Source organism: Nostoc parmelioides FACHB-3921 (genome assembly GCF_014696625.1).
Taxonomy (GTDB): domain Bacteria; phylum Cyanobacteriota; class Cyanobacteriia; order Cyanobacteriales; family Nostocaceae; genus Trichormus; species Trichormus parmelioides.
On the sequence record NZ_JACJQL010000006.1, the window covers coordinates 1 to 115,343 of the forward strand.

The following is a 115,343-nucleotide window of genomic DNA, read 5'->3' on the forward strand; positions in this document are numbered from 1 at the left end:
TGCAAAGGAACTTATTCACTTTAGTTTTGCGTGATTACATTGTAGAAAATCTTACCCATACTTGTGTTGCTTAGTACACATGAATGAAATTTTTTGTCAATGCGTAAGTCCTAGTTTTAATACTCATCACAACTTGAGGCGGGTTGAAAGTTAGCATTGTTCTGTTTGAAAGTCTAATACATTAAAACACTGTTACAGTTATAAAATTAAGGTGGGTTGAAAGGAGCGCTGCGATCGTACACAGAATTAGCTATGTATAGTAACTTGATAAAAAGTTAAAAGACAATTAATTTGGCATCGCAGACAGCAGTTTGACAATATGGACATTAATTTGTCAACGCGGACAAGTAATTTGGCAATCGACAATTGTACAAATGGAGAATAGGGAACTCGAATCCCTGGCCTCTGCGGTGCGATCGCAGCGCTCTACCAACTGAGCTAATTCCCCTTAGATAGCTGAATGGTAAGTTGATAAAGCTATGCTTACTTAATCAACGTCATGCTAATAGACAACATTTTAACACTCACTTACAATAGCCTGAAATTCTCCGCCAGAAAATATTTTTTGGACTCGCTCTAGTTCCAAGTCACTCAGGTAATCGACAGTCCAGTTGCAGCAGCGTTGCAACATATGGAAGGGGTATGTATTGGCTACGCCTACTACCTGCATTTGCGCTCGTTTAGCGGCTGCAATTCCGGCTGGGGTATCTTCAATTGCCAAACATTCTTGGGGTAAGAGGTTTAATTCGGGATATTCTTGATTTAGGCGTTCCACTGCTAGTAAATAACCATCTGGTTTGGGTTTGCTGGTGGTGATGTCGTCCCCTGCAACGATAACTGTGAAATACTCGGCTAGTTTAGCGCGGTTGAGTACTAGTTCTATTTCTTGACGAACCGCACCGCTCACAATGCCTAAATGAAGATTACGGGAACGCGCTTGATATATCAAGTCTTCTACACCTGGATATATGGGGAGTTTTTCTAATTTTTCCACTTCCAGCACGTAAGCTTGAGCTTTACTGTTGAGTAACTGAGTTAAAGAATCGTCGCTGACGACTCTACCACGATTTGCTAGCAATTCTTGAAAACAAGCGCGATCGCTCCTTCCTAAGGAAGCTTGACGCTCTTGCACTTTTTGGGGTTGGAGATTTTCTTGAATGAGAATTTCATCGATCAATTGTAGGTGGATGCGCTCATCATTGATGATTACGCCATTGAAATCAAACAGAATTGCCTTTAAACTCATGCCACTATGCCAAAAGCTGGAGATTCTAGACCCTCCAAATTATTATTATCTATTGCTGGCATATATTGTCTGTCTTTTGCTTGGTTAGTATCCGTTCCTAAAATGGGTTTGATACCGCTAGTTACCTGATGTATCAGCCATAAATCTTCTGTCCGCACTCCTGCAAACCCAGCCGCACCCATCCGCGCATCTAGATTGTCAGCTGCATACTCACGGATGTAAGGCTCCTCAAAAATATCATTCAGCCAATTTAACTGACGTAAGCTTTTTTGATTTCCGTCGAGAATTATAACTTGTCCACCCGTTACCAACAGCCGGAAACATTCTTGTAATATTGCCTGGGATACTTCAACGGGTGTCTCATGGAATAACAAAGCAGCCGTCACTAAATCAAAGGAAGTATCGGGAAAGCTAGTTTTCTCGGCGTTCCCATGTCGCCAATTAATATCTAAACCGGAAGTTCTAGTTTTATCCTCCGCCCTCACCAGCATATAAGGTGATAAATCCAAGCCGATCACATCTGCTTGGGGGAAAGCCTGCTTTAACATTAATGTGGTGGAACCCGTACCACAACCTAAATCAAGTATGCGTCGTGGTTGGACTTTTACCCCATCAATTAAGGCTTGACGTACCAGCGTTTCATTTGGTGGTAGGACGTATTCCGTAATTGGATCGTAGGTGACGGCTGCACTAGAATTGAGATATCCCCCCTCAATGCCGTGAAAATTATGGTTGGTGTAGTATGAGGGAATTATCACATCTGTTCTACGGAAGCGATCGCTTTCTTTTTCCCAATCGATACTTTGAGCATAACGCCGCCACTTATCTTCATCGATCAAAAACCGGACTACAGGCGATAAGAAGCTTTCCCAAATTGTCTTTGGACGTGTTGCCATAAAGTTGAGTTAGGCTCGGTCATTATTCTTTCAAATTCTACTGTAAGCGATGTGAAACTTATTTTTGAAACCCCTCTCCATAGCTTGCTACTCTACGAGTTCTCCGTAGGAGTACCCGCAAGGTACTTCTCCCCTGAAACTGTAGAGACGTTGCATACAAGAGCAAATCTTAAGTAGGGTGTGTTACGGCTATGAAAGAATTTGGGACAAAGAGACAATGAAATCTAGCCGTAACGCACCGTCGCCTGGATGGTGTGTTAGGCGCTGAGATAGTCATTCTGTGGCAAATTATATTGAAAATAAGCTCCTAACACAACGCCAGTTGCTACAACGGAGGGAACCTCCGCAACGCACTGGCTCCCTTACAAAAATTTTATTTTTACTTTTAGGCTATTTAAGCCCCTCTCCGCGTCGGAGAGGGGTTTGGGGAGAGGTCACCAAACTCACGTCCATTTAGGGAAGCAAACTTTGAATAACAGAAAAATTGTGCTTTTTTACCAAACATCCCTTGACACTCAAATCCAATTATATTACAAATGTAATATATGTATTTTACAAATAAAAAAATGTAATATATCCTAATTTTTAATTTTCCTTCCTATAACAAATTATCAATTAAAAATATGCCCTACGAAAAGTTAGAAATTAAAACACAAGCACCTGTATTATCTTGGGCGAATCATGAACTAGGTTCAGAAGAAACCAAGATGGCAAAAAACGTGGCATCCCTACCATTTGTATTTAAACACGTAGCATTAATGCCCGATGTTCATTTAGGAAAAGGTGCTTTAGTTGGTTCTGTAATTGCGACTAAAGAAGCAATCATTCCTGCGGCGGTGGGTGTAGATATTGGTTGCGGTATGAGTGCAATTAAAACACCATTTACAGGTGAACAGTTAGAAGGGAAACTCAAGAAAATTCGCCTAGATATCGAAGCCGCTATTCCCACAGGTTTTAATGAAAATAAAGAAGTAGAAAAATCTGTGGCTAACTGGCAACGTTGGCGCGATTTTTCAGACTTACATTCTGGTGTCCAAGACCTACAAACTAAAGCCATGAGACAAATGGGTTCTTTAGGTGGTGGGAATCACTTCTTAGAAGTTTGTTTGGACACAGAAAACCAAGTTTGGTTAATGCTGCACTCTGGTTCACGGAATATCGGCAATCAACTGGCTCAATGTCATATTAGTACAGCAAAAGAATTAGCAAAACTAGCAGGTAATCATTTACCTGATCCTGATTTGGCTTATTTTATCGCTGGTACACCAGAATTTAAAGCATACTGGAACGATTTACAATGGGCGCAAGATTATGCCCGTGTTAACCGTGATGTGATGATGGCGCGTTTTAAACGCATCGTTGAAAAACATCTTGCTGGTGGCAAATTAACTAAACCTTTGTTACAGGTAAATTGTCATCATAACTATGCTGAAAAAGAAGTACATTTTGATGAAGATGTATATGTAACTCGTAAAGGTGCAGTCCGCGCCCAAACAGAAGATTATGGCATTATTCCTGGTTCAATGGGAGCAAAATCTTTCATTGTTAAAGGTAAAGGTAACGCCCATAGTTTTTGTTCTTGCTCTCACGGTGCTGGTCGTTTATTGTCGAGAAGTAAAGCCAAAAATGTTTATACGCTTGATGATTTGATTGAGCAAACCAAGGGCGTAGAATGCCGTAAAGATACTGGTGTTTTAGATGAAATTCCTGGTGCTTATAAACCCATTGATCAAGTGATGGAAAATCAAGCAGACTTAGTTGAAGTTGTCGCTACACTCAAGCAAGTTGTTTGTGTGAAAGGCTGAGGGGGAATAAATTAATTCAAAATAAAAATTTATCAGCAAAAAATTGTAGGTTGGGTGGAGGCTTTGCGAAGCTGATGAAAATACGATTATTTCATCTACAAGATACGGAACAGATAGCACTTTTGTTCCACCAAACAGTACGTGAAGTTAATATCAGGGACTACTCGAATAATCAAGTGAGAGCATGGGCCCCAGATAATATTCATTTTAGGGACTGGGCAAAAATTTGTTCAGAACGATTTACTTACGTTGCTGATGACCAAGGAGTGATTGCAGGTTTTGGCGAGTTAGAGTTAAACGGACATATAGACTGCTTCTACTGCCATAAAAATTATCTAGGAATGGGTGTGGGTAGGAAAATTTATTCGGCAATTGAGACTAAAGCTGATGAATTAGGAATTAGTCGCTTGTACACCGAAGCCAGCATTACTGCTAAGTCGTTTTTCCTGCATATGGGGTTCTCAATTATCAGAGAACAGCAGGTGGAACGTAGAGGAGAATATTTTGTAAATTTCGCAATGGAGAAGTTTTTAATCCATAGCTGATTAACTGGTTATTGAATGCTCATTTTTTGGGCATTGCTTTATCAAAAACATGGTTTATCTATTTTTCAGACATTTCCTGTTCCAAATACTGCTTGTAACCTAGTTGTTCTAACTTTGCTTGCTTGGTCATTACTGATTCAGATAGGTTTTGACGGTATAATTGGACTTTAGTTAATAATTCTGGCTGTTGAGTAGCGAGGATTTGCACAGCCAATAGTCCAGCATTTTTGGCGTTACCGATCGCCACCGTAGCCACAGGAATACCCCCAGGCATCTGTACAATTGAATATAAAGAATCCACACCTTGTAAGTTTCGTGTAGCAACTGGCACACCAATTACTGGTAGAGGAGTTAAAGATGCTACCATGCCAGGAAGATGGGCTGCACCACCAGCACCAGCAATAATCACCTTAATACCCCGATAGTGGGCGGTTTGGGCATATTCCACCATCCGTTCTGGGGTGCGATGGGCAGAAACGATCGCCACTTCATTTTCTACCCCAAATTCCTCACAAATAGCGATCGCCTCTTTCATCGTGGGCAAATCTGAATCGCTACCCATAATAATGCCAACTAAGGGAGCCATAATAATTCAAAATTCAAAATTCAAAATTTTTACCCACAATAAAGCTGTGGGTGCAATTATCATCTCACATAGAGTTACTATTCAACGAATGAGGGGATAGGGGAAACGAAAGGGGGGTAACTTATGAGCAATTACAAATTAACAATTACCGATTACCAATTACCGACTACCATACACAAACCTACAAATATTATTAATGCTAGAGTTCCTGGCTACCAAGATTTGCAGATGCTTGTGGTGAATCAAGCGGGCATAATTGAACAAATATTGCCGATGAGGGCTGGATTTAACAGAGTTGGGTCACCAGATTTACAAATTATAGATGTGGCTGGAGATTGGATTACTTTGGGTGGCGTTGATTTGCAAATTAACGGTGCTTTGGGCTTGGCGTTTCCTGATTTGGCGGCTGAGAATGCCTATTTATTAGAGAAAATTTGCCAATTTTTATGGAATGTGGGAGTAGATGGATTTTTACCCACACTAGTAACAACTTCAGTGGAAAATATTCAGCGATCGCTTGCTGTTATTGCTGATTTTATCTCTACCACACAACCTGGTTCCCAGATTTTAGGCGTACATCTAGAAGGCCCCTTCTTAAACTATCAAAAGCGGGGCGCTCACCCAGCCGAGTATTTATTACCTCTGACAATAGAAGAAGTCCAACGGGTTTTGGGAGATTACGCCCATATTGTTAAAGTCATCACCTTAGCGCCAGAGTTAGATCCTACGGGAGAAGTCATCCCATATTTACGTTCTTTAGGAATCACGGTTAGTTTAGGACATTCTCAGGCAACGGCTAACCAAGCCCAAAATGCTTTTGCATTGGGTGCAACAATGGTAACTCATGCCTTCAATGCCATGCCTCCCTTACATCACCGCGAACCCGGACTCTTAGGGGCAGCTATGACCAATCCTCATGTCATGTGTGGTTTTATTGCCGATGGTCAGCACGTTTCGCCCATCATATTGCAAATCCTTCTCCGTACCACTCCAGGGTTATTTCTCGTTAGTGATGCCCTCGCGCCTTTGGGGCTACCAGATGGAGTGTATCCTTGGGACAGTCGGCAAATAGAAGTTCAAGGAGGTACTGCACGGCTACCAGATGGCACATTATCAGGCACAACCTTACCTTTATTGGTAGGGGTGGAAAACTTAGTGAATTGGGAAATTTGCGATGTGGAAACTGCCCTGGTACTTGCTACTGATGCCCCAAGAAAGGCGATTGGTTTGTCAGGAATGATACCGGGTCAACCTGGGAATTTATTACGCTGGCATTGGGATAGTCATGGAAAAAAACTTACATGGCAGCGATTGTTCAGCTAAAGGAAAGCCAATATTGATGGCGAATTGCTTTTATAAAGAGGCAACGCATTTTACAGAGCGAATTTCCATCACATCGGAGATATAACAAGTACCGCCAAATTTATTGAGCAGGGGTTTGATATTTTCTGCTACTGGTTTGATATACTCTGGCTGACAAAACGCAATAATATAAACGTTATCGAGCATTGTCATATCTAAATCTTCTGTCGTTCCCCGTAATCCCTTACCCGCAACATTCCGGATGACGGCATGACCATACACTCCAGATTTGTCTAAACTTTCTAAGATTTTGCTCAATTCAAAGGCATTAGCAATAATTTCTATCTTTTTCACTAGCTGCATATTATTACCTCCAAAATAGGTTAATTCCGTATTGGTATAATGGGATTCCCACAATAATATTGAACGGAAATGTCACGGCCAAAGCGGTAGAAACATACAGACTGGGGTTGGCTTCTGGGACAGTTAACCGCATAGCTGCTGGAACGGCGATGTAAGAAGCACTAGCGGACAACACAGCAAATAATAGGGAATCGCCCGCCGGCATACCAATGAATTTGGCAATTAGTAAGCCAATGCCTGCATTGAGTATTGGAATTAGTATGGCAAATAAAATCAGGAAAAATCCTGTTTTTTGCAAGTCTTTAATTCTTCTGGCTGCCACTAATCCCATATCTAAGAGAAAGAAGGTGAGAGCGCCGTAAAATAGCCCTTGTGTAAAGGGTTCTAAAACTTGCCAACCATGTTCTCCTGTTAAGAAGCCAATGAAGAGGCTACCGACTAACAAAAAGACGGAACTATTCAAAAATGCTTCTTGTAAAACCTCTGACCAGGCAAATTCTCGCTTTTCATCAACGGTGAAGAGATTGACCAAGATCAGACCAACAATAATGGCTGGAGATTCCATCAGGGCAAGGGCTGCGACCATGTAACCATCAAAAGCAATCCCCAACTCACTTAAAAAAGTGCTGGCGGTGATGAAGGTAACAGCACTAATCGAGCCGTAAGTGGCTGCGATCGCCGCCGCATCGTAAGTATCCAGTTTTAGTTTTAAAATAAAGAACGTGTAAATGGGAACAAAGCAGGCCATTAACATCGCCGCCAGAAGCGTGAAGACCACTTCCTGAGTCACCCCACTTTTAATTAGTTCTACTCCTCCTTTAAAACCTATGGCGAATAGCAAATAAAGCGATAAGGCTTTAGGTATAGGCGCAGGAATTTCCAGATCCGACTTGACAAAAACAGCAAGCATTCCCAGAAAGAAAAAGAGTACTGGCGGATTCAGGATGTTTGACATGATCAAGCTGACATCCATTTTCCCCCCTCCACATACTGATGAAGTCGGTAATTCAAGAAATTTTTCATCTTTGAAATTTTCATGTTTGACTCATGATGTAGCGTGTATCGTCACCTGATGTCAATTAGGTGTCACATATCTCAGGAGTTGAGTTCCTTCTTCCTGCCTTCTTTTATAATTTTTTATGGTTAACCTCAGGATCTGGTCAACTAAAAGGCCTCTTGGCGCGAGAGAATCAGAAAGAGAAGATATTAAAAAATACAACAACAATGGATACAAAAACTTTTAAGCGTACACTACAACATTCTGAAAATTACAACCGTAAGGGTTTCGGTCATCAGGCGGAAGTAGCTACCCAATTGCAGTCTGAGTATCAGAGTAGCTTAATTCAAGAAATACGCGATCGCAATTACACTCTGCAAAGAGGCGATGTTACTATCCGGCTAGCCCAAGCTTTTGGTTTTTGCTGGGGTGTGGAACGTGCTGTAGCTATGGCTTACGAAACTCGCAAGCATTTCCCCACAGAACGTATTTGGATTACCAATGAAATTATTCACAATCCCTCTGTAAATCAACGAATGCAGGAGATGCAGGTAGGATTTATCCCTGTTGAGGCTGGTAACAAAGACTTTTCTGTTGTAGGCAATAATGATGTGGTCATCCTCCCTGCTTTTGGCGCTAGTGTTCAAGAGATGCAGCTACTCAGTGAGAAAGGTTGCAAAATTGTTGATACTACTTGCCCTTGGGTGTCAAAAGTTTGGAATACGGTAGAAAAGCACAAAAAAGGCGACCACACCTCAATTATTCACGGCAAATACAAGCACGAAGAGACTATTGCTACTAGTTCTTTTGCTGGCAAATATTTAATCGTCTTAAATTTAAAAGAAGCTCAATATGTCGCTGACTACATTCTTCATGGTGGCAATCGAGAAGAATTTTTACAAAAATTTGCCAAAGCTTGTTCCGCAGGCTTTGATCCTGATAAAGATTTAGAACGAGTCGGTATTGCTAACCAAACAACCATGCTCAAAGGCGAAACTGAGCAAATTGGTAAACTGTTTGAGCATACCATGTTACAAAAGTATGGGCCTGTTGAATTAAATCAACATTTTCAAAGTTTTAATACCATCTGTGACGCTACCCAAGAACGTCAAGATGCAATGCTGGAATTAGTACAAGAAAATTTAGATTTAATGATTGTCATTGGCGGTTTTAATTCATCTAATACCACCCAATTGCAACAAATATCTCAAGAACGTGGACTGCCTTCTTATCACATCGATGTGGTGGAGCGAATTAAATCGGTAAATTCCATTGAACATCGGCAATTAAACGGAGAATTAGTAACAACAGAAAACTGGTTACCCGCAGGAAAAATTGTTGTGGGTGTTACTTCGGGAGCTTCTACACCAGATAAAGTAGTGGAAGATGTGATTGAGAAAATTTTTGCGTTGAAAGCAACAACAGCAGTAGTTTAGACCTTAATAAGGTATGGCTTACATACCCAGGTTGTCTGTTGAGACTGGGTGTAAGGGTACGGGGGTGTAAAGGTTTTCAACATTTACACCCTTCTTTGAACCCTTGCATTTTGCCTGCCTACAAAAAATATCGCTAAGACAAAATATTCAGATAACAACTCACACCACTGCACAATAAAGTTGAGAGTTGCACTTTACCGCATATCTATACTTTGATATTTATTGCTTATTCTACTGTTATTTCTGATATAACCTTAGCCAGATAGATTAAGACATCAAGTTAAGACAAAATCCTGACAATAAAAGGCTTTCGATTCTGTCAACAGACAACCGTCAACCGTCAACAGCTATATATACAATTTATTCTAAAAATATTAACTCGATGAATTATTGGTTAATGAAATCAGAGCCAGACGTTTATGGCATTACTCATCTACAAAAAGATAATCAGACTATTTGGGATGGTGTACGTAATTATCAAGCTCGCAATTTTATGCGACAAATGCAACCAGGAGACTTAGTTTTTTTCTATCATTCTAATACGAATCCTCCTGGTATTGTTGGGTTAATGCGTGTGGTAAAAACAGATATTGCCGACCCTACTCAGTTTGACTCCAGCAGTGAATACTACGACCCAAAATCAACTCCAGAAACACCACGTTGGCAAACAGTATTAGTAGAATTTGTAGAAAAATTTTCTGATTCCATCTCATTAACAATTCTAAAAGAGAAGTTTAGTTCAGAGGAGTTAATGGTTGTAAAACAAGGAAATAGATTATCGGTTATGCCTGTTTCCGACTCAGTATCACAGAAGATTTTAGCAATGAAAAATACCTAAATTACTAGTGACTACTGATATTAACGAACTATGGTTATAGGACTCATATTTGATTTTTGAATAAAACTCAGTACACATTTATTGCTTTCTTCCCAATCCCCAGTCCCCCCTTCGGGGTTCGTCAGTCGCTTATGGGGGAAACCCCCTACGTACCCGTCGCTGACTCACCAGTCCCCAGTCCCTTACTTCTACGAGTGATTCAGAAATCAAATCGGATTGCTATATTATCAAGTACATATACTTAATTTTTACTAAATCTGTCAACAATCAACAGTCAACCGTCAACAGCTATATCATTCTTGCATGGTAAATCATGCCTTATTTCGATGGCGGATTAACTCTAAGCTTTGCTATGCCTAAAAAATATCTGGTGTGAATACATAATATGCTTTATTTCTGAGTTGATCAACTATTAAGAAACTAAAAACATATGTATTTACACATAATATTGTATCTGCGATCGCTCTTTAGAACTACTGTTTACTTTTTAGCAAGATATTGGAAAATAAAGATTAGAAACGGTTCATCAAACTATTAACCAGGGAATTGCCATCTACCTTATTTCCTCTCCTTATTTAATGCTGAATTCCTTCAGGAGAATAGATTAGATGGCTAGAAATAAAAATAAATCATCTAGGTTGAAATGTAATCATACAGTTAATACTAGATGTCCTATTTGTTGTGTCATTCCACCACATATATTAGAAAACGTTGCCCTGAATGGCACACCACTACAAAGAAATTGGGCTTTTCAAACATTAAATGTTTCAGCCCAATTGCGTGGACGAAGAAACATCATTGGTAACGTCTTTTTCTCTCCTTCTCCTGGTGAAAAACGTCGTACTATTTACGATGCTCAAAACAGTGAACAATTACCAGGAAAAATAGTACGTGTTGAAGGTGATCCCCCTAGCAGCGATGTGGCAGTAAATGAAGCTTATGATGGAGCTGGAGCTACTTATGACCTGTTCTACGAAATATTTGAACGTAATTCTATTGACGATAAAGGACTACGTCTAGATTCTACAATCCATTTTGGTGTTAAATATGAAAACGCTTTTTGGAATGGCGATCAGATGGTTTATGGCGATGGTGATGGTGAATTATTTGATCGCTTTACCAAGTCAATTGATGTTATTGCCCATGAACTAACTCATGGTATAACTCAATACGAGGCGGGACTGATATATTACGGCGAGCCAGGGGCTTTGAATGAATCTTTTTCTGACGTTTTTGGTGCTTTGGTCAAACAAAGGGTAAAAAATCAGAAAGCTGAAGAAGCTGATTGGCTGATTGGTGATGCTTTATTAATGCCCAAAGTCAAAGGTGTTGGTGTTCGTTCCATGAAAGAGCCGGGAACAGCCTATAATGACCCCGTTCTAGGTCAAGACCCCCAACCAGGTCATGTCAAAGACCAATATACAGGCTGGGCGGATAATGGCGGGGTACATATCAATTCAGGGATTCCCAATCGTGCTTTTTATCTAGCAGCAGTAGAGATTGGTGGCTATGCTTGGGAAAAAGCCGGTAAAATCTGGTATGTTGCCTTGCGCGATCGCCTGCGTGCTAAAGCTGATTTTACAAAGGCTGCTGATGTTACGATCCAAGTTGCTAGCGAACTCTATGGCGACGGTAGTCTAGAACATAAAGCTGTACAGAATGCTTGGAAACAGGTGGGGGTTTTGAGTTAATTCGTAATAACTTGTAACGAAACTAACGCCAAGGTAATTCGTAATTCAGCGTCTCAATTATGAATTATGAATGTTCATCGATGGAGGGATAAGAATAAGAACTCTTTTCCTGCTCCCCATATTTGCCCAGTAATTATGCCGGAGTGAATGACTCATTTTTGTTAAACTGGAAGGTGAAATATCATCTTCCGGTCTGATTAAATGCGGGTATTATTGGAACGCACAGGCGGCTTTGCCGGGATTAGTAAAAAAATTAATATCGATACAAGTCAATTACCCCAGCAGCAGGCCGAGGAACTGTCCCGACTGGTAACAGCAGCAAATTTATTTCACATACCTACACTTCCAAGTGATGGCGTTCCACCCACCGTCAACTACGGGCTAAACCCCACCGGAGGCGATCGCTTTCAGTATCAGATAACTTTAGAAGATAATGGTAAAACGCACACTATAATTGTTAACGAAGCAGCATTACCTCATAGCTTAAAAATGCTGATTGAATGGCTAAATCAAGCAGCTTCTTTATAAAGGTTCCCAAGCAGTACCCTTGTAACCATAATCAAAAATTTCTGGGTGTAAAATCTCGGACAATATCTCTAGAGAATCTACCAGTCGGGGGCCTGGACGGTTGAAGTAGGAATTACCATCTGTGATGTAAACTCTACCAGTTTGGCTGGCGTGGAGTTTTTTCCATTCTGGCTTTTGAGTGAATAATAGGGCTTCTTGACGAGTTCGTTGTAGGTTAAAGCCACAAGGCATGAAAATTATAATATCTGGATTACTAACTAATAGATTGTCCCATTCCAAATGCGGGGCAGGCTGACCTACAAGGGAAAATAGTGTTTGTCCCCCGGCTAAGTTGACTAATTCAGGAATCCAATTCGCTGCGGCCATAAGTGGGTCTGTCCACTCGATACAAGCCACTGTGGGTACTTCTTCTAAAGAAAGCCCCTGAATTTTTTGTTGGCAAATTTTGACACGGGCTTCTAAATTATCTAATATTTTTACTGAGTCTACACCAAAGATACGAGCCACGCGCTCAATATCCCGCCATACATCCTCAAGCAGATTAGGTTGTAATGAAATGATTTGGGGAGAACTTTGGGTAAGTTCTTTAACTGCTTTTTCTACATCTTTAAGGCTAACGGCACAGACATCACACTGGTCTTGGGTCAAAATATGGGTAGGTTGTAATTGCTCCAAAACCTCTAATTTCACCTGATAAATACTCAGCGCAGATTGCAGTAAATTATTTACTTCATGATGAATCTCGCTGCTTGTAGCATGACTATTCAACCGTGCTTGCGTACAAATTGGACGATTTTGGATTTCTGGGGGATAATCACATTCATGCGATCGCCCAACAATAGCATCACTCAACCCCAAGTTTGCTAAAATCTCTGTTGCACTAGGAATCAGAGATACAATTCTCGCACTACTATTTTCCATTAGACACCTCTACAACAGCATCTGTGTTCTTAATTCAATTGTTACAGACTTCTACTTCTGGGGTATCTTTCTTCAGGGTAGATTCTGTGGCAAAAATCAAAATAATAAAATCGCAAACATCACGCACTTTGTTGGAATTGCCATAGCTACCTCAGTAATAAATTTACTTATGTTAAATTTATTATGATCAAGTTATAAAAACTTTAAATTTTTTGCTTCCGTATGATCGCTTACTCCCATTGTGGCGATTATAGTTATGAATGATGAAATTGCGGAACAGATGATGCAAAATTTTGTTCAATTTTTCATCTGAGAAATTATCAACTTTAAGGAAAAAAAACTTTCCAGATATGTAAAACCTTATCTCGTAATTGTATCTACAAAAACAGTTCTATTTTATTTCAAGAACTGCAAGGCAAAGTGATTTCTTTCCAGGAAAAACACATGCAGGTGGTAGTGGTTAAAGATATTACAGCAAGCCAGGCAAATCAAGAGGGTATGCGAATCACAGAAAGCGTGCGCCGCAAACAAAATCAGACCCTAGTGCAATTGGCAAGGAGCAAAACATTCCAGCAAGGGCCTCTCAATGCTGTGTTACAAGAAATCACAGAAGCTGCTGCTCAGACACTTTTAGTGGCACGAGTTAGCGTGTGGTTATACAACCAAGATGCTTCAGCCATTGAGTGTATTGATTTATATGATGTCAGCCAGCAAATTCATAGTTCTGGCCAGTCTCTATTAAAGGAGAGTTATCCAGTTTACTTCCAAACATTGGAAGAAGAGCGCAGCATTGCCGTATATGATGCCATTAACGATAAAAGAACTCAGGAGTTATCCGCAACTTATCTATCTGTCGCTGGAGTTGTTTCTTTGCTTGATGCTCCCATTTGGGTAGGTGGTCGTTTAGTCGGAGTAGTGTTTCATGAACACTGTGGTGAATTACGCCAATGGACTGTAGATGAAGAAAATTTTGCAGGCTCAATCGCTGATTTTGTCTCTTTAGCAATGGAGACAAGAGAGCGTAATATTGCTCAGGAAGCACTACGAAAGAGCGAAGCACAATTCCGAGCAATTTTTGAACTTTCATCTATTGGTATTGGACTTGTTGATATGAAAGCTCAGATAGTGGATGCGAATCCTGCTTTGTGCCAAATGTTGGGATATCAACGAGAAGAATTATGTGGTAAACGTTTTACAGATTATATTTCCCAGCAAAGGGGAGATGTAGAACGTTACAAGCAACTTATGACCGAAATTTGTATAGATGCTCAACAAAACCACGAAAAGCCACACCTAGACATCGAAAGAGCTTTTTTGCATCGAGATGGTAGGTTAGTGTGGACTAGGTTGTCTGTTTCTGTAATTCCAGGTTCTTCTGGCGAACCAGAATATTTTTTGGCAATTATTGATGATATTACTGAGCGGAAACAAACAGAAATGAAACTGCGTGCTTCCCAAGCAGCAGCCGAAGCTGGTAGCCGTGCCAAAAGTGAATTTTTAGCGACGATGAGTCATGAACTACGGACACCGCTCAACGCAATTATGGGATTGTCACAGTTACTACAACAAGAAATAGTCGGCTCTCTCAATGAAAAACAACAAGAATATATAAGTTGTATTTACAGTAGTGGCGAACACCTGCTGGCATTGATTAATGATATTTTAGACTTATCAAAAGTGGAAGCAGGTAAAGAGGAGTTATTCCTAATTCCTCTACTAGTCATAGATGTGTGTAATGATGTTTTATTAACAGTACGCGATCGCGCGATCGCCAAGGGCTTAAAACTTACTCAAGAAATTGATCCAGAGGCTCATATTTGCATAGCCGATGACCGCCGGATTAAGCAAATGCTCCTTAATCTACTCACGAATGCAATTAAATTTACTTCAGTAGGTGAAGTATCTTTAGTAGTCAAAAAAGTTCCTGAAGGGATTAATTTTATAATCTCGGATACAGGAATTGGCATTGATTCAAGTCATTTTCAATTATTGTTTGAACCGTTTAAACAATTAGATAGTCGCTTAAATCGTCAGTATGAAGGCACTGGTTTAGGTTTAGCTTTGACGCGGAAATTAGCACGGTTGCATGGTGGTGATGTGACGGTAAAATCTACTGTGGGTGTGGGGAGTGAATTTACTTTATTTCTGCCTGATCAAGAAATTTGATGGGGAATAGTTCAATGTGCAGATGGAATTGATAGTGCGATAAGATGTTACGAATTTAAATTGTATATTTCGCACTCAGGTTGTCAAAAGTCCAAAGTCCACAGTCCAAGCTAGCCTTTAACTCTGGACTCTTGACTATGGACAGCCCTGACGCAAGAGTATTTGATTTAGGTGCATATCACCTTAATCAGTTTCCTATTAGGATAAGCTCATTCTCATTTCTATATGAGGAATGCCAGCTTCTTCAAATATTTCTCCAACCTCAATAAAATTTAATTTTTGATACAAAGATTTTATATATACTTGGGCATAAACTACAACTTCATGCACATTTTGATGAGAGATAAATTCTAATGCTTCCTCCATAATTTTCTGACCGATTCCCTGCCTCCTAGCTATAGATAAAACAGCTAATCTTTCTATTTTGATAGTATTGGCATCTAAATATCTGAGTCTGGCAGTACCTACAGCTTGGTCATCTAAGTAAGCAATTAAATGCTCACAAATATCGTCTTTACCATCAAACTCTAAAGCAGTATCTACTCCTTGTTCTTCCTGAAACACGATTTTCCTAATTGTTGCAACTACCGGAAATTCTTCAGGCAATTTCGCAACTCTAATTATGATATCTGACATCACAAATTTATTTATAAATAAACACAGGTAGGGCATTTGCCCCACCTATTTTTATAGCTTAATCTGCACCTTCAATTGGTGCAAAACCTTGGCGCTGAATGTTTTCTGTAATTGTCCGTGGTTCTAGGAATTGCAAGAGATAATCAGGGCCGCCGGCTTTGGAACCGACACCAGAAAGCTTAAAGCCACCAAAGGGTTGTCGTGCAACGATCGCCCCTGTAATGTTACGGTTGATATATAAGTTACCCACTTCAAATTCTTCCTGGGCTTGTTGAATGTGGGAAGGTGTGCGGGAATAAAGCCCTCCCGTCAAAGCGTAGTCGGTATCATTAGCAATGGCTAAGGCTTGGGCAAAATCTTTAGCTTTGATTACCGCCAACACAGGGCCAAAAATTTCTTGCTGGGCTATTGTCCCATGAGGGGGAACTTCCCCAAAGATGACAGGCCCAACAAAATAACCATGTGTAGGTGCGCTTAATTCCAACACCACTTGAGATTCTGCCTTACCTTTCTCAATATACTCACGGATGCGATCGCGAGCATTAGCATCAATCACCGGGCCGACTTGGGTACTTGGTAACTCCGCCTCACCAATATTTAAGGATTTTGTCGCTTCCAGCACCCGATGGATAAAAGCATCATAAATTGCTTCCACTACCACCACCCGCGAACAAGCAGAACATTTTTGTCCACTGTAACCAAAGGCTGACTGTACTACCCCAACAACAGCTTGGTCTAAATCAGCACTTTCATCCACAATGATGGCATTCTTCCCGCCCATTTCCGCAATCACGCGCTTCATGTGCCTTTGTTGGGGTTTTAGGGTAGCGGCTTCCGCATAAATCCGACAACCAACTTCCTGAGAACCTGTAAAAGCAATCAGATGAGTATCAGGATGACTTACCAAGTAAGCCCCGACTTGAGAACCCTTACCAGGGACGTATTGAAAGACACCTTTAGGTATGCCAGCCTCTACCAAGATTTCCGTTAGTTTAGCCGTAATCACAGAAGAAGTTTCCGCCGGCTTCAGCAAAGTACAATTACCTGTAACCAAGGCTGCAACAGTCATGCCGCAGGCGATCGCCAGAGGAAAATTCCAAGGAGAAATCACCACCACAATACCCCGTGGCTGGTAGATATAACGATTAGTTTCCCCAGCTACATCATAATTTATACCTTTGTATAGCCGTTCCATCTCATCAGCGTAATAGCGACAAAAATCTATCGCCTCCGAAACCTCGCCATCTGCTTCCTTAACTGGCTTACCCACCTCCAAAACTATCCAAGCCGACAATTCCGCCCGACGCTCCTCCAACAAATCGCCAGCCCGACGCAAAATCGCCGCCCGTTCCTTCACCGGAGTCCGCCGCCAACCAGGAAACGCCGCCTTTGCCGCCTGCATTGCCTGTTCCGCCTGTTCCACACTAATCAGTCCAACCTTACCAATCACCTCACTAAAATTAGAAGGATTAACAGAATCAATCACCTCCGCCGTCTGCACATACTCCCCATTAATCAGAGGTAAATAACTCCGCCCCAACGCCCCACGCACCACAGCAAAAGCCCGCGCCGCCTCCTTCCTTTCCTCCTCAACCGCGAAATCCGTATCCGCCGCCCCAAAACACCCCTTCTCTTCTTTGCGACTCCGCGCCTTTGCGTGAGCCAAATCAACCCTCGGAGCCGCCAGAAGTTCTTCTACAGGCCGATTCTCCAAATTCTGCCGTAAAAAAGAACTATTCGCCGTATTCTCCAACAACCGCCGAATCAGGTAAGCCATCCCTGGCAATAACTCACCATAAGGACAATAAACCCTCACCCGATAACCCCGATCAACCAAAGCCTTCGCCAACTTATCCCCCATCCCGTAAAGCACCTGCATCTCAAACCGCCGCCGGGGGACATTCAAAGTCTCAGCAATTGCCATAGCTAAAGCTTGCGATCGCACATTATGACTACCAATGGCAGAATATACATATTGATGATTTTCCAACAATATCTGAGTTATTGCCTCAAAATTGGCATCTGTCGCCGCTTTATCGTTAAAAACAGGCTGCGGCCAATGTTTTTGTGCTGCTTTAATAGTTTCCTGATCCCAATATGCCCCTTTTACCAGGCGAATAGTTAAAGGATAACCGCGCTGTTTCAACCAAGCGATCGCATTTCGCGCGTCTTGCTCACTATCTCTTAGGTATGCTTGAATCGTCATGCCGATATCTGTGCGTTGACGAAACTCATCTTCTAATAAGATTTTTTGCAAAATATTTAAAGTTAAGTCTTTATAAGCATACTGTTCCATATCAAAATGGATAGCTGCCCCTAACTCCTTAGCACGACGTAATAAAATGCGAATGCGATCGCTAACTTTCTCCTCACTACCTTTAGCATCTAATGGGTCAAATTGGGAATAAAACGCTGTTAATTTCACAGAAACCTGGACTTTTGCTAGCTGTTCGCCATCTGCTTCATCAATAGCCGCAATAGTTCCCCAACTCTTAGATGCTTCTGTTAATTGGCTAATTAATTCGAGATACCGTTCTAGATAAGATTGCGCCTCTGTTTCTGTAATTACCGCCTCACCAAGTAAATCAATGGTGAAAGCCATTTTCTCTTTACGTAGTCGTTCAACTGTCTTGATGACTTGTTTAATATTTTCACCAGAAATATATTTATGAGCTAAAGTCTCAACTGCTGTAGAGACGGTAGTTGCAGCCACTTGTCCGGGTACAGAATCAGGGTTAGCAAAATTGAGCATTCCCTTTAAAGCGGCGGGAAGTTCAACAGATTCATCCCCTAAATATTCTTGTAAATGTGCAGCAATTTCCGCTTTACTATGCAATGCGGGTAAAGTATCAATAAACCGAAATAATTGCACCCGTAAACCGGGATTACTCATCGCCCAAGCCAGTAATTTATCATCCCAACGCATTTGATCACGTAAAGAAGCAAAAAACGAGCGATTTTCTTGAGTTGCTCCTAATAATTGTCTAGCAATTTCTTGAGTTTTCGCTTCGTAGGTGCTGGTTTGTACTTGTAATACCACTGATAGGAACTCCTGAGTTAATTTAAGAGGTTGTTTGAAAAGTCTGTATTGGTGTAGCAAAACATTTTAGATCCCCCTAAATCCCCCTTAAAAAGGGGGACTTTGAGAAGCTTTCCCCCCTTTTTAAGGGGGGTCAGGGGGGATCTACAAGTGCTTAAAATCACCGCTAGCCACTTTTCAAACACGCTTTAAGACTTTATATATAAAGTCCGTGTTTTCTATTGTGACTCGTCAATTTTATCGTCACCACCCATAAGCGATTTAAAATTGCAATTTGCAACAGTCATAACGATGATGGAAATTGCTCTGATGCAGACAGCAGAAAATTTCTTATATTACCAATGGCAACAAACACTGCAAAATTTCCCAGTGAACAAGACATCTGCCAACCAGGTATTTACCCACTTAATTCAAGCTTATTCTTCCCCTAATCGCCATTACCACACGCTAAAGCATATTAGTTGTGTCCTCCAGACAATCCAGACTTTAGGAACTTACACTCAAGACTTGCCTGGGGTGGAACTCGCGGCTTGGTTTCATGATGTAATTTATGATACTCAGGCTCAAGATAATGAAGAGAAAAGCTCTGACTATGCTGGTGAAGCACTCCAGAGTTTAGGTATTCCCCTCAGTTGCATAAACAAAGTAAAGCGCCTCATCCTCAGCACCAAGCATCACCAAGCTGATGATATTGATAGTCAGGTTTTATTAGATGCTGATTTGGCAATTTTGGCGACTCACCCAGTTGATTATCAAGAATATGCTCACGCCATCCGCCAAGAATACGCTTGGGTGTCAGAAATTGATTATGTTCAAGGACGGACACGAGTGTTAGAAAAATTTTTGCAAAGACAGCGTATATATTTCACACCTTTAATGTATGAAGTTGCTGAAGAATCTGCTAGAGCGAATTTACAAGCAGAAATTAGATATTTAATGAGTAATCAGATTTATGGATAACAGAGAATACGAGCAAAAATATAAAACTGACGTAATCAACTTTTTCGACAGTAGAACTAGTTATGACAACGACTATACAATTCGTCGCGCTCTGCCTTTATTAGAACTGATTCCCTTAAAAACTGGACAAAAAGTATTGGATTTGGCGACGGGGACGGGTATTATAGCGATCGCTGCTGCTGAAATTGTTGGTTCTACTGGCAAGGTCATTGGCGTAGATTTTTCCTCAGGAATGCTTGCTCAAGCGGAACGGAAGATTAATAAATTAGGTTTGCAAAATATCGAATTAATTGCAGCAGATGCCGAATACATCAATTTTGAAGATGAAAGTTTTGATGTTATTCTTTGTTCTACAGCCATAGTCTATTTCCAAGATATTCCAGGTGCTTTAGGTAAGTGGTATCGGTTTCTCAAAAAAGGTGGAATAGTAGGATTTTCTTGCTGTTCTGAAGAGTCATGTGAAGCGCCAACTCTGATTAAAGCTTGTGCAGAAAATGACATTTTACTCGTTAATATTAATGAACCAACAGGAACTATCGAAAAGTGTCGTCATCTCATGCAGGCGGCTGGTTTTGAAAATATTGAGGTGAAAACTCAGCAACTTGGTTTTTACCGCAGCCTAGAGCAAGCTAAAGGATGGAATGGCGGATGGTTCCACCCTAGAGAAAATCCTTTATTAAATCTGTCATCGGAACAGATGGAAAAGTTGCAAGCAGAATATTGTCGAGAAATTGAAGCGAAAGCAACAGAACAAGGTGTGTGGTATGAAAATTTAACTTTTTTCGTCAGTGGTCAAAAAATATAGTAACCGAAGCTAGAACTTACGCACCCCTAAACCCCTACACCCCTAAAAACAACTGGGTCTAGCTTCCACCCAATGTCACACCTAGCTAACAGAAAAATTGCTAACTTTTCGTCACATCAACGCAAAAACTAGACCCAGTATCAAATTATCAACACTCAGATGTTAAATCTTAGCGTCTGCTACGGTTTGGCACTGCATTTAGATAGTCAATATCAAAAGCAGAGATTCTTTGAGCGTAGTTCCCTTGGTTACCAACTGACGCAGCCAAATCTGCAAATTTGCGGGGGTCGCCTTCGCGCAGTTGTTTCTCTTGGGACTTGCGGCTGTAGAATTTGTCCAAGGTAAAGCGCCAGTCGGTTTGAACTGTACCTGCTTTTTCTTGGAAGTCTTCGCCGTAGCGTGGTGTTACCAAGTTATGGGGACGACCTTCCATCCGTTTGCGTTGGTAAGGTACGATGTTTTCGCCAAAGTTCTTGGTGTACTCTTCACTGTCGATGAGTGCATCAACAAAACCGCTAAAACCTTTGGTACCGATAACAATAGACCAAGCAATTTGCTCGTCTTTATTGTAGGAAGAACGACCCAACAGGCGCTTGAGGGTGATGTCAACTAGGCGGTAGTTGTTGTTAACCGAGACTACTAAACGGTAGAAGGCTTCAGACTTAGCTAAACCACGAATGAAATCTCTGACGGAAATAGAACCGTTCTTTACCTGGGATTCCAGAGTTTTTTGGCGGTTGAATTTGAGGATTTCATGTTCGCTGAAGACTTGGCGATAGGAAGCCCAAATGATGTTTTGAATATCAGTGTATGAGCTGACATCTTCTATACGATAGATGTATGGTGTATCTTCATTTTGATCAGCCGCACCAAAGCTGGTAACCCGGTGATTTTGAGAGCTTGGTTTGTATTGGAGTAATGGCAGTGCCATGCTGAGTTATTCCCCTTATTAAAAAGTTAAACAGCTAGCTTTATCAACTGAAAGAGGTTTGATTTCTCAAATCCTCCTTCATGCTTTACTTATTTTCCCGCATTAGGTTCAGAAGCTAGAACTGATTCCCAACCAATTTAGGACGAACAGGAAAGTCAATCCGGCGCTGATGGCTAGCAATACGCCTAATATCGCCATCCCATCATAATTTTGGTTGGATCTGTTGCTCCAGTTGCCTATACGTCCTGGTCTAACGATACCAGCGCGATCGCGGTAATCTGCACCATAACGGGGTGTAAAGCTGAATGGTCGGTCTGTAGTCAACCTTTTGCGTTGGTAGGGTACGGCATTATCACCGAAGGCTTGTTCATACTCTGTACTATCAATCAAAGCATCAACAAATCCTCCCCAACCTTTGCTGGCAATTTGAATTGACCAAGCAATTTTTTCTTCTTCGTTATAGGGAGAGCGTCCTAATAGCCGCTTGAGACTCATTTCCACCAGCCGATAGTTGTTGTTAGGTGTGACAACTAGCTGATAAAATCGCTCTGACTTGGCTAAACCCCGAATAAAATCCTTAACTGTGATCGACCGATTTTTGAGTTGGGTTTCTAAGCCGATTTGTCTGTTGAACTTGAGGATTTCTTGTTCGTTAAAGACTTGGCGATAGGCAGCCCAAATCAGTTCTTCAATTTCACTAGGAGAGTTGGCATATTCTAGACGGTAGATGTAAGGGGTGTCCTCATTGACATCAGCCGTCCCAAAACTCTGAACTCGTTGATTTTGAGTTGTGGGTTTGTATTCCAGTAAAGGTAATGCCATTGTGAAAATCTCCGGTTTTAAAGAAGTAGGTCGGCAACTTACCGCACGGGGAAATTGGCGCTAGGATTTACGGAGATGGGAATCCCTGTTGGTGTGGTGTTCCGAGTTGTATCGGGAATTTGAATATTGGCAGTGCTGACTGGTGTAAAGGTGACGGTCTTAATTTCTATGGATTTAGCTAATTCCAAGAAATTCTTAATATCACCTTCTATGTAGCGCTCACTTTCCAACTTATCGCGCCAGTAGTTGCCGTAGCGTGGGGTGACTAGATTGAAGGGTCTATCTTTGTAGCGTCGCCGTTGGTAGGGGACTATGTTCTCACCAAAGTTGCTCTGATATTCTTCCGAATCTAACAGCGCATCAACAAAGCCATCCCAACCATTGGTTGCTATCTTGATTGACCATGCAATTTCTTCATCCTTATTATAAGGCGCACGACCCAAAAGGCGTTTCAGTGCCAATTCTACAAGGCGGTAATTAGAGTTACTCTTGATGACTAAAGTCTTGAAAGCCTCTGATTTTGCTAGACCCCGCACGAAGTCACGGACGCTGATTGCCCGATTCTTTAGTTGGGATTCTAGGTTGCCTTGGCGGAAGAATTTCAAAATGACGTGTTCGCTAAATACTTGCCGATAAGTAGCCCAAATGAGTTCTTTGAGTTCGCTATCGTAGGCGGCATCTTCGATGCGATAAATTCTGGGGGTATCTTCGTTAGGAACTTCGTACCCAGGAACACGCTGGTTTTGAGAACTGGGTTTGTATTCAAGTAATGGGATTGACATAATTTGGTTAGTTGTCAGTTGTTGGAGACGCGATGAATCGCGTCTGTACAATTGTTAGAAATGCGATGAATCGCGTCTGTACAGTTATCGCTTCAAGTGGTCTTGTTACCAGGGATATAACGATATGGCAAAGCTACAGCCACTGGTTTAACGGTGACTTCGGGGGTTGTTACTTCGCGGCTGGTGTCGGGAATTTTTATATCTTTAATTTGGGAGGTGACGGAAGCGATGGTGCGCTGGTAGTTCCGTTCTGGGGTGAGGATTTTACCTGCCAATGCCATGAAGTTGGCGGGGATGGCGCGACGGATATCGTCTTTTGTTAAAGTGCCTGAAGTACGGGCGCTGTAGAAGGAACGTCCTCCCAGGGCGTTGAGGGTTTGGCGATCGCGCCAGTATGCGTTATACCTGGGGTTAACTAGGTTAAAGGGTCTGTCTTTATAGCGTCGGCGTTGGTAAGGTACGATGTCATCACCGAAGTTTTCTCTATACTCATCGCTGTCTAACAGAGCATCAATAAAACCATGTAAACCTTGGGTGCCGATGACAATTGACCAAGCGATTTCTTCATCTTGGTTATAAGCGGCGCGTCCCAAAAACCGCTTTAAGGTAATGTCAACTAAACGGTAGTTGGAGTTGAGGTCTGCTACCTGGGTGCGGTAAACTTCTGATTTGCCCAATCCCCGGATAAAATCGCGGACGTTGATTGCCCGGTTCCGTAGTTGAGATTCTAAGAAGGATTGACGATTGCTTTTAATAATCAGGTGTTCGCTGAAAATTTGCCGATATCCTGCCCAAATGATGGCATCAACATCGGCATCATCGATCGCCGCAGCTAACCGATAAATAGTTGGGGTATCTTCGTTTGGTACTTCGTAACCTTCTACACGTTGGTTTTGTGAAGAAGGTGCATATTCCAGCAGAGGTATTGACATTTTTACTTTCACCTTTTCTTATGAAACTCAATTTCAACTATTGACTTTGAGCCAATAGAATGCGGGCGCGGACTGCCTTTTCGGTATCAGTTACCAGCATTTCTTTGAGTCTAGTATGGATGGGCTGTTGTAAATCGGGTATGTTTACTAAACCTTGCAGACCGACGATCGCTGCATAACGAATCGACCATTCTGCATCTTGAGAAATCAACAGCAGTGTTTCCAAAGCTTTTTTGGGTGCTGTTTGGTTGTCAGGAAACTCTAGCTTATGCCAATGTAAGTTCCCTAATCCTTTAGCCGCAGCCCGGCGGACACTGGGAGCAAAGTCTGTAGCAGCAGCATCGATTAATACATCTAAAGCACGGGGATCAGCGATCGCCGCGAGAGTGCGAATCGAATAAGCCCGTGCGCCATAGTTGTAGTCATCTATTTGTGTGAGTAACTGGGGGACTGCTGCTTCTCCTAACTGCACTAAGGCAGTAGAGGCAATTGCTGCTGCTGTTGGGTTGTTATAACCAAACACAGCTATTAAGGTGGGAATTGCAGCTACATCTTTGGCTGCTGCCAATTCTTGTACTGCTTTTACCAGTTTCTCTGGTGTATCCGCCAGAGCAACGCCATTAATTAGTTCATCAGTCATTAGTCAACATTTAATAGTTAATAGTCAACAGTCAATAGTCAATGGTCAATAGTCAACTACTATGGACTATGGACTATGGACTACGGACTATTGACTACAACAATGAATCCATGAGGTTCATGACCCGGATAGCTTGATCAGATATTGAGAGGGCGTTTGACTCTTGTGACATCTGATGTTCTAGCAATCCTTTAAGGGCAATGAGTTTGAAGCTGTTTTCGGCTTTGGCGTTAGCGATCGCTTCTGCTGCTGCCAAGTATCCAATTGCACCCAAATCTCCCAAGGCAACTCGTCGTAGGTTGAGGTCGTTACCTTCTAACACTTTTACCAGCAGCTCTCCATATACTGGTTCTTGCGTCAGTTGATACATTGCTCTAGCGGCGGCGCACTGCACTCGTGAGACTGGATGCTTTAGAAATGGCTGAATCAGAGGAATTGCATCAGTAGCACCAATAGCCCCTAAAGCTTCTAATACTGCTTCGTAGGGTTGGACTAGATGAGGTCGCCCTGTGACTTGCACGGCCTGTGCGACTCCCCCATCAAGTAATTTGATGAGTGCTGGTGCTGCTGTTTTATCTTTGAGCATTTCTAAAGATTGGGCAGCTGCTTCACGCACGTAAAAGTCAGGACACTCCAAGCAGTTAATTAAGCCTGGCACGGCTTTACGATCGCCCAATTTCCCTAATGCTCTGGCTGCATTGCGCCGCAAAGGATAACCACCAAGTTCAGTCCTATCGGCTTCATCCTCTAAGGCCGCGATTAAAGCATCAACAGCAGCACTTTCCTTCACCCGATACTTACCTAACCACCAAGCAGCATAATAGCGGAGACTTAAGTCTGATGATTGCAGATTAGCTATGGCTAGTTCTGGTGTTAGCTGTGGCCCGTTTTCTGCGGGAAATTCTTCCACACTGGATTCTATCATTACCAGGGCGCTATTATGCCTCTGTGGAAACCAATTGCTCAATCTTGACGATTTTGCCACCCAAGCGGGTAATCCGTTGGTATTCTTCGTTCATCCGGCTGTATGGTACTGTGATAAACACACTACCGCTATTGCGGATATTGTATTTGTTTTTGTCTGTTTCTGAGCTTTGCCGCAAGCCTACGACTTCGTAGCGAAATACTCGACTAGCAGAAGAAGAAACGCTACCAGCCCCAAGTGTGGTTTGACCGAACATTACTTCTCTATCTCCTATTGTTGTCATCTTAGTTGACAGTTAACTGTTGATAGTTAACCGTTTAACACTGACTACTGACAAAATCCACGTATTTTACGCAGAGGTGACACTAACGATTTTGCCGCCCTGCTTGTGAACTTGCTGGATCTTGTCAGAGAGTCGCTCGTAAGGTACTATGAATACCGTGCTACTCCGGCGGACACTGGGGTAGCCAGGGTTACGAATTCCGGTAACTTCTAGTCGATAAACGCGATCGCCTTCACCTACGGCATTACCCAAGTTTCTCTTGGGAGCTACATCTGCTGAAGCCCGGAAACCCCAACTATCATTACTTCCAGATGGCCCCACGATTGTAGAAGCTTTGTTGCTAGCTAATTCCTGCGCTAATCGAGACCTAGTACCTTCTACTTGAGCGCGATCGCTGTTAGCATAACCACGGTATAAACGGAAAATCCGGTTAAAACCTGCGGTTTTCTGTCCTACTTGAGTCTCAAAACCACGGTAGTAAGGAACGACGTTATCACCGAAGTTGCTTTGATACTCCCATGAATCTATGTAGGAGTCTATTTCGGCATCGTAACCTTTGTTTTGGTACAAGTCCAGGTGGTAAACAACTTCTGACTCATCGTAAGGCGCACGACCCAACAGGTGTTTGTAGTTAAGTTCGATTAGCCGAGTTTGGAAGCTGTTGTAGAAAAATTTCTTTTTGTAGAGTTCTGATTTAGCAACGCTACGCACAAATTCACGCACTGTCAGATTGCCATCTCTCAATAGAGACTCTGCACTTACAAGGCGCTCTGATGCCAGTATGTAATCATTACCCAAAACGTGCCGATAAACGGCGCGAATTACTAACTCTACTTCTTCTCTGCTAGCTTTGGGGCGTAATTCTACTTTAGGTGCGTCGCTAAAAGGCTCTGTTCCCAGCCTAGATGCTGCTGCTGTAATTGCCATTTTAAGTTTCCCCTATTTTTTTTGCCGATTATAACTACCGACAGCTATTCCTAGATAAAACTATGCCCGGAACGAGATTCAACTGCTAGGTGATTACTACATCCAGCACTTGCACCCCTTTCCGGGCAGGAAGCTATCTAGCTGAGAGCGTTGATAGCGTAGTCGATGTAGGTGTTAGCTTCGTTAGCAGCTTGACCGCTCAAACCATGATTAGCTTTGATGTGCTTGAGAGCTTCAACATACCAGCTAGGAGATAGGTCAAAGGTGCTGTTGATTTCAGCTAAACCAGCAATTAAGTATTCATCCAAGGGGCCAGTACCACCAGCAACTAAGCTATAGGTGATGATGCGTAGGTAGTGACCAACGTCACGAGCGCACTTGGATTTACCACGGCTGTCAGCAGCGAACTGAGGGCCGGGGGTTTGGGTTGTGTAAGGGAATTTTTGGTAAACAGCTTGGGTTGCACCATCGATCAAACGTTGAGCGTTGGAGGTCAAACCACGAGCAGCTTCTAAGCTAGCAGCAGCGCGCTCATAACGACCACGAGCTGATTGTAATTCGGTGTTGCCTAAGAAGCGACCTTGGGTGTCAGCAGCTGCGATTGCTTCGGTAATGGGGGTTTTAACCATGATGTAAAATTCTCCTTAGTAATTTCGTAGTTTTTACCTGTTACCTAAAATAATTAGGTTTCAGTAGGTGCTGGACTTGTCAGTTAAAATTAACCAACAGCAGCAGCAGCGCGATCAAAGTAGCTAGCAACTTCAGAGATCAATTGGCTGCAATCACCTTTGGTGATACCGTTGGGGTCGTTAGCGATGCCAACAGCAGCATCTTTCATTTTTTGAACGCCAACAGCTACGGAAGAACCAGGAGTTCCCAAAGCTTGGTATGTTTCGCGCAAGCCATTCAAGCAGCGATCGTCTAGAACACTAGCATCGCCAGCGAGGATAGCGTAGGTGACGTAACGCAAGATGATTTCCATGTCGCGTAGACAAGCAGCCATGCGACGGTTGGTGTAAGCGTTACCACCAGGAGCAATCAACTGGGGTTGTTCTTCAAACAACGCACGAGCAGCGTTGGTAACGATCGCAGAAGCGTTGCTGGTGATGCGGTTAACAACATCCAAGCGCTTGTTGCCTTCTTTAACAACATTTGCCAATGCGTCTAGTTGTTCGTTGCTCAGGAACTCGCCTCTGGAGTCAGCTTGAGAAACCACCTTGGTAAATACGTCTAATGTCATGGACTTTAATCTCCTAATTCTGGTTTGAGAGATGTCTGAATTAAAACTGGCTATGTTTTATTTCTTGGAAACGGTTGTAAACAGACCAGGGATCAAACTACTTCTCACGGTTAGTCTCAAAATTCCTTGCCACTTCCATGAATGAGAAAAATGAGAAACTGGGGTGATTTTATGAGAAGCTGGCAAACTTTGTGAATCGATTGCCTCGTTTAACTTTTGTCTGTCGTTTAACCCCTCCAGCTTATGTTTATACAATGCTATAGATCCTATTTTTGTTACAAATTGTGAATAAATAAGTTGCATGAATAAGAACCCCCTCAAATGCTTTACATACAAGGGCTAGAACTGAGAAAAAGGCTGTTATCCCGTAACACAACTTCATAAATCAGTGATTTTAGGCAAAATATTTGTGTCTTAATATTTTTTTAAGAGTTGCAAAAACCTAGTGATGACAATGTATTGCTGTTTTACGCCATTTTTTTCCACAGGATGGTTTTTGTGAATAAACGTAAAATTAATCTTTCGCAACATTTGTAAAGAGCCGAAATTGGGGACTGGGGAAATCTGTCAGTTCCTCCCCCTCGCTCCCTAACTCAAGGCGATCGCCATACGTGAGCGAACAACTGGATCGCTTTCTTGGGCGATCGCCTGTTGTAAAGCAGCTTTAGCTTTTGGCGTGGCAATTTCTTGTAAGGAGACCGCAGCAGCGTAACGTAAACCCCAATCTTCGGGTGTAAGTAATGCCCAAATTAACTTTTCTTGAGCATTGTTGATTATTTCTGTATTACTAGTGGTGCTGGCTATTTTTCCTAACCCTCGTGCAGCAATGCGGCGGACATTACCTTGACAGTGATTGGCTACACTTGTCCCCACTACCTCGGCTAATAAGTTTAGCGCCCTTGCATCACCAATTTGAGCTAAAACTTGAATGATTTGGGCTTGAAAACCTTGATCTTGAGAATCATCATAAGCAGCAATTAACAAATTCACTGTGATGCTTCCCAATTTGATTAATTCATCTACAGCCGCACTTCTAACAGCAGGATGGTGATGATGAAATGCTTCGATTAAATTGGTAATAGCGTCTACGCTCAATGAAGCTTGATTCATAATTTATTTCTGGATAAAACAACGCAACACAAAAAGGACTGGAGATATTAATAACAAACCAATCCCCAATCCCCAATCCCCAATCCCCAATCCCCAATATTCAGTTATGAGTTTTAAAGTTGAATTAATAAATCATCAATTGCTCCAAATAATAAAGCTGCTTTTTCATGATTAACACTATTATTATTCAACATAGCTTCAAGAATACGCTTTAAATTTAAGAGCTTTAAGCTATTAGGAACCTGAGCCGCTAAGATTGCCTGTACTGCTTGTTGATGAGCAACTGCACCCAAGTCAAATACCGCCGCCCAACGTAAATACATATTGTCATGATTGAGATTTTTGACAATACGTTCGATGTATTCAGACTCTTGGGTGAGAAGATACATATATCTAGCGGCTGCACATTGCACACGCTCAGAATGATGCTGAAGAAAAGGTTCAATTTGTGGACGGGCTGACCAGACTTGTAGAGTAGCTAAAGCTTCGATTAAAGCTTCATAAGGTTGTGCTTGACTGGATTGCAAAAGATTGAGCAAAGGAATCACAGCTCGTTTGTCACCGATCGCCGCTAAAGAGCAAATTACTGCTTCCCTGAGACGTAAATCTTCATCACATTCCAATGCTGCAATTAACGCTGGTACAGCTTGGGGATTTTTCAACAGTCCTAAAGCCCGTGCAGCCTGACGACGCAGAGGATACCCTCCTGATGGGATGCGATAGCGTTCATCAAATAAGGCTTCACATAGCGCCGTAAAACCAGCCTGTACGTCATGTTTACCCAACCACCAAGCAGCATAATAACGGATTTGGTTATCCTCACCAGATAAAGCTGCGATCGCTGTTTCTGGAGAAAGAATTGGTTCAGATGTCACATCACTTCGCTCCGAAATTTAAAATTTACTCAGATACCCAACTTGAAGAAGTCGGGTATCTAGCAACCATTTCTACACTTGAGAAATCTTGACTATCTTTCCACCACGCTTATGAATTTCTTGGTAAGTAGCAGAAAGTCTTTCATAGGAAACGGTGTAAACCTGTCGGCTGCGACGGATTGCTACGTTTGTATTCAATCCACCGGCGATCGCTTCAATTACAAACATCCGATTATCACCCTTTGTCGCAGAACTGATTAACGTCGGCGCTGCGGAAACAAAGTTTGTCCCGGCGGAAGTTGGTGGCAAAATTCCATTAGGTAAATTCAGGGAAACTTTTGTTCGTAAACGAGAATTTTTCCGTCCCATTTGTGCATTATCGCTATTACCCCGACCGCGATAAAGCTCACATATGCGATTAAATCCTACTGTTTTCATCCCAGGAATTGATTGGAATCCACGGTAATAAGGAACAATAGAATTACCAAAAGCATTTTCGTATTCTGGACTGTAAATGTAAGCATCAATGTCAGCATCGTAGCCACGAGCAGCATAAATGTCTACATGATCAGCAATCTCTGATTGATCGTACGGTGCGCGTCCCAGTAAATGCTTATAGTTTAATTCGATCAAACGCACTTGAGAGTTTTTATAAAAAAAGCATTCTTTGTAAAATTCAGATTTGGCTAAAATCTCTACAAATTGCCGCACACTGATTTTGCCATTTCTTAACAAAGCTTCCGCACTCGTAAATTTTTGACTAGCATATATTCCTTGCCGTCCAAATATTTGTTCATAAGCAGCCCGGAATACTTTTTGTAAATCATCCTCGCTCCAATTTTGGCGCAGTTCAACTTTATTGCCAATGGCATCTCTAATTGCTAGCCTTTCTGCGACTGAACCACTCATTTTGACCAACTCTCCTTCCGCAATTTTTTGATCATAAATTTGGGTCTTGGAAAATAGAAAAATGCTGCAATTATCTTCATCACAGTTACAAAGTAACTCACATGAATTGAGCAATTACCTATTTCCCAAGACCCACAAGCTTTGTCTTAACTTAAAGCGTTAATTGCATAGTTCAGGTAGATGTTAGCTTCACCTGCAACATCACCATTTAAACCGTGATTGTCGCGGACAAATTCTAGTGCAGCTACATACCAGCTAGGAGATAAACCAAGGGCGCTGTTGAGTTCGCTTAAACCAGATACTACATATTCATCTAAGGGGCCAGTACCACCAACTACACAGCAATAGCTGATAGTACGAAGATAGTGGTCAATATCACGAACACACTTGGATTTACCTTCTGGAGTGGAAGCGTATTGAGGCCCACTCATTTGAGTGGTGTAAGGGAATTTTTGATAAACATGATTTGCTGCTGCTTCTGCCCATTTTTTGCCATTGTTAGAGAATGCTTGAGCAGCTGCTAAACCAGCACGAGCGCGGTTAAAACGACCAAAAACTGCTTGCATTTCCGTGTTGCTGAGGTAGGAACCACGAACATCAGCAGCAGAGATTGCTTCGGTCAAAGGTGTTTTCATACTTCTCCTAATCTCCTCGATCTGTGATTAATTACTAACAGTCAGTTTGAAAAAAGTTTTGGAAAAAAATCTAATTAAACAACCGCAGAAGCAGCGCGATCAAAATAGCTAGCTAACTCAGCAATTAACTGACTACAATCACCTTTAGTAATGCCTTTGGAGTCATTGGCAATTGCAATTGCTGCATCTTTCATTTTTTGGATTCCAGATGCTACTGCATCCCCAGGAGTACCCAAAGCTTGATACGTTTCCCTCAGACCATTTAAGCAGCGATCGTCCATGACACTAGCATCACCTGCTAATACAGAATAGGTCACATAACGCAGAATAAATCCTAAATCACGGATACAAGCAGCTTGGTTACGATTGTGGAAACAAGCACCACCAGCATTAAATATTTGTGGACGTTCAGCCACTAAAGCACGATAAGCATTAGCCACAATGGAGGAAGCATTACTTGTTAGTCTGTTAACTATATCTAAACGCTTATTACTATCAGCAACTAATGCCGATAATGCGTTGATTTCATCTCCACTCAGATAATTACCTTTTCTATCTGCCTGTTCAACTACTTTGGAAAAAGCATCGAGCATCTTTCTTTCCTCCTAAAGGTCATTGCAGCTTTTTATAAGGTCGATTGCAATTATTGTTACTATTTGGAAAACAAATATTCAAGCAGGATTAACTCCCCTATATTATCTTGGGGAACTGCAATTATGTGCGATTTCTTATTAGGAAAACAGCAATTTGTTTTCTGTTTTTTAATTGCTTTTAAAACCTTAGTTCGTATTTTATATATGGCTTGAGTGAATTTATTATTAAGTTTTGTAAGATAGTGTTAATCCATACAGACTTCTCTAAAAATTATTGTTTTGTAAAGGTTGTAATGCCTTTAGATAAAAAACTGTTTAACAATTAAATAATATTGTTTACTTTACTTAATAAATCCTTGAGTATAATTTCTACTGTGGTAGCCAATCTAGCTTATATATACTTTCATGCTGACAGTAGAAGTTGATAAACAAAGCTAAAGCAGAATTCTTATCAAAAAAATCTGTGTTTTAGATAACAATCTTCGGTTTTTATTTTGTGGCTAAAAATGATAATAATTTTCAAGACTAATATTCATCACAATTATTAATAGCCTGTTAACTGCTGTTTATAAGCAATTCGCGCATTATTACTAGCAATTATTTGATTTATCAAGAAAAACCTATATGTAATGTTTTGTGAACTTGAGTAACAAAATATCGAAAAATTTTTTTTATTCTCATTTTTTAGAGGTACACAGGTTAACTGACATCTTGCACCTTCTCAATAAGCCAGTGGTGGATACTGCTTACCCTAAGAAATAATCAGCCTTTTAGCCTGTAATTTTGGCAATAAGAGAGTGGTGCAAAGTATAGCTGTTGACGGTTGACAGACTTGAAAGTCTTGTGTTGTCAGGGTTTGATCTTGGCTTGATTTCCTAATCTATCTGGCTACGGCTATATAAGTTAACGTGCGCCTCCGTTAGAGACTCACGTTAAGTTAAAACAGAATTCCATAATTTTTCATTTGAAAACCCAGTCCCCAATACCTTTGACAGGTTTAAGCACGGTTAAGAAGAAATGGATGCTCTGCGTCGGAGAATTTCTAAGAGTGTTGTAAAGCTTTGTGGAGGCGTTGCTGTGACTTCAACCCAATCTCCAGTAATTGGATGTTGCAATCTCAATCGCCAAGCGTGGAGTGCTTGACCAGGTAAATTTACGCCTACAGAACGACCGGAACCATAAACGGGGTCGCCGACAATAGGATGACCTATTTTGGCGCTGTGAACTCGAATTTGGTGTGTGCGTCCGGTTTCGAGTTGGAAATGAATTAGGGTGAAGTTCCCCAAACGTTCCTGTATTTGCCAATGGGTGATGGCTGACCTTCCCCCTTCTTCTATAGGGACAACAGCCATTTTCTTGCGGTCTTGGGGATGGCGACCGATGGGTAAATCTACTTTGCCACTTGCAGTTTTTGGCGCACCGTATACTACACCTAAATATTCTCGCCGTGCGGTTTTGGCTTGGAGTTGTGCTTGGATGTGTTTATACGCGATGTCGGTTTTAGCGATCGCAATTGCCCCTGTTGTATCTTTATCTAAACGATGGACAATTCCCGGCCTCTGCACACCACCAATACCAGGAAGATCAGGACAATGTGCCAACAAAGCATTTACCAAGGTGCCATGAGAATGTCCTGGTGCAGGGTGGACGACTAAATCAGCCGGCTTGTTGAGAATGAGTAACTGGTCATCCTCGTAGAGAATATCTAAGGGAATATCTTCTGCTTGTAGTTCTAGGGGTTGCGCTTCGGGAACTTCTAAGGTGATGCGATCGCCTACTTTCAGGTTAATCTTTTTAGATGTACAAATTTTGCCATTAACTTGGACTTTTCCCTGTTCAATTAACTGCTGAATCCGAGAACGAGATAAATCGGGTAATTCTTCTGCCAGATAACGGTCTATGCGTGCGCTGTTTTCTTCAACTTCTAAGTAAAATTCGTTCAACATTCAGGATTGGGGACAAATAATATTAATACAATGTTAAATAATTATAAAAATGTGGTTTCTACTGTACGGTTTTTAACCCTCAGGATAACTAATGAGTCAATACATATTCAAACATCATCCTGATTCTACCGTCATTCACATTTCCTTTAAGCATTAGCCATAAAGTTTATATATTATTTTTATTTGCCTAGATAAATTAGAGTAACCTAGCTTGTAGTGAGCCATTACTTGCGTATCTACCTTTGGAAAAAATAGGATTTTTATAGTGAAAATCTGCTATTGACATTTTGCAAGTGATGTCCGTGGAAAATCTGGCAAACAACATCTCTAAAATCTCCAACTTGGGTAACTACTAAAGCAACACTTACTTAGTAAGTAAAAAAACAAGTATTTTGTCACCCAACCGTATTTAAGCTTGATATACCGTAATTTTACGTTATACAGTAAAAACACAGATAATACTTTTGCTACTGATGGGTTTGAGCCAATAACTATACGTGTAGTACTTAAGGTACTGTTAGATTAGCCAAGTTAATGAAAGATACAGAAAAGCAACCTGATTTTTGAAAAAATGTTTTCTAGTAATCGGTTGAGCAATTTTTCTGTTTGACATCATGAAACTATTCCACTTAGAGGAGTCGCACTGACGATGTGCAACTGCTTAGTGGAAATATTGGCGTGGAAATAAAAAATAAAGACTGAGGGTGTTGATTTAAAAGTAAATTGCTGAATTTAGCTAAACATATCATCAGAAATATATTTGCCTACAGTAAAAGCCTTTTCACTAATTTTTATTTTAAATCTTGATTTAATAACAGAGCGATCGCCATGAAAACACTTCCGATTACTAGATACAGATTTTTTCAAAAAATACAACCCCTATCTTTATTAAAAAAAATAACTGGGAAGACAATTACTGGTTGTTTACAAGTATTTAGTACTTCAGGCACTTGGTCTATATACGTAGAAGAAGGTAAGTTGATTTATGCCTGTTATTCAGAGAGGATGTTTGAACCTCTTTATAGACATTTAGGACACTTAAGTCCACAAATTACAACTCTACCTAAAGAAATTAACGAGCAGTTACGAGCAATCTTTGAAACAGGAATTGAAAATCAAGCCATACCCAATCCTGATTATTTAGCTATTTGTTGGTTAGTCAATCAGAAATATATTAGTTCTTCACAAGCAGCCGTCCTTATAGAACAATTAGCATTAGAAGTAATAGAATCATTTCTCTTGCTGGAAGAAGGAAGTTATGAATTCATTCCTGAAAGTTTTTTAGATGATTTGCCTAAATTCTGCTACCTTAATGTCCGGTTATTAGTAGAACAGTGTCAACAGCATGGGCGTGTTCCTGAAGCATTCCGCAGAGAAGCATCTAGTCAAGAGATGTCTTCATCTACAGAAAGTAACCAAATACCAGTGAACAGCAAACGCAGCACCAAATTTACACCTCCCCCCCATACTCAACCCAAGCCTGAGCCACGCTTACCGCAAATAAATACTAATAAATCTATAGAATATTCCAAGCGATACGTATCTCCATCTAATACTGTTAATAATGGATACTCCCAGATATCTCCCACATCTACTGATAAAAAAATCTATAAAATTTTTTGTATTGATGATGATCCAATTGTGCTAAATAGTATTAAAAATTTCTTAGATGATCAAATATTTGCAGTAATTGGTGTTACAGATTCTCTAAAAGCATTAATGGAAATTCTCTGTACAAAGCCAGATATCATTTTCATCAATGTTGATATGCCTGATTTAGACGGCTATGAATTATGTTCTTTATTACGCAAACATTCATATTTTAAAAACACACCTGTAATTATGGTGACAGAAAAAGCTGGACTAGTTGATAGAGCTAGAGCCAAAATAGTCAGAGCATCAGGTCACTTAAATAAATCTTTTAATCAAGGCGATTTGCTAAAAGTGATTTTCAAACACATTACCTAATATCAACTATTAGAGACTATTTATAAAGTAAATCTTAAGTAGGGTGTGTTACGGCTATGAAAGAATTTTGGATTTAGAGACAAGAAAATTTAGCCGTAACGCACCGCCTCATGGAAGGTGCGTTAGGCGCGAGGATAGTTATTTCGTGAGCAATCATCAGGGAAATCAGCGCCTAACACACCCTACAATAATTTTATTTTTTCTTTATAAATAACCTCTTACCAATTACCAATTACCAATTACCAATTACCAATTACCAATTACCTTCTTAGATGTAGACACATTGACAAATCAATGAACACGACCTGCTACAGATAAAATACTGTGCATATTGACCACAGCGCCAATGACTGCGATCGCTGGCGCTTCAAATCCGGTTTTCTCCACTAGTTCTACAATTGTCCCTAACTCACCAATTAATTCTTCTTGTTCGGGACGTGTACCCCAACGTACTAAAGCAATTGGTGTTGCTAAACTCAAACCTGCCGTTTTTAACTGTTCCACAATATGAGGTAGATTGTGGATACCCATATAAATGACAATCGTTTCCGAACCTTGGGCGATCGCTTGCCAATTGACTTTCGGTCGATACTTCCCCGCCGACTCATGCCCAGTTACAAAAGTTACAGATGAACTATATAAGCGATGAGTCAAGGGAATCCCGGCGTAGGCAGGCGCTGCAATTCCCGATGTAATCCCTGGTACAACCTCCACCGGAACCCCAGCCGCAATCAAATCAGCCATCTCTTCCCCACCACGACCGAAAATAAAGGGGTCACCACCTTTTAACCGCACAATAACAGCGTGATTTTGAGCTTGTTCAATTAGTAGTTGAGTTGTTTCGTCCTGCAATAGCGAATGTCGCCCCATGCGCTTACCAGCGTTAATTTGCTCTGCTTGGGGATTAATCATTGCCAAAATCGCTGGACTGACTAAAGCATCATATATGACCACATCGGCACATTCTAATATACCTTTGCCCTTCACCGTCATCAGTCCTGGATCGCCTGGCCCCGCACCTACTAAATAGACCTTACCCAAACCCTTTTGCCCCTGATTGTCTGTGCGGTTCATGTGTAAATCAAATCCCCAATTAAATCGGCTAATTCTCCACTAACTCCCAAAGGTTCAGCCAAGTATAAACTTACCCCAGGAAATTGTAATTTTAGCGCTTCAACTGCTTGAGCGATCGCATCAGTTATGCCGCCGGAGAATAGAAAGTATGGCAAAATTGCAATTTCTCTGTAACCGATAGCAATCAACTCTTGAACTCTTGACTCTAAACCAGGAGTCACCGACCAGTAAGCAGCCACTCCGCCTATATGCGCCGCCATTGTTTCCACTGGTTCTTGAGAACCTGGGCGACGGCTACCATGAGATAACAAAATCCACGCTTCTGCTTTTATAGTAGCGATTTGCTTTTGGAGAAATGTTTGTAAACCCTGATGACTACCCAAGTATGGCTGTAACTCAATCAGAATATCTTTACCTACAGCTTGTTGCGCCTGTGTTACTTCTCTAGGAATGTCCGTCATCACATGAACACCCGGAAGCAGAAACAAGGGTATGATTTTCAGATGATGACACCCAAAAGCTACAGCAATTTGAGCAAAATTTTTGATCTGCTCATGCAATGGTTCAGAAACCACCTCCAAATATCCTGTTCCCACTAACTTTTCTGGAAGATATAATTTTTCAGCTACCAGTCCTGCTATTTGCTGCATAGCGATTTCTGGACGTGGATCTCGGCTGCCGTGGGATACAAGCAGATAAGCAGATGTCATGGGCAATGGTGAAACTTTTCGTAACTATTTTTATTATGTTACAGAAAGTCAACAATTATGAGTTTTTCTCCTTTATCTATCACTGTTCCTCTGCTGTATAAGTGTAAAAATTATTAAAAGCTCCCACCGTCTCAAACTTGTAAGACGGCATCCAAGTACTTAATTTTAGTTCTGTACGGTAAATGCTAAACACAGCAAAGTCTTGTCTTTCTGTAGTAGCTGAGAGGAGTTGCCGCAGTTGGGGGTTAGCGGAATCTATTAATTTGTCACAGTTGTAATTAATTAAACGTTCTAAGAGCTTTGTTGTTTTATTGCAGACATCATTTTTTAAGTATCCTGTCAACCGTTGCACAGCATACTCCTCATATTCAGTCTGATTAGGGTTGGTTTTCGCCATTGTTACTCCCAACACAGCAGCTAATCCCAAGGCTCCTACCGATGCCGTAATGGTCAGGGGTTTCATATTTCCTAACTTTAAATTCGCTAAATCAATTTGCATTCCCAAGACTCTCAATCAGCAAAGTCCGTTCCTCACAAAAAAATTCTGGATAAATTTACTAAACAGATGCTATAATCAAGAATGTGTGTGGCGGGCGTAGCCAAGTGGTTAAGGCAGTGGATTGTGGTTCCACCATTCGGGGGTTCAAGTCCCCTCGTTCGCCCTTTTTGATAAAAGCAAGATAACACAGTAATGTATACTGTGGCTCGATTTGAGATCAAATAACTGAAATGCCCTGGTAGGCAAAACTCTCGGATATCTTCTAGATAGGAAAGAGATAACAGAGCAGCCAACTTGAGTGCTACAACTATTACTATTACTACTTTAGCTTGAACCGACAAAAGCCCCACATCTGACCAGATAGGTCAGTGTGGGTAGTTCAGCTAAATTTTATTGGAAGCCAGAAAAGTTTCCACTTCTATCGCAGTGGGTTGAGAAGCGATCGCACCTGCTTTAGTAGTAGTCAACGCCCCTACAGCACTAGCATAAGTGATAATGCGCTTTGCTGTCTCTGCATCATTCAAGTTATGAATGCCATATTTACTCAGTTGATGGATAAACCCTGCCAGAAAGCTATCTCCTGCACCCGTGGTATCTACTACAGAGACAGGGAAAGCAGGTACTTTACCTTCATTTTCACCCAAGCAATAAGCACAGCCATTTTCGCCATCAGTCAGCAATACCCCCTCAATGGAGCCTAAACGGTAAGTAATAGCGCCTGGATCAGAGGTGTCGAATAGCCATTCGGCTTCTTCTTTCGCAAGCTTGAGAAAATCAACGCGTTTGAAAATTTCCTGAATTTTTTGCCTAGCAATATTTTCATCATGCCAAAACACCGGCCGCCAGTTAACATCCAACACAATCTTCAGATCATACTGTTCAGCTAGTTCCAAAGCTCGGTGAATAGCTTTTTCACTATCGGGATAGGCTAATTCCAAAGTACCCAAAATCAGGAAATCAGCTTCTTGAAACACTGACTCTGGTAATTGCTTGGCTTGCAAATGCGTATCAGCAAATTCAGAGGTATCATACTGACCAAAGCCAGCGAAAGTGCGATCGCCTGCTAGATCCCTGACCACATAGACTTGCCTAGTTGGGGCAGTAGAATGACGTTGTACACCCGTTGTATCTACACCTACTTCTTGTAATAGCTTAACCAGCGCATTTCCTGGCTCATCTTCACCAACAGCACCAATAAATCCGGCGGGAGTTCCCAACTTCACCAAAGCACAAGCCACATTAGCTGGCGCTCCTCCTGGATAAGCAGTCCAAGACTTTACCTCTTCCAGCTTTAGCCCTAACTGATCAGCTAAACAATCGAATAGAACTTCGCCGAGGCACAAAACACGGGGATTACTCATTTCATTTTAGTTTTTCACGGGGATTGCTCATCTCATTTTAGTTTTTTGGCTTTAGATTAGTGATCTCATATTTATCTATTAGCATTCGCACTCCGCACAACAAAAAACCCCGGCGAAACTAACCGAGGTTTATCAAAGAAGTACGAATGACAATTTAGATACAGCGATATTGAAATTTAAAAATCTTAGCTAATACCCAAAGCAACCAAAACTAAAGTTGTGATGAGCAATGTAGCAAACGCACCCTGTAAAGCATACTGGCGTTGTTGCTCTTGGTTGGGGTAGGTAGCGTAATACATTTTGGGTTCGGTAGCGTAGTTATTTAAAATGCCTGCTTCGTTAACGGTGGTATACATAGTTTTTTATGTGCGTTGTTACTTTATGTAAACTAATTTAACAATATTGTTACAAAATGTCAATAGGACTTGACAAAAAATAATTGATTCGAGTAATCAGAGCGACTGATGTTTGGGTGGGGGGTATAGGGGTATAGGGGTACAGGGGTACAGGGGTATAAATATTTGAAACCCTCACACCCTTACACCCTTATACCCTCACACCTACAAAAAACCCTCGGCTAGCCGAGGGTCGATAACATTACACCTATAAGTGGAAAGCGGTCTGAATTATGGTGATAGTCTGGCTCTACCTAGACGGGATTTTTCATACCATTGAGCGATCGCCGGAGACCACTCTGCAAAATGAGGCCACATCAATTCACACAACTTTTGAATTTCCAGTTGTGCATCTTTCTTATTGCGTAAATCACAAAAGTGCAAAAACGAGCGTAAATTAAAGCTGACGACAAAATGCTGGCGATAATCAAAAGGTACTTTACCCCGTGCGTGTTCTTCAGACATTCCCCCTTCAAAATCAGCTTTGTAACGTTTAGCTGCTTCTAAACACCACTGCAAATCTGCGGCTCTTTGTTCTGGAGAATAGTAATATTTTTTGCCCTGTCTATCTGTGTAATAACCAACAGGACGGAGGTAAAAAACATCTTCAATGTCTTTTCTACCTTCGACTACATCAATAAACTGGTTACCCGTATAACGGAAAGAGTTATGAACCACCATGCCATTAGCAACAAAATTATGCCAGTCACCTTCAACTTCTAGGTCATAAGTCATTTGTTGTCCAAGGTATTCTACACTTTTCACTTTGACTGGATGCGCTTGGAGTTTTTTACCTAGTTGCTTTGGTTTAGGTTGCCAATTTTCCGTATCTATAATGGGGTTGTAAAATTGAGCAAATTCTATTTCTTGGTTGTTATGATGAACAGATTCGTGACATTCTTTGCATAAAGTCACTAAATTTTCAAAGTCATAAGCATATGATTCATCAGCATAAACTGGTACTAGATGGTGAGCATGAAGAATACCACCCCTAACCCTACATTTTTGACAAATATAGTTGAACTTCTCATGTACTACTGGCGCAATTTCCCTTGTCCATGCACCTATTAGCTCACGCTCAGTAGATGTACCACCTTTCCAAAAGTTAGATTCTTCTCCTCTTTTAGTATATTTCTTGGCATTCTCAACACGTTTTTGACGACTTTCTTCTGATAGATTTAAGTTGTAACCACCTTTACCCTTATTCCACGGTTCTTTTGTTCCAGGGGATTTTTTATTTAAGGATAATCCGTAGGCATAAACCCATTTTTTAATTGCTTCTATTGAGCAGTTTGCCAATACTGCCATTTCATCAACATGAAGTCCTTGATAAAGTTGCTCTTCTAACCAAGCTTTGTTTCGATAAAGTGCATTAGAGTCATAGTTCCAAGGTTGGTGACCATGAGAAAATTTACTATCTTTCTGGTTTAAAGATAATCCATATCTATTAGCCCAATTTCTGAGTGTATTGATTGAACATTGAGACATTTGAGCAATCTCTAATGTAGACAATCCTTTTGCAATCTGAGATTCTAGCCATTCCCGGTTTCTGTAAAGCCCATTGCCTACTACTGCCATACCATTACACATAACATTGCATGGCTTGGTCATTATAGCTACGCTACCATCATGATTAGTAACCAGACCAACGGCATTGCCCATTCTTTGCCAGCCTTCTGAAGTAAAAAGACGATGATTAACAGTACAATCTAAAGTTTTTCCATCTTCTAAAGTTACTCGATAGACTGGCTGAAGACCGCTACACATTACGTCTTTAATATGCCCAACTTCAAACAAGCCAGTCTCTTCATTGAGAACGCGCAGGCGCATTTTGCGGATGCGTTGTTGACAGTCACGTCGATATTGACCGGGTAATTCCCCATTTCTACCGCGAATAGACCGTTGACGAATGGCTTTTTCTCCATTAGCCCAAAGGTCATATAACTCTCCAATGGTTTTTTTCAATTTCTGGCTACTTTGACCTTCACCGTTAACAAAGGTAATTTCAGTGTTAGATGCCAAACATTGAACATCAAATGATACTGAGACCCTATGTGTACGTGCCTGCTGCATAACACTGTGGGGAAAATAACCGCAGTTGAAAACAATCTGGGGATGTTCTAACGGGCCATAGTGTCCTCTTTCCCCAGCTAACAGCCGCTTAATAATAATGTCGCCACATTCCGACTCCGAGGGCCAGGAGTCGCGCTCATCAAACACGAACCCATCAGTATAGTCTTGGTGCATTGCGGCGTAAATCACCTGCTGGGGGTTTGGTGTTTTAGCTATAACTTCTACTCGGAATCGATCCATTGGCTTTTGGCGGGTTGATGTATGAGTGTTCTTGAGACGTAGTTGTGAACTCGATTCACCATGATATATCTTCAGATGGACTCAGATACTTTACAATAGTTAATATATTTGTTACACTTCTTAACAACAGACCAAGCAGGGGAAAATAAAATGCGTACAAACAATGCCATCGTTGACGATCAAGGTTTGATGAACAACTTTGCGATTGAGCCAAAAGTATATGTAGATGAGCAAGGCGATCGCACTGGGTTCACTCCCTATGCAGAAATACTCAACGGTCGTTTGGCAATGATTGGTTTCATCTCATTAATCGCATTAGAAGTATTTACAGGAAAAGGAATTTTCGGTCTTTTGACCAACCTGCAATAGATAAATTTTAATTTTTGTAAAAAAATAACTTAACAAAAACAGAGGCGGGAAATTTCCCGCCTCTAAATTTATGAGGTATTTCATGTTATTTTGACTGTGACAAACAGCAAGAGCCGTTGTCAAAATCAAGATACCGGGTGAACTATGGCTTTAACCGCTTCTAAAATGGTGCCTATCGGCACACAAGCGCCAGATTTTCATCTACCAGACGTAGTATCTGGCAAAACCATCTCTCTTTCTACCTTTGCCGATAAAAAAGCTTTATTAGTAATGTTTATTTGTCGGCATTGTCCGTTTGTGAAGCATATTCAAGATGAATTAACACGAATAGGCCAGGATTATGCCACAAGCGATTTAGGAATCGTCGCCATCAGTGCCAACGATGTAAAAAATTACCCAGATGATGCGCCTGAATCTCTCAAAGCCTTAGCAATAGAACTAGGTTGGCAATTTCCCTTTTGCTACGACGAAACACAGGAGACAGCCAAGGCTTATACTGCTGCTTGTACCCCTGATTTCTTTGTCTTTGATAGCGATCGCCAACTAGCATACAGAGGACAATTAGATGATAGCCGTCCTAGCAACGGTAAACCTGTAACTGGTGCAGATTTACGCGCCGCCATTGATGCGGTACTGGCGGGTAAACCTGTCATTGGCGAGCAAAAACCGAGTATTGGTTGCAATATTAAATGGAAGTCTACTCTTTAGCAAGTTGGGCTTTAGCCTGTTGCCAGAGAGTTTCTAACTCATCCAAACTGTAATCAGAAAGGGGGCGATCAACTACCGCCTCCATTTTTTGTAACCGTTGGACGAATCGCTGATTTGTGCCTTGCAATCCTTCGCTAGGGTCAAGATTATGCCAACGGGCTAACTGAATCACCGCAAATAGTAAATCACCTAATTCGGCTTGTTGGCGTTCTGGTGTTTCCTCGGCTAAAGCTTGTTGAAATTCCTGTAACTCTTCATGGAATTTTGCCCAAACACCATCAATATTCTCCCACTCAAAACCCACAGCCGCAGCTTTTTGGGAAATTTTCATGGCGGCTGTGAGTGGGGGTAGGGTACGTCCATAACGACTCAGTTTTGTACTCAGTTTTTGACTTTCTTCTGATGGTTCGCCCTTTTCCTCTGCCTTGATTTGTTCCCAGTTCTGCCGTACCTCATCTACACTATTAACCGACACATCACCAAATACATGAGGGTGGCGACGAATTAACTTTTGGGTAATACCTTGGGCAACGTCTTGCAGAGAAAATTGCCCGTACTCACTAGCGATTTGGGCTTGTAAAACTACTTGTAATAATAAATCACCCAACTCCTCAGCGATCGCCTCCTGATCTCCACTCTTAATGGCATCTACAACCTCGTAAGCCTCCTCAATTACATAAGGTGTCAGGGTTTGGGGTGTTTGTGCCAAATCCCAGGGACAACCCCCATCAGGAGATCGCAACTTTGCCACCACCTCAATTAATTCTTGCAAAGCTGCCAAATGATTTGCTTCCATAACTCCTTATACCTGTGCATTTCCCAGTATTACCGTTTTTGATTTTTTCTCCCGCCAGTAGACCGACGACTCGTCACCTTACGTTTCTTAATTTTGCTACTAGGAAGTATTCCCCGAACCCCCTGCTTACGGAAACGTTTGTAAGCCGAACCGCCCCAATCACTGAGAGAATGACTCATCGCCCCCAGTTCCAAACCCAAAAATAAAGCGAAGAATTCCATGCTGTAACTAACGAGCGATCGCCCCACTGTCACCTCTACATCCTGCCATGTCACAGTCACATTCCAGAGCTTATCAGCAACTGCCAAAATCACAACCGTCAATATAGCCAACAAGCTACTGAGATAGACAACCCGTAGTGTTGTCCCAATCAGAGGCCCGTGGGATAGAAAAGAACGATGACGAAGACTTTTTTGATAAGGTAGCCAAATCCAGCGCAAAAAACCCCAACGTTGATATTGACGCGAGTAAATATCTAAATCAGGGCCGAACATCAACCCGCCAAACATAAACCCACCAGCCACCAACAAAGTGACATTGCCAGAACGAGTCTGCCAGAAAGTCAGACCAGCCACCAACGGCAACGCCCATAAAGTAATGCGATCGTGCGTCCGACCAGAGGGCATTTACAAGCTTCTCAAAAATACTTAAAAAAAATTTCCTCAAAATACTAGCGCGATTCAAAATATTTTGCTATATTGATTGTTATTGAAATGAACGGGCGGTTAGCTCAGTTGGTAGAGCGCCTGCCTTACAAGCAGGATGTCATCAGTTCGAGTCTGGTACTGCCCATATATAAGAAAGCCGTCCCCGTGGCGGCTTTTTTGTAACCTTACCCATAACTTTGCTGCAACGGCAAGCTTATAGTTCCAATAGAATGCAGCAAAGTTACGGTTCCAGCTTTTGAAGCCCATAACAAACCCGAACCACTTTTTTCTTTTGTCCGTTTTATCCGTTGGTCATTTATCTCTCGTAGTGGGCGATCGCTAGCACTGCTAAGAATCGGTATCTAAGTAAGGTAAGATAAGACACAAAATGAGTCGTGTGTGAAATGCGTCAGATGGACTTAAATCTGCCGTCAAAGACAGTCTCTATTCCTCCTTAACACTTAAATAGATTTATTTAAGTGCAGAATTCATAAAAAATTGATGAATCTGGAATGATATAGTTTTTCTTCATTGGCTGTTATGTAATAAATACATCATATTAGAACTAGATAAATTACTAGTATTTATTCTTGAGGCTAACTAGCAATGAGTAAAACGACTATAAAAATTCCTTTTGTCGATTTGCAGTTACAACACCAGCCAATCGAAAATCAGATACAGCAAGCAATTCAGAAAGTATTGCAACAGGGAGACTTTATCTTAGGCAAAGCAGTTTCCGAGTTTGAGTCCGCCTTTGCAGCCGCCTCAGGAGTGAGTTATGGGGTGGGTGTAGCTTCGGGAACTGATGCGATCGCCTTGGGTTTAAAAGCCTGTAATATAGGCCCTGGTGATGAAGTGATTTTACCCGCTAATACTTTTGTCGCCACACTAATTGGTGTTCTCCAAGTGGGAGCTACACCCATTCTCGTAGATTGCGACCCCCTAACAGCCTTAATTGACTTAGAAGCAGCAGCCAAAGCCGTCACCGCCAATACTAAAGCGATTATTCCTGTTCATCTGTATGGACAGATGGTATCACCCCAAAAGTTAATAGATTTTGCCCAAACTCACAAGGTGTTAATCTTTGAAGACGCAGCCCAGGCGCACCTAGCCCATAGAGAAGGATATCAAGCTGGTTCTGTAGGGACAGCCGCCGCTTTCAGTTTTTATCCCAGTAAAAATTTAGGTGCATTGGGTGATGGGGGAATATTACTCACTAGCGATGCAGATATAGCCAGTAAAGTTGCCCGTATACGCAATTACGGTTCATCCCAAAAGTATGTTCACATCGAACTCGGTACAAACAGCCGTCTGGATACCTTACAAGCCGCAGTATTACTAGAAAAACTACCTCATTTACCGCAATGGAATAGCGATCGCCTCACCATTGCCCAAACATACGATCTAGAATTAGCACCACTAGCATCTGCTGGTATTATCCCCATGCAAAACCAGAGTGGTACAGGTCATGTTTATCATCTTTATGTGATTAAAATTGATGATTCCTGTCCAGTAGAACGTCAGCACATCCAAGAACAACTGACAGCCGTGGGGATTCAAACCGGCATCCATTACCCGATTCCTTGTCATTTACAGCCAGCATTCACCAATTTAGGCTATAAACCTGGAGATTTTCCCCAATCAGAAAAACTAGCCAAGCAAATATTATCTTTACCGATGTACCCTGGTTTGAACCAAAGCCAAATTAGAGAAGTTGTAGCAGCCATAGCCAAAGCAGTAGGAGATTTTCCCGAAAAACCAGCATCTACTACTCAGGAAAGTAAAGTAGCATAAGTTCCAGTGCTGCATTTCTTTAAAGACTCACAAAGTTATATCGTAATAAGTAATTGGTGTTTTCATAATTACCAATTACCTATTACTAATTACCAATGGTACCCTTAATTTTGAACTCCCTCAAAGAGAGTTGATCAACTTATATATTCTGATTTTTTGAACACTTAAAATTTGAACTGCTTACGCTTATGGCACTTCAGCAACAGATTAGAACCCGAAACACGGATCAATTATTAGGCATAGGCATTTTAGGTCTTTTAGCCCTGCTATATGCTCCTGTTTTACTACATTGGTTAAACGGTTGGCTGTATAAAACCATCAGCACAGAACACGAATATTTTAGCCATGGCATTATCGGCATCCCATTTGCTGCTTATCTGAGTTGGGGTAACCGCAAACAGTGGCAACGTCTACCCAATAAAACCCATCCCTTAGGAGCAACTTTACTCGTAATTGGGGCAGTGTTTTATTTGACTGGTGTTACCGAATGGGTGAATCTCTCCTTACCCGCAATCTTGGCAGGATTGTGCTTGTGGTTCAAGGGTTTTCCTGGATTGAAATTACAAGGCTTTCCCTTACTACTGCTATTTTTAGCTACCCCAACAGCTATGCCTTATCTCATAGCTCCTTATACTTTTCCTTTGCAAAGCTTTATTGCAGGTACAGCTGGTTTCATTCTCAACCAGTTTGGTATGGATGCAGTTGTTGATGGTATCAATATTTACGTATCCGGCAGAATAGTTGAAGTAGCTCCCTACTGTGCAGGTTTAAAGATGTTATTCACGACTATCTATGTTTGTTTGATGCTGCTTTATTGGACGGATAATTTATCTTCTCGCCGCACAACTGTTTGGTTTTTATCGACTGCTGTTCTTATTAGTGTCATTGCTAATATCATCCGTAACACCATACTTAGCTTTTTTCATGGCACAGGCCAAGATGCAGCTTTTAAATGGCTACACGATAGCTGGGGAGGCGACCTCTACTCTGCTTTGATGCTGTTATCTTTAATACCCATCTTAAATCGGATGAGTGATTATTTCTCCACACCCCTAGAGAGCGGAATGGAGGGAGAAAGCCAGCTAATCCCACCTGAGATTAGCGATTAAAAGTGACTGGGGATTGGGTCTTTAAATGAAAAATTAACTCGTCCCAAATTTTGGGATGTTTTCCAAGTACCCAGTAGGGTGGGCAATGTCCAAAGTCACTTGCGTGACTGCCGGGAAATGCGTCCAACGCAGTGCCTCCCCTAGTTCCCCTGTTTCTCCTGCTTATCTGAACCGTATTAATCTATAAGTAAATTCTGGGTATCTAGCAGAGAAAATTTACCAAGACTTCACATACTTGGACAGAGTTAATAAATTTACTGTACAGATTCTAGGGTATAAACGTAGATAGACTGACGATTTTACTGAACCTATAGTGTCATTTTTTCCAGTAAAATTTTGCGTAAATATAGCAATTTTTACTAATGATCCCTTTATCTAAATTTCTCAAACACAAGCACTTAAACACTTTAGTAGTGCTGTTGTTATTCCTACTACTATTGACAGTGGGAGCGGTACCTGGCTATCTAAGCGGACGTTGGCAGTGGAAACAACCACCATCCATTGCCAATCTCAAAGAATTGAGAGAAATACGGAATAAAGGCTTAAATCTTCCTGGCTGGCAAACTGTTAATCAAATAGAGCAAGTTATTGGCCAGCATAAATGGTCTTTGCAGATTATTAAGCAAGCAGACTCCAACAATCAGGCACTATTGCTGTTACTGCCACAAAACGGCCCCAGAAATCAACCAGAAGTAGAGTGGACAGATGTTAGTGGTTGGGGAAAATTACGTTGGGGGAAATGGGACGTAGCACAATCACGTTCTGCTCAATTTACTGCCACAAAACCTGCAAATTCCACAGAAAATGGAAAAATTCCAGTAGAAGCGACGTTTTTTCGGGCTTCTACGGATCAGGAAACCTTTGCAGTTTTGCAATGGTATGCCTTACCCAATGGTGGCTATTCATCCCCATTTCGCTGGTTTCTGGCGGATCAGTTAGCACAATTGCAAAAAACTCGCGCTCCGTGGGTAGCTGTGAGTATTCTTATTCCAATGGAACCTTTAGGTCAAGTGGAAACTACTTGGCCATTAGCCAAGTCTATAGGCGAAACAGTACAATCCACATTGATGGGCGGGCCATTTCAAAATTAGTTCATAATGGCAGCTACTCCTTGCGGTATATTCTGAATTCAACGATGTTAATAGTTTTCAATGATTATATGCGTGCATTCTGCGCTTTATCACTTGTAAGTGTACAGGTAGGGGTTTTATTAGCTACGCCCTTTCAGCCTGTAATTGCTCAAACTTTACCTCCTTCTGGGCAAATATTTCCTACGCCTCTACCGGAGACGGAAGCAGTACCCCAGAATCCCAATAACGAAACTTCTCCCCAATTTACCCGTTACTTATTGGGGCCAGGTGATGTAATCAACGTGACATTTCAACGTCCGCCTGGTGCTTACCGCTTGGGGCCGGGAGATGCAGTTAGCGTCGTGGTGCAACGCTTTCCAGATTTGAGTTTTCAAGCAGCAATTAATCCAGAAGGTAATATTATAGTGCCGCTACTGGAGACTGTTTCCCTACAAGGTTTAACCTTGCTAGAAGCACAAGAAAAGATTCGTTCTTTGCTGAATCGGTTTGTGATTAATCCTGTAGTGGTTTTGTCTTTGTCTGCACAGCGTCCAGATGCAAGTTTTCAAGCCCAAGTGAACGCAGAAGGCAATATTGTTGTCCCACAAGTAGGAATTGTATCTGTACAAGGCTTGAGTTTGGAAGAAGCACAAGAAAAAATCCGCTTGAGTTTGAGCCAGATTCTTAATGATCCGCTTTTTGTTGTGACCTTAGCCAGCCCACGGCCAGTACAAATCAGTATTAGTGGGGAAGTTTTCAGACCAGGTATTTATAACTTGAATGCCGGACTACCGCGAATTGGCGATGCTTTGCAGGTAGCAGGTGGTTCCACCATTGCCGCAGATTTGCGCCAAGTACAAGTACGTCGGCGATTAGTTGATGGTTCGGCAATTTCGCAAACAGTTGATTTATATGCAGCATTGCAAAATGATGGCTCAATACCTAGTTTACGTTTGCAAGATGGGGATGCGCTAATTATTCCCCGTCGTGAAATCGGCACAGACGACGGTTATGACCGCAATTTAGTAGCCCGTTCAACCTTGGCGACACCACAAATTAGAGTCAGAGTATTGAATTATGCGGCTGGTGGTCTTGTAACTCAAGCTTTGCCTAATGGGAGTACTTTTATAGATGCACTAGGTGGAATTAATCTTGATACTGCTAACGTCAGGGATATTGCTTTAGTCCGCTTTGACCCGGAACGTGGCAAGGCAGTTACACAAAGACTAGATGGGAAAAAGGCTTTAGAAGGCGATGTATCTCAGAATGTGCCACTACAAGATAATGATGTTATTGTAGTTGGACGAAACTTGATTGGCAGGATTACAAATTTTCTCAGTACTATTACCCAACCATTCTTTAATGTCCGCTCATTTCTCAACTTTTTTGATACCTTTAGTAGGTAGTCAGGAAATGTTAAAAAAATATCTATTGCTGGGGAAATTGGGGAAACAAAAATTTCATCTTGATACTGGATACATGAATTAAGTGATTCAATTTCTCGATTCCACAAAAGTAGAGTGTTTTTTGCACGCGATCGCATTGATACTGATGTCAAAAAATAAAGAATTAAGTGAATCAGGTGACTTATGAATCATGAATGATGAATAATAGCTACTAAGTGTGACAATATTTTGTTGATTGACCGCATAAATTTTCATTAATTTTATATGTCTCTTTTATGACCCCACCAATTGTTAAGAGCTATATTATTGCTTTTGAAAAATATAAATGGATTGGAGTAGCCAGCTTTGCTTTAGTTGTAGCGGGGTCAACAGTGGTGGCTATCCAACCAGAACCGGCACCTACTTATACAGCAAGCGGCACACTGACATATTCTCGACCCCCAGTATCATTTTCTACGACAGGTAGCGAAATTCAGCAACAAGGTCAGGAATTAAACCAGGAAGTACTGTTATCAGATCAAGTGATTGATAATGTATCGGCAAAGGTGAAGATCCCGTCCAGAAGAATTGCTTCCAGCGTAGCCATTACACCGCCGAGAAGAAACTCCCGGACTGGAGAACTAGAATCTAATGTCATTTCTCTGGCATATAGAGATAGTGATCCCAAGCGAGCGCAGGAAGTATTGCTGGAGCTGATGCAGGCAATGGTCAAGCTCAGTAGTGATATTAACACTGGGCGACTAAAAGCTATTATTGGCAAAATTAATGAACGCATACCGCAAGCAAGGTCTGAGCTACAAGCAGCTGAAAAAAGATTGGAACAGTACGATCGCATAGAACGACCTGCTATATTAGCCGCAGAAAATGGTAGTTTACTTGGTGCTGTTACTGGTAGCCAAAATCAGCAACGGGTGATTCGCCAAACTATTACGGGAATTGAGGCGCAGATTTTTAGTTTGCAAGATAAGTTGGGTTTAGATGTCGGTCAATCTTATGTTTCTTCGGCGTTGAGTGCCGATCCCATTATCGCCAGCTTGCGATCGCAAATTTATCAGACAGAGTCACAAATCGCTTTACTTCGTAAAGATTTGCGCCCAGAACACCCAAATATGATTCAGTTGCAGCGTCAAAAACAAGCATCTGAAGAATTACTCCAACAAAGGGCGGCGGAAGTAATTGGCGGTGGTGGTACAGCAGCACCCTTAGCAACAAATATTAGTGGTATCCGCGCCCAAAGTAGTTTAGATCCAGCCCGACAGCAGCTAGCTAACCAGATGGTAGCTCTGCAAACGCAAAAAGAAACCCTACAACAACAATTAGCCCAGCAAATACGAGACGAAATCCGACTGCGGCAAGAATATTCCCAAATACCCAACAAACAATTAGAGCGATCGCGCTTGGAACAAGCAGTAGGGCTGAAGAAAGCAGTTTATGATCAAATGCAAGCCAAGCTAACGGATGCTCAAACAGCCGAAGCAGAGACTGTGAGTAGCTTTAGCATTGCTCAACCCCCTGTGGTGGGGGCTGATGCCAAGAAAGCCAAAAGTGTACCTTTAACCTTGGGTGTAGGTGGTTTCTTAGGATTGATAGTTGGTGGTGGGGTGATTTTCTTACTAGGTTCCTTGGAAGGAACACTCCGCACCAGAGAAGCTATCAGAGACAGCCTCAAACAACGGGATGTGGCAATGTTGGGAGAAATACCTGTATTGCCAGTGGATGACTTACCACCAGAAGCCCTACCTGTCATCCTTTCTCTAGATTCTCTGTACCTAGAGTTTTATGAGAAATTACGCAGTAACTTAAGGCGGATTGGTGGCAGAAACTTAAAAGTGGTATTGGTGACTAGTACTAGTAGCCAGGAAGGTAAAACAACCAGCGCCTACAACCTGGGTATAGCCTCCGCCCGCGCTGGCAAAAGAACCTTGATCATCGAGACAGATTTGCGATCGCCTTCACGTTCCACCTCTTTGAGAGTCTCCGCCGACGAGGATGCCACACTTGAACCCCTGCGTTATTATGGCAGCTTAAGTGAATGTATTCGCTTAGTTCCTGAAGTCGAAAATTTATACATCATCCCTAGCCCTGGGCCTGTGCGTCAATCTGCTGCTATTTTAGAATCTAGCGAAATGCGGCGGCTGATGGAAGATGTGAGGGAACGTTATGACTTAGTTATTTTAGATACTAGCCCATTAAGTGTATCTAACGATCCATTGTTAATTCAACCCTACAGTGATGGCATAGTACTCGTATCACGAGTTAACTATACACAGGACAGTATGATGGCGGAAGCCATTGATCAACTAGTGGAAGCAGAACTAGGACTAGTGGGAGTTATTATCAACGGGGCTGATATTACTGTTTCCTTACCACCCTCGGCTGAATTCTCCGATTCGGTTTCTGGGGAAGAACGGACAAGAGATGAAGAATCAGAAATTTCCGTTGGTGTCAGCAATAACTAGCCTTGATGTAAAAGTCATGACTCAAAAACTGCTGGAGTGTAAACTATAGACCATAGACTATCAATTGTGGTGAATCGATTATGGGCTTGTGGTTGAGTTTATGCGGTGCAGTGGTAGTGGTGGCTTACCTGTTGGGTTCTTTTCCTACGGGGTATATTGCTGTCAAACAATTGAAGGGGATTGATATCCGTGAAGTGGGTTCGGGTTCCACGGGAGCAACCAATGTTTTGAGAACCTTGGGTAAAGGGGCAGGAGCATTCGTTTTAGGACTTGACTGCTTAAAAGGCGTATTGGCGATCGCTTTAGTTTACTATTTGTTTACCTTTGCCACAAGTCAAAATTTGATTCCTACAACAGTAGATATTGAATTGTGGCAACCTTGGTTAGTGACTCTAGCAGGTATCGCCGCCATTTTAGGACATAGTAAATCAATTTTCTTAGGCTTTACAGGCGGTAAATCTGTTGCTACCAGTTTAGGAATTTTATTAGCCATGAATTGGCAGGTGGGTTTGGCTACCTTTGGTGTATTTGCTGTTGTGGTAGCAATATCACGGATTGTATCACTCAGTTCCATCATGGGGGCGATCGCTGTCTCTATTGTGATGGTGCTTTTACAGCAACCCTTACCTTACATTTTGTTTGGTATCGCTGGTGGCTTGTATGTTATTTTGCGTCACCGGAGTAATATCGAACGTTTGCTTGCAGGTACAGAACCAAAAATTGGGCAGAAACTCACAACAGAAACAGAACAGAGTGCTTAAATATGGCTTTTTCCCATTCTCAATATTATGAAACTACCAGAATTAGATACGGAAACTATAGATCGCATTATTGAAATGGCTTGGGAAGACAGAACTCCTTTTGAAGCAATTGAAGCTCAATTTGGGCTGTTGGAGAAACAGGTAATCGCCCTCATGAGACGCGAAATGAAAGAATCAAGTTTTCGGATGTGGCGAGAGCGAGTTACTAAACGTCAAACCAAGCATTTAGGTAAACGAGATTTTCTTGCAGGTAGATTTAAGTCAGATAATCAAAAAACGTAATTTTTGTCCAGACTGATAGACTCACGTAGTGCTGATTCTCATAGAGTAGAATCATCACTACATCACATTTTTGAAGTCATTAGGACATCAAGCTAAGACAAAACCCTGACCATACAAAGCCTTGAAAACTGTCAACTGTCAACAGCCATATCAATTGATTGTTTTACCAGTACTTGACGCTAATAACTCTTCAACAGCAATTTTTACTTCAGAAGTATCCTTAATAAACCTGCAATCAGGAATTTCTTTTGTCCATTCTTCGTAGAAAGCCTCATTCTTGTAATAGCTGTTTGGCAAAAAGACATGAGGTATATTAAAAAGGACACAAATAATATGCCCATGTAAGCGATTGGTTATAACTAGTCTATGTTGCTTTAATTGATAAACGCCACTGTGCATCAAACTCCATGATAGTTGATGTATGGATGGTTGATATACATGATTGAAATCAACTTCATATGGATACGAATTTTGCCATTTTTGTCGGGAATTCCATTCAATTGGAGTAGCTAGCCCCCTTTCCCATACTTCCCTATATAAAGTAGAAACGTACTTGGCTAATTTTTTTGTAGGATGTCCAAACTTCCATTCATAGGCAATCCAATCTTCAACTACTAAATTAGGCAAATCAAAAATATTCTCTGATTGCTTTTGATTGATTTCTCTATCTTTTCTAGAAAGATACAATATTGATGATTTAGTATTTTGAATATGGAAAATATCTTGTAAGTCCGTCATCTGAAAAGCCATGTCAGGTGCCTTAAAGACTTGGCACTTATCAAAAGCTTCTTTTGCTATTTTATAACTACGTTCATCACGCAGAAATATAGTTAAATTAGGATGAGAATTAAATATATTCGCTGTTTTTATTAAGTTAACCTCATGCCTAAAATATAAACTTTGGGGTAGAATAACAATCGGGCGATCGCGGTATTTGGAAATAATCCCTTCTCTAAATTTTTGTTGTTCAGTCCATAAATCTCCTAAATTACCACCTCCATGAAACACTATGGGTGATTTACCAATATTATCTTCCAACGTTTTTGGGGAGAAATTATGTAGGCTACAAGTATATTTAATCTGGGTTTTCATGACATTGGTCAGATAAATTACCCCACCAAGCCATATTAAATGATCTCCTATATTAGGATGATCTGGATAATCAAGTAACGCACACGATTTAAAACTTTCTATTTTTCCTAAAGCATTGTGAAGAGATGCTCTAATTGTTTCTGCGCTAGAGAGACTCATCATATTTTAACTTGTTATTTTCTTATGTTCAAAAAACTTTTGTTCAAAAAACTTTTTTACAGATTCGCCTAATTTAAAGATGTCAAAAAATCTTATATTTCTATAAACTCTGCTGCATCTATTCCATAAAACTTAGAAAATATAAAGCCAGCTTATTTAGGCATATCCATTCTGGAGAAGAACATAATTATCTACTTCCATAAACCCTATGATCTTGTTTGTCTAAACAAGTAGATTTAACAAAATCAAACATTTGCACTAATGTTTTGCTTGTCAAGGGCTACCTTTATGAATTCAATCTTTGTTCTTAAGAAAAAAATACTGCTGTAACCCCTAACAAGCAAGTGCATACATTAAGAATAACTTTTTTCCTTATTTTTATATATCCATAAAAGATAAAATGGACTAACAAGGCTACTTAAAAGAAACTCTAACTCACAACTTGCAACTAAATTATCGTTAATATTCCCTTTATGCTTCCATAAATGAATCATTAAACGCCGGACATCACTGATTAAATAGATGATAAAAAACAATGGTCTTTGCCAGGATTGCAGACGCAGCATACGGATGTGGTGTCTCGCTAATCCAATACCACGCACTAACGACATTAGATAATTTTTTTCTAGTCGCCAGTGAGGTATTTGATGATACATAAGCATTGCGGGATTATACCAGATGTCCCAACCAGCATTTTGGATATGTACAAGCGCTTCTAAATCTTCGCTTGCCAGCATAGATTTTTTAACTCTACCGACTAAAAATAGTTGGCTAGGTACATTTTCTAACCAGACTTCTCTACGAACTACTAATCCTGCTGCTGGTGGAAGTACACCTTTACGTCGTTCGTAAATATAAGCATTGGCTCCACGATCAATTACTGCGAGAAATAACGCTAATTTTTTAAAGTCGTGGGGAGGATTCTTTTCAAAATTAGCTTGAATACGACCACCATATGCGCCTGCTTGAGGATGTTTACAACCAAAATCATAGGCAGAGGCTACCCAATCTACCGTTGGTAAATTATCATCGTCGAGAAATCCAATAAATTCACCTCTGGCTTTCTCTACTGCGCTTTGTCTGGCATAGGCTAAACCTTGCTTTGGTTCAAAAAAATATTTAAGAGTGCAGAATAAAGGCCAGTTTGCTTGGAACTCATGTACAACTTGTGATGTGTTATCTGTGCTGTTATTGTCGATAACAATAACTTCCCATGTAAATTGTTCTGTATTAATTTGCTCTTTAAGCTTATTTAGAACTAGGGGTAAGCGGCTAGCTCCGTTGTAAGTACATATAGCTACACTAAAATTAACCATGATTATTTGATTTAGGGTAGACATCGAAAGCTAATTTGTAAACGTAAGTAAAGTAGTTGTGTTGTAAGAGTTCAGTGATTTGGGCTATAAAGCGCCTATTCGCTAAAAGTCTTACCTAGTAAGGACTTGATATTATTAAAGCTTTCTTTACAAACTAGCTATCAGTACATCTTCCCATTAAATCTATTAATTAAGTTAAAAGCAGGTAAATTTTTGGTCAAATAGCTACAAATACGTAGGCATTCATGTATGGCCCCTGTAAGAAGTGAGAGCGATCGCCTACTTTTCCATCAGGTGGAGGAAAATGAGATAAATTGGGTCACCTAGTGATTCAGGTATGGGCGAGTTTTATTAATTGGAATTGAGGATAACAATTACCTGTGATACCTTTATTCCCAAAGGTTTCCAGTGGCGATCGCTCGAAGAGAAAGTACTATCGCCTAAAACTGCTTGGTAGTCCTTAGGATATCTCTCACTAGCATTGGTAGCCGCATCTACCCGTACAAGCAATTTTCCTTGGTAGCGTGATAACTTGCTACTTTCTAACAAAACAGTACCGCCGTAGTCCCAACCCAGTCCATATAGTTTAAAGTTACCTAACTTATTGCGTAACTCACTCCAAGGAGTTCCGACTCCAATACCTTCACGAGTTTTCCATGCACTACCCAATTCGCGCACATCTAAGGGTTTAGTGCGAGTCTTATCGCTCCAGACCACCAAAAATGAACGTCCACCATTGAGATTTACTTGGGTAGCCGCAAAACTACCTATACCTTCAGCACCAGCAATAGTTTTATCAACCAAGCGGGATGCACCGAAAGTTTTGGCTAAATCTCTCCTAGTAGTTTTGCGTGTCACTGGGCCGACCCTTTCCCCTGGGACAATTAAGGTATCTGTTAACTGTGGTGTTTGGGCTATGGTCAGCTTTTGATGAGTGTTATCTGGTAGTGCAACTACTGGGTTAGCTGAATATCCCAGTAGTAAAGCTAAGGTGGTAGCAATGGCTGGAAGAGATGGGTTCACAATTCACCTCGGCGTAGAAAAATAACTTCGTTCTTAGTTTCTACAATTCCCTATTGCCGATTTCCCGTCACTCAACAACAAATAAGTTTTGTTACTGTCAACAGTTAACAGAATTAAATATTTACCCATCCCCTACTCCACAACTTCATTCACCGGGAATCGATCAATTAGTTGCATGGCACGGTAGGCATTACGCTGTAAAACATCGGGTAAGTTAGGAACGTGGGGTATCTGGGATAATAAGTCTAAAGAACGGCGTAAAATTCGCACCACATCACCTTCATCTAAGGTGGTATTTTGGCAAAGTTCAACCCATTCGATTCCTAAAGCCCACTGTTCCACAAGGGCAATTAAGCCAATATAGCGATTTTCCAAGCCTACAGGTAAGGCTACACCATGCCGATACTGCACTTTTAAGACAGCGCGACGAATTTTTTGTAATCTTGACCAAGCGTCGTCTATTTCTGGGGAAAGGTTGAAGTTAACCCTGCTATCTGGACGGGGAGTTTCTGTAACTAAAGCGGCGATAGTGGCTGCTAAATGGTGGGGGTCTAAGTTATTTAACTCTCCACTAGCTAAAGCTAAACCTAACCACAGTTCATTTTCCCCGCGAATAGCGGCAGCGATTTGACCGAGTGCGGTGGGGACTAGATTATCCAAGCAATCGAATTGCTGCAAGATGGTAATTAAATTGAGAAACTCTTCCCAATAGCGCTGAGATTGCTGTTCTACTTGCGCCTGTACTTGTTCGAGTTCGGCTTCCAGTTCCACATAGCGAGCGCGGGCTTTGAAAACCGTGGACACATTACCCGATTGATGCAGGGGATTGGCTTCTAATTGAGCTTGGATAGCGGCGGTGCGGCTGAGTTGTTCGGCTACCTCTGGGGACAGATGCAGAGATTGTTGAGGATCAGGGATACTTTGAGCGATCGCCATTGTTTCCTTACCTCCACGACTGGATTGCCCTGGTTTGAGCATCAATTCTGGTGGTGGTAGGATATCTGGCGGCACATCTACTCGCGGAAGTTCGGCGTATAAATCAACTACATCCGCAGTAGTAGCAACATACCATCGGTTATCTTGTCCCAAGCAGACTAAGCAAGCAGATTGAGTAGAACCGGAAGTTTTACCAACTAAAACTGCGGTTATAGGCGTGGAAACTTTAATGTTTTGACCCTTCAAACTCAACAGCGTTCCCAAAACAGCAAAATCCAAGAGCATTTTAATTTGTTCTTGTCGTTCCTCCTGGGCTTGTTCCTGTAGAGTCTTTAATAGCTGACGTTCTACTTTCAACCGTTGCCGTAATTTTTCATAGATAAGGATGTCATTTTCGTCAACGGCGTTGATTTGCTCTTGTAGTTTGGCTAATTCCCCTTCTAAAGCCGCAATTTCTTCGTAATCTGGTCTTAAATGCAAAGTCGCCATATACTGCCCAAAACTGCGTTCGATCAGTTCCTTGGCTTCATCTATAGTGTGGGTTTGCAGTAAGTTCAGAACCATGCCATAGCTAGGGGTAAACTGACTGACTAGGGGATCTGGTTTGGATGTGGCTAAATAGGCTGCTTCTTTTGAACCTTCAAAAGGAGTTTGTACCGTCACTACATGACCCTGCTTATCCATTCCCCGACGGCCAGCCCTACCCGCCATTTGTAAGAATTCCGATGCGTTTAAGAGGCGATGTCCGGTGTCAGTGCGTTTGGATAGGGTGGAAATAACCGTTGTCCGGGCAGGCATATTAATACCAGCTGCCAAGGTTTCTGTGGCAAATACGACTTTAATCAGCCCTTGTTGAAATAGTTCTTCTACCAAAACTTTCCAAGCTGGTAAAATCCCGGCGTGGTGAGCAGCAACACCTCGATAAAGAGGGGCTATTTGTCCAGAACGACCGGCTTCAGGGTTACGGGCTAAAAAATCATCAATTTGCCGTCGTAGTATCTGGGACTCTTCATTATTAACTAGCCATAAATCCCCCACTTCCGCTACGGCTTTATCACATCCCCGGCGGCTGAAAATAAAATAAATCGCCGGTAGCATATCTCTTTGTTGGAGGTGATTCAAAGTATAGATAATGCTGGGGGCTTCTGGTCTGCCATTTTTGCCTCTATCCCCTTGCCGTTTTTTACCTCTATTGGCTAAACGGGGATTAATTTTAGTTTTGCTATCATTCAGCAGAGGAAATAGCCCCTTGGGATTACAGTAGTGAAACTCTAAGGGTACAGGGCGAAAATCAGAGTAAATCAGATCAGTGGGGCCGTGGACGCGACTTAGCCAGTCTGTAAGTTGGTCACTGTTGGCAACGGTAGCCGATAAAGCCACTAACTGTACTCCACGAGGACAGTAAATGATTGACTCTTCCCAGACTGTACCCCGTTGGCGATCGTTCATGTAGTGGCACTCATCTAGCACCACCGCTTCCACATCTACAAGAGAGATACCGACTTGACCGATTGGTGTACCGTAGAGCATATTCCGAAAAATCTCGGTAGTCATCACCAAAATCGGCGCATCTCTGTTGATGGAAGCATCACCAGTTAACAGTCCAACTTGCTCAAACCCAAATTTCTCACGAAAATCACGTAATTTTTGATTAGATAACGCCTTTAAGGGAGTGGTGTAAAACACCCTCTTCCCCCGTGCTAAAGCACGATAAATGGCATATTCTCCTACTAAAGTTTTGCCCGAACCTGTGGGCGCACACACGACAACAGAGCGTCCCGCGTTAAGGGACGCGATCGCATCTTTTTGAAACTGATCCAGATCAAAGGGAAATATCAACCCTAAGTCCAGTTCGGGAGACGGCGCGGGATAATTCACTCAATTAATTTTTCAACCAGACTGTTTACTATATTAACGAGTCTTTTGTCAACTTCGACATTAGTTAAGAGTCAATGGTCAATAGTCAATGGTCATTGGTCAACAGTCTAAATTCAAAATATGGACTATGGACTATAGACTATGGACTATTTTCCCAATTCTTGCGATCGCCATGTAGCTGCTTTGACGGCTTCAATTAAGGCGGAACGGAATCCCGCTTTTTCAAGTTGGGCAATCCCCGCGATGGTAGTACCGCCAGGGCTGGTAACTCGGTCTTTGAGTTCAGCTGGGTGGAGTTTACTTTCGTGTAATAATTGGGCTGTTCCTAGCACAGTTTGTAATGCTAGTTGATTGGCAATTCCTCTAGGTAAACCCGATGCAACTCCCCCATCAGCGAGGGCTTCTACTAATAAAGCGACATAAGCCGGGCCACTACCAGAAAGACCAGTAACTGCATCCATCAAGCTTTCGGAAACTTCCACTACTTCCCCTACTGCCGAAAAAATTTGTTGCGCCAATTTCTGGTGTTGGGCGTAAGTGTATGCACCGGAGCAGATAGCGGTCATCCCTGCGCCTACAGTGGCTGGGGTATTGGGCATGGCTCTAATGACTGGTGATTGGGGAAACGCCGCTTCTAGCTGGCTTAAAGACACCCCTGCGAGAATAGAGACAACAAGAGGGGAATGGTCTGTGAATACTGTATCTGCTAATTCTTGAGCGATCGCACTAAACACTTGTGGTTTCACCGCCAAGAATACAACGTCTTGAGCTTGTGTGAATACCAAACTGTTATCTGTGGTCACAGCCACATGATATTTTTGTTGTAAAAAAGCTTGTCGCGCTGTTTGCGGTTCGCTGACTATGACTTCTGATGGTTGATAAATTCCCCGCGCAATAAGGCGGGATAAGAGCGCTTCTCCCATTACCCCGCCACCAATTAAACCAAATTTTATAGTCATTAGTCGTTAGTCGTTATTCGTTAATCAATAGTCAATAGTCAATAGTCAAAAATTTTGCACCTCTGGAATCTTGACTATGGACTATTGACTAATTTAACTTTATTGTGCCATCCGGTTGGTTTCGTTGCCCCAAGCTGGTGGATTAGTTGAAGCTGGCCGTGCTGGACGTGCTGGGGGTTGGGGTACTTCATGAATAACTCCACCTTGGGTGCTAACTTGCACACAGCTGGGGGTAAACAAAAAGATACTTTCGCCAATACGTTCTTGATGTCCATCTAGCGCGTAGGTTCCACCTGCAACAAAATCAACAGCTCTTTGTGCTTGATCTGGGTCCATGATGGTCAAGTTCAGCACTACTGATTTACGTTCGCGCAATGCTTGAATTGCCTGGGGCATTTCTTCAAATGTACGAGGTTCAAGCACCAATACTTCAGAAATCCCGTTAATTGCTCCTGGCATACCAATCACATTCCCCATCGCAGATTTTGTTCCTGTTGCTACGTCATCACCCATTGTAGTCATGGGTTCGCGCCAACGTCGATTGTTTGGGGCAGCTTCTGCTGGTGCTGGTTGGGGATTTTCTTGTTGATACAGGTTTTGGTAGTTATCTGTATCTGCCTCTTCTTCGTAGTATTCGTATTCTACCTGCTCATTGAGACCAACAAAGTCTCGCAGTTTAGAAAATATATTGTTCATTTAGTTGCACTCCTTCTGCAAATTGCCTCTAATTATCCGGTTTATCGTTGATGTAACTATTCAACTAGCTACAAAGGGCAAATAGCCTACTAATTTTATCGCTATTTGTAGCATCTACTACTGCTATTGGCAATGAACTGACGCTATTGGGAACGCCTGTACATTAACCTAGATACAATAATTGAGTCAAGATTATATCCCAACAATTATCCGAAAGAAAGTTGACTAAAGTTATTTTTAGTGCGTTCTCGTGATTATTTACTTTTGTTTACAGTAAAAATCTTGTAATTTATTACACTAGTATAGAAAATAATTGACCGTACCCCATACCCAGGGCGATTTGATACTAGAAAAAAAATGGAGTAATACTGCTTAAGTACGCTGACCAAATAATATAGTCCCCAATCTTACCATTGTCGCTCCAGCTTGTACTGCCAATTGGTAGTCCCCTGACATACCCATCGATAACTGATCCATGTGAATATGATCCCAATTTTGTTCAGCAATATCTTTTGCTAATTTGGAAGTGCTATTAAATACATGAAAAATTTTCGCATCATTTAAGCCAAAAGGTGGAATTGTCATTAAACCCTGAATTTGTAAAGTTTTACACTGGTTGAGTGCAGGTAAATCTGGCAGCAGTTCTGGTACACTCCAACCAGACTTATTGGGATCTGGGAGGATTTTCACCTGTAGACAAACTTGAGGATTGACTCCTAGCTGTTGCGCTAATTGGTCTAAACGCTGTGCTAGTTTCAAGTTATCTACAGAATGAATCCATTGAAATTGTTCTAGAGCTTTTTTGGCTTTGTTCGCTTGTAAATGCCCAATAAAGTGCCAAGTAATATCCGGTAAATCATGCAACTGGGCTTGTTTACTGGCAGCTTCTTGGATACGATTTTCGCCAAAATCGCGGACACCAGCAGCATAAGCAGCACGAATAACTTCAGTCGGCATTTGCTTTGTGACAGCAATTAGCCTGACTGAAGGCGGTAGGGAAGCCCGAATTTGAGTAATACGTTCGTTGATCGAACTAATCATTGGAAGGTGCGTTGGAAAACACTCTGAAGCTGATCGTACTCCTGTGATTGACCATTGCGACGCAAATTACGCAAGCGATTTTCTAACAACATTCTCGCTTCAGTGCGTCCTATCGGTTGAAACTTTATAGCTTTAATGTCATTCCCTACTAGAAAGAATAAGCGTTGAGCGTAAAGTGTTGTGAACAGATCCTGGCTTTCATCAACCATACAGATCCGATATAGCAAACCCCAAGTAGGGTGATTTATGTAAGTTTCCGAGTTTTCTGGATTCATCTATCAATCGAGTAGGAGAATCTATAATTTTTTTCGCAGTGAAAGACAAATATTCGGACAATAATACCTCTTGTGCCGGAATATTTGCATAAAGTCAGGTGAGAATCAGCAAATTTTACCCTTAAATGGAGCTTGTAAAGACCTTGATCTCATCGCTGTAGGTAGACAATGCTAACAGATGAGGTAGAGAAGCAATTGCAAAGGAGCAGGGGGATAAGAAAATGATTGACAACGCTGAAAATCCCTGATGCGTTTGTTGGCGGTGTCCAGTGACATGGGGATGCGCCCTTTGAAGTTGTAGGCACAGAGTCTCATACTGCTGTTTACTCTAACTTCTCTCCATGTTGCCATAATTATCATTCATTGGAGCAAAATAGCCCACAGGCGCATTTTCCTAATAACTGTTCCTAACAACAGTCTGCATTGCTACAGTTTTAGGAAAAATTAGGGAGTAAGGAGTGCTGAGTTAACAGTCAACCGTTAACAGTCAACATTTATTTTCCGCAGTTCCCTTGACCTCCTGTCTCTTGCTTTTATGAAATTTGATTGCCAAAGACTACTCTGATTCCCCAGAATACGGTTAAAGAGGCGATCGCTAACCAATCCCGTAATTTTAAGCGTAGGTCGTGCCAAGGGACTCGATGTTCGTTGGGACTGGTAAAACCACGTACCATCATGGCACTAGCCATTTGTGATGCCCTCAAGAGCAAATTTTCTAATAGTCTCTCGGCAACAATCATCCAAACTTTAACCGCGCCTTTTAAGCCCAGTTTTTTCCAGTTAATCGCCCTAGTCATCACAGAACGGACTAAGTTCTGCACTTCTTCTAAGACTAAGGGAATAAAACGCAAGGATAAAGTTAAAGTCAAGGTAATTTCGGTTACAGGTATTTTGAATCGTCTTAGAGGCTGCATGAGGCTTTCTATACCAGATGTAATTTCTTCTGGTGCAGTTGTCAGAAGATATAAGTTGGTGCTGTAAATAACAGTAAATATGATTGTACTTAGGCGCACGGCTAAATCTAAAGAACGACGAGTTACTTTGACTGGGCCTTTGTGAAATAGCACGTAAGTATAGCTTTTACTACTCTTTAATTGTTCTGTTGCTGTGGCAGGATTATTTGTATTGGCTGGCTGGGTTAAAACTTGTGGGTTAGCTGGTAGGCGTGATTGATAGTCTACACCCAATCCATCAGGACTAATGGCAGCGATCGCCAACACAAAAAATGATAATGTTAACAACCAGCCCATCTGCTGTTGCCACACCCGCCTGGGTATTCTAGCAATTACAGTAAAAAGGATTAATAATGCTACCAGTAGTACACGCCAGAGGTTATTAGCAAAACTATAGCTGGTAAGAAAACTCATCAACCAGATAAACTTGACTCGCGGATCGAGTTTATGTAGCCAAGTTTGCGGTTGTTCTAAGTATAATCCTAAAGGTAGCGATCGCAGTAAGTCCATAGTCAATAGTCCATAGTCAATAGTCCATAATCAATAGTTCATAGTCAATAGTCAACAGTTCATAGCTAAACACTAAGGACTAATGACCAATGACTTATGACTAATGACCATTGACAAATCTTAAACGCGAGTTGCCCGATTGGCGCTACCGCTTTCCACATCTCTAACTTTTTTACTCCGCCACAGTAAGCGAATGGGAGTCCCTTTAAAGCCTAATTGTTGGCGGAATTGTCTTTCGATGTAACGACGGTAGTTGTCGTTAAAGCGTTTAGCCTCATTCACAAATAGGGCAATGGTGGGTGGTTGGGTGCTGACTTGTGTACCGTAGTAAATTCTCCCTTGGCGACCACCGCGAGAGGTTGGAGGAGAGTGCCAACTAACAGCGTCTTCCAGGACTTCGTTAATCACTGATGTGCTAACGCGGCGTTTGTGTTCTTCGTTGGCTTTAGTCACCAACTCTAAAATCTTTTCTACCCGTTGTCCTGTGACCGCACTAACATAGATAGTGTCTGCCCATTCTGTAAAATGTAGCCGTGCTTCCAGATTTTTCTCGTAGTCGTAGATAGTATAAGAGTCTTTTTCAACGGCATCCCATTTATTGACGACGACGACACAGGCCTTACCTTCATCGAGAATTCTGCCTGCTAACTTTTGGTCTTGTTCGGTGACACCATCCAAGGCATCTATGACCAACAAAACTACATCAGCGCGGCGAATTGCTTTAAAAGCACGGTTAATACTAAAGAATTCTGTACCATAGTCAATGCTTTTCTTTTTACGAATCCCGGCTGTATCGATGAGGCGGTAGTTCTGCCCATTTCGTTCGATAAAAGTATCGATCGCATCACGAGTTGTACCGGAAATGGGGCTAACTATTACCCGTTCCTCGCCAGCAAAAGCGTTTAATAAACTTGATTTGCCAACATTTGGTCTGCCAATAATGGCAATTTTGATTTCGTTATTTTCTTCTAGTTCCGTAGCCGGAGGAAGGTGTTTAATTAGTTCGTCGAGTAATTCGCCTGTACCGTTGCCGTGAATTGCAGAGATTGGGTAAGGTTCTCCTAGTCCCAGTTCCCAAAATTCAGAGGCTTGAATCGATCCCTGGTCTGGGGATTCGCATTTGTTAACTGCCAAGAAGACTGGTACTGGTTGTTGGCGTAACCACTCGGCAATTTCTTCATCTGCCGAATTAGGGCCTGTTTGACCATTAACAACGAAAATAGCCGCACTGGCTTCGTGAAGCGCAGCTAATGCTTGTTGGCGGATCAGGGGCAAGAATTCTGTGTCATCGTTAAAGACTAAACCGCCTGTATCTACTACTTGAAATTCCCGATCGCTCCAGTAAGCTGGTAAGTAAGTGCGATCGCGTGTCACACCCGGTTCATCGTGGACAATCGCCGTTTGTTCCCCGGCGAGACGATTAACCAGGGTTGATTTGCCCACATTTGGGCGACCGATAATTGCAACAATTGGCAGTCCCATAAACCAAGGGTAAGTAAGAGAGATACTATATCACATCTCTACATTTTAGCTACTTTAAGTTTTGATTTAGCTAGGAATTGGGTGTGAGGGTGTAAGGGTGTGAGGGTGTGAGGGTGTAGAGGAAACAACTAATAATTAAGTCAAGATACCTTATCAATACTGTTCTTTTTCTAACCCCTAAACCCCTAAACCCCTACACCCCTATATTAAAAACGCCACCAAGTTTTTTGAGCATAAGCAATTAGACCGAGTGCGATCGCCGCCAGAAAAAATAATAAAATTACTCCACCAGGAATAAAGGTGAGAATACCAAAGCCTCTTAGCAGCCAGATAGCTATACCAATGCCTAAAATCACGCCTAGAAGCTGGATTAATCTGCGGTTTAAGGAAGATTGGCTCACTACTTTTTCCTCTGGTTTTCAAGTTTGCTTTATATTGTCAAGGTAACAGGATTTTTCTCAACTTTTACGTGCTGCAAGAATCAAAAACAGAGGAATACGCGATCGCCGCTCGTATGTTTTGACATCGTGAAAGTTCTCCCGTTGTGGACTAGCTTCGCGCAGATCCTCAATAATGAATCCAGCTTTTTGCAAGAGATGGAAGTAGTCTTCCACCGTGCGGTGATATTTTTGTACTGTACCACCGAGCCAGTTCGTGACTCGCAGTCCGGTCGTAAAATAATTATCGACTACCCAATTTTGGCGTGGTGTTCCAGATGTCCAGCCTTGGTCGCATGATGTAATCATAGGATGCTCAACCGAAAAGACAAACCGTCCTTTAGGTGCGAGTGCATAAAAAATATTGGTGCAAATTGGCGAGAGATCGGCGATGTAGTGCAGGGATAGTCGGGCGATAACTAGATCAAATGCTGCGTGGGGATACGCCCAATTCTCAATCGCCTGTAGAATAACCTCTCCAGTCGTATCCATCAGTGTTTGCTTTGCAACAGCAGCCATCTTATGGGAGCCTTCAACACCGAGATAGCTCGCTGCACCGTTTTGCAGTAGTTCTCGTCCAATCGCCGCATCACCACACCCCAAATCCAAGATACGTTGGCCAGTAATAGGTCGCATGAGATCCATTATCACGGGTTTTTCCAACGTATCGTTAGCTGAATCTGTACGTTGGCGGAGGCTCATATACGTGGCAAAAACGGATTCATCATCATAGAAGTTTGGGCCTGTCTGCTCCATAGGTTTTTTCCTTTGCAGTCAGCTGATAACCTCATCGGTATACTAGCAAATTAGTATTCGTTGGTTGTCCGTGGTTATCTTTTCCCTTCCTCAATGTTTTCTGCTCCTCGGTTTCTTCTGTTCCCCAGTCCGCGATCGCTCCCACTCCTAAACCCGCATTATGAGGGCAAATTACAAAAGCCTACACTTGTCTACTCTTTATACCCTATATTTTTTGTATAGCAGCTATCTGAAAAAGAGCATAACAACGTAACTTTAAATAAATTTCATATAGTAGTTAGATATACGGTTTTTTACGTAAATTTTCTGAAAAATAATCTAAAAATATTTAATTCCGGAAAACTTATGTGTTGAACTGGAACTAAAATTGGGTATGTTGAATTTGATGCCTGAAAATGGTTTTTTATTCAACTCCAAAGGTGGATAAGTTGAGGAGTGAATCTAAATTATGTCTGCATCTTATATTTCAGACCCAGTTATTGCAGGTACAAATATGACTTGGAGTCAAGAAAAGCAAAGCTTGTTGATGCAGGGTGAAATCTTAGTAGAAACGCGATCGCACACTGCTTGGGGTGGTGCTGTTTCTGCTTGTATGTATTTGCCCTTGAGGCGATCGCAAGTCTGGCAGCAAATCACTGATTACCCTCGCTGGGTACAATACTTTCCAGACATTACCAAAAGCGAAGTTTTACAACGTGGCGAAGTTAAACGCCTGTATCAAGCAGCACAAAAGGCGTTTTTCTTTTTCACGGCTCAAGTCGAAATTTATCTTAATGTTGTCGAAGTCATAGGTCATAAAATTCAATTCCGTATGGAAAAAGGAACTTTCGTTGACTTCACAGCCAATTTGGAACTGAAAGATTGTGGCGACGGAACTCTACTAATTTATGGTGTTCAAGCTACTCCTAATATTCCCGTACCTTCCATTTTCATCCAACAAGCGATGAATTTTGAACTACCTGCCAATATGCGGAAAATGCGACAAGTTATCTCCAATTCTGTTAATTTTTGAGGGCTGTTAGCAATAACAGAGTGTTCAACCCTTGTTGAGTAAAATATTGTTCTGCCAACCCCCAATCTCTAATCTTAAAAAACCATATACGGTTGAATAAATTGATATCCAGCTTCTTTGATTTTGCGATTGGAAACTTTGGCATTATAGGGACGATTACTCTTTGCTGTCTCATCCCAAATTACCTGAGTGAGATTATATTTACTCAACAGAGTATCTAACAATTCTCTACTAGGCAAATGTGCATCATCCACTAGATTATAAACGCCTTGTAATGGATTGTTGCGGACAAATTCTATAGCCCCGACAATATCGTCTAGATGAATCCAGTTGGTGATATCACTACCATCACCAGGGCGAGTTGTACCGGGAACTCTACTAAATATTTTTACTAGTTCCCGTCCGGGGCCATAAATGCCTCCTAAACGGAAGATACAAACACGAAGATTGACACTAGAAGCTGATAGTAAAATATCTTCTGTTTCCTGAAGAATTTCACCATTGCGACTGCTGGGTAAAGTAGGTGTTGCTTCGTCTACCCACTCACCATTTCTATTACCATAAACTGAATAGCTGCTTGTATATATTAGTTGTTTGACACGGGAATTTTGTTGTAAGGCGGAGACTAAAGTTTTGGCTGTGTTGAGGTATGCTGCTTCATATAAATCACTACCTTTTGCTCCCACACTCAACAAGACAACATCTTGATTTTGGAGAATATTTGTTAGTTTATCTAGTTCGTCGCCTTGAGTTACTACAACCTTGTGTGCCACTTTTTGTAGTGCTGTCACACGTTCAGGTGTAGTTGTCGTAGCAGTTACAACTAGATGAGGGTTTTGTTGCCAATGTTGTGCGATCGCACAACCAACATAGCCACAGCCAATAATTGCAATATTCATGCTTGATTTAGAGTCATTAGTCATTAGTCAACAGTCCATAGTTTTTCCTCTGTTCCCCAGTCCCTAGTCCCCAGTCCCCAGTCCCGCATTTTTAGGGAATTTGTACTGATTTACAGCATAAATTTCTCAAAATTAATATATTTATTGAGTAGGGTTGATATTACCCATTCCTCAGCAAATTTAATTAGTTATGCCCCTAGATTTAGAAAGATTTTATCAAGCTTGCAATCCTAGCAGACCTTTGATGATGGGTGATGCTAGCGATCGCCGCTATTATATCGATTTTGCGGCAGTCCGGGGCGGTAAAATCATTGAGGCTTTACTACGTACAATTACTAGAATATCACCAGATGCTCCGACTTGTCAGCTATTTACGGGGCATCTTGGTTGTGGAAAATCCACAGAGTTATTGCGACTCAAAGCCGAGTTAGAAGAACAGCAATTTCACGTAGTTTATTTTGAGTCTACCCACGTCTTAGAAATGGCTGATGTGGATGTGACGGATATTTTACTCGCCATAGCCGGTCAGGTAAGCGAAAGTTTAGAAGCTATAAAAATTCAAATCAAACCCAACTACTTTACTAAGTTGTTTGGGGAAGTTGTGGATTTTCTGCAAACGCCAATTGAACTAGGGGTGGAAGGTGAGTTATCTGTGGGTATTGCCAAGATTACCGCCAAAACCAAAGAAAGCCCCCAATTACGGCGGAGATTGCGAGATTACTTAGAGCCAAGGACTCAAAATATACTACAATCGATTAATCAGGAATTATTAGAGCGTGCTACTAAAGACCTCAAAGCCTTAGGAAAGAAGGGATTAGTGGTTATTGTTGATAATTTGGATCGGGTAGCAATTCGACCTTTACCTTCTGGGCGATCGCTACCAGAATACTTGTTTATTGAACGGGGTGAGCAGTTACGCAAGCTCAATTGTCATGTAGTTTACACCATTCCTTTAGCTTTAACTTTTTCCAACTACAGCGCCGAACTACAACAACGCTTGGGGGGAGGGGTAGCACCGAAGGTTTTACCGATGATACCTGTACGCCTGCGGTCTGGGGAAATTTTTACTCAGGGATTAACACTAATGCGAGAAATGATTCTGGCCAGGAGTTTCCCTGACATTGACCCTAGCGATCGGTTAGGCTTAATTACAGACGTGTTTGATAATTTGGAAACATTAGATCGCCTGTGCTTGATCAGTGGTGGTCATGTACGGGATTTGTTAGGATTGCTGTTCGATTGTCTGCGTGAACAAGACCCACCTTTTGGGCGGGAGTGTGTCGAATTGGTGATTCAAAGACAACGAGACTACCGTGCTAACGCCATTGACCCCCACGAATGGGAGTTAATTTTTCAAGTGGTGCAGCAGCAGAGGGTAAGAGGTGATATTGAATACCATACATTATTGCGGAGTCTGTTTGTTTTTGAATACCGTGACCATCAAGGAGCTTGGTTTGCTGTCAACCCAGTTATAGCGGAGACACAAAAATTTAAATCATGGTTGAAGGACACCCATCAGTAGATATTAAAGTAGCTAATGAGCGTGCTTTTACAAGTTTATGGAGAGCGATCGCTCTTTCTCATGGTAGTTTTTCTGTAGCGTTGGTTTACTGTAATTATCGAGTCTTGCAAGAGAAGATACTGCAACGACTGGATGCAATATCTGTTGAGAATCCCATTCAAAAAGTTGTCTTACCTCCTAACACCAGAAGTCTTTATACCACTCTCCATTTAAATTTACTCCCCCAACAGCAACAGCCATCAGCTTTGATGGTTTTGGGTTTAGAGTCAGTCGAGGAAATTGACGATTTACTCAGAGCTATTAATCATATCCGAGATGAGTTTCCCAAACGTCATTCATTTCCGATGATATTTTGGGTGAATGAAGAAGTTTTGCAAAAAGTTATCCGTTTAGCGCCTGATTTCGCCAGTTGGGCGGCGACACCGATTCGGTTTGAGATGACAACACCAGAGTTGTTACAATTTCTTCAACAGGAAACAGACTCTTTATTTACCAGAGTCTTACCCAAGAACATAGGACAACACCAACAGCCTCAATTCGGTGATGATTACTCTACTTTAGAGCAGGTCTGGGAACATAGTAATGAACTGCACTATGCTATTGCGGAACTCCATGAGCGTGGTATTACCTTAGAGCCAGAATTAAACGCCAGTTTAAAATTTGTGTTTGGCTTAGATGATTATGTCAGCGATCGCATTCATCATGCCTTAAATCATTTTCAACAAAGTCTGCAAATTTGGCAACGATTGGGGAACGGGGATTGGAAATTGGGGGCTGGGGAAGGGGGTATATCTTTTCCTGTTCGCCCTACTCCTTTATCTTCCCCAATTCTCAGACAGGGAGTTTTGCAATTATATATAGGGTTATGTTACTGCCGTTTAGCGGAGCAGAATCAGCTAGATAATCGTCGTCATTGGGAAACAGCGAAATTCTATTTTCAAGAATGTTTGGAGATTTTTCAGGTAGCTGGAAGACCAGATATAGCATCAGAATTTATTGGTCAATTGGCGGAAGTTTTGGAACATCTGCAAGGATGGGATGAATTACAAACCGTTGCAGAAAAAGCACTGGAGTTACACCATACCTACGGTAGTCAAATTCAACTGGCTTGCGATTATGGTTTTTTGGCGCAGGTGGCGTTACAGCAGTCGCGCTGGGTGCAGGCGAGTATTTTGGCACACGTATCACTATTAAAATTAACTGAGGCGGAAAAGCAGAACGATAGTGACCGCCATCATTGCTTATTTCCCTTACTGTTGGCACAAATATATTATTTAGTTTTAGCCAAAGCCCAACAAAACTTAGGTGAACAAGCCGTTGCACAGGAATATTTAGATAAAGCAGCCAAAGAATTACCAGCCGCTTTAGAAAATAGCACCCATCAATATGACGCTCATCGTTATATTAGAATGCTGCGGACATTGCGATCGCTCTATTTTGAAGCAGGTAGATATCTGGAAGCCTACCGCATCCGCCAAAAACGCCGTTCTGTAGAACAACAGTACGGTTTTCGGGCTTTTATTGGTGCGGGAAGACTGCAACCCCAAAGACAAGCAACCAACCCAGCTTTGATGTTACCTTCTGGAAGTAGTAGCATTGCTTTAGAAATCGCCGCTTCTGGTCGAGAACAGGATATAAATAACTTAATTGGCAGAATTAGCCGGGCTGACCAAAAATTGATTGTGATTCACGGCCCCTCAGGGGTGGGGAAAAGTTCCACTGTGACAGCTGGTTTAGTCCCAGCGTTACAAAATCGGGCGATCGGTGATCAAATTGCCATGCCTGTGGTACTGCAAGTATACACCGATTGGGTGCGGGAATTAGGAAAGGCTTTAACTGAGGCTGTGACTCATATTTCCGGAGATGTCAGCATTACGCCAGAGATTTTATCCACACCGACACCAGGGATGGATGTGGGCTATGCTCGACCGATGGCGATCGCTGATATATTAGGACAATTACGCCAAAATGCCAACAACCACCTGATCACGGTGCTGATTTTCGACCAGTTTGAAGAATTTTTCTTTGGATATAGCGATGGCGTTACGCCCACCGTAGGTGATCGTCAACAAAAAAAAGAATTTGATCAATTTCTCAGTCAATGTCTGAATATATCCTTTGTCAAAATCATTTTCTCCATCAGAGAAGATTATTTACACCGCTTATTAGAATTTAAACATCTTTCTTACCTGGAAGCGGTTAATAATAATATTCTTGATAAACAAATCCGTTATCAATTAAATAATTTTTCCCCAGAATATGCCAAAGTCATCATTCAAAAATTAACAGCACGTTCTCAAGTCAATTTGGAACCAGCTTTAATTGATGCGGTGATTGAAGATTTATCAACCGAACTAGGAGAAGTCCGCCCCATTGAATTGCAGGTAGTTGGCGCACAAATCCAAGATGAGCGCATTAATACCCTAAAACAATATCAGCAATATCGACCAAATAAACTCATAGAAAGATATATCAAAGAACTGATCAAAGAGTGTGGCCCTGAAAATGAGCGTGCGGCTTTACTTGTTTTATATTTATTAACAGATGAAAGCAACAAACGACCTTTTAAAACCCGTGCCGAATTAGCTGCTGAATTAGCAGAGTTAGAAGACCCGGAAAAACTAGATTTAGTCTTAGATATTTTAGTTAACTCTGGCTTAGTTGTCTTGTTTCCTGATATTCCCGAACGTTATCAACTCATACATGATTATTTAGTCGATTTGATTCGCTATCTCCAACAACAGGAATCCAGCTTACAAGCACAACTTGACCAACTACGCCGCAAAGTCCAACAAAGTCAAAGTGAAATTGCCCGCCTAAAAAGCGAACTTAGCCAAAAAAAGCAATATAAACTCACAGATACTCATTTCCAACAGGGTTTAGATTTAGTCACACAATTGCGGGAATTACGTAAGCGAGAAGAACTAACTCAACTAGAAATTGAACAATTACGTGCTGAACTCAAAGAAAAGGAATTAACTGCCCAACTAGCCGAAAGCCAGAAACAACAAAGGCTAAGTGAAGCCAAACTCAATCGTTCGCTGAAAATTGCCCTGACCGCCTCATGTCTCGCCATCTTGGGGTTAAGTGTTTCTATTATTACAGCAGTAGATAGCGAAATTAAAACCCTCAGCGTCTCTAGCGAAGCCCTGTTTGCTTCCCAAAAAGGTCTTGATGCGGTGAAAGAAGGTGTCAAAGCCGCCAGAAAGCTGCAACGGGCTATTTGGGTAGACCCTTACACCAGAGAACAGGTACAAACAGCACTCTATCAAGCCGTTGTGGGAGTGAGGGAATACAACCGTTTAGACGGGCATACCGCAGGGGTAAACAGCGCTGTTTTTAGCCCTGATGCTTCCCTGATTGCTTCCGCCAGCGCCGATAATACCATCAATCTCTGGCGTAATGATGGCAGCTTAATCAACACCTTATCCAAACATACTAATGTAGTAAATAGCGTCAACTTCAGCCCTGATGGCTTGTTAATTGCCTCTGCTAGCCAAGACAAAACGGTAAAACTGTGGAACCGAGTCGGTCAACTAGTAACTACTCTACAAGGGCATGAGGATGTAGTAAATAATGCTAGTTTTAGTCCCGATGGTTCCCTGATTGCTTCCGCCAGTAGCGACAAGAGTGTAAAACTATGGAGTCGAGAAGGAAAATTACTCAAAACTTTATCAGGTCATAATGATGCAGTCTTGGGAATAGCTTGGACACCAGATGGTCAAACTCTCACTTCCGTAGGTGCTGACAAAAACATCAACTTTTGGAGTCGGGATGGTCAACTACTCAAAACCTGGAAAGGACATGATGATGCAATCTTGGGTGTAGCTTGGTCGCCCAATGGGGAAATACTCGCCACCGCCAGTTTTGATAAGACTATTAAACTGTGGAATCGCCAAGGTAATTTATTAAAAACCCTATCAGGACACACGGCGGGAGTCACAGCCGTCACCTTTAGCCCTAACGGTCAAACTATCGCTTCCGCCAGTGTTGATGCAACCCTGAAACTTTGGAGTCCTGGCGGTTTGCTGTTGGGAACCTTAAAGGGTCATAACAGTTGGGTAAATAGTGTTAGTTTTAGCCCTGACGGCCGCACCTTCGCCTCTGGTAGCCGAGATAAAACAGTGACACTATGGCGCTGGGATGAAGTGCTATTACGAAACCCCAACGGTGATGGTAACGACTGGGTGACAAGTATTAGCTTTAGTCCTGATGGTGAGACTTTGGCGGCGGCGAGTCGAGACCAAACTGTCAAAATTTTATCTCGGCAAGGGAAACTATTAAACACCTTCAAAGGGCATACAGGGTCAATTTGGGGCGTAGCGTGGTCGCCAAATCGGCAGATGATAGCCTCAGCCAGTAAAGATCAAACAGTGAAATTATGGAATCGAGATGGCAAATTATTACGTACCTTACGAGGTCATCAAGATGCAGTTTTAGCTGTAGCCTGGTCGTCGGATAGTCAGGTAATAGCTTCTGCTAGTAAAGATAAAATGGTGAAACTCTGGAGTCGAGACGGGCAAATACTCCACACCTTACAAGGTCATACTGATGCAGTCAATTGGGTCAGTTTTAGCCCTGATGGTAAATTGTTAGCCTCCGTCAGCGATGATACCACCGTGAAGTTATGGAATCGAGACGGTCAACTACTCCACACCCTCAAGGAACATAGCCGCCGGGTAAATGGGGTAGCATGGTCGCCAGATGGGCAAATTGTAGCTTCTGCCAGCATCGACGGGACAGTCAAGCTGTGGAATCGGGATGGTAGCTTGTTAAGAAATTTATCGGGTGATGGTGATAGTTTTATTAGTGTCAGTTTTAGCCCTGACGGTAAAATGTTAGCGGCTAATAGTGATGATCAAATCAGGCTTTGGAACCAGAAAGGCACATTGCTAATGGTTTTAAAAGGCGACAAAGATGAATTAACCAGTGTTACCTTCAGTCCCGACAGTCAAATTTTGGCAGCAGGCGGGGGCAATGGTCAAGTGATTTTCCAGAATTTAGCGGAAATTAAACTCGAAAATTTACTAGCGCGGGGGTGTAATTTACTACAAGATTATTTAAAAACTAATCTGGATGTGACAAAAAGCGATCGCACCTTATGCCCCAATACTAACAACAGGTGAGACTATTGACTGTTGACCGTTGACTCTTTATTTTGAATTTTGAATTTTGAATTTTGAATTGAATCATCTCTCCACAACTTCCCTCACGAGAATTGCCAACTTATCAGCACTATCAGGAACAGCGATCGCCTTGGCATTTTCCCCCATTTTGGCTAACTCTGCGGGGGACTGTAATAAATTTAAAACTTGAGTTTGCAATAACTCTGCTGTCAAATCAGCTTGCTTAAAGCTTAAAGCTGCACCAGCTTTGGTAAATACCTCAGCGTTGTAAGATTGATGGTCTTCCGCCGCAAAGGGATAGGGAATCAAAATTGCTGGTGTGCCACACACAGCCAATTCTGTTAAGCTACCAGCACCAGAACGGCTAATTGCTAAACTAGCCCGTTGCAGCAAGGCGGCCATATTGTCGTAGAAGGGTAATTCTATATATTGGGGATGCTTGAGACTATCAACATCAGGATCGCGATCGCCTGTTAAATGTACCACGTAAGCCCCAGCCTCAAACCAAGCTGGAGCCGCTTGACGCACTAACTGATTCACCGCCACCGCCCCTTGGCTACCCCCAAACACCACAATTACAGGGACATCCCCAGGAATGGCTAAATCTAGTTGCGAATTATTACCGAGATTTAAGAATTGCGATCGCACTGGAGTACCCACACAAACATTCGTAGCACGGGGTAAATACTTCGCAGCCGCATCAAATCCTAAGGCGACTACACTACACCAAGGGCCAAAAAAGCGGGTAACTTTGCCGGGTAAAGCGTTCGATTCATGAAAAATTACAGGTAAACCCAGAGAACGGGCTGCAATCACTGCTGGCCCGGCGATATATCCCCCTGTGGTGACAACTCCTTGAAAATTACCTTGTTTCAACAGTCGGCGGACTTTTAGAATCGAACCGATCAGTTTACCTAATATGACTAAAGATGACAGTCCCAAGCCTTGCTGAAACCCTTCGACTGCAATAGTATTCAAAGGATATTGTTTAGGGACTAGCTGAGTCTCTAGGCGATTGGGGACACCAAGCCATTCAATCTCATAGTCTGGTAATTTTTCTGCCAGTGCGATCGCCGGAAACAAGTGTCCACCAGTCCCACTGGCAGCTATTAGTAATTTTATCGGTGCGTTTACCATGCAAAGTCTACCGTTTAGCGCCTAGCTTAACTAAGATAAAACAATTTCCTGTCCTTCTCCACTCCCATCAGTAAACTCTTCGCTATGACAAAGATGATTTTTTTGTTACTGAAACGCCAAAGTAGATTTCCTCGTAGCATTTGGCTGATTTTGTGTATTTTATCCTTGGGTCTCGTCAACATTTGGCAACCTACCCAAGCCATCGAAGTAGCTCAAAGCAGAACTACCCAAAACGCCCCTACTGAATTAAAAAGTCTGTTGACGCAAATTGATGCTGCGGCTAGTAAAGGGGATATTAAAGGAGTATTACAGTTTTATACCCCCACTTTCACTCATGGGGATGGGTTAAACCGCCAAACTCTGGAACAAGCCTTAGTAAAATTTTGGCAGCGTTACCCCAAATTGCAATACACCACACAACTACAGTCATGGAAGTCTGAAGGTAACGCTATTATCGCAGAAACTGTTACTAACATCACTGGTTCAGCGTCAGGAAATAATAACTTGGCTCTTAATGCCACTGTTAGATCCCGTCAGCGTATTACAGGCGGAAAAATCTCCCGCCAAGAAATTCTAGCGGAACGTACCTTAATTACTTCTGGTAACAAACCACCCCAAGTAGATGTTAAATTACCACAACAGGTAAAAGTTGGACAGCAGTATAATTTTGATGCGATCGTCCAAGAACCTTTGGGGGAAGATTTGCTATTGGGAACCGCACTAGAAGAAGCGATTCAACCTGCCAAATATCTCAACCCCACATCCGTAGATTTGCAATTACTCAATTCCGGTGGTCTTTTTAAAGTAGGACGCGCCCCATCCACCCCAGGTAATCGCTGGATTTCCGCCGTTATCCTCCGTGGCGGTGGTATGACAATGGTGACACAGCGTTTACAAGTGGTGAGATAGTAGTAGGTGGGTCAATAGTCAATAGTCTGTAGTTGACTGTTGACTGTTGACTATTGACTATTGACTATTGACTATTGACTATTGACCATTGACTCTTAACCTATGATTTCCCTGAAGAATCAAATTGTTTTGATTACCGGCGCAAGTAGTGGGATTGGTAATGCTTGCGCTAGGATTTTTGCTGGTGCGGGTGCAAAACTGATCTTGGCGGCGCGACGGTTGGAAAGGTTGCAACAGTTGGCTGATGAACTAAATCAAGATTTTGGTGTAGAGACTCACTTATTACAGTTAGATGTGCGCGATCGCCCTCATGTTGAATCTGCTATCACTAGTTTACCCCCAGCTTGGTCGGCAATTGATATTCTCATTAATAACGCTGGTCTCAGTCGCGGTTTAGATAAGCTTTATGAAGGCGACTTTCAAGACTGGGAAGAGATGATTGATACCAACGTTAAAGGTCTGCTTTATCTAACCCGTTATGTGGTTCCAGGAATGGTAAGTCGTGGCCGTGGTCATGTCATCAACCTTGGTTCCATCGCCGGACATCAAACCTATCCTGGTGGTAATGTTTATTGTGGGACAAAAGCCGCCGTCAAGGCAATTTCCGAGGGCTTAAAACAAGATTTGTTAGGTACTCCAGTACGGGTAACTTCTGTTGACCCTGGTATGGTGGAAACAGAATTTAGCGAAGTCCGTTTTCATGGTGATACAGAACGGGCGAAAAAAGTTTACCAAGGAGTCAACCCACTAACACCAGAGGATGTTGCTGATGTCATCTTTTTTTGCGCCACGCGATCGCCTCATGTCAATATTAACGAAGTCATACTCATGCCTGTTGACCAAGCCAGCGCCACATTAGTCAGTCGCAAATCATAACCTACTTTCATCACTTAAGCTACTCTTGCTTGAACTTGCAAATCTTTTCGTGTTAACAGTTAACCGTCAACAGCTATACTTGCTTCGACCAAAATCCTATAATCGACTCTTTGTAGGTATCACAATCATGGCAAAATAAGGCACTTCAGACGGATCAACTTCATCTAAAGGTACAATCCTTTGCTGTGTCGTTGTTGCTCGCTCGATATACAATGCCCGTGATACTAGTCCTAATTGATGTAGGATATCGCGCACTTTGGTAAAGTGGCGACCTAGTTTCATAATGGCGGCTGCATCAGTTGTCAGCAATTTGGAAGTGAGTTCTTCGGCTGGGAGGGGTGCGGGTAGTACTGTGAGAATATCGTTGTAGTAGGTGAAGGGTACACCCAAGGAAACGGGACAAGCCATCAGTGAGGAAACGCCGGGGACGACTTCAGTTTGGTATTTTTCAGAAAGGCGTGTAAATACATACATGAATGAACCGTAAAAAAACGGGTCGCCTTCACACACCACTACTACATCTCGTCCGGCTGCTAGATGTTCGGCTATGGGTGCAACTTCTTGGTCGTAGATTTCCTGGGCTTTTTCTGGTTCTAAAGCGCGGGGGAGGTGATAGGCTACTTCGATTTGTTCACCTGTGAGATATTGGGAAACGATCGCTCGCGCTATACTTTCTTTATCTGTGGCTGATTGATAGGCGATAACGGGAGCAGCACGTAGTAACCGTAATGCTTTCAGGGTCAATAATTCGGGGTCTCCTGGCCCTACACCCACCCCATAGAGACGACCTTTAGCTGTCATGATTATTCTTCCTCCGTTGCCAGGGCGTTAACTGCGGCGGCGGCGATCGCACTCCCACCCCGCCGACCATGTAAAGTCATATATGGGATATTACGGCTATCTGCTGCCAATGCTGCTTTTGATTCAGCCGCACCCACAAACCCGACGGGGAAACCCAAGATTAAGGCAGGTTTAGGGCATCCTGCATCTAGCATTTCCAATAAGCGAAATAGGGCTGTAGGTGCATTCCCAATGGAGACAACTGCCCCTTCTAGATGGGGTATCCACAATTCCAAAGCTGCCGCCGAACGTGTATTACCCAATTTTTTTGCTAGTTCTGGCACTTCTGGTTCATTCAAGGTACAGATAACTTGGTTGTCAGCAGGTAAGCGCCGCCTTGTCACCCCGTCGGCTACCATACGGCAATCACACAAAATCGGTGCGCCGGCTGCTAGTGCTGCCCTGCCTGACTGTGCTGCTGTGGCTGAATATCCCAAATCTGTGACAATATCTGTCATTCCACAGGCATGAATCAGGCGTACTGCCACTTTTGCTATATCTGGCGGGAGTATATCTAGGTTTGCTTCCGACCGGATGATAGCAAAGGAATTGCGGTAGATTTCATTAGCATCGTGGATGTAGTCAGACATGGGATTTGCTTGAGGAAATAACTGCTTTAGTTGGGGTGTCTCATAGTGGTTAGCGAATTACCCGAAGGATTCGTCTATTTTTGCTTGTTCGTTCTTATACACTTTTAGTATTCGCTCTATAGTTGTCGGCAATTCAGCAACAGTTATATGAGGGTGGATTTCCCGACCAAATTTTTCATGACTATCACCATTACCCACATAAACTTGATACCCCTCTCCAGTTTCATTATTAACACCGAGTAGGGTAATATCACTTTTGTCGTGGTGGGCGCATGATTTATCACAACCGCTAAAGTGGATAGTTACTGGGTGTTCTAGTGTGATGTGAGATTCTAGGTAATTTGCTAGCGCGAGTGCATGATTTTTGGTATCTGTAGCCGCCGACGCACAACCTTGAATACCAGAACAAGCGACTAATCCACTCTTGATATTTGCGGCTGAAAAGTCTAATCCTAACTCCAAAATGTGACTCTGAACATCAGTCAGCGATTGTTGGGGAATGTCTGTTAACAACAGGTTTTGCCAAGGTGTCAGCCTGAGAGTTCCATTCCCATATTTGGCAGATAAATCGGCTAAACCCCTGACTTGCCAAGTTTCCAAGCGACCAAGGGGTAAAACAATACCAATATAGTATAAGTTTTGCTGGTGTTGGGGATGAATGCCAATGTGATATTTAGTGTGTGATCTTCCCCCCAAACCCTCTCCTACAAGGCTTGTCTTCTCCCCCTTCCCTCTCACGGAAGGGGGTAGGGGGGTTAGGTTTTTTCCCCCAAGAGGAATAGTTAAACGTTTTTCAACTTCTTGAAGATAATTATTTAACCCTAAACTATTGACTACTTCCCGCAGACGGGGCTTGCGTTTATTATGAGCATCAGTATGAGCTAAGTAAATCTCTGTTAAAGCCACTAAAACTGGTAACCATTCCTCTGTTGACAACAAAATTCCGGTGTCGATAGGTGGTTTTCCTTTCGCACCGATACTTAGGCACAGACGGAAGTAGACTCTGTTCTCTACTAAAGTGGCGGCAAATGTGATATCGTTGAGGCGATCGCTTACCGAAACTAATCCCCCACCATCAAAACACACGCTAAATTTTGCTGATAGCCCTGACAAGACGGAATTTTCAGTAATGTAATTATCCCAACTTGTAACGAAGGGACGGGTATCGATTAATTCTTGAGGATCAATACCAGCAGTGGGACTGGTCATAATATTACGAATTTGGTCTACACCTGTATTGCTAGAACCCAAACCAAGTTCTTGCAAATACCTGAGGACTGTATAATCTATATCGTTGCGAATTTCCCGGATTTGGATGTTAGCTCGATTCGTCACATCCACATAGCCGCCACCATATTGTTCAGCAATATCTGCGATCGCCTGACATTGTTTACTATTAATAATTCCACCTGGTATTCTGATGCGAGACAAGATCCCATCTTGGGCAGGTGTGGCATAAAACAAGCCAGGACAAGGTGTTGAACCAGACAACAAGACAATCACTCCTTCCCTGTGCGACGCAGAGATTAGACAGCTAACTCTTGGAATTGGCATTCTGACTCGGAAAGTTACAAAAATTTTTCTTGCGACTTTTCATTACAGTTGCGGCACAGCCCCGGAATCGCACCGGAGTTTCCCAACACCAAGCTTTAGTAATTTACCATGAGTTGCCACTCATCATATTGACTGCTTCATATTTTTCATTAACTCGATTGTCTTTGTTAATTAGAGTTAATATCAAATAAACAGAAATTAATATAAGATTCATGCTCAATTTCTAAAATGTACGTAGGGTGTGCAATGCTCTCCGTATCTTGGTTGTGGTGGGCATTGCACACCCTACACATACTGAATATTTCTCAGAAACCACATCTGATTCCTATAGTTGAATTAAATACTAATTAGAAAAAAGGGCGTTGCTGATTAGTGGGATGATTTTTGTCGGGCTACGCCCCGCTAACGCTAACACGCAAAGGCGCAAAGACGCATTCGCTGAAAGCGTTCCCGAAGGGTAGAATCAATATTCTGCTTTGCAAAAAAGTCTCAATTCATCCCGCATTTATGCAACGCCGAAAAAAGATAACCGACTTATTTAATAAATCGGTTATCTCAGCTTTTAGCGCTTAAACTATTAACAAACGACAACAATATTATTGTTAAACGCCGACCTTTGCCTTTGACCAAACGCCGTTTTCATCTTCATCAAATTTTTGATGCACAGCCTCCCAAGCTGCTTGTTCAGCAGTAAACTCGTCAGTCGTCTCATTTAGCACACCGTTATAACGTTCAATAAAGGTGCTTTGAGCTTCCGAAGAAAGATGAGAACGCACTTCAGGAGATAAATCTTCCGGACTCTTGCAAGGCCCAGGACAAGGACGAGTTAAAGTTTTATCAATTGTGCTGATTTCTTCTCCACCAGCACTTTCTAAGAGTAGTTGAAATTCACCAGCGCGATCGCTTGGCACTTCTGTTAATAACAAAAATTCGCCAGCTTGTAGGCGGGTTTGGTAGATTGCAGCTTTATCCTCTGGCATTCCCAATGTGGTCAGAACTGAGACTAAACCAGCGCCAGCACTACCGGCGATCGCCCCACTAGCTGCCCCCAATAGTAAAGCACTGATGGGGCCTGCTGCCACAATCGGCCCGACAAAGGGAATAAACAGTACGCCTACACCTGTTAACAAGCTGAGGAAGGAACCAAACAAGGAACCAAAAATTGCCCCTGTCCGCAAACCACCCAAAATTACGTCTCTTTTAGTAATAAAACCTGCAATCCGAGTTTCGGATTGAAAATTTCTACCCATGACTGAGATATGGTCTCTGGGTACACCTCTATCTAACAAACGGCGAATTACATCATCAACTTGTTTCTGCTCTTTAAATACGGCAGAAATAGTACGTTCTGCTTGATAAACTTCTGGCACTTGTATACTCCCTAATTTTATTTTTATTTATCTCTAGTTCTGTGCCTTTGTGATGGAAAAATTTTTTCTTCTACTACAAAGGCACAGTCACAAAGACATTACACACCAACAGGTGTTTTAGTTTCTGTTGCTGGTTGTGTTCCATTTGGCTCAATTGGTTGCCCTTCGATAAATGAACGCAACATCCAAGCGATTTCTTCGTGTTCTTCCATGAGTCCGGTGAGGAAGTCGGCAGTTCCTTGATCTTGAAACTCATCGCCACTGCGGTTTACATGGTCTCTGAGGTTACGAATCAATTGCTCATGATCCTGCACGAGATTAGCGACCATTCCCGTAGCGCTAGGAACATCTCCAGCGTGTTCTTTGAGTGTGGCAAGTTGCAAAAATCCTTCCATTGAACCTACAGGATAACCACCTAAAGTCCGGACTCGTTCAGCGATCGCATCAATACTTTCTGTCAGTTTTTCGTAGTGTTCTTCCCATAGTTCATGCAGACTGCGAAACTGTGGCCCGACCACATCCCAATGGTATTTTTTTGTTTTCACCAAAAGTAAATAAGAATCTGCTAAATCTTGATTCAACAGATTAATTACTCCTTGACGTTGCTCGTCTGTTAAACCAATGTTTATTCTAGGCATTGCTTTTCATTCTCCGGTGAACTTATAGTTTAAGTTCTCAAAATATCGGTTACATTTACATCGGTCACTAGAAAGATTGTCCTTTATAAATAATTCCAACTAAAGGATTACTTGAAGATTTGATTCTGTAAAAATCTAAAGATTATGACAGTCGATATTTTCCTCAGAGGTTATTTATAAAGCGAAAATAAAATTATTGTAGGAGAGCCAGTGCGTTGTAGAGGTTTCCTCCGTTGTAGCAACTGGCTCCCTTAAAATAAGATTATTGATGCTTACTTGTTGCCGGTGACTTTTTCCAAGAAGTTCTGGATCTCACCTTCTACTGAGGTTGAGTCTTGGGAATTTGCAGGACGCTTCTGCTTATCGATATCTGCGGCTCCTTGAACTTCGTTTAGTCCTTCATTAGATTTCTTTTGAACTTCTTTTAGCCCAGGAGGAGCAGATCTAGCAACTTCGTCAGTCGCTTTCTGGGTTTCTAAAAGTTGGTCTGTAGCTTCTGTAGGTTCACTTTGGTAGCTAGTAATGGCAAAAGCAGGAACTGTGCTAGATAGAAATAACAATGCACAAGTAAAAGCAACAACTAAAAAGCGGACTGGGCGTAACATAGATAAAACAACACTAAAAATCTTCATTTGCAACCCTCATTGTTAGCATCAACTACTCTTAACTCTTACTTTGAGAAAGAAGCACAGATTTTTATTTAAGCAAATTAAATAAATGGACTGCTTCCTTAGAAGAAGTTGTTAAGTTACAAGTTTGGCCAATAATTATTTTTGATATACTTGCATTTGATTGAACAATTCAAGTATTCACTTGGTTTTAGTTATTCTGACCAGGGACTTGTATGATAATTTTATATCTTAAAAAAATAAACTAATACATCGACCTGTGGAGTGAATTTGGCTTTATTATTATTTATGATAAAATACTTCTTTAGATAGATCGCGTATATATTAATTATCCATTTACTTATTTTATCAAGATTTTTTACTTTTAGAATATATGAACTAAATTATCTATTCCTCAAAATATTTATAGGTTGCGTCTAATAAAATCAGTCAAAAATACTATTGTTTCAATCTTGATATTTATCAATAAAATTGCAATTGTTCATAATCAAAACAAAGATTTAAAACTAAGTATTAACACGGCAAAAATACCCGAAATTTGGTAATGAGTAAAAACTCTATAGTATACGGATATAAGATTTTCAGTTTGTTTTTATAATTATGTGATTTTGTGATGATTTTCTGCGTAAGAATCCCTGGTATAGTTCATAAAAATGGTTTTTATGTAGTATCAAATTTCAGAAGAAGAGGCGATCTCCTGAGATATCGTTCCGCAAATGCGCTGATGATTTCCTTTCCCAGTTTGATAAATTCAGCAGAATCACGGTTACGTAATTTTGTGCTTTTGATCAAAACTGCGATTATCCAGTTTATGAGGGTGAGTTGATGATTAGCCCTGTAACAAACGTCATTCGCGTCAATCAGGCGATGGCAAAAGAAGTTGCTCATGAGTGGGAGCGAGCCTCATGTAGTGAAATCAGTGCCTACTGTTTGCATATCTTGCAAGAGATCGGTTGTAGTTATACTGAACTCCCAGAAAACCTACAAACACGCGAACAGCAACTTAACTTAATCGCAGGCTTTGCATCTTATGCCTTTGGGGAGGTAGAAAATGTCCAAACTGCTAATTGAAGATAATTTTGACGATAATTTTTATGCCTCAGAATGGGCAGAAACAGTAACTGTACCAGCAACGGATGACGATTTGTTAATTTTGACTCAAAAGTTATCTAATCAGTTCGTCCCGACCAAGGTATTTTTTCAAGCTGTAGCGATCGCTGCCTATGATGGTGCATCTGCTTTCCGCTATGCTGATAATTATTTGACTAGCGCTAAACGTAAAAATAGGCGTAAAAATCCCTTGTTATTCAGGAAACCGTTGACAAATTTTGATTATAACTAAAGCTTTACAGGTGTAGGTTTTTCACATCAGAGCTAGTCACATTCTACGATAGATTCTCTATTTATCTCTTCTCTGACTTGTTCAACATTATTGTAAAAGACCTACATTCAAAAATAAAGATTCCTGAGCTTGTCTTCTAATCTACGCAAGTCAGTATGGTCACGGGAACAATAATCAAAATCGAGTTTCATACTCAAATAATAATTGACTTTCGTTTCCTAAATTAGTTGAGCCACGCACCAGAATTTCATCATTCAAACGATAGAGCAGGTTATAGCGCAAAGGTTCAGTAGTAGAAAAAGCTCGTGATAGAGAGACGGATAGATTGCGATTAAGGTTAAACACACCCTCTGCTGATAAATCGAGAACTGAAGCTCTTCTAGATTCCTGATTAGTGGTAGGGGTAGGAAAAATGCGAAATTCACTAAAACCAACAGCCTGTCCAATCGCCGTAATTGTGCCTTGCAAACCACCTAAAATAGTAGAACTAGCAAAATTAGTCAGCCCTTGTGTCGCATCGCCTTGAGCAAAGTCACTCAAAATCGAGCCACCCAGCAGACTAACAATTTCGCCTCGACTACGACGTGGTTCGCTTGTCAATTCCAGATTATTTGTTAATTCACTGGCTGGCCCTGTTGCTCTTGCTTGCACGCGAACGGTGCGTAGAGTCCCGAAATTATTTGCAGAAACATCACTGATTTCCGCAGAAAAAGGTGATTCTAAGATGCGATCGCTCCTAGTCGATGCTTCTGGTACAATTGCCACCAGTCGCACATCTAAAGTAGGGTCTAGTCCTTGATTTGGGCTAAACCGCGCGGTTTGTTCATAGCCCCGCGCCAAGGTAAACTCGGTTGTAAACAGGCTGACTCGTCCCCCCGTTAAACGGATGACTCCTTCAGGGAGAGGACTTGCTAACGTACCATTGATGGTTAAATCGCCTTCGGCATCAAAACTAAGTATCGGCTGACTAAAAACCTCTCCCCCTGGTAAAAAACCTAGTAGAGACTGACTGGTGACACGCACATCATCACCCAGATTCAACCGCAAATCTGCAAACTCTACGGGCAAATTCGGTCGAGTTGGTGGTTGCTGTGTGACTGTTGCTTCGGGAATATTGCTATTTAATTCTATAGTTGTGGCGCGAGCGTTAGTTTCTGGTGTCGCTGTTTGTTTTGAGTTAGCTGTAGTGTTACCAATAGTCACTTGACCATTGCTGAGTGTAATCTCACCACCAATTCGAGGTCTGAGTGCTGTTCCCCGAATCACAGCATTACCACTGACATCTCCTGTATATAAGCCTGCAACCTGGAAATTGAGTTGATTTTGGATTGCTACTGTTAGGGGATTAGTTACAGTTTCCCCAGTTGCAAAAATTGGCAAGCTTCCCGATGCAGATACTAAACCTTGATTATATGTGGCTTGAATCCCCTGGACATTCAACGTATCGCCATTAAACTGTAATGTGCCTGTAACGTTGGTGAGGGGATTGGCTAAAGCTTGAGTACCAATTGTTGCATTGGTAATTGTGGCATTACCATTAATTATTGGTTGCTCAAAAGTCCCTTGAACGTTGAGATTTACCTGTCCTTGACCATCTACCCAAGTGACTTGATTATTAGTCAAGACATTTAACAGCGCCAAGCCTTCATTGTTCACACTGGCGTTAACACTAATTTGATTATTATCTGGCTGCTCGGCAACGAAAGGTAACTCGGCTGGTATGCTACCTGTAATTGCAACGGGTTGTGTACCTGTTAACAGTAAAGTACTGTCAAAATCTACACGAGCATTGTTATAGTCAAAATTTAGTTGCCCTGTTTGTACAGGTTGCTGGTTAAAAGTTGTATTGGCTAGGGTTACTTCCCCAGTCACTCTGGGTTGTTGTAAACTGCCTGCTAAATTAGCGATCGCATTTACTTGTCCAGTAATATCTATAGGATATCGAGCGATGAATGGATCTAAGAGTGATAGAGGTAGGCTGTCTACTGTCAACTGTCCCGATAAATCCTCAGTGCCTAACTGTCCTGCAAAAGCCACCAATCCCTGATTTATGCCTATACGTAATGGTGAGAGGGTAACAACACCATCAGCAAAATTACCATTAGCGACGACTTCATTAATTGAGTAATCACCCCATCGCCAATCAGCGCCTTGAAAATCAAAGCCGACATTTAACCCAGTCCGCAACGAACCACTGGCGGTAATTGCCCCACTTAAAGCACCAGTTAATTCTGATAGGCTGGGTAAAGCTGGTGTTTGTTGTGTATCTGCTTGTTGTTGTTGTCTGATGGATGCTTGAATTTTGGCGAAATACTCTAACTGGGTTTGCAAATCTGCATTAGGTAAACGCACAGGTGTAGTGTTGAGTGCTTCTGCACCCGCCAGCGTTGGTAATTCTAAACCCCCACCAAAATCTCCCAAATCAAATATACTAAATGCTTGTAATAGATTTTCAACTCTGGTTTGATTTAAATTCGCTTGTAGTTGAAAGCTGGGGTCATTACCAGTTTGCAAACTGCCACTGACAGCAATGTTACTATCACCTAACCGTAATAACCCGTTCGCTAAACTAGCAGTACCATCAGCGTAGTTAATATTACCGCGAAATTCATCGGCTGAGGCTCTGGCAATCCGGGGATTAGCAATTGCCACATCCCCAGCTACGGCATAATTATTTAAATTAACAACTAAATTCCCCGATAACTCCCCACCTAAAGGTCTGAATTGATTATTAGGTAAAAAACCACTCACCAGAGCGATGGGGAACTGTTGGGCGTTGATAATTAAGTTATCTCCCTCGGTTCTACCTGTCGTGACAGCGCCAGCACGTTGGACTAAAAACGAACTGGGGCGATAATTAGCATCTAGGTTTAGGGCTATCTTGTCTTGTGTACCAGCTAGACGCAAACTTGCCCCTTGTCCTCCTTGAAAATTCACGTTACCAGTTAAAACCGGGTCAAATGCCAAACTACCGACATTGAAATTTCGTAGCCGGATATTACCGTTAGCCTCAGGAGTATTGAGAGTGCCGGTAACTTGTCCATTAAAATCGAGTAACCCTGCGATTGCTATATCTCCAGGGGTTTGAAAACCAGTTTTGCTGAGGTCAAAATTCTGCGCTTGGACATTCAAATTCAAGCCAGCGATTTGGGGTGTACCCGTTTGAGGTAATTGTACAGCGATCGCACCACTCGCACTTAATCCTGGAGTTGTGGCACGTTGTACTATAATCTGCTTGCCATTCCATTGAAATTGAGCGGTAATTGGTTGCGCCAACTGTGCCAACCCTTGAGAAGCATTGATTTGTCCTGCGGCGCGAATATCTGCTAGTTGGAAAGATGCTGTCGTCCCTGCCAACTGAATATTACTACTGAGTCGTCCTTGTAGTTGGGGGGAAAAGCGGTTGAGTTGAATTTGGTCAGCATTAGCCACAGCTTGCCAGCGACCATCATTTAAACTGACATTCCTCAGGTTAACTGCACCCCCAGCCACCCTCAAATTTGCTTGACCATTAGCTTGGATAGTTGAGGGTTGGAAAGAAGCCGTGCTACCTGACAAATTAAACACCGCATTGCTGATAACTCCCTGCAACTGGGTTGGTATCTGCTCAAATCGGTCGAGTTGAATTTGGGAAACATTCGCCACCGCTTGCCAACGCCCAGCATTGAGGTTGAAATTCCTCAGGTTTACTGTACCACCTGCCACATTTAGGTTTGCCCGTCCTGTAGCTTGGATGGTTGAGGGTTGGAAAGAAGCCGTGCTACCTGACAAATTAAATACCGCATTGCTTAACACTCCCTGCAACTGGGTTGGTATCTGCTCAAATCGGTCAAGTTCAATTTGGGAAACATTCGCCACCGCTTGCCAGCGTTGTTGAGCAACCCGACCTGTAGCCCTGATTGTACCTCCTGCCACATTCAAAACAGCACTAGGTAAAAGCAGATTACTTCCTTGTTGAGCAACAACAATTTCCCCTGTAGTGGGATAGGTAGCCGTTGGTGCTTGCACTTGTGTCACAGCCCGTAAATTGCCCAGAGTGCCAGAAACTCTAGCATTTGCCGATACATTACCAACTTTGATGGCTGCGTTTGTCTTCGCCAGTGCATCCCCTGGTAAATTTTGGGCTTGAATATTCAACGAAACGTCACCTTGGGGCGCAAGTTGGACTTGACCACTCCCGATAATTTGCCCCCCGGCTGGTGGTTGTACTTGAACACTAGAAATATTCAGTGCTAAAGGCTGTTGTCCCAAAGAACCAGTGATTTTTGCCTTAGCGGAGATATTTCCCACTTGAATAGGTGGAGTGATGCCATAACTACGTGACAGTATATCCCCTGAGACACCATCAGCTTGAATATCAAAATTGACATTACCACCTAGTTGACCTTGGCCACTTCCTGTAATTTGACCACCTGCGGCAGGAATTAATATTAAATTAGGTACAGCAATTTGAGTGGCATTTTTGGATACACTCAAGCGGAAATTAGTTTTTACGCCTGTAAATAGAACACGGTCAACTTGAATCGGTTTGATACTGCTGGCTGTACCACTCAGAATAGGTTGCTGTAATGCACCTTGGACTTTAATATCTGCTGTTACTTCTCCGGCTGCGGGGACTGGAGAATTTACCTTGAGAGTGTCTAAGAGTTGTTTGGCACTAACTGACTTGACTTGAGCCGCCAGATTAAAACCTGTTTGAGTATTAACTGTACCATTTGCCAACAAGGGAACCTGACCAAAGTTTGTCCTCAAATTCTCTAAAGCAATTGTCTGTCCTTGAAATATTAATCTGCCATTGGCGTTAGAAAAAGGTTGGGGAAGATTTTGAACTTTAGCTGTAACTTGATTGGTGTTGGCCGTTCCCGTAATCGATATTTCTGATTGATTTGCGGGAATCTGGGCTGCTAAGTCCGCGTCAATACGCCCAGATTGTAAGACAATGGGCAACTGAACTAAACGGCTGATATCTGATGCTAGTAAACTTTGTGCTACAACCTGAAGATTAGTAAGTTGTGTTTTTGGTTGTGTTTCACCGGAGATTTGAACTGTTCCTCCCCTGGTGAGTTGACCATTAATTTGATAACCTATCCTCTCATTATCAGGCGAAAATCGGGCAACACCACCGATCTGTGTTAATACTACCGAGCCTTGCGGTTTAGTTGGTGCGGAGGCTGATAGTAATTCAATATTCCCATCAACAATATTTAGGGTTTGTAACTGAGTCTGGATTGGCCCACTTCCTTCACCTGTCTTCACTTCAGCCGTCACCCAACGACCATCTTGATTCTGTTGGATATAGACATTTGGTCTAACTAAGGTGACATCTAATACTAGTGTCCGAGTGACCAGAATTTGCCACGGGGAAAACTGCACATCTACAGCTTGTGCTGTTACTGTGTCAGTATCAGTGGGAGTTGCTGGTATTGATAGAGAGCTAAATCGGAGACTGGAGAGTGTAAAACCTTCGACTTGACCTAATTTTATAGAACGTCCGAGCAATTGCTCTAGGTTAGTCTCAACTAAGGGTGCTAAATCGTTATATATATAATTTCTCGCCCACCAAGCACCAGTAGTGATTCCTGCTAGCGCCATGACTCCTAATACCAGACTGGCGCGTCTGGCAAGAATTAGAGATAAACGACGGTGATTTGGAGAGCGCGTCATTTCCGTTACTAAGTATTGTTATTGAGTAACAAATGATTTATTACCCCACAATAAAATAGTGGTTTTACGCTCTGGGAACAACTCTTTCAAGATAGAGTTAGTATTTCCCTCTAATGAGGATTGACAATTGGTTATTAGTCAACACTCACAACTTTAATTAGAAACTCTGGCGCAAGATGCCCCACCACCTCCGGGATCAGCGAAAACAGCCAGGGTATGATATTCTGGCGGGGTATCTTCATAAAGAACTTTAAAAGTATAAAGTTTGCTTTGACCTTGAGCTTCAGTAATTACTGTTAAAAGTGTATTGTCGGTACTCCGCACACCCGGAAGATTGAGTTTAGGAATCCGTCGCAGTTGAATAACATTAGCAGCTGAGTTTTTACAATCAGCACCGCTTTCTGGGCCAAACTGCATACACATGGGGCCGTCAAAGTCTAGTGTTACCTGAGAAGGGTCATTTAACCAAACTTTGCGAATCTTTTCACCTGCGGGAATAAAGCTCAGGTTTGTCCCTTGTTCGTACCAGACTTTGATAGTCGGGACTAATCCGCCTAAACCTTGTGCTTGGCAGGAAAAAATAGAACGCAGAACAGAATTTTCAGCTACAGCACGACTTCCCAGTAAAACGATCGCACCAGAAAAAATCCAAGTAGCTAAAGACAAGGGGGAAAAATTATTTTTAGCCTTCATGCAACGAATTACTTAAAGTTGTATTGGTTGATTGACATAAATTTCTACTTCGGTTCCAGCGCCAAGGAGCCAAACATTTGTTTGTTGCATCATTTGGGCGATCGCCTGTTGATTACGCTGGGAAATTTGCGGGACGACGGAGTTTAAACCACCTTCCACAATCCCGGCCGCTAAGTTGCGTTGGGGGTTACTGCTGCTAATTGTGGTTCCAGCACTAGTAGAAGTTGTTACTTGGGATTCTGTACGGTTAAATAACTCTGCGGCTTTAGCCACACCACCTAAAATAAACAAACCTGCATCCATCCCCGCAATAGATGAACCGCGATCAGGATATTGCCGTGCTAATAAAGGAGAACCTTGAGATCCACGAATTGCCAGTGCATTGTTAGGTATATCTCTTTCCGAAAGTTCGCCATTATTCTCCACAATCATTTTGGCGATGTTGAGTTGCATCACCCCTTGTTCGGAAACCGATCGCACTTCAGTTAATAACTCAGTATTGGCAGGTAAGGCGATCGTTCCATCCACGCCTTTAAGAGGTTCCCTTAGGCGAACAACAAACAAATTTTTATTTTCGTTGTTGTCGTCATTGTTGCCTCTCCCCCTGGTTGTTTCTCCAAAGACAGCTGTTGCCAACACAGCTTTTGCACTAGTTCCCACCTTCAATGATTGTGGACTGCGGGATTGCCTTTGACTGATCAGCGAACTTGGTGGTTGTGGCGGTTGTTCTCCATTAGAATTCGTGGTCGGCCGTGGGACATTAAGTGGCGGCGGACTAGAGACGGTCATACTTGGTTGATCTACAGCACTTGCTTGACCATAACTACCTAACTTAGCCATCCTCGACCATTCTTCCCAAGGATTGGGGGGGGTGGGTACAGAATTTGGCTGTGCTAAAGGTGGTGGCGGTAGTTGGGGACTTGGAGAACTAGCTACTGGTATTGGTGCAGGTGGATAGGGATTTTGAGCAGGACGCTCAATAATAACCGTGCGGGGTGCTGATGTAGACGTTGTTGGCGGTGCTACCCGTGTCACAGGAGTGTTAGTTGGGGGAACGGAAACCCTGGTAGCATTTCTGAGATTTTGCTGTGCGACTTTGACTGCCTGGGTTTGTTCAGCCAGTGCTAATTTAGTTTTTAAAGTTTCTACTTCTTGTTCCAGGTTTGGTTGTGAAGTGAAGTTGGTAGCTGCGGTTTCAGGCTGAGATACAGCTGCTGGATTCTGTGTTGGCTTTTGATTGTTAGCACTCATGAGCTGGGATAAAAACCCGCCAGCTATGACAACTAAGACTAAAGTACCCGTACCCACTAAGGCTAATTTAGCAAATGGGTTGGATGCGAGGGGTTGCTCTGTTTGTACCTCTTGTGGTGGTGCTGAGGATGGCTGGTTTGTTGGTGCTATCTCTGCCACCTCTTGGGTGGGTTCTGCTGCCAATCCCACTAATTTAGCCATGTGTGATTCCCAATCAAAGGCATCTACTTCAGGGTGGCTTAGAGGTTTTGGTTGAGTTTCGGGAGTGGTGGAGTAAGGAGTCATGGTTTATTAATTGAGAGTGGGGATTTAGTTAGAAGTTCCAGCGCAATTTGTATCTTGGATATCGCAGATATTGTAGATTTCTAAACGAGATTCCCCTAAGCGGAAAGCGGCTAAATGCCAAGGCTGGGGTTGAGATGGTAGAGAAATAGACTGTTGATCTATAGCTCGAACTACAATTTGTTTATTAAAAGGAATTGACTTACCTAAATTGTCAGAACCATTAAAAATTAATTGATTGGCAAACATTTCTACTTTCCATTGACCCTCACTAACTAGTTTTGGTTGCGAGATTTTCTGGATTACCAATACATGATCATCACCTCTATTAGTATTACCAAATTGGCTCAAAGAATTTAACTGATTAATTTCTGATAAAAATTTTGCTTGTAAATTATTAACTAATAACTGTGAACTAGCTTCCCAAATAGCTGCTGGTGGCTGTTTGCGTGACCAAGTAAGCATGAGGGTCATAGTTTCACCCACAAAGCGACGGACTGTTTCTGGATGTCGCTCTAAACTTGGTTTGGGGTCTGCTGTAATAGCATTACCATCAATAAGTTGTACCAAACTCCGGGGCGTTAGTTGACGATTTAATTGCTGTAACATCGACCCGTGGAACATCAGTAACAGTAAAGTCAACAGGTTTAACCCAAACGTCCCCACAGCAAACAGGGGTAAAATACTATTTTTTTTATTTTCTGGTTTAAGTAGCTGCATAAGTTTGGGGACTAATCAATTCAAAATTCAAAATACCCTACGGGAAGGCAAGCCTACAAAATTCAAAATTATAGTGACTTTGAGATGGTGAGGAAAAAATCAATAGCCTCTGGCTTATGTCCTACGTACCTCTGCGCGAATTATCTAATAAAGCTGCCGGATTCGCAGGGATAGGCTGCGTTGGGATTTGTGTTTTTATAGTCATCTAATAAACATAAATTGCGGATTTCATAAATTTCTAATTTGTCAGTGCGACTACTATAAATGGCTTTTTGTAAATCGGTACTATTTTCGGCTAAGGGATAAGGAAAATAGTCTACTGCACGTACTAATAAATCTTTATTGAAGGGAGTAATTGTTTTTCTGTTATCACTACCTTTGGTTTGAATTAGGTCAGCTACCATCCCCACCCGCCAGGTTCCGGGTGCGATCGCCACTGGGGGGTAAACTCGTTTAATGGTTAATTGTGCGGACATCGCTTGGGTAGGGTTGCTGGCAAAAACTTCTGGTGGGGTCATATCAGCGATCGCACTTAAGAAACCTTTGCGAAAATCCTCTGATAAGGCGAAACTTGCTACCCAGCTACTAGTGCTGACTCGCTGGCTACCTCCTTGTATTGTTCTAATCAATATTCCTGGGTCTGGCTGGGGTTTGGCGATGTCTTCCGCGCCTTGTGGTGGTAGAGTTCCCGACCAATTGAACATGGATATCATCGTTTTACTAACGAATTGGCGAATCACTAAGGGATCTCTAGCTAAATCGTCCGTAACGCCTGCTGGCTGACCATCGATTGTCTGCACAAAATTGGGGGGTTTGCGGATACTCAACTGGCGGATATTTAAGCCTTGGATGAGAAATATAACTAATACTAATAAGTGCAAACTAAAGGTGGCGATCGCAAAGGTTGTCAGAATACTAACCGTTTGTTTTTTCTGCTGTAAAAAATTGACCATTTTCCCCACCTAATTTATATAAAAATTCTATTTAATGTTAGAAGCTTAAACCCTACTATTCCCAATTACCCATTACCCATTACCAATTCTAGATTCTGTCCCTAACAATAGTTGCTGCATTACTAATACCATTAAATACTGCTACAGCCCCCAACCCTGCTAAAACTAAAGATAATAGTGGTGCTAAAACTCCTAAAAAGATCATAAACCACATCAAATCTGGATTAGCATTAGGGTCTTGTGCTGGGCCATTGACAATTACAGAAGCGGTGATGATGGCAATAATATTGAAGGACAGTTTGGCAATTCCTGCTGATAAAAACCCAGTTAACCATAGAAAAATTGGTTTACCAGCCACCGGAAGTAAGGAACCTCCAACAGCTAGCGGCCCTAAGACTGCTATGAGTAACATAGTTGCTTCTATGAGATTTTGAAAAGCATATTGCAAGGAAACCAGAAAGTTTTTAATACTAGTTTGGACTGTATTGCCTATCAAAGCACTAAAGTTAGTTTCCGATATATTGCCTGTACCAAATCTAATCTGATTAACTTGAGTTTCTAACCTAACTATCCAAGGTTTATTCCCATATAAATTTCTATATTCTCTCCAGAGATTATCTATTTTTTCACTAGCTTTAGTAAAGCATTGGGTTTGTTGTTCACCAGTTAAAGATTGACAAGGACGAAGTAGTGAACCAGCTACTTCTTCAGCAATACTCATGTTTAATGCTTGCTGATAAACTAGGTCAGCATCTGCGGTGGTAACCACTTGCTGATTGACCGTGTTAATAAAATTTCTGACACCTAATGTCAAAGTAGAAAGAAGACTACCATTACCTGAATTGCTTAACAGCACAACTACAATAAAAGGCCAAACAAGAGCCGATATTGGACGGGAGTATTCGCTGTGAATCATATCATTAAACCACTGGAGGACAAAGAATAATAAGGTTCCAACAGCAAAGAATACTCCTAGTTTTGTTAATGCTCCATATAAGTTATCATTGGTATTATTTTGTAATAAATCTAGCCATTGATTGTCCCAGCCTTCCGCAATACTACGAGCCGTTGCAGTACCGCTATTCAAGGTATCAGTAACGCCAATATCAGCTAGGAGTGTGTAAATCGGGAGTTTGATCATAATATTTATACAACTATATTCTCTATGTCTTTATGGCAGAAAATAATGACGATAGAAAAATAGATAAAGTAGTAGTTTAATTTTCATTTTTTCGCCCAAATAAATCGATTTGAGCGGTAGTTCTCAACAGCCTCGCTGCTTCTGTGGATGTGTCTACTCGCCGCGCCCGATTTGCTTCTTCCATCTGCTGAGAAATATTTGCCAGATTTAAATTAGAGTATTGTAAAGACTGATTTGCTAACACAGTTTGATATAAGTTTTCACTGATAATTTTTGATTGTTCAGTTTGAATTTTAATACTTTGCACTTGTAAGTCAGCTTGACTTTGAGCCGCATTCAGTGCTGGATTCGTAGCAGCCGCAGCAGTATTAACGGCTGTCTGGAGAATGCTAGCCAAACCTGATTGGATTTGATCAGTTAAGGCAGAATATTCCTCAATTTTGGTGATACTTGTTTCTGTATCTTCCAATTTTGCTTTCATTCTTCTTTGTCCATTTTTACCCAGTGTTCCTTCTACCGAACTCCGGGTGAGGTAACGATTAATTTCATTCGTTACTGAGTTGGAACGTATCGCTTGATTATTCTCAAATTTGTCAGGTCGAGAATTAAAAAAGATGATGTCTTTGCGAACCTGCTCACCAGCTGCAATAGGATTGGGTATATTCAAATCACCTGTTGCACCATTGAGAGCATTTTGACTGCTAGTTTCTAGAGGTTTTAAAGTTTCACTCAAGTTATATTTCAAATAGTTTTGCAAATCTGTGGAGTAGAATTGAAATTCAGTCCAAACTCTTCCTAGTTGTGCTGTAGCTGGCGCTATCAACAATCCCAGTAATCCCAATGTGAATAAAATAGTTTTTTTCATTGCCATCACCGTTCGTATTTTTTGATTAACTACTACGCAAACTAGCTACTAATTGACGGGCAAATACTGATATTGCTTCATATTTATTCCTGTAATCTTGCATTGCTTGTTGACGTGCTGTTTGCTCGTTAGGATTATTAGCAACTACTGCCAATTGTTCATAGCCTGGATAATAACGACAGAAGGTATGAATGCCGTTATCATCTAATAGCCATTGGCTATAAACACCTTCTTTGCGGGGGAAAAAACTTTCTGAGGCGTTACGTGCAATAATTTCTCTGGGATATTTGAGGATGCTAACGAAACTATCTACGGCAACTGGTTGGATACGACCAATTAATCTTGTGGTCAAGTTCTGTAAAATTTTGGATGAGGCTTTAGATTTGGCGATGGTGTCTGGGTCTTGTGCAGATAAAATAACCCTAATCCCCGCTTTAGCGCCGTTCGCACACATCCTACCTACTAAATCAGATATTTGATCAAATTCAAATAAAATTGGTGCTTCATCAATAAAGAATATGGAGGCTGGACTACTTAAGGCGCGGCGTAAGGCGGCTGAATAAGCACTTAAAGATAGTACGGCTGCATCTTCGTTATCTGAGAGGTTGCGTAGCGCAAACACCAAAAGTTGTGCGTCTGTAGGAAAGCTAGAGGGTGCAGATATGGCTTGTCCTACCCGGCTGGAAAGCCAAAAGCGTAAGCGCAGATGAATTTGACTGAGTGCATCTTCAACTCGGCCACTGACAGAATCTAGTTGCAGATGTTCTGGGGAGCAAAAATGTAGAAAATCGTGGAGAGTGGGAGTTTTTTGCCAGGCTGGAGTACCAAATCCACCAGCGATCGCCATTTTATATCTTTCTTGTATCCCTTGATCAGCGAAGAAGGCGCTTAAAGCCAAGTTGAGTAGGGAACGGACGGTTTGTGTTAATAGTTGGTTGTCGTTGGATGAGCCTAAAACCATTGTCATGAGGGCTGATTCCAAAAAGCCCGTATAATCGAGTAAGCGATCGCGTTGTTGTTCAGGATCGAGCGATCGTAAATCTGGTTGCTCAAATAAGTTATTTGATTGTCTAGAAATATCAAAATATGCCCCATTCCCTTCCATAAAATGGGCATAGTCGGTAAAGGTAGATGTGCCATCAGGTTTGGGAAAATCTAGGGCGACTACAGGAATCCCATGCGCCAAAGCCTGGGTTAAAATTCCTGACACCAACACTGATTTACCTGCGCGGGTAGTCGCAAACAAGGCTAAATTCTTGTGTTGGTTGAATAAATCTAACTGTACTGGTGTACCGCCTTCTTCGGCGATTAATTCAAAGCCGTGTTTATCACCAGCTTTGGTAATCACTAAAGGCATTAAACCAGGTACTTCACTAGTTAAATATAACTGGCGACGGTTGAAGGGTTTGACTAATAAACCTTCCCAAACGATAGGTAAAGATTGTAGCCAAATTTTCCAAGCATATTCAGTTTCTCTCACCACCCGCGCCGGACGTTGAAAGCAGTTTTCAATATACCGTGTGGCTTCATCTAATTTTTCAACGGTGGGACGATGGACAAAAATAGCCAACCCTGTGTAAATTGGTACGGCTCCTTCAAATAATTGTTCTTGGGCTGCGACGGATTTTCTCAATTTCAATTGAGCGTTAACATCTATCGTTTTGCTCTTCTCCTGAGCTAACATAGCCGTCATGTTCGACTGCTTCAACACTCTTTGCAGAGTAGTCTTCACCAAAGCTGGGTTCGCCGCCGTCAGCTGACAAACAATTTCTGTATCTACTACCGATTCCCTCGCCAGGAGTTCCCATAGGTAGCGTAGTTGGGCAAATTTATTCGGCCAGCCCCCTGGTTTTTCCAAAAAAGTCATCGCCCCAATGTAATTATTATTCACATTGACCCAACGGCGATCGGCACAAGGTACACCAGATTCCATCAACAGTGTTGTACTGTGGACATTCTCTATCAATAATTGCGTACTAGATAATTCTGAATGAGCTTGTTCATACAGTCCATTTTCATCCAGGGTTACTAATTGGGGAATTTCTATTGGTTGGGTATCATTAAACCTTCTCCAAACGTTTTCCCAAAGTTCCACCGCATTTAAAGGTTTAATATCTAAACCCATTTTGTTAGATAAAAGCTGCTCCCAACGGCAAAAGCCCTGTTGATAAGCTTTAGCAATGACACTTTCGATTCGTTGGTTTTGAACTTCTGCAATATCACCTTTGAACTTTAACCACCATCCTTCTGCTTTTCCTAACAGTTTTTCAATCCAATCATCGGCATTAGTGGAACTCGGTTCAATGGTATAGGTAACGTATATTTTCAGAAATTTTGGCTTACGAATTCCCGCAGCAGTAAGTTCTTGCGCCCTGGCTCTCTCCGCCATCAACAAATATTTAATATCTCTAGAGGGAGCGCGCCTAATCAAGTCTGTTAATTCTGCTTGCCTTTGTTGGTCTGAACTAAAAGACCCCATGTGCAGTGTCATTCTTTCCCCTTCGGGAATGTCTTTTAATCCAGATTCAATGTTATTAAAGATTGTGTCTATTTGTTCTTTTCTTAAAGTGGTGTGGATGCCTTTACATTCAAACCCAAAAACAAAGCAAAATTTATCTTTCTGAGTTCCTTTCGTTAAAATATAAGCGCCAATATCACGACCATCCAACGCGATGCGTAGCATGGTTGATAAATGTAACGCGTCTTCAAACGGCGTTAATCTACTTTCTTGTCCGGCGAGACCGATGCTTTGTTTTCCGATTTTTTGCTTCATAGTTAATTTCTAGCAAGCTGTGATAACGAGCAAAGCCTCTTGTCCAAGTGGGAACTCCAATAAACTTGCTTAAAAAGCGCCAGCTTCTACCGCCCGATAATATCCACCAAGTGGCCATTCCCCAACCAGCAATGAGAAAAGTCCATAGCCATCGTTGAAAGTCATCAGGGAAAATACCCCCAAAAATTCCATTGATGATGAAGTAAGCAGATAGACAAATGATTGTCCAAGGAAATATTTGGTCGGCAGGAATTGGCCCTAGTGAGGGCTGAGAGCCTAAAATTTGATTGACTGGGCGAAATTCTGGTTGCCGTTCCTCAGACATAAACAATCCGTAAACATTTAAGCCGTCATCTACTTACTAGTATCACCTATGACAAATCCTGTTAAAACATCTGCAATAGTGACAGCAATTACAACTAACAGGGGAGTCCTGGCAATACTTTGCCAATCCTCATCTTTACGTACTGCATTGATTACGCCAATGAGAGATACTGCAATATACAGTAAGAATATTCCCCGTAACACGTTAAAAATTAAACTTACTGCTGGTTGCGTATTAGTATTATTTGTAGTTCCTTGGGTTAATGTATTTTTGAAAAAACTTTCTGCCTTGCCAAAAAATTGTGCCTGTGCAGGAAAGGCGAAATAATCTAACCAAAATAAACTGAGAAGGACTGCTACTGCTGATATTTGGCATACAATAAGCCACCGTTTTGGTAAATGCAATTGTTGTCCAATTTGTTGAACTATTATAGCGGTTAAACTACCAAACAGTAAGCAAAAAAGGAGCAAGGGGCTTTTTAAGCTGATAACGCTTAAAAATATGGCGCAAGCTAACAAAAAGGGTACTGATTCTACTAATTTAACCTTCCATCCTGCTAGTACCAGCCCGATTTTATTAATATCTAGCGTTACGTTTTTTCTTAAATTATAGTATTCTCTTTGAGAATTTCCGTTCTTTTGAGACATCTACCAATTTTCCTACTAGCTGTTACAAACCCTGGTTGAGACTGTTGTTTAAACCTTGATAATTTATCATGTACTAACGCCTGTTATTCAAGAATTTATTAACTTTTAGTTACAATATTACTTCATGATATTATATATCGTTAAAAATTAGTTAACAATATCTTAACATTATGTTAAATGTATATATTTCCACCTGCTACACTTGTCATGTTTGCTGAAAACTCTCTAAAGACTAACTCTGAATGTTTGGTTGCTAGCCTAGCTTATTCATGAATTAGCCAACTGATGATATTGCACTTTTATAGCAATTACCGATCATAGTTTGCTGAATTGGCTCAAAATGCTAAACTCAATTATGCTATTTATTGAATTTATAGTAATTCAAGATTGTGGGTAAGCTAATTTTTAGTTTTCAACTAGCATTATATGCTGAGTTGAAAATTCTAGGTTGCCAAGAGATGATGCAATAATTTCGGTAAATGCAGACCATCATATCTCCAGCATACTCAAAAAAACTTTCTCACAAAGAGCCAGCTAATTACACACGTTAGTATAACTAGCAGTGAGTATCGTCCGTATAATAACCTCTGCACTAGGTTAGTGGATAAATCAACAAATGTCCAGATTCTAACTTGTCTAGGATTTACGCAACCAGGTTTTCTGTTGAGACTGGGTATAAGGGAGTAAGAGTTTAGAGTGCTATATCCAAAAACATCATGACTACAAAGCCGAGCATCACACCAATAGTTCCTTCTTTTTCTAAACCTTGACGATGAGATTCATCCCTCTTTTGTTACTACGGGGAAAGTATAATTAGAAAGAAAACCGTAAACAGTAAGTAAGAGGGATGGTTACGCCGCGCAGACAGCCAGTAAGCACAGTGGCATTCATAGATAACTATTGCCAACACTATTATTCATTGTTTGAGGACGTGAGGCATTTTGAAGCATTCAAATTCTTACATTTGGGCATACTTTCAGAAATTAAGCGAAAAACCCTACCAGAAATAGCTAAAACAGCAGGGTTAAAAGATAGCTAAAAACTACATCATTTTTTGAGAGATGCACTATGGGATGTCAAAAAATTAAGAGAAATTAGACTGTGGTTGATAAAAACGTTGATTGGTGAGAGAGAAATAATTTTATGTATTGACGAAACAGGAGATAAGAAAAAGGGAAAAGCCACAGATTATGTGACTAGTCAATATATTGGAAATTTAGGAAAGACGGAGAATAGAATAGTAAGGTGATACGCACTTAGATCAAATATTCTTGCGTCAGGGCTGTCCATAGTCAAGAGTCCAGAGTTAAAGATTAGCTTGGACTGTGGACTTTGGACTTTTGACAACCTGAGTGCGAAATATAAGATCTAAATGCGTAACAGCTTATCTGTAAATGCTTACGGTATAGTAGATGGGATGATTTAGTTGGAAAGCTTATGAGCAAAAGCTTTCACATAGTACAGATTTACTTAAAAAAAGGGTATTTTGAACTGTTATTGATGATACTGTTTGGCTAAAAACTCTTGGGCTTCTACTGGATTTGTAATATCTCCATCTAAAGTTTTAGCTAGTAAATCATCTAGCATTTGTCGATACTGCGGCCCTGGTTTATACCCTAATTTCTTGAGGTCATTACCATTTAAAATCGGTTGAACGTTAGCCCAGACTGTTAAGTATTGCCATATTTGCCGCCTGATGGGGCGCTGGCTTTGTAAAGCAATCAAAATTAGTATTTCTAAATTATACTTGCGTAGTAGCTGAACTACTTGGCTGGGGCGTTGATATTCAGATAAAGATTGTATAATCTCAGTCTTAGCCGCAGCCAAGTTTTGCAAGTGCTGAATGCTATCTTCCTGTAGTTGCAGATTTTTAGCGACTTTGCCCCGATACTTTGGTGCAAGGTGGGCAATGATGGCTTCTAAGCGCATTTGCCAAGGAATTAGGTTTTGTTGGGGGTCAAATCGCCGTAAACAACGTTCTAGTAAACGCAGTTGGCGTATGAGTTTACTATCTAAACTCATGGTAGGGTGGATGCACTGCAATGCCCCCAAGTCATCGAGTAATTGCAAAGCCGATCGCCAGTAAGGGGCTTCTAAGATATGCTTGAGTTCTGTTTTGAGTCGAGTTTGCAGGGCTGGGGTTTTGCTGTTAGTTTGGGCAGTGCGATCGTAAACGCCACTGTTGATGGCATAACGGATATATTCTTCGGTGCGTGGTTCAATGGCAAATCCAAAACGCACAGCAAAGCGCACCCCGCGATAAATCCGGGTGGGGTCTTCGATAAAGCTATTGGCGTGGAGGACGCGAACTTGCTTGGCTTCTAAGTCTAATAAACCACCAAAGAAATCGAGTAAATCACCAGCGCGGGGAGAGGTGAGGCGCAGGGCAAGGGCGTTGATGGTAAAGTCACGGCGATATAAATCTTGGCGAATGGAACTGGCTTCAACTTCAGGATTGGCGGCGGGGTAAGGATAAAATTCAGTCCTGGCGGTGGCAATATCTACCCACAAAGAATCTAAGTCTTGGTCTTTGTGCCACAACAAAGCAGCCGTTTGAAAAGCACCGTGGATTTCTAAACGGGCAACTGGGTAAATTTCTTGCAGTGCCTTTGCTAGTTCCACACCTGCACCCACATCGGCTGATTTGTGGAAGCCATCAACTACCAAATCTATATCTGTAATCATGAGAGTGCCGGCGGCTGCTTCCGCCAGCAGCAAGTCCCGCACCGCACCACCAACTAAATACAAATGCCAACCCCTTTCCTCGGCGGCTTGGGAAGCAGTGGTGAGTAATTGCCAGAGTTGGGGAGTCAGACGCGATCGCAATTCATGACTGAGGGAAGTTTTCAACTCAGCACCCATATCTCGGAACTGGCTTAAAGTCCCGCTACCACCGACAGCAATATTTTGATGCAGTTCCCGTAAAACATCAGTACGAGTGACGATACCCACTAACTGCTCATTTGCCAATACGGGCAAGCGACCGATATCATAGGTCACCATCAGCGACTCAATTTGTGGCAACGTTGTATCTGGGGTGATGGTTTTTAAATCAGTGGTCATGTAACCTTTAACTGGTGCATGACTAAATCCGTGATGTAGGGCGATATCCAAATCACGGCGAGAAATAATCCCCACCAATTGCCCTTGGGGATTAACCACAGATAAACCAGAGTGTCCGTAGCGTAATAAAATGCGCTGTGCTTCGGCAATTGTGGTTTCTGGGCGAATTGTGCGGACAGGGGAAGACATCAAGTCTCTGGCTGTGGGGGGATGAGGAATAGCCGCCTTGATACCTCGGAGGAGTTGTTGGAGGATATCTTGAGTATCAACGCCACGTAAATTGAGTGATGCTGCTTGGGAATGACCACCACCGCCCAAGGGTTGAAATAATTGGTCTAGATGCAGACCCGGAATTTGCGATCGCCCAATTACTGTGAAACGGGAATCATCTTTATTTGATGGGTGTGCATTTGCCAACAGCAAAGCATCAATTTCTGTTAACTCTATGAGCTGGGAGGCTAGACTCGATAACCCAGGGACAAAACTATCTGTTGTTAACGTCACCCAAGCGATAGTATATCCACGCAAGCAAAGATATTCTAATTTTTCCAACGCTTCCGTTAATAGTCGCTGCAATTGGGGAGATAAACCAGGGTCACGGTAATTAGCAATTACAGGTAAACTAGCGCCTTGTGCCATCAACCAAGCTAAAGCCAAGGCATCCCTGGAAGTTGATTGGTCGTAGGTAAGGGAACCCGTATCTACATGAATACCCAAAGCCATCACCGTTGCTTGGGCAGGATTGAGAGCGATTTGCTGGCGTTGTAATTCCTCCGCAATCAGGGTTGTAGTTGCACCCACCGAGGCGACATGAAACTGAGTTGCCGGGATATCTGATACTTGTCCCGTGTGATGGTCGTAAACTGTAATTTTCCTAACTTGAGGTAAATCTAACCACTCAGCAGGCTTACCCAGGCGATCGCGCTGTTGGGCATCTACTATAGTGAGCGATCGAATTTTCTCAGGATTTACCGAACGTCTTTCAATTAAAGGATACTCATCTCGATGTAGCGCCAAAAAATCTCGCACGGGTGGATGCGCGCCCCCAGTCAACACAATCTTGCTTCCGGGTAATAGGCAAGTTAGTCCTACGGCTGCGCCCAATGTATCAAAATCGGCTGTTGTGTGGCAAAGAATTAAATCCATGTTTAACTTTTGGCGGCTCCACATTCTCTGCTATGGGGTTTTCTGGAAGAATATCTGACATACTCTCACACAGCACTATGAGCAGATGCTTTAGTTAATGGTACGATACATTAGTATTACTCTACTTAACTTACACCCGATGGCTAGGTGGCGACTTAGCGGTAATCGAACGGAAAATCGCCGGAGATGCGACCCAAAACTTCTGATTGATAGTCGATATTGCTTTCTTTATTATGTGTTTATAACTTTGCGTCACATTTTTTTTGAAAAAATGTAGATTTGCGGATTGGGGTATTAATCTTTGTTGATGCCTTCATAGAGATATCAGTTAGATACCCGTAGTTAGTCAACTGACCTGTTTGGCTATCAAATATTCAGTTTTATCATTTTTTAGGACTTCTATAAGACTAGAAGCCTTAAGGCGGCACCCGGATTTGAACCGGGGGATGGAGGTTTTGCAGACCTGATGCTTTGCATCATTTAGTTCCCTAAGTGCTTTATTAGTAGGTATTAGGACTAACCCAGCTTGACTTTGACTATCAGACTGACTATCATCATGGGAAATAGAGGTTATATGATAGTCAATGAGTACAGCCAAGAAAGTTAAAGGTAATGTAGGCATTGAGGAATACAGGGGTAAGCTGAGGCTTAGGCTGCCTAGAACTGTTACTGAGGGTGGTAAACAAGTCTACCTAAGCACTGGGTTAGATTCTAATGAGATTAATAACCGCAGGGTATCATCATTAGCTAACTGGATAGAAGAGGACATCCTAACTGGTCAACTTGACCCTACCCTTGACCGCTACAGAGAGAAACTAGAGACTTACAGGCAGCCACAGTTAACCTTAGTTAAACCTAAGATACCCCAGACAGACATAGCAGAACTCTGGGATAAATACTGTGAGTTTATGAAGCCCCAACTGGCATCTACTACTTATATAAAGGACTATGCCAGGAAATATAGGAACCATATCAAGGCACTACCTACCAAAGACTTAACCCAGGCGATCGCTATTAGAGACTATCTGCTTACTGAGTTATCCCCTAATGCAGCTAAGAGAGTGCTAACTTACCTATCAGCCTGTTGTAAGTGGGCTGTTAGTTCTGGGCTAACCAAAGATAACCCCTTTGCTGGGATGTCAGAGGATATCAAGCTACCTAAGCATGATTCAGATGCCATAGACCCCTTTAGTAAAGAGGAAATGAACAGCATTATTCAGGCATTTGAGGAGACTAGACCCCATTATGCACCCTTTGTTAAGTTCCTATTCTGGACTGGCTGTAGGACTGGGGAAGCCATAGGGCTACAGTGGAAGCATATAAACTCTGAGTGTACCCAGATAACCTTTAGTGAATCCTATGACAGTGCCTTAAATATCAGAAAGGGGACTAAAACAGGCAAGTCTAGGAGGTTCCCTTGTAACACCCAGGTTAGGCAGTTATTACAGTCTATTAGACCACCTAGCCCAGACCTGGAACAATCAGTATTTACTAGTCCTACCGGAGGAATCATTAACAATACAAGGTTCTCTAATCAGGTCTGGAAAGGTGGCAAGATGGGTAAAAAGAACTACAAAGGGGTTATCCAGCAACTAATGAATGATGGACTAATAGACCGCTACAGATGCCCCTATAACACTAGACATACATTTATTACCCTGATGCTGGCTGAGGGTTTAACAGTCTCCACAGTAGCCAAGTTAGTTGGTAACAGCCCAGAGATTATCCTTAAACACTATGCAGGTAATACAGTACCCTTGGAGTTACCCAGTATCTAACTACAAAGCCCCAGGCGATCGCTAGGGGCTTCCTATTGGTTATATAAACTCGAAGTGTTCCTCTATTTCCTCTGGCAACTTCTCTAGTACCTGTAAGTCCTTAACCTGATGTATGTAGCACTTTGTATGATAACCAGATGTATGGTTAACCTGGGAAGCCTCTACCACTTCCTTACTAGCAGTTAATAGAGTCCCATCAGCTAGCTCATAGACTAATAAGTCTGGCTTATTCCACTTATAGTCCTCTACTTGAATACCTTTAAGGTCATAGAAATACTTAACTGCTACCCCAAACTGGCTGTTAGTAGGATAGTTAACAGAAACAGGTTGACCATCCTTAGTATTAACAGAAGATAAAGTTGGTCTAGGCACTACACAAACTGTGCCTAATGTGCTATGATAATAGTATTGAGAGTTTTTACCTAACATAATCTGAGTCCTTTAGGGTTGTAGCCCTATACTTGTTATTTACTGAGTACCCCTTAAGTAGTTCGCAGCTATTCAAGGGGTTTTGCATTAGGGTTAAGGGTAATCCCCTTAGTCCTTACATCCATATAGTCAAAGTGAACACTGTTCATATTAGGACTTAAAAGTAAGAAATAGCCTCAATGGCGCAAGTGCTTTGCGAAGTAATGGCTCCTAGAATCCTTACCCTGTATAGGTTCCTAAAATAAAAGTAAGAAACAGCTAGGTTTTGTTTCTTACTTCAGTATTTTATAGGCATTAAATAACCCCTATGGAGTATTAATACTACTCAGTAGGGGTCTTGAAAGGTTTCGACAACCATCGAAATAGTTAGCCAAAGTCAGCTAATGTGCTTCTGATATTTCTAAGGGAGGTTCCAGACATTCTACATTTATCTGTATTGAAAGATTAGGCTCTGGTATCCCTTCCCTATCTTGCCTATCCTTGGTGATCTTATTAGCAACATCCACCCAATCCCTTAACTCTCTGGATACCCTCAGGCTACTAGACTGTTGAAATGTCTCATAAAGTGTATCTGCCATATCGCAAGCTATCTGTAATAACCTTTCTTGTCTCTGGTCAGAGGTCAACCCCTCCTCAGATACCAACCTATTCACCTTAGTAGGTATCAGCACATCAGAGGGGACTGGCTTGGCTACCTTGGAATGTTTAAAGTGGTTATAGACATTCTGTGGGGTCACTGATACCCCTACAGTCCCTAAGTAATCCGCTAGGGCTGAGGCAGGTAACCCCATAGTCACCCTTTGGTTAAACTCAATCAGCCTATCATGGTCTAGCTTACAGATCAGGCACTTCCTATTTGCCATTGATTTTATCCCTTAGCTGTTCAATAACCGCATCTAGAGTTAATAGGGCTTCCTGGGGTTCTAATCCGCTTAGTTCATCCAAGACAAGCCTAGTCCCCCTATGTATATTCTGATGATGCTTAATAAACCCTCTAATAACCTCTGATACTGTCTGGTTATTACTTTGGGCTACATCATGTAACCAGTTATCAGTACTTTGGTCTACCCGGATTGCTATCTGTTTCTTAGTCATAACCTTAGGTTCCTTTTCTAGTATTTAGTCAGACAACTGGTTGACTAAATGAGGTAGAACCCATACAGGATTAAAAATAATGGCTCAAGTAAACCAAGGTAAACCCAGTCTCTCTGAACTAGAAAAACAAATCCAAGACCTCAAAGCGGCTGAGGCTAAACTAAAAGCCCAGAAGGCTGCCGAGTTCGCATCCAAAGTTCGCCTAGTCCAGTACTTAGAGGACTATTTGGATTCAGTTATTAAGGTAGGTAAACTGACCCCTGATACCTTCTTTGCAGTCTACAGAAAGTATGCAGAAGTCTATCAAGATTTGGATGACCGCTTATGGTTATTTACTAAGACAGTTATCAAGCTGATTAGTCATCCTTGGTATGGGGTTGAATGCAGTACCCAGAAGCTTGGTAATGGGGGTCTAAAGTACTTTGGTAAGTCCTATGCTAACCCTCAAGACCTTTACAAAGATGTCCTAGCCAGTATCTTGGGCGACTTGGCTGATGACCCATTTGGATCTGATGTTTATTTCTACAAACTACTTCAGGTACATCTAGCTGATGAAACTGAGTTACCTGCCGATGTATCCCTGAACAACAAAGCGATTACCCTTAGAATCCTTAAGGACTTTGTAGCCTTAGAGAAAGACCCTGTAAAAGCCCCAGACCTCAAAGACCTGACAGAGGATGATACCTTCTACATCCTGAGTCTAGTTGGGTTCCAGGAACAGCCTTAATAAACCATAAGGGGTACTAGTTACCCCTTTGACTGATTAATGGTAGCTGGCATGGCATCTGGCTATTTTATATTTAACAACTATATTTAACAGGTTTCTTTTGGTGTTTCATGTCCTACACTTGACCTCTTAGCTTGGCGGCTAGGGGGTTATTTATTTACCCCAGGGACTTAAGCGCTTAAGAGGATAGGTTATTAAAATACCCTAGACAACCTCTAGGGCGATCACTAGATGATTAGTTAATCATAGGCTGGCTCATCATCACCATCAAAGTAATCTTCATAGGGGCTACCTGGATAATCCCAGTGTTCACCCATTTCATCATCTAAATCAACCCCTGAATCATTACTTTCATCATCTGGGCAACACCTAGCTATTATTTCCTCTATATTAGCCTTTTGCCTGTTAGTGCCTCCCATAGAGGTTATATAAGCCCTAGCCGCATCCCTAAAGGTAGCCCAAGCCTCATAACAAGGGTGTCCCATAACCATTGCAATGGCTAGAGACTTAACAGTGTTACCAGTCCAGTTAGAGTCATCAAAGGCATCAGTAGCCAAGTCCCCATAAGGGCTATCTTTTCCCTTGAACTGCCTTAGCCAACTTCTGAAGGTCTTAGGTGTGGTTTTAGTTATCTGGGCTACCATAAGTGTTAGGGTTTCTCTGTGGTTTCATCTACTATTTTAGCACTTATTAGGGGTGACTGTCGAGCCTCAATGGGTTATTTGGTAAGCATTTAGGGGTTATTTAGGTAGACTTTAGGGTTACTTTGCACATATTACCCTTTAGGATATACAGGTTACCTCTAGTTACCCCTCTGGTTACCTCTGGTTACCTTTAGTGGTAACCGCTAGAACCCTTATACAGCTTAAGGTATAGGCTGTGGGTTACCTGGTTACCTTGGTTTTACCTATTAGCTTTTATAGAGGTGTTGGGTGATATCTATTTCATAAAATAGAGGTAACCAGGTAACCCATAGGCTGAAAGCTATACCCTATATGAATCCTAGCGGTTACCTGTGTGGTAACCTAGAGGTAACCAGAGGTAACCGGAGGTAACCAGGAATAATCTAAGGGTGACTAGCTCTACTGTTTAAGCGCTCATAAGCGACAAAGGTAATAAAAAACCCTAGATTATCTAGGGCTCTCACTAAGGTCTAGTTAATAGGTTTGTAACCCCTCTCTGGGTTATCTTTATCTAGTACTTCCCATACCATTCGCTCAGTGTCTATTCTGGCGGGGATAACCTCAGTATTAGGTACACTTGATAACTTCCATAACTTCTCAGTCTTACCTAATACCTTAATGGGCTTCTGTTCATAACCTAACTGCTTAAGGCTGTTAACTACTGCGGTTTTATTTCTACTGTGGGCATCCCCTCTAAGACCCATAGCATACATAACATCAACTGCTTTAAAAGCAAGGGAATATTTACCCTCAAGTGTCGCCTTACTAAGCGCGGTCTCTAGTTGCTCTACCCAGCTACCCTCTACCATGTAGTCTCTGTTTCTGACCTCTGAGGCAACTTGGCTATTCTCTGATAAGTCTGTAGGATACCCATTGAGTATCTTATGGTAAGCAGTAGCCCAAAGGTGATCTATATTATCCTCTAACCATGCCAGGGGTAACTTCCACCCATCAGCCAAGTCTATAACCCAGAATCTTTTATTACCTGTGGTATCTACTAGGAACTTAGACTCATTAGTAGTACCAATAAACAGGGTAACTCTTTCTGTGACTGATGCCTCATCAGCCTCTTTAAACTTCTGAATGTAAGTATCCTTTGTAGTACTGAGTAGGCTTTTTAGGACACTAGCCTCTTTACCCTTAAACAAGCGATCGCACTCGGACAACTCCATAATCCATGTAAACTTACATTGGCGGATAATATCAGCCTCATTAGTTCCTGATCTGAGTTCAGTTCCCCAGTTTTTACCTAATATCCGAGTAAAGGCAGACTTACCAGCATCCTGGTCACCTTTAATAATCAATGACCGCTTCATAGGGCATCCAGGCTCTAAAGCCCTCTTGACCGCGCCACATAACCAAGTAGTAACCATTTCCTGGGTTAAGGGGTCATCAGTACCAAATAGGACTTTACCTAAGCTGTCCCATTCAGGTAAAGGCTGGAAACCCTTCTCAATATAGAAAGGGGGCATACCTTTAAAGCCCTTCTCTTTACCTAACTTCTCTATTTCCTCAAAGCTTAGGTGGTTAATCCAGACTTTATGCTCTGAGTGTTCTTTGTAGTTCTGTTCTAGATATTTCCTAACTGGTTGAAACTCTTTACCCTCTAGCAATATCTCTAACTGTCTTTCATAGAAGCCCTTAGATGCCTGTGGGGATGACATTTCTAAAGCCTTCTCTAATCTAGCCATTAGCTTTGGTCTAGTAGTAGCTTGCCCTTGATAGTGAACAACATCCGCCCAACCATCTAACTCTAAATGCTTACCATATACAGCCTCAAACACTTGCCAGAATACATAGGCTTTCTCTCTAGACCCTTGGATATACTTTTTAGCTAACTTCCTAGCTCTCTCAGGTTCATTACCTGACTTAGGGTCAGCACTTCTGGACTTGTCACCACCTGACCCTACTGAGCTACCAAAGAAGTCTACAGACTTTAACCAAGCCAGTAACTTCTGTCCTTTGGCGCTATCATCTTCATCATCAAAACCATCGAAGCTTGACTGAATATCATTGAATGTGTTATAATCTGACATATTTGAATCCTTTGGGCATCTGCCCTATGTGTGTTTAATACTGAACTCTGGGGTTAACTAGCTGGTTACTGGTTAACCCTACTTGCTGTCTAGGGGTTGTAAAGGTAATCCCATAGCGGTTAGTCTCACATACTCAGAGACACTGTAACCAGCCTTAGCCGCATTAGCCTTAATGAGTGCTAGTTCATTAGCTGCTATTTTGATGTTTAGTTTGTGTGGTTTGGTAATCATTGGGTAAATCCTGTAGTCCTTACTCTCATACTTAGTCAAATCCTGGTTGTCACCTAAACCCCTACCAAATAATCAGGGTTTCAGACATCTGCATTAGTTAAATACCTAGTATTCCCTAAGAACCATAGAGGATAGTCAATGATAGGAACTGTAATCAGCTATTGAAATATCCTATGGTTATCATAGAAAATACTCTACAGATTCCCATAAAGGAACTTACCATCCTCCCCTATGGTTATTTCACCTGGGTTAGATTTACCTAGTACCTCAAATATCACCCCAGCCTTAGCCTCTACTCCTACCACAACTAGACCTAATGACTGGTAGCATCTAACTTTATAAGTCTTTACCCCCTTCCCCTTTCCTTTTATACACTCCTGTTCTACATATTCTGAAGCTGTTAGGGTGCTATAGAATGGGTGGCTAATGTCTACCTTATCCCCTACTTCAGGGGTGGCTGGCTGGGTGGCTATGTCTTCTACCTGGGGTTTATCTAGCTTTTGTTCTACCTCAAGTATTCTAGCCTTTAACCCCTCCATTTCTAATACTACTTTATCCAATAAATCATTACTGGGTGGCTCAGGGTGGCTATGGGTGGCAGGGGGATTAATAGGGGCTTCCCGGATACCCTGGGCTTCCTGTGCTGACCTAACTAACTCATTTAGCGCCTTAGTCTTATCCCCACTAGTATGAGACTTGGCATAGTTGGCTATAATAGCTACCACATCAGCATCTAATCTGACTGAGGTTTTAGTTCTGTCTGTCATGGGTGGCAAGTCCTAACTGTTTACCTGTTTATATTATAGCATCATTAGCCACCCATAGCCACCCATGGCAACATTATTTGGTAAATATTTAGTAAAGAATATTACAGGGTTATGTCGCCTAGAGGTGATTTCAGATTACTAGGTGACCTATAGTACCCCTAAATAACTGAAAAACTCTCTAGGGTGTCCTAAAGAGTTCCTGGGGTTATACTTTATGTCCACTGGGGGGTCTAGTCGCTGACCCATTGTAGTAGTTGACCTGTAATCCCTTGCGCTTAAGCTTCTTAGGTTCCTGGGATGCCTTGGTAGCTTCCCTGCGCTTTAGGACTTCTAAGAGTCTCTCTTTCTGTTCTGGGGTTAGGTCTTTGATGTTTATCTTAGCCATCTTGTTTATCTAAATATTCTGTAAGTTTGGCGATCGCCTGGGTATTGGCATCTAGGGTCTTATCTAAGCGGTTAAGGGTATCGATAAACCGCGCATTACTAGCATTAAGGGTTACTATCGACTTTTGTAGCTCTGTATGCGCTACTGATAAGGATTCTGATCTGGGCAGCCATAGAGATACCAGATTGGGCAGCCAGTTCTTGTAGTTGGGAATAGAGTTTAGCATCGACTGTAGTTAATATCCTTTTATTAGCCATAGAGGTATCAGTTTGATACTTACAGATAGTCAAGTTAACCCCTAGCGATGACTAGTATGAGTCAAGGGGTATCCCTTATCACCCCTTTGGCACCCTTTGACTATCGCTTTGACTATCAGTTATTCACTTTGGGTATTCATTATGGGTTTCTAAGAGCCTGAAACCCTTAAGGCGGCACCCGGATTTGAACCGGGGGATGGAGGTTTTGCAGACCTCTGCCTTACCACTTGGCTATGCCGCCACACTCTACAGTCAACCATCATAACATAGGTTTGCTTTGTATGGCATCCTCAAACTGCAAAATTTTTGCTATTACTAATGCAGATTTTAATGTTAAGTAAAAAAAATATAAATTATAAACTAGTCTTATGAAAGAGAAACATTTACACTTCTATTTAGTGAGTTATGAGTGTCGTAAAATACAAAAAAAATATAATTTACTCCTTAAGATAGATGAAAATCCGAAATAAATTCTAAAAGTATAAAAAAGAACTAAAGCTTACTTGTATTTATTGACTTAGATATAGTAGCAATCCGTGAATGATTTACCTGAGATGAGATAGCCTATTGCTTCATTGATAAGTTAAAAAATGAATTTACTACTCATTTCATGTTGTAAGGAAGAAGCTGGTATCAATACGCATAAGTGGCTAAACATAAAAATGAACGAAAAGTTACCCATCTCAATTGCTCAAATAACAGACATACATCTGTTGGCTTCAGAAAGCCAAAGGCTACAAGGAATATCTACAACAGAGTCTTTTTTAGCTGTGATGAAGCGGCTAGAGGAACTACGACCGGAGTTAGACTTGCTGCTGATGACGGGGGATTTATCTGACGATGGAACACCAGAATCTTATGAAAACCTACAACACTATTTAAATTCACTGCAAATAGCTACTTATTGGCTCCCAGGAAATCATGACTGTGCGATCGCAATGGATAAAATATTAAATCTAGGCATGGTTTCCCGACGTAAGTCTTTTCAACGTGGAAATTGGAATTTTATATTGCTTAACTCTAGTGTTACTGATTGTGTGTATGGTTATCTCTCAGCTACTACCCTAGATTGGCTGGATTCTGAGTTAAAAATGCTACCTAATAACCCCACCTTAATAGCATTACATCATCCTCCTGTATCAGTCAATTCTGCGTGGATAGATCGTAGCTGTCTCCAGAATTCACAGGAGTTGTTTGCTGTGATTGATCGTTACCCGCAGGTCAAGCTAGTCTTATTTGGTCATATTCACCAGGAATTTCGACATCAGCGCCACAATGTTCACTACTTGGGATCTCCCTCAACTTGCTATCAGTTCCAGTCGCAAAGCTCTACTTTTGCGATTAACCAAGAACTACCAGGTTTTCGTTTGTTGAAACTATACGCCGATGGCGCATGGACGACTAAAATTGAGCGAGTGCCTTATTCCCTACCCATAGAGCCGG

Annotated in this window: 100 protein-coding genes, 4 tRNA genes and 3 pseudogenes (1 of these 107 running past the window's edge); 33 read left to right on the forward strand and 74 right to left on the reverse strand. The window is 41.9% G+C overall.

Annotated elements, in window-relative coordinates; translation table 11 throughout:
• Window positions 1-375 precede the first annotated feature (375 nt).
• The 3 genes from H6G14_RS06230 to H6G14_RS06240 all read right to left on the reverse strand — a co-directional run bounded on the left by H6G14_RS06230 (window position 376) and on the right by H6G14_RS06240 (window position 2,142).
• Window positions 376-448: transfer RNA gene (locus tag H6G14_RS06230), tRNA-Ala, on the reverse strand.
• 69 nt (window positions 449-517) lie between these two features.
• Entirely contained in the window at window positions 518-1,246 is a 729-nt protein-coding gene (locus H6G14_RS06235) for an HAD family hydrolase (protein ID WP_190566244.1), read from the reverse strand.
• Window positions 1,243-2,142 (reverse strand): class I SAM-dependent methyltransferase, encoded by a 900-nt coding sequence (locus tag H6G14_RS06240; protein ID WP_190566245.1) that lies wholly within the window; start codon window positions 2,140-2,142, stop codon window positions 1,243-1,245. The genes H6G14_RS06235 and H6G14_RS06240 overlap by 4 nt, the downstream gene beginning before the upstream one ends.
• Window positions 2,143-2,765: 623 nt before the next feature.
• Between H6G14_RS06240 and H6G14_RS06245 the strand changes: the two genes are divergently transcribed.
• Both H6G14_RS06245 and H6G14_RS06250 read left to right on the forward strand, forming a co-directional pair.
• A complete protein-coding gene (locus H6G14_RS06245; protein WP_190566246.1) occupies window positions 2,766-3,947 on the forward strand; it encodes an RtcB family protein in 1,182 nt (393 codons plus the stop codon).
• A gap of 74 nt (window positions 3,948-4,021) precedes the next feature.
• The gene (locus tag H6G14_RS06250) at window positions 4,022-4,492 is read left to right on the forward strand and encodes a GNAT family N-acetyltransferase (RefSeq protein ID WP_190566247.1); all 471 of its coding nucleotides are present in this window, start codon (window positions 4,022-4,024) and stop codon (window positions 4,490-4,492) included.
• A 58-nt stretch (window positions 4,493-4,550) separates the two neighbouring features.
• On the opposite strand, the gene purE is transcribed toward H6G14_RS06250, so the two are convergent.
• Window positions 4,551-5,078 (reverse strand): 5-(carboxyamino)imidazole ribonucleotide mutase, encoded by a 528-nt coding sequence (gene purE, locus H6G14_RS06255; RefSeq protein WP_190566248.1) that lies wholly within the window; start codon window positions 5,076-5,078, stop codon window positions 4,551-4,553.
• Window positions 5,079-5,201: 123 nt separating this feature from the next.
• Between purE and nagA the strand changes: the two genes are divergently transcribed.
• On the forward strand, window positions 5,202-6,401 hold the full coding sequence (gene nagA / locus H6G14_RS06260) for an N-acetylglucosamine-6-phosphate deacetylase (protein ID WP_190566249.1): 1,200 nt from the start codon (window positions 5,202-5,204) through the stop codon (window positions 6,399-6,401).
• Between the two features lie 30 nt (window positions 6,402-6,431).
• Here nagA and H6G14_RS06265 read toward each other — a convergent pair whose 3' ends face one another.
• Window positions 6,432-6,743, reverse strand: a complete 312-nt coding sequence (locus H6G14_RS06265; protein ID WP_011319696.1) for a P-II family nitrogen regulator — start codon at window positions 6,741-6,743, stop codon at window positions 6,432-6,434.
• 4 nt (window positions 6,744-6,747) lie between these two features.
• Complete coding sequence (locus tag H6G14_RS06270; protein WP_010995160.1) at window positions 6,748-7,716, reverse strand: sodium-dependent bicarbonate transport family permease; 969 nt, start codon at window positions 7,714-7,716, stop codon at window positions 6,748-6,750.
• Between the two features lie 251 nt (window positions 7,717-7,967).
• Between H6G14_RS06270 and H6G14_RS06275 the strand changes: the two genes are divergently transcribed.
• The 4 genes from H6G14_RS06275 to H6G14_RS06290 all read left to right on the forward strand — a co-directional run bounded on the left by H6G14_RS06275 (window position 7,968) and on the right by H6G14_RS06290 (window position 12,233).
• Entirely contained in the window at window positions 7,968-9,176 is a 1,209-nt protein-coding gene (locus tag H6G14_RS06275; RefSeq protein ID WP_190566250.1) for a 4-hydroxy-3-methylbut-2-enyl diphosphate reductase, read from the forward strand.
• 382 nt (window positions 9,177-9,558) lie between these two features.
• A complete protein-coding gene (locus tag H6G14_RS06280; protein WP_190566251.1) occupies window positions 9,559-10,014 on the forward strand; it encodes an EVE domain-containing protein in 456 nt (151 codons plus the stop codon).
• A gap of 608 nt (window positions 10,015-10,622) precedes the next feature.
• On the forward strand, window positions 10,623-11,705 hold the full coding sequence (locus tag H6G14_RS06285) for a M4 family metallopeptidase (protein ID WP_190566252.1): 1,083 nt from the start codon (window positions 10,623-10,625) through the stop codon (window positions 11,703-11,705).
• 201 nt (window positions 11,706-11,906) lie between these two features.
• The gene (locus H6G14_RS06290; protein ID WP_190566253.1) at window positions 11,907-12,233 is read left to right on the forward strand and encodes a protealysin inhibitor emfourin; all 327 of its coding nucleotides are present in this window, start codon (window positions 11,907-11,909) and stop codon (window positions 12,231-12,233) included.
• Here H6G14_RS06290 and H6G14_RS06295 read toward each other — a convergent pair.
• Window positions 12,228-13,154, reverse strand: coding sequence for a cobalamin-binding protein (locus H6G14_RS06295; RefSeq protein ID WP_190566254.1), 927 nt, complete (start codon window positions 13,152-13,154; stop codon window positions 12,228-12,230). The two genes, H6G14_RS06290 and H6G14_RS06295, sit on opposite strands and share 6 nt — an antisense overlap.
• Before the next feature lie 444 nt (window positions 13,155-13,598).
• On the opposite strand from H6G14_RS06295, the gene H6G14_RS06300 reads away from it, so the two are divergent.
• A complete protein-coding gene (locus tag H6G14_RS06300) occupies window positions 13,599-15,320 on the forward strand; it encodes a PAS domain S-box protein (protein ID WP_190566255.1) in 1,722 nt (573 codons plus the stop codon).
• A 198-nt stretch (window positions 15,321-15,518) separates the two neighbouring features.
• On the opposite strand, the gene H6G14_RS06305 is transcribed toward H6G14_RS06300, so the two are convergent.
• Both H6G14_RS06305 and pruA read right to left on the reverse strand, forming a co-directional pair.
• Window positions 15,519-15,956, reverse strand: coding sequence for a GNAT family N-acetyltransferase (locus H6G14_RS06305; RefSeq protein WP_190566256.1), 438 nt, complete (start codon window positions 15,954-15,956; stop codon window positions 15,519-15,521).
• Window positions 15,957-16,014: 58 nt separating this feature from the next.
• Window positions 16,015-18,996 (reverse strand): L-glutamate gamma-semialdehyde dehydrogenase, encoded by a 2,982-nt coding sequence (gene pruA, locus H6G14_RS06310; RefSeq protein ID WP_190566257.1) that lies wholly within the window; start codon window positions 18,994-18,996, stop codon window positions 16,015-16,017.
• A 291-nt stretch (window positions 18,997-19,287) separates the two neighbouring features.
• Between pruA and H6G14_RS06315 the strand changes: the two genes are divergently transcribed.
• Both H6G14_RS06315 and H6G14_RS06320 read left to right on the forward strand, forming a co-directional pair.
• On the forward strand, window positions 19,288-19,956 hold the full coding sequence (locus H6G14_RS06315; RefSeq protein ID WP_242053362.1) for an HD domain-containing protein: 669 nt from the start codon (window positions 19,288-19,290) through the stop codon (window positions 19,954-19,956).
• The gene (locus H6G14_RS06320; RefSeq protein ID WP_190566258.1) at window positions 19,949-20,761 is read left to right on the forward strand and encodes a class I SAM-dependent methyltransferase; all 813 of its coding nucleotides are present in this window, start codon (window positions 19,949-19,951) and stop codon (window positions 20,759-20,761) included. Before H6G14_RS06315 ends, H6G14_RS06320 begins: the two co-directional genes overlap by 8 nt.
• 169 nt (window positions 20,762-20,930) lie before the next feature.
• Here H6G14_RS06320 and H6G14_RS06325 read toward each other — a convergent pair whose 3' ends face one another.
• The 16 genes from H6G14_RS06325 to H6G14_RS06400 form a co-directional block, all read right to left on the reverse strand.
• Window positions 20,931-21,692: a phycobilisome rod-core linker polypeptide gene (locus tag H6G14_RS06325; protein ID WP_010994713.1), complete on the reverse strand. Its 762-nt coding sequence runs from the start codon at window positions 21,690-21,692 to the stop codon at window positions 20,931-20,933.
• A gap of 108 nt (window positions 21,693-21,800) precedes the next feature.
• Window positions 21,801-22,514 (reverse strand): phycobilisome rod-core linker polypeptide, encoded by a 714-nt coding sequence (locus tag H6G14_RS06330; RefSeq protein ID WP_190566259.1) that lies wholly within the window; start codon window positions 22,512-22,514, stop codon window positions 21,801-21,803.
• A gap of 38 nt (window positions 22,515-22,552) precedes the next feature.
• Window positions 22,553-23,296, reverse strand: a complete 744-nt coding sequence (locus H6G14_RS06335) for a phycobilisome rod-core linker polypeptide (protein ID WP_190566260.1) — start codon at window positions 23,294-23,296, stop codon at window positions 22,553-22,555.
• A 92-nt stretch (window positions 23,297-23,388) separates the two neighbouring features.
• Complete coding sequence (locus tag H6G14_RS06340) at window positions 23,389-24,228, reverse strand: phycobilisome rod-core linker polypeptide (protein ID WP_190566261.1); 840 nt, start codon at window positions 24,226-24,228, stop codon at window positions 23,389-23,391.
• 37 nt (window positions 24,229-24,265) lie between these two features.
• Complete coding sequence (locus tag H6G14_RS06345; RefSeq protein ID WP_190566262.1) at window positions 24,266-24,868, reverse strand: HEAT repeat domain-containing protein; 603 nt, start codon at window positions 24,866-24,868, stop codon at window positions 24,266-24,268.
• 94 nt (window positions 24,869-24,962) lie between these two features.
• Window positions 24,963-25,793: a HEAT repeat domain-containing protein gene (locus tag H6G14_RS06350; RefSeq protein WP_190566263.1), complete on the reverse strand. Its 831-nt coding sequence runs from the start codon at window positions 25,791-25,793 to the stop codon at window positions 24,963-24,965.
• Window positions 25,794-25,806: 13 nt separating this feature from the next.
• The gene (locus tag H6G14_RS06355; RefSeq protein WP_011319678.1) at window positions 25,807-26,049 is read right to left on the reverse strand and encodes a phycobilisome linker polypeptide; all 243 of its coding nucleotides are present in this window, start codon (window positions 26,047-26,049) and stop codon (window positions 25,807-25,809) included.
• Window positions 26,050-26,142: 93 nt separating this feature from the next.
• Window positions 26,143-27,003, reverse strand: a complete 861-nt coding sequence (locus H6G14_RS06360; protein WP_190566264.1) for a phycobilisome linker polypeptide — start codon at window positions 27,001-27,003, stop codon at window positions 26,143-26,145.
• A gap of 137 nt (window positions 27,004-27,140) precedes the next feature.
• Window positions 27,141-27,632 (reverse strand): phycocyanin subunit alpha, encoded by a 492-nt coding sequence (gene cpcA, locus H6G14_RS06365; protein WP_010994705.1) that lies wholly within the window; start codon window positions 27,630-27,632, stop codon window positions 27,141-27,143.
• An 89-nt stretch (window positions 27,633-27,721) separates the two neighbouring features.
• On the reverse strand, window positions 27,722-28,243 hold the full coding sequence (locus tag H6G14_RS06370) for a phycocyanin subunit beta (RefSeq protein ID WP_010994704.1): 522 nt from the start codon (window positions 28,241-28,243) through the stop codon (window positions 27,722-27,724).
• Between the two features lie 588 nt (window positions 28,244-28,831).
• A complete protein-coding gene (locus H6G14_RS06375) occupies window positions 28,832-29,353 on the reverse strand; it encodes a HEAT repeat domain-containing protein (protein WP_242053363.1) in 522 nt (173 codons plus the stop codon).
• 113 nt (window positions 29,354-29,466) lie between these two features.
• Complete coding sequence (locus tag H6G14_RS06380) at window positions 29,467-30,228, reverse strand: HEAT repeat domain-containing protein (RefSeq protein WP_190566265.1); 762 nt, start codon at window positions 30,226-30,228, stop codon at window positions 29,467-29,469.
• Window positions 30,229-30,300: 72 nt separating this feature from the next.
• Window positions 30,301-31,137: a phycobilisome rod-core linker polypeptide gene (locus tag H6G14_RS06385; protein ID WP_190566266.1), complete on the reverse strand. Its 837-nt coding sequence runs from the start codon at window positions 31,135-31,137 to the stop codon at window positions 30,301-30,303.
• 146 nt (window positions 31,138-31,283) lie between these two features.
• Window positions 31,284-31,772, reverse strand: coding sequence for a globin family protein (locus H6G14_RS06390; protein WP_010994700.1), 489 nt, complete (start codon window positions 31,770-31,772; stop codon window positions 31,284-31,286).
• Between the two features lie 74 nt (window positions 31,773-31,846).
• Window positions 31,847-32,365, reverse strand: a complete 519-nt coding sequence (locus H6G14_RS06395; protein ID WP_190566267.1) for a globin family protein — start codon at window positions 32,363-32,365, stop codon at window positions 31,847-31,849.
• Between the two features lie 1,007 nt (window positions 32,366-33,372).
• On the reverse strand, window positions 33,373-34,311 hold the full coding sequence (locus H6G14_RS06400; RefSeq protein WP_190566268.1) for an RluA family pseudouridine synthase: 939 nt from the start codon (window positions 34,309-34,311) through the stop codon (window positions 33,373-33,375).
• 828 nt (window positions 34,312-35,139) lie between these two features.
• Between H6G14_RS06400 and H6G14_RS06405 the strand changes: the two genes are divergently transcribed.
• Window positions 35,140-36,279 carry a response regulator gene (locus H6G14_RS06405; RefSeq protein WP_190566269.1) on the forward strand — a complete coding sequence of 380 codons (1,140 nt, stop codon included), beginning with the start codon at window positions 35,140-35,142 and terminating at the stop codon, window positions 36,277-36,279.
• Window positions 36,280-36,570: 291 nt separating this feature from the next.
• On the opposite strand, the gene cobA is transcribed toward H6G14_RS06405, so the two are convergent.
• The 3 genes from cobA to H6G14_RS06420 all read right to left on the reverse strand — a co-directional run bounded on the left by cobA (window position 36,571) and on the right by H6G14_RS06420 (window position 38,526).
• Complete coding sequence (gene cobA / locus H6G14_RS06410) at window positions 36,571-37,353, reverse strand: uroporphyrinogen-III C-methyltransferase (RefSeq protein WP_190566270.1); 783 nt, start codon at window positions 37,351-37,353, stop codon at window positions 36,571-36,573.
• Window positions 37,350-38,063 carry a sirohydrochlorin chelatase gene (locus H6G14_RS06415; protein WP_190566271.1) on the reverse strand — a complete coding sequence of 238 codons (714 nt, stop codon included), beginning with the start codon at window positions 38,061-38,063 and terminating at the stop codon, window positions 37,350-37,352. The genes cobA and H6G14_RS06415 overlap by 4 nt, the downstream gene beginning before the upstream one ends.
• 79 nt (window positions 38,064-38,142) lie before the next feature.
• Window positions 38,143-38,526, reverse strand: a complete 384-nt coding sequence (locus H6G14_RS06420; protein WP_190566360.1) for a DUF4359 domain-containing protein — start codon at window positions 38,524-38,526, stop codon at window positions 38,143-38,145.
• A 126-nt stretch (window positions 38,527-38,652) separates the two neighbouring features.
• Between H6G14_RS06420 and H6G14_RS06425 the strand changes: the two genes are divergently transcribed.
• Window positions 38,653-38,725 (forward strand) — tRNA-His (locus tag H6G14_RS06425).
• 220 nt (window positions 38,726-38,945) lie between these two features.
• Here the strand turns inward: H6G14_RS06425 and H6G14_RS06430 are convergent.
• The 4 genes and pseudogenes from H6G14_RS06430 to H6G14_RS34185 all read right to left on the reverse strand — a co-directional run.
• Complete coding sequence (locus tag H6G14_RS06430; RefSeq protein ID WP_190566272.1) at window positions 38,946-39,923, reverse strand: carbohydrate kinase family protein; 978 nt, start codon at window positions 39,921-39,923, stop codon at window positions 38,946-38,948.
• Between the two features lie 185 nt (window positions 39,924-40,108).
• A complete protein-coding gene (gene psb34, locus H6G14_RS06435) occupies window positions 40,109-40,279 on the reverse strand; it encodes a photosystem II assembly protein Psb34 (protein ID WP_190566273.1) in 171 nt (56 codons plus the stop codon).
• A 270-nt stretch (window positions 40,280-40,549) separates the two neighbouring features.
• Window positions 40,550-40,984, reverse strand: a pseudogene (gene thyX, locus H6G14_RS34180) (FAD-dependent thymidylate synthase); the annotation flags it as partial.
• 3 nt (window positions 40,985-40,987) lie between these two features.
• Window positions 40,988-42,631, reverse strand: a pseudogene (locus H6G14_RS34185) (FAD-dependent thymidylate synthase); the annotation flags it as partial.
• Between the two features lie 150 nt (window positions 42,632-42,781).
• On the opposite strand from H6G14_RS34185, the gene H6G14_RS06445 reads away from it, so the two are divergent.
• Both H6G14_RS06445 and H6G14_RS06450 read left to right on the forward strand, forming a co-directional pair.
• Window positions 42,782-43,000, forward strand: a complete 219-nt coding sequence (locus H6G14_RS06445) for a chlorophyll a/b-binding protein (RefSeq protein WP_010994690.1) — start codon at window positions 42,782-42,784, stop codon at window positions 42,998-43,000.
• Window positions 43,001-43,144: 144 nt separating this feature from the next.
• Complete coding sequence (locus tag H6G14_RS06450; RefSeq protein ID WP_190566275.1) at window positions 43,145-43,708, forward strand: thioredoxin family protein; 564 nt, start codon at window positions 43,145-43,147, stop codon at window positions 43,706-43,708.
• On the opposite strand, the gene mazG is transcribed toward H6G14_RS06450, so the two are convergent.
• Together mazG and H6G14_RS06460 are read right to left on the reverse strand one after the other, a co-directional pair.
• Complete coding sequence (mazG, locus tag H6G14_RS06455; protein WP_190566276.1) at window positions 43,698-44,504, reverse strand: nucleoside triphosphate pyrophosphohydrolase; 807 nt, start codon at window positions 44,502-44,504, stop codon at window positions 43,698-43,700. The genes H6G14_RS06450 and mazG overlap by 11 nt on opposite strands.
• Window positions 44,505-44,533: 29 nt before the next feature.
• Window positions 44,534-45,130, reverse strand: coding sequence for a metal-binding protein (locus H6G14_RS06460; protein WP_190566277.1), 597 nt, complete (start codon window positions 45,128-45,130; stop codon window positions 44,534-44,536).
• A 93-nt stretch (window positions 45,131-45,223) separates the two neighbouring features.
• On the opposite strand from H6G14_RS06460, the gene H6G14_RS06465 reads away from it, so the two are divergent.
• The 8 genes from H6G14_RS06465 to H6G14_RS06500 all read left to right on the forward strand — a co-directional run bounded on the left by H6G14_RS06465 (window position 45,224) and on the right by H6G14_RS06500 (window position 54,032).
• Window positions 45,224-45,296 (forward strand) — tRNA-Val (locus H6G14_RS06465).
• 461 nt (window positions 45,297-45,757) lie between these two features.
• Complete coding sequence (locus H6G14_RS06470; RefSeq protein ID WP_190566278.1) at window positions 45,758-46,945, forward strand: DegT/DnrJ/EryC1/StrS family aminotransferase; 1,188 nt, start codon at window positions 45,758-45,760, stop codon at window positions 46,943-46,945.
• Between the two features lie 188 nt (window positions 46,946-47,133).
• Window positions 47,134-48,054 (forward strand): cyanoexosortase B, encoded by a 921-nt coding sequence (gene crtB / locus H6G14_RS06475; RefSeq protein WP_190566279.1) that lies wholly within the window; start codon window positions 47,134-47,136, stop codon window positions 48,052-48,054.
• Window positions 48,055-48,416: 362 nt separating this feature from the next.
• Complete coding sequence (locus H6G14_RS06480) at window positions 48,417-49,145, forward strand: cyanoexosortase B system-associated protein (protein WP_190566280.1); 729 nt, start codon at window positions 48,417-48,419, stop codon at window positions 49,143-49,145.
• Window positions 49,146-49,189: 44 nt separating this feature from the next.
• The gene (locus H6G14_RS06485) at window positions 49,190-50,530 is read left to right on the forward strand and encodes a polysaccharide biosynthesis/export family protein (protein ID WP_190566281.1); all 1,341 of its coding nucleotides are present in this window, start codon (window positions 49,190-49,192) and stop codon (window positions 50,528-50,530) included.
• 275 nt (window positions 50,531-50,805) lie between these two features.
• The gene (locus H6G14_RS06490) at window positions 50,806-52,989 is read left to right on the forward strand and encodes a GumC family protein (RefSeq protein ID WP_190566282.1); all 2,184 of its coding nucleotides are present in this window, start codon (window positions 50,806-50,808) and stop codon (window positions 52,987-52,989) included.
• An 80-nt stretch (window positions 52,990-53,069) separates the two neighbouring features.
• Window positions 53,070-53,750, forward strand: coding sequence for a glycerol-3-phosphate 1-O-acyltransferase PlsY (gene plsY, locus H6G14_RS06495; protein WP_190566283.1), 681 nt, complete (start codon window positions 53,070-53,072; stop codon window positions 53,748-53,750).
• A gap of 27 nt (window positions 53,751-53,777) precedes the next feature.
• On the forward strand, window positions 53,778-54,032 hold the full coding sequence (locus H6G14_RS06500; protein WP_190566284.1) for a TIGR03643 family protein: 255 nt from the start codon (window positions 53,778-53,780) through the stop codon (window positions 54,030-54,032).
• 150 nt (window positions 54,033-54,182) lie between these two features.
• On the opposite strand, the gene H6G14_RS06505 is transcribed toward H6G14_RS06500, so the two are convergent.
• The 12 genes from H6G14_RS06505 to H6G14_RS06560 all read right to left on the reverse strand — a co-directional run bounded on the left by H6G14_RS06505 (window position 54,183) and on the right by H6G14_RS06560 (window position 67,545).
• Window positions 54,183-55,286, reverse strand: a complete 1,104-nt coding sequence (locus H6G14_RS06505; RefSeq protein WP_199326074.1) for a polysaccharide pyruvyl transferase family protein — start codon at window positions 55,284-55,286, stop codon at window positions 54,183-54,185.
• A 350-nt stretch (window positions 55,287-55,636) separates the two neighbouring features.
• On the reverse strand, window positions 55,637-56,599 hold the full coding sequence (gene hpsE / locus H6G14_RS06510; RefSeq protein ID WP_242053364.1) for a hormogonium polysaccharide biosynthesis glycosyltransferase HpsE: 963 nt from the start codon (window positions 56,597-56,599) through the stop codon (window positions 55,637-55,639).
• A 351-nt stretch (window positions 56,600-56,950) separates the two neighbouring features.
• Window positions 56,951-57,622, reverse strand: a complete 672-nt coding sequence (locus tag H6G14_RS06515) for a hypothetical protein (RefSeq protein WP_190566286.1) — start codon at window positions 57,620-57,622, stop codon at window positions 56,951-56,953.
• Window positions 57,623-57,754: 132 nt separating this feature from the next.
• Entirely contained in the window at window positions 57,755-60,436 is a 2,682-nt protein-coding gene (locus H6G14_RS06520) for a DEAD/DEAH box helicase (protein WP_190566287.1), read from the reverse strand.
• 146 nt (window positions 60,437-60,582) lie between these two features.
• Window positions 60,583-61,395 (reverse strand): pyrroline-5-carboxylate reductase, encoded by an 813-nt coding sequence (gene proC / locus H6G14_RS06525; protein ID WP_190566288.1) that lies wholly within the window; start codon window positions 61,393-61,395, stop codon window positions 60,583-60,585.
• 99 nt (window positions 61,396-61,494) lie between these two features.
• The gene (locus H6G14_RS06530; protein ID WP_011319648.1) at window positions 61,495-62,091 is read right to left on the reverse strand and encodes a cell division protein SepF; all 597 of its coding nucleotides are present in this window, start codon (window positions 62,089-62,091) and stop codon (window positions 61,495-61,497) included.
• Between the two features lie 372 nt (window positions 62,092-62,463).
• Entirely contained in the window at window positions 62,464-63,132 is a 669-nt protein-coding gene (locus tag H6G14_RS06535) for a YggS family pyridoxal phosphate-dependent enzyme (RefSeq protein ID WP_190566289.1), read from the reverse strand.
• Window positions 63,129-63,407, reverse strand: coding sequence for a transcriptional coactivator PipX (pipX, locus tag H6G14_RS06540; protein ID WP_010994661.1), 279 nt, complete (start codon window positions 63,405-63,407; stop codon window positions 63,129-63,131). Before pipX ends, H6G14_RS06535 begins: the two co-directional genes overlap by 4 nt.
• 533 nt (window positions 63,408-63,940) lie before the next feature.
• The gene (locus tag H6G14_RS06545) at window positions 63,941-64,870 is read right to left on the reverse strand and encodes an energy-coupling factor transporter transmembrane component T family protein (protein WP_190566362.1); all 930 of its coding nucleotides are present in this window, start codon (window positions 64,868-64,870) and stop codon (window positions 63,941-63,943) included.
• Window positions 64,871-64,990: 120 nt separating this feature from the next.
• Complete coding sequence (gene der, locus H6G14_RS06550) at window positions 64,991-66,352, reverse strand: ribosome biogenesis GTPase Der (RefSeq protein ID WP_190566290.1); 1,362 nt, start codon at window positions 66,350-66,352, stop codon at window positions 64,991-64,993.
• Window positions 66,353-66,558: 206 nt separating this feature from the next.
• Window positions 66,559-66,753 (reverse strand): hypothetical protein, encoded by a 195-nt coding sequence (locus tag H6G14_RS06555; RefSeq protein ID WP_190566291.1) that lies wholly within the window; start codon window positions 66,751-66,753, stop codon window positions 66,559-66,561.
• Between the two features lie 57 nt (window positions 66,754-66,810).
• Window positions 66,811-67,545: a class I SAM-dependent DNA methyltransferase gene (locus H6G14_RS06560; RefSeq protein WP_190566292.1), complete on the reverse strand. Its 735-nt coding sequence runs from the start codon at window positions 67,543-67,545 to the stop codon at window positions 66,811-66,813.
• Window positions 67,546-67,993: 448 nt separating this feature from the next.
• Here H6G14_RS06560 and H6G14_RS06565 point away from each other — a divergent pair, with 448 nt between their 5' ends.
• A complete protein-coding gene (locus H6G14_RS06565) occupies window positions 67,994-68,557 on the forward strand; it encodes an SRPBCC family protein (protein ID WP_011319643.1) in 564 nt (187 codons plus the stop codon).
• 74 nt (window positions 68,558-68,631) lie between these two features.
• Here the strand turns inward: H6G14_RS06565 and H6G14_RS06570 are convergent, their stop codons facing one another.
• A complete protein-coding gene (locus H6G14_RS06570; protein WP_190566363.1) occupies window positions 68,632-69,456 on the reverse strand; it encodes an SDR family oxidoreductase in 825 nt (274 codons plus the stop codon).
• A gap of 190 nt (window positions 69,457-69,646) precedes the next feature.
• Here H6G14_RS06570 and H6G14_RS06575 point away from each other — a divergent pair, with 190 nt between their 5' ends.
• On the forward strand, window positions 69,647-70,978 hold the full coding sequence (locus tag H6G14_RS06575; RefSeq protein WP_190566293.1) for a P-loop NTPase fold protein: 1,332 nt from the start codon (window positions 69,647-69,649) through the stop codon (window positions 70,976-70,978).
• The gene (locus H6G14_RS06580; protein WP_190566294.1) at window positions 70,954-76,104 is read left to right on the forward strand and encodes a WD40 domain-containing protein; all 5,151 of its coding nucleotides are present in this window, start codon (window positions 70,954-70,956) and stop codon (window positions 76,102-76,104) included. Before H6G14_RS06575 ends, H6G14_RS06580 begins: the two co-directional genes overlap by 25 nt.
• A gap of 63 nt (window positions 76,105-76,167) precedes the next feature.
• On the opposite strand, the gene murG is transcribed toward H6G14_RS06580, so the two are convergent.
• Window positions 76,168-77,241 (reverse strand): undecaprenyldiphospho-muramoylpentapeptide beta-N-acetylglucosaminyltransferase, encoded by a 1,074-nt coding sequence (gene murG, locus H6G14_RS06585; RefSeq protein ID WP_190566295.1) that lies wholly within the window; start codon window positions 77,239-77,241, stop codon window positions 76,168-76,170.
• A gap of 84 nt (window positions 77,242-77,325) precedes the next feature.
• Here murG and H6G14_RS06590 point away from each other — a divergent pair, with 84 nt between their 5' ends.
• Together H6G14_RS06590 and H6G14_RS06595 are read left to right on the forward strand one after the other, a co-directional pair.
• Complete coding sequence (locus H6G14_RS06590; protein ID WP_190566296.1) at window positions 77,326-78,150, forward strand: Cif family virulence factor; 825 nt, start codon at window positions 77,326-77,328, stop codon at window positions 78,148-78,150.
• 102 nt (window positions 78,151-78,252) lie between these two features.
• Window positions 78,253-79,026, forward strand: coding sequence for an SDR family oxidoreductase (locus H6G14_RS06595; protein WP_190566297.1), 774 nt, complete (start codon window positions 78,253-78,255; stop codon window positions 79,024-79,026).
• Window positions 79,027-79,122: 96 nt separating this feature from the next.
• Here H6G14_RS06595 and H6G14_RS06600 read toward each other — a convergent pair whose 3' ends face one another.
• The 6 genes from H6G14_RS06600 to H6G14_RS06620 all read right to left on the reverse strand — a co-directional run bounded on the left by H6G14_RS06600 (window position 79,123) and on the right by H6G14_RS06620 (window position 84,650).
• Window positions 79,123-79,827 carry a precorrin-2 C(20)-methyltransferase gene (locus tag H6G14_RS06600; RefSeq protein ID WP_190566298.1) on the reverse strand — a complete coding sequence of 235 codons (705 nt, stop codon included), beginning with the start codon at window positions 79,825-79,827 and terminating at the stop codon, window positions 79,123-79,125.
• A 2-nt stretch (window positions 79,828-79,829) separates the two neighbouring features.
• Window positions 79,830-80,456 carry a precorrin-8X methylmutase gene (locus tag H6G14_RS33500; protein WP_242053366.1) on the reverse strand — a complete coding sequence of 209 codons (627 nt, stop codon included), beginning with the start codon at window positions 80,454-80,456 and terminating at the stop codon, window positions 79,830-79,832.
• A gap of 57 nt (window positions 80,457-80,513) precedes the next feature.
• Window positions 80,514-82,010 (reverse strand): precorrin-3B synthase, encoded by a 1,497-nt coding sequence (gene cobG, locus H6G14_RS06605; protein WP_242053367.1) that lies wholly within the window; start codon window positions 82,008-82,010, stop codon window positions 80,514-80,516.
• A gap of 602 nt (window positions 82,011-82,612) precedes the next feature.
• Window positions 82,613-83,380 carry a ChaB family protein gene (locus tag H6G14_RS06610; RefSeq protein ID WP_190566299.1) on the reverse strand — a complete coding sequence of 256 codons (768 nt, stop codon included), beginning with the start codon at window positions 83,378-83,380 and terminating at the stop codon, window positions 82,613-82,615.
• Window positions 83,381-83,478: 98 nt separating this feature from the next.
• Entirely contained in the window at window positions 83,479-84,018 is a 540-nt protein-coding gene (locus H6G14_RS06615; protein WP_190566300.1) for a Dps family protein, read from the reverse strand.
• A gap of 272 nt (window positions 84,019-84,290) precedes the next feature.
• On the reverse strand, window positions 84,291-84,650 hold the full coding sequence (locus H6G14_RS06620; protein ID WP_190566301.1) for a hypothetical protein: 360 nt from the start codon (window positions 84,648-84,650) through the stop codon (window positions 84,291-84,293).
• Window positions 84,651-85,472: 822 nt separating this feature from the next.
• On the opposite strand from H6G14_RS06620, the gene H6G14_RS06625 reads away from it, so the two are divergent.
• A complete protein-coding gene (locus H6G14_RS06625; protein WP_011319625.1) occupies window positions 85,473-85,718 on the forward strand; it encodes a hypothetical protein in 246 nt (81 codons plus the stop codon).
• Window positions 85,699-85,989 carry a hypothetical protein gene (locus tag H6G14_RS06630; protein ID WP_190566302.1) on the forward strand — a complete coding sequence of 97 codons (291 nt, stop codon included), beginning with the start codon at window positions 85,699-85,701 and terminating at the stop codon, window positions 85,987-85,989. The genes H6G14_RS06625 and H6G14_RS06630 overlap by 20 nt, the downstream gene beginning before the upstream one ends.
• Before the next feature lie 174 nt (window positions 85,990-86,163).
• On the opposite strand, the gene H6G14_RS06635 is transcribed toward H6G14_RS06630, so the two are convergent.
• The 10 genes from H6G14_RS06635 to H6G14_RS06680 all read right to left on the reverse strand — a co-directional run bounded on the left by H6G14_RS06635 (window position 86,164) and on the right by H6G14_RS06680 (window position 101,303).
• On the reverse strand, window positions 86,164-91,653 hold the full coding sequence (locus H6G14_RS06635; RefSeq protein WP_190566303.1) for a translocation/assembly module TamB domain-containing protein: 5,490 nt from the start codon (window positions 91,651-91,653) through the stop codon (window positions 86,164-86,166).
• 153 nt (window positions 91,654-91,806) lie between these two features.
• The gene (locus H6G14_RS06640; protein WP_011319628.1) at window positions 91,807-92,346 is read right to left on the reverse strand and encodes a hypothetical protein; all 540 of its coding nucleotides are present in this window, start codon (window positions 92,344-92,346) and stop codon (window positions 91,807-91,809) included.
• 12 nt (window positions 92,347-92,358) lie between these two features.
• Entirely contained in the window at window positions 92,359-93,882 is a 1,524-nt protein-coding gene (locus H6G14_RS06645) for a TrbI/VirB10 family protein (protein ID WP_190566304.1), read from the reverse strand.
• Between the two features lie 24 nt (window positions 93,883-93,906).
• Window positions 93,907-94,599 carry a hypothetical protein gene (locus H6G14_RS06650; protein ID WP_190566305.1) on the reverse strand — a complete coding sequence of 231 codons (693 nt, stop codon included), beginning with the start codon at window positions 94,597-94,599 and terminating at the stop codon, window positions 93,907-93,909.
• A gap of 140 nt (window positions 94,600-94,739) precedes the next feature.
• Window positions 94,740-95,552 (reverse strand): hypothetical protein, encoded by an 813-nt coding sequence (locus H6G14_RS06655; protein WP_190566306.1) that lies wholly within the window; start codon window positions 95,550-95,552, stop codon window positions 94,740-94,742.
• Between the two features lie 88 nt (window positions 95,553-95,640).
• A complete protein-coding gene (locus tag H6G14_RS06660; protein WP_190566307.1) occupies window positions 95,641-96,693 on the reverse strand; it encodes a hypothetical protein in 1,053 nt (350 codons plus the stop codon).
• A 76-nt stretch (window positions 96,694-96,769) separates the two neighbouring features.
• A complete protein-coding gene (locus H6G14_RS06665; RefSeq protein WP_190566308.1) occupies window positions 96,770-97,558 on the reverse strand; it encodes a hypothetical protein in 789 nt (262 codons plus the stop codon).
• A gap of 25 nt (window positions 97,559-97,583) precedes the next feature.
• Window positions 97,584-100,331 (reverse strand): hypothetical protein, encoded by a 2,748-nt coding sequence (locus H6G14_RS06670; protein ID WP_190566309.1) that lies wholly within the window; start codon window positions 100,329-100,331, stop codon window positions 97,584-97,586.
• Window positions 100,279-100,656, reverse strand: a complete 378-nt coding sequence (locus H6G14_RS06675) for a hypothetical protein (RefSeq protein WP_190566310.1) — start codon at window positions 100,654-100,656, stop codon at window positions 100,279-100,281. Before H6G14_RS06675 ends, H6G14_RS06670 begins: the two co-directional genes overlap by 53 nt.
• A 29-nt stretch (window positions 100,657-100,685) precedes the next feature.
• Window positions 100,686-101,303 carry a hypothetical protein gene (locus tag H6G14_RS06680; protein WP_190566311.1) on the reverse strand — a complete coding sequence of 206 codons (618 nt, stop codon included), beginning with the start codon at window positions 101,301-101,303 and terminating at the stop codon, window positions 100,686-100,688.
• Window positions 101,304-102,150: 847 nt separating this feature from the next.
• Here H6G14_RS06680 and H6G14_RS33505 point away from each other — a divergent pair.
• A pseudogene (locus tag H6G14_RS33505) lies at window positions 102,151-102,546 on the forward strand (transposase); the annotation flags it as partial.
• A 251-nt stretch (window positions 102,547-102,797) separates the two neighbouring features.
• Here H6G14_RS33505 and H6G14_RS06690 read toward each other — a convergent pair.
• A complete protein-coding gene (locus H6G14_RS06690) occupies window positions 102,798-105,512 on the reverse strand; it encodes a CBS domain-containing protein (protein ID WP_190566364.1) in 2,715 nt (904 codons plus the stop codon).
• A gap of 584 nt (window positions 105,513-106,096) precedes the next feature.
• Here H6G14_RS06690 and H6G14_RS06695 point away from each other — a divergent pair.
• Complete coding sequence (locus H6G14_RS06695; RefSeq protein ID WP_190566312.1) at window positions 106,097-107,290, forward strand: site-specific integrase; 1,194 nt, start codon at window positions 106,097-106,099, stop codon at window positions 107,288-107,290.
• A gap of 39 nt (window positions 107,291-107,329) precedes the next feature.
• Here H6G14_RS06695 and H6G14_RS06700 read toward each other — a convergent pair whose 3' ends face one another.
• The 3 genes from H6G14_RS06700 to H6G14_RS06710 all read right to left on the reverse strand — a co-directional run bounded on the left by H6G14_RS06700 (window position 107,330) and on the right by H6G14_RS06710 (window position 108,814).
• Window positions 107,330-107,719 carry a hypothetical protein gene (locus H6G14_RS06700; protein WP_190566313.1) on the reverse strand — a complete coding sequence of 130 codons (390 nt, stop codon included), beginning with the start codon at window positions 107,717-107,719 and terminating at the stop codon, window positions 107,330-107,332.
• Window positions 107,720-108,099: 380 nt separating this feature from the next.
• Complete coding sequence (locus H6G14_RS06705; RefSeq protein WP_190566314.1) at window positions 108,100-108,582, reverse strand: hypothetical protein; 483 nt, start codon at window positions 108,580-108,582, stop codon at window positions 108,100-108,102.
• Complete coding sequence (locus H6G14_RS06710) at window positions 108,572-108,814, reverse strand: hypothetical protein (RefSeq protein ID WP_190566315.1); 243 nt, start codon at window positions 108,812-108,814, stop codon at window positions 108,572-108,574. Before H6G14_RS06710 ends, H6G14_RS06705 begins: the two co-directional genes overlap by 11 nt.
• 79 nt (window positions 108,815-108,893) lie before the next feature.
• Here H6G14_RS06710 and H6G14_RS06715 point away from each other — a divergent pair, with 79 nt between their 5' ends.
• Window positions 108,894-109,541, forward strand: coding sequence for a hypothetical protein (locus tag H6G14_RS06715; RefSeq protein ID WP_190566316.1), 648 nt, complete (start codon window positions 108,894-108,896; stop codon window positions 109,539-109,541).
• Between the two features lie 239 nt (window positions 109,542-109,780).
• On the opposite strand, the gene H6G14_RS06720 is transcribed toward H6G14_RS06715, so the two are convergent.
• From H6G14_RS06720 to H6G14_RS06745, 6 genes are all read right to left on the reverse strand, one after another.
• A complete protein-coding gene (locus H6G14_RS06720; protein ID WP_190566317.1) occupies window positions 109,781-110,185 on the reverse strand; it encodes a hypothetical protein in 405 nt (134 codons plus the stop codon).
• Window positions 110,186-110,694: 509 nt separating this feature from the next.
• Window positions 110,695-112,260 carry a VapE domain-containing protein gene (locus tag H6G14_RS06725; protein ID WP_190566318.1) on the reverse strand — a complete coding sequence of 522 codons (1,566 nt, stop codon included), beginning with the start codon at window positions 112,258-112,260 and terminating at the stop codon, window positions 110,695-110,697.
• 78 nt (window positions 112,261-112,338) lie between these two features.
• A complete protein-coding gene (locus H6G14_RS06730) occupies window positions 112,339-112,491 on the reverse strand; it encodes a plasmid mobilization protein (protein WP_190566319.1) in 153 nt (50 codons plus the stop codon).
• 194 nt (window positions 112,492-112,685) lie between these two features.
• Window positions 112,686-113,258 (reverse strand): hypothetical protein, encoded by a 573-nt coding sequence (locus tag H6G14_RS06735; RefSeq protein WP_190566320.1) that lies wholly within the window; start codon window positions 113,256-113,258, stop codon window positions 112,686-112,688.
• A gap of 377 nt (window positions 113,259-113,635) precedes the next feature.
• Window positions 113,636-113,869: a hypothetical protein gene (locus tag H6G14_RS06740; RefSeq protein ID WP_190566321.1), complete on the reverse strand. Its 234-nt coding sequence runs from the start codon at window positions 113,867-113,869 to the stop codon at window positions 113,636-113,638.
• Between the two features lie 200 nt (window positions 113,870-114,069).
• Window positions 114,070-114,141: transfer RNA gene (locus H6G14_RS06745), tRNA-Cys, on the reverse strand.
• Between the two features lie 421 nt (window positions 114,142-114,562).
• Between H6G14_RS06745 and cpdA the strand changes: the two genes are divergently transcribed.
• Window positions 114,563-115,343: the 5' portion of a 3',5'-cyclic-AMP phosphodiesterase gene (gene cpdA / locus H6G14_RS06750; protein WP_190566322.1), read on the forward strand. The gene runs 20 nt beyond the window's last position; only the first 781 of its 801 coding nucleotides appear in the window; it begins with the start codon at window positions 114,563-114,565; the stop codon falls past the right edge of the window.

Excerpts from the sequence above, each read along its gene's own strand:
- H6G14_RS06320 (WP_190566258.1), top strand. The coding sequence starts at position 19,949 with ATGGATAACAGAGAATACGAGCAAAAATATAAAACTGACGTAATCAAC.
- H6G14_RS06360 (WP_190566264.1), bottom strand. The coding sequence starts at position 27,003 with ATGGCAATTACAGCAGCAGCATCTAGGCTGGGAACAGAGCCTTTTAGC.
- H6G14_RS06690 (WP_190566364.1), bottom strand. The coding sequence starts at position 105,512 with ATGGATTTAATTCTTTGCCACACAACAGCCGATTTTGATACATTGGGC.
- H6G14_RS06615 (WP_190566300.1), bottom strand. The coding sequence starts at position 84,018 with ATGCCTAGAATAAACATTGGTTTAACAGACGAGCAACGTCAAGGAGTA.
- H6G14_RS06560 (WP_190566292.1), bottom strand. The coding sequence starts at position 67,545 with ATGGAGCAGACAGGCCCAAACTTCTATGATGATGAATCCGTTTTTGCC.
- H6G14_RS06595 (WP_190566297.1), top strand. The coding sequence starts at position 78,253 with ATGATTTCCCTGAAGAATCAAATTGTTTTGATTACCGGCGCAAGTAGT.
- H6G14_RS06630 (WP_190566302.1), top strand. The coding sequence starts at position 85,699 with ATGTCCAAACTGCTAATTGAAGATAATTTTGACGATAATTTTTATGCC.
- H6G14_RS06565 (WP_011319643.1), top strand. The coding sequence starts at position 67,994 with ATGTCTGCATCTTATATTTCAGACCCAGTTATTGCAGGTACAAATATG.
- H6G14_RS06695 (WP_190566312.1), top strand. The coding sequence starts at position 106,097 with ATGAGTACAGCCAAGAAAGTTAAAGGTAATGTAGGCATTGAGGAATAC.
- H6G14_RS06325 (WP_010994713.1), bottom strand. The coding sequence starts at position 21,692 with ATGGCACTGCCATTACTCCAATACAAACCAAGCTCTCAAAATCACCGG.
- purE (WP_190566248.1), bottom strand. The coding sequence starts at position 5,078 with ATGGCTCCCTTAGTTGGCATTATTATGGGTAGCGATTCAGATTTGCCC.
- H6G14_RS06670 (WP_190566309.1), bottom strand. The coding sequence starts at position 100,331 with ATGAAGCAAAAAATCGGAAAACAAAGCATCGGTCTCGCCGGACAAGAA.
- H6G14_RS33500 (WP_242053366.1), bottom strand. The coding sequence starts at position 80,456 with ATGTCTGACTACATCCACGATGCTAATGAAATCTACCGCAATTCCTTT.
- H6G14_RS06315 (WP_242053362.1), top strand. The coding sequence starts at position 19,288 with ATGATGGAAATTGCTCTGATGCAGACAGCAGAAAATTTCTTATATTAC.
- H6G14_RS06470 (WP_190566278.1), top strand. The coding sequence starts at position 45,758 with ATGAGTAAAACGACTATAAAAATTCCTTTTGTCGATTTGCAGTTACAA.
- H6G14_RS06740 (WP_190566321.1), bottom strand. The coding sequence starts at position 113,869 with ATGCTAAACTCTATTCCCAACTACAAGAACTGGCTGCCCAATCTGGTA.
- H6G14_RS06385 (WP_190566266.1), bottom strand. The coding sequence starts at position 31,137 with ATGAGTGGTTCAGTCGCAGAAAGGCTAGCAATTAGAGATGCCATTGGC.
- H6G14_RS06280 (WP_190566251.1), top strand. The coding sequence starts at position 9,559 with ATGAATTATTGGTTAATGAAATCAGAGCCAGACGTTTATGGCATTACT.
- crtB (WP_190566279.1), top strand. The coding sequence starts at position 47,134 with ATGGCACTTCAGCAACAGATTAGAACCCGAAACACGGATCAATTATTA.
- H6G14_RS06720 (WP_190566317.1), bottom strand. The coding sequence starts at position 110,185 with ATGGTAGCCCAGATAACTAAAACCACACCTAAGACCTTCAGAAGTTGG.
- H6G14_RS06450 (WP_190566275.1), top strand. The coding sequence starts at position 43,145 with ATGGCTTTAACCGCTTCTAAAATGGTGCCTATCGGCACACAAGCGCCA.
- H6G14_RS06660 (WP_190566307.1), bottom strand. The coding sequence starts at position 96,693 with ATGATCAAACTCCCGATTTACACACTCCTAGCTGATATTGGCGTTACT.
- H6G14_RS06650 (WP_190566305.1), bottom strand. The coding sequence starts at position 94,599 with ATGCAGCTACTTAAACCAGAAAATAAAAAAAATAGTATTTTACCCCTG.
- H6G14_RS06240 (WP_190566245.1), bottom strand. The coding sequence starts at position 2,142 with ATGGCAACACGTCCAAAGACAATTTGGGAAAGCTTCTTATCGCCTGTA.
- cobG (WP_242053367.1), bottom strand. The coding sequence starts at position 82,010 with ATGCCAATTCCAAGAGTTAGCTGTCTAATCTCTGCGTCGCACAGGGAA.
- H6G14_RS06420 (WP_190566360.1), bottom strand. The coding sequence starts at position 38,526 with ATGAAACCCCTGACCATTACGGCATCGGTAGGAGCCTTGGGATTAGCT.
- H6G14_RS06625 (WP_011319625.1), top strand. The coding sequence starts at position 85,473 with ATGATTAGCCCTGTAACAAACGTCATTCGCGTCAATCAGGCGATGGCA.
- H6G14_RS06265 (WP_011319696.1), bottom strand. The coding sequence starts at position 6,743 with ATGCAGCTAGTGAAAAAGATAGAAATTATTGCTAATGCCTTTGAATTG.
- H6G14_RS06535 (WP_190566289.1), bottom strand. The coding sequence starts at position 63,132 with ATGATTAGTTCGATCAACGAACGTATTACTCAAATTCGGGCTTCCCTA.
- H6G14_RS06640 (WP_011319628.1), bottom strand. The coding sequence starts at position 92,346 with ATGAAGGCTAAAAATAATTTTTCCCCCTTGTCTTTAGCTACTTGGATT.
- murG (WP_190566295.1), bottom strand. The coding sequence starts at position 77,241 with ATGGTAAACGCACCGATAAAATTACTAATAGCTGCCAGTGGGACTGGT.
- H6G14_RS06730 (WP_190566319.1), bottom strand. The coding sequence starts at position 112,491 with ATGATTACCAAACCACACAAACTAAACATCAAAATAGCAGCTAATGAA.
- H6G14_RS06480 (WP_190566280.1), top strand. The coding sequence starts at position 48,417 with ATGATCCCTTTATCTAAATTTCTCAAACACAAGCACTTAAACACTTTA.
- H6G14_RS06235 (WP_190566244.1), bottom strand. The coding sequence starts at position 1,246 with ATGAGTTTAAAGGCAATTCTGTTTGATTTCAATGGCGTAATCATCAAT.
- H6G14_RS06460 (WP_190566277.1), bottom strand. The coding sequence starts at position 45,130 with ATGCCCTCTGGTCGGACGCACGATCGCATTACTTTATGGGCGTTGCCG.
- H6G14_RS06350 (WP_190566263.1), bottom strand. The coding sequence starts at position 25,793 with ATGATAGAATCCAGTGTGGAAGAATTTCCCGCAGAAAACGGGCCACAG.
- cpcA (WP_010994705.1), bottom strand. The coding sequence starts at position 27,632 with ATGGTTAAAACCCCCATTACCGAAGCAATCGCAGCTGCTGACACCCAA.
- H6G14_RS06415 (WP_190566271.1), bottom strand. The coding sequence starts at position 38,063 with ATGACATCTGCTTATCTGCTTGTATCCCACGGCAGCCGAGATCCACGT.
- pipX (WP_010994661.1), bottom strand. The coding sequence starts at position 63,407 with ATGAATCCAGAAAACTCGGAAACTTACATAAATCACCCTACTTGGGGT.
- H6G14_RS06245 (WP_190566246.1), top strand. The coding sequence starts at position 2,766 with ATGCCCTACGAAAAGTTAGAAATTAAAACACAAGCACCTGTATTATCT.
- plsY (WP_190566283.1), top strand. The coding sequence starts at position 53,070 with ATGGGCTTGTGGTTGAGTTTATGCGGTGCAGTGGTAGTGGTGGCTTAC.
- H6G14_RS06405 (WP_190566269.1), top strand. The coding sequence starts at position 35,140 with ATGAAAACACTTCCGATTACTAGATACAGATTTTTTCAAAAAATACAA.
- H6G14_RS06390 (WP_010994700.1), bottom strand. The coding sequence starts at position 31,772 with ATGAAAACACCTTTGACCGAAGCAATCTCTGCTGCTGATGTTCGTGGT.
- H6G14_RS06490 (WP_190566282.1), top strand. The coding sequence starts at position 50,806 with ATGACCCCACCAATTGTTAAGAGCTATATTATTGCTTTTGAAAAATAT.
- H6G14_RS06445 (WP_010994690.1), top strand. The coding sequence starts at position 42,782 with ATGCGTACAAACAATGCCATCGTTGACGATCAAGGTTTGATGAACAAC.
- mazG (WP_190566276.1), bottom strand. The coding sequence starts at position 44,504 with ATGGAAGCAAATCATTTGGCAGCTTTGCAAGAATTAATTGAGGTGGTG.
- psb34 (WP_190566273.1), bottom strand. The coding sequence starts at position 40,279 with ATGTATACCACCGTTAACGAAGCAGGCATTTTAAATAACTACGCTACC.
- H6G14_RS06680 (WP_190566311.1), bottom strand. The coding sequence starts at position 101,303 with ATGTCTCAAAAGAACGGAAATTCTCAAAGAGAATACTATAATTTAAGA.
- H6G14_RS06575 (WP_190566293.1), top strand. The coding sequence starts at position 69,647 with ATGCCCCTAGATTTAGAAAGATTTTATCAAGCTTGCAATCCTAGCAGA.
- hpsE (WP_242053364.1), bottom strand. The coding sequence starts at position 56,599 with ATGGTTAATTTTAGTGTAGCTATATGTACTTACAACGGAGCTAGCCGC.
- H6G14_RS06270 (WP_010995160.1), bottom strand. The coding sequence starts at position 7,716 with ATGGATGTCAGCTTGATCATGTCAAACATCCTGAATCCGCCAGTACTC.
- H6G14_RS06735 (WP_190566320.1), bottom strand. The coding sequence starts at position 113,258 with ATGACAGACAGAACTAAAACCTCAGTCAGATTAGATGCTGATGTGGTA.
- H6G14_RS06580 (WP_190566294.1), top strand. The coding sequence starts at position 70,954 with ATGGTTGAAGGACACCCATCAGTAGATATTAAAGTAGCTAATGAGCGT.
- H6G14_RS06500 (WP_190566284.1), top strand. The coding sequence starts at position 53,778 with ATGAAACTACCAGAATTAGATACGGAAACTATAGATCGCATTATTGAA.
- der (WP_190566290.1), bottom strand. The coding sequence starts at position 66,352 with ATGGGACTGCCAATTGTTGCAATTATCGGTCGCCCAAATGTGGGCAAA.
- H6G14_RS06655 (WP_190566306.1), bottom strand. The coding sequence starts at position 95,552 with ATGGTCAATTTTTTACAGCAGAAAAAACAAACGGTTAGTATTCTGACA.
- H6G14_RS06275 (WP_190566250.1), top strand. The coding sequence starts at position 7,968 with ATGGATACAAAAACTTTTAAGCGTACACTACAACATTCTGAAAATTAC.
- H6G14_RS06290 (WP_190566253.1), top strand. The coding sequence starts at position 11,907 with ATGCGGGTATTATTGGAACGCACAGGCGGCTTTGCCGGGATTAGTAAA.
- H6G14_RS06600 (WP_190566298.1), bottom strand. The coding sequence starts at position 79,827 with ATGACAGCTAAAGGTCGTCTCTATGGGGTGGGTGTAGGGCCAGGAGAC.
- nagA (WP_190566249.1), top strand. The coding sequence starts at position 5,202 with ATGAGCAATTACAAATTAACAATTACCGATTACCAATTACCGACTACC.
- H6G14_RS06710 (WP_190566315.1), bottom strand. The coding sequence starts at position 108,814 with ATGACTAAGAAACAGATAGCAATCCGGGTAGACCAAAGTACTGATAAC.
- H6G14_RS06665 (WP_190566308.1), bottom strand. The coding sequence starts at position 97,558 with ATGAAAAAAACTATTTTATTCACATTGGGATTACTGGGATTGTTGATA.
- H6G14_RS06355 (WP_011319678.1), bottom strand. The coding sequence starts at position 26,049 with ATGTTCGGTCAAACCACACTTGGGGCTGGTAGCGTTTCTTCTTCTGCT.
- H6G14_RS06635 (WP_190566303.1), bottom strand. The coding sequence starts at position 91,653 with ATGACGCGCTCTCCAAATCACCGTCGTTTATCTCTAATTCTTGCCAGA.
- H6G14_RS06715 (WP_190566316.1), top strand. The coding sequence starts at position 108,894 with ATGGCTCAAGTAAACCAAGGTAAACCCAGTCTCTCTGAACTAGAAAAA.
- H6G14_RS06295 (WP_190566254.1), bottom strand. The coding sequence starts at position 13,154 with ATGGAAAATAGTAGTGCGAGAATTGTATCTCTGATTCCTAGTGCAACA.
- H6G14_RS06300 (WP_190566255.1), top strand. The coding sequence starts at position 13,599 with ATGCAGGTGGTAGTGGTTAAAGATATTACAGCAAGCCAGGCAAATCAA.
- H6G14_RS06430 (WP_190566272.1), bottom strand. The coding sequence starts at position 39,923 with ATGAGTAATCCCCGTGTTTTGTGCCTCGGCGAAGTTCTATTCGATTGT.
- H6G14_RS06330 (WP_190566259.1), bottom strand. The coding sequence starts at position 22,514 with ATGGCATTACCTTTACTGGAATACAAACCCACAACTCAAAATCAACGA.
- H6G14_RS06705 (WP_190566314.1), bottom strand. The coding sequence starts at position 108,582 with ATGGCAAATAGGAAGTGCCTGATCTGTAAGCTAGACCATGATAGGCTG.
- H6G14_RS06530 (WP_011319648.1), bottom strand. The coding sequence starts at position 62,091 with ATGAACAATATATTTTCTAAACTGCGAGACTTTGTTGGTCTCAATGAG.
- H6G14_RS06485 (WP_190566281.1), top strand. The coding sequence starts at position 49,190 with ATGTTAATAGTTTTCAATGATTATATGCGTGCATTCTGCGCTTTATCA.
- H6G14_RS06620 (WP_190566301.1), bottom strand. The coding sequence starts at position 84,650 with ATGAAGATTTTTAGTGTTGTTTTATCTATGTTACGCCCAGTCCGCTTT.
- cobA (WP_190566270.1), bottom strand. The coding sequence starts at position 37,353 with ATGAACCGCACAGACAATCAGGGGCAAAAGGGTTTGGGTAAGGTCTAT.
- H6G14_RS06645 (WP_190566304.1), bottom strand. The coding sequence starts at position 93,882 with ATGACTCCTTACTCCACCACTCCCGAAACTCAACCAAAACCTCTAAGC.
- H6G14_RS06675 (WP_190566310.1), bottom strand. The coding sequence starts at position 100,656 with ATGTCTGAGGAACGGCAACCAGAATTTCGCCCAGTCAATCAAATTTTA.
- H6G14_RS06370 (WP_010994704.1), bottom strand. The coding sequence starts at position 28,243 with ATGACATTAGACGTATTTACCAAGGTGGTTTCTCAAGCTGACTCCAGA.
- H6G14_RS06400 (WP_190566268.1), bottom strand. The coding sequence starts at position 34,311 with ATGTTGAACGAATTTTACTTAGAAGTTGAAGAAAACAGCGCACGCATA.
- H6G14_RS06545 (WP_190566362.1), bottom strand. The coding sequence starts at position 64,870 with ATGGACTTACTGCGATCGCTACCTTTAGGATTATACTTAGAACAACCG.
- H6G14_RS06375 (WP_242053363.1), bottom strand. The coding sequence starts at position 29,353 with ATGAATCAAGCTTCATTGAGCGTAGACGCTATTACCAATTTAATCGAA.
- H6G14_RS06250 (WP_190566247.1), top strand. The coding sequence starts at position 4,022 with ATGAAAATACGATTATTTCATCTACAAGATACGGAACAGATAGCACTT.
- H6G14_RS06700 (WP_190566313.1), bottom strand. The coding sequence starts at position 107,719 with ATGTTAGGTAAAAACTCTCAATACTATTATCATAGCACATTAGGCACA.
- H6G14_RS06725 (WP_190566318.1), bottom strand. The coding sequence starts at position 112,260 with ATGTCAGATTATAACACATTCAATGATATTCAGTCAAGCTTCGATGGT.
- H6G14_RS06305 (WP_190566256.1), bottom strand. The coding sequence starts at position 15,956 with ATGTCAGATATCATAATTAGAGTTGCGAAATTGCCTGAAGAATTTCCG.
- H6G14_RS06570 (WP_190566363.1), bottom strand. The coding sequence starts at position 69,456 with ATGAATATTGCAATTATTGGCTGTGGCTATGTTGGTTGTGCGATCGCA.
- H6G14_RS06285 (WP_190566252.1), top strand. The coding sequence starts at position 10,623 with ATGGCTAGAAATAAAAATAAATCATCTAGGTTGAAATGTAATCATACA.
- H6G14_RS06395 (WP_190566267.1), bottom strand. The coding sequence starts at position 32,365 with ATGCTCGATGCTTTTTCCAAAGTAGTTGAACAGGCAGATAGAAAAGGT.
- H6G14_RS06345 (WP_190566262.1), bottom strand. The coding sequence starts at position 24,868 with ATGACTGATGAACTAATTAATGGCGTTGCTCTGGCGGATACACCAGAG.
- H6G14_RS06340 (WP_190566261.1), bottom strand. The coding sequence starts at position 24,228 with ATGTCAATACCTCTGCTGGAATATGCACCTTCTTCACAAAACCAACGT.
- proC (WP_190566288.1), bottom strand. The coding sequence starts at position 61,395 with ATGACTATAAAATTTGGTTTAATTGGTGGCGGGGTAATGGGAGAAGCG.
- H6G14_RS06505 (WP_199326074.1), bottom strand. The coding sequence starts at position 55,286 with ATGATGAGTCTCTCTAGCGCAGAAACAATTAGAGCATCTCTTCACAAT.
- H6G14_RS06335 (WP_190566260.1), bottom strand. The coding sequence starts at position 23,296 with ATGTCAATCCCATTACTTGAATACAAACCCAGTTCTCAAAACCAGCGT.
- H6G14_RS06590 (WP_190566296.1), top strand. The coding sequence starts at position 77,326 with ATGACAAAGATGATTTTTTTGTTACTGAAACGCCAAAGTAGATTTCCT.